General features: G+C 67.8%; 116 protein-coding genes, 1 tRNA gene and 1 pseudogene (2 of these 118 running past the window's edge). 65 read left to right on the top strand and 53 right to left on the bottom strand.

The window, feature by feature from the left end:
* The 7 genes from astD to ACZ5M6_RS07425 form a co-directional block, all read right to left on the bottom strand.
* On the bottom strand, positions 1–511 hold the 5' end (the start) of the coding sequence (gene astD, locus ACZ5M6_RS07395; RefSeq protein WP_464160044.1) for a succinylglutamate-semialdehyde dehydrogenase. The gene continues 920 nt to the left of window position 1, outside the view; 511 of the gene's 1,431 nt are visible here — the first part of the coding sequence; the start codon lies at positions 509–511; its stop codon lies off the left edge, out of view.
* Entirely contained in the window at positions 508–1,515 is a 1,008-nt protein-coding gene (locus ACZ5M6_RS07400; protein WP_287397021.1) for an arginine N-succinyltransferase, read from the bottom strand. The genes astD and ACZ5M6_RS07400 overlap by 4 nt, the downstream gene beginning before the upstream one ends.
* Complete coding sequence (locus ACZ5M6_RS07405; RefSeq protein WP_464160045.1) at positions 1,516–2,766, bottom strand: hydrolase; 1,251 nt, start codon at positions 2,764–2,766, stop codon at positions 1,516–1,518.
* A gap of 185 nt (positions 2,767–2,951) precedes the next feature.
* Complete coding sequence (locus tag ACZ5M6_RS07410; RefSeq protein WP_464160046.1) at positions 2,952–7,178, bottom strand: translocation/assembly module TamB domain-containing protein; 4,227 nt, start codon at positions 7,176–7,178, stop codon at positions 2,952–2,954.
* A complete protein-coding gene (locus ACZ5M6_RS07415) occupies positions 7,175–8,971 on the bottom strand; it encodes an autotransporter assembly complex protein TamA (RefSeq protein ID WP_464160047.1) in 1,797 nt (598 codons plus the stop codon). The genes ACZ5M6_RS07410 and ACZ5M6_RS07415 overlap by 4 nt, the downstream gene beginning before the upstream one ends.
* 107 nt (positions 8,972–9,078) lie before the next feature.
* Entirely contained in the window at positions 9,079–9,345 is a 267-nt protein-coding gene (locus ACZ5M6_RS07420) for a hypothetical protein (protein ID WP_054765130.1), read from the bottom strand.
* A gap of 76 nt (positions 9,346–9,421) precedes the next feature.
* Positions 9,422–10,513, bottom strand: a complete 1,092-nt coding sequence (locus tag ACZ5M6_RS07425) for a CaiB/BaiF CoA transferase family protein (RefSeq protein WP_054765131.1) — start codon at positions 10,511–10,513, stop codon at positions 9,422–9,424.
* Positions 10,514–10,602: 89 nt separating this feature from the next.
* Here ACZ5M6_RS07425 and ACZ5M6_RS07430 point away from each other — a divergent pair.
* The 3 genes from ACZ5M6_RS07430 (at position 10,603) to ACZ5M6_RS07440 (ending at position 12,153) form a co-directional block, all read left to right on the top strand.
* A tRNA-Lys gene (locus ACZ5M6_RS07430) sits at positions 10,603–10,679 on the top strand.
* A gap of 25 nt (positions 10,680–10,704) precedes the next feature.
* Positions 10,705–11,577 (top strand): ROK family protein, encoded by an 873-nt coding sequence (locus tag ACZ5M6_RS07435; protein WP_464160048.1) that lies wholly within the window; start codon positions 10,705–10,707, stop codon positions 11,575–11,577.
* A 30-nt stretch (positions 11,578–11,607) separates the two neighbouring features.
* Positions 11,608–12,153, top strand: a complete 546-nt coding sequence (locus tag ACZ5M6_RS07440) for a hypothetical protein (protein ID WP_054765190.1) — start codon at positions 11,608–11,610, stop codon at positions 12,151–12,153.
* Between the two features lie 4 nt (positions 12,154–12,157).
* Here ACZ5M6_RS07440 and tgt read toward each other — a convergent pair whose 3' ends face one another.
* From tgt to ACZ5M6_RS07460, 4 genes are all read right to left on the bottom strand, one after another.
* Complete coding sequence (tgt, locus tag ACZ5M6_RS07445) at positions 12,158–13,273, bottom strand: tRNA guanosine(34) transglycosylase Tgt (RefSeq protein WP_464160049.1); 1,116 nt, start codon at positions 13,271–13,273, stop codon at positions 12,158–12,160.
* Positions 13,274–13,759: a hypothetical protein gene (locus ACZ5M6_RS07450; protein ID WP_464160050.1), complete on the bottom strand. Its 486-nt coding sequence runs from the start codon at positions 13,757–13,759 to the stop codon at positions 13,274–13,276.
* A 112-nt stretch (positions 13,760–13,871) separates the two neighbouring features.
* The gene (queA, locus tag ACZ5M6_RS07455) at positions 13,872–14,957 is read right to left on the bottom strand and encodes a tRNA preQ1(34) S-adenosylmethionine ribosyltransferase-isomerase QueA (RefSeq protein WP_464160051.1); all 1,086 of its coding nucleotides are present in this window, start codon (positions 14,955–14,957) and stop codon (positions 13,872–13,874) included.
* Positions 14,958–14,991: 34 nt separating this feature from the next.
* Entirely contained in the window at positions 14,992–15,486 is a 495-nt protein-coding gene (locus ACZ5M6_RS07460; RefSeq protein ID WP_054765193.1) for a DUF305 domain-containing protein, read from the bottom strand.
* A 102-nt stretch (positions 15,487–15,588) separates the two neighbouring features.
* Between ACZ5M6_RS07460 and ACZ5M6_RS07465 the strand changes: the two genes are divergently transcribed.
* The 4 genes from ACZ5M6_RS07465 (at position 15,589) to ACZ5M6_RS07480 (ending at position 18,768) form a co-directional block, all read left to right on the top strand.
* Positions 15,589–16,059 (top strand): hypothetical protein, encoded by a 471-nt coding sequence (locus ACZ5M6_RS07465; protein ID WP_333897258.1) that lies wholly within the window; start codon positions 15,589–15,591, stop codon positions 16,057–16,059.
* A 39-nt stretch (positions 16,060–16,098) separates the two neighbouring features.
* Positions 16,099–17,772, top strand: a complete 1,674-nt coding sequence (locus tag ACZ5M6_RS07470) for a lysine--tRNA ligase (protein ID WP_464160052.1) — start codon at positions 16,099–16,101, stop codon at positions 17,770–17,772.
* A gap of 60 nt (positions 17,773–17,832) precedes the next feature.
* Positions 17,833–18,210: a hypothetical protein gene (locus tag ACZ5M6_RS07475; protein ID WP_054765196.1), complete on the top strand. Its 378-nt coding sequence runs from the start codon at positions 17,833–17,835 to the stop codon at positions 18,208–18,210.
* 87 nt (positions 18,211–18,297) lie between these two features.
* Complete coding sequence (locus tag ACZ5M6_RS07480; protein WP_054765197.1) at positions 18,298–18,768, top strand: SH3 domain-containing protein; 471 nt, start codon at positions 18,298–18,300, stop codon at positions 18,766–18,768.
* A 126-nt stretch (positions 18,769–18,894) separates the two neighbouring features.
* On the opposite strand, the gene ACZ5M6_RS07485 is transcribed toward ACZ5M6_RS07480, so the two are convergent.
* The 5 genes from ACZ5M6_RS07485 to ACZ5M6_RS07505 form a co-directional block, all read right to left on the bottom strand.
* Positions 18,895–19,530 (bottom strand): S24 family peptidase, encoded by a 636-nt coding sequence (locus ACZ5M6_RS07485; protein WP_464160053.1) that lies wholly within the window; start codon positions 19,528–19,530, stop codon positions 18,895–18,897.
* A gap of 41 nt (positions 19,531–19,571) precedes the next feature.
* Positions 19,572–20,012 carry a hypothetical protein gene (locus ACZ5M6_RS07490; RefSeq protein WP_464160054.1) on the bottom strand — a complete coding sequence of 147 codons (441 nt, stop codon included), beginning with the start codon at positions 20,010–20,012 and terminating at the stop codon, positions 19,572–19,574.
* A gap of 95 nt (positions 20,013–20,107) precedes the next feature.
* Positions 20,108–20,452 carry a hypothetical protein gene (locus ACZ5M6_RS07495; RefSeq protein ID WP_054765200.1) on the bottom strand — a complete coding sequence of 115 codons (345 nt, stop codon included), beginning with the start codon at positions 20,450–20,452 and terminating at the stop codon, positions 20,108–20,110.
* Between the two features lie 163 nt (positions 20,453–20,615).
* Positions 20,616–21,008, bottom strand: coding sequence for a PaaI family thioesterase (locus ACZ5M6_RS07500; protein ID WP_464160055.1), 393 nt, complete (start codon positions 21,006–21,008; stop codon positions 20,616–20,618).
* Positions 21,005–21,469, bottom strand: a complete 465-nt coding sequence (locus ACZ5M6_RS07505) for a PaaI family thioesterase (protein ID WP_464160056.1) — start codon at positions 21,467–21,469, stop codon at positions 21,005–21,007. The genes ACZ5M6_RS07500 and ACZ5M6_RS07505 overlap by 4 nt, the downstream gene beginning before the upstream one ends.
* A gap of 79 nt (positions 21,470–21,548) precedes the next feature.
* Here ACZ5M6_RS07505 and ACZ5M6_RS07510 point away from each other — a divergent pair, with 79 nt between their 5' ends.
* On the top strand, positions 21,549–22,580 hold the full coding sequence (locus ACZ5M6_RS07510; RefSeq protein ID WP_464160057.1) for a ligase-associated DNA damage response exonuclease: 1,032 nt from the start codon (positions 21,549–21,551) through the stop codon (positions 22,578–22,580).
* Positions 22,581–22,584: 4 nt separating this feature from the next.
* Here the strand turns inward: ACZ5M6_RS07510 and ACZ5M6_RS07515 are convergent, their stop codons facing one another.
* On the bottom strand, positions 22,585–24,216 hold the full coding sequence (locus ACZ5M6_RS07515; RefSeq protein WP_054765204.1) for a response regulator: 1,632 nt from the start codon (positions 24,214–24,216) through the stop codon (positions 22,585–22,587).
* Positions 24,217–24,457: 241 nt separating this feature from the next.
* On the opposite strand from ACZ5M6_RS07515, the gene queC reads away from it, so the two are divergent.
* From queC to ACZ5M6_RS07530, 3 genes are read left to right on the top strand one after another with little or no spacing between them, the layout of a single operon-like run.
* Positions 24,458–25,168 (top strand): 7-cyano-7-deazaguanine synthase QueC, encoded by a 711-nt coding sequence (gene queC, locus ACZ5M6_RS07520; RefSeq protein ID WP_416358904.1) that lies wholly within the window; start codon positions 24,458–24,460, stop codon positions 25,166–25,168.
* Positions 25,165–25,800 carry a 7-carboxy-7-deazaguanine synthase gene (gene queE, locus ACZ5M6_RS07525; RefSeq protein WP_464160108.1) on the top strand — a complete coding sequence of 212 codons (636 nt, stop codon included), beginning with the start codon at positions 25,165–25,167 and terminating at the stop codon, positions 25,798–25,800. Before queC ends, queE begins: the two co-directional genes overlap by 4 nt.
* A complete protein-coding gene (locus tag ACZ5M6_RS07530; RefSeq protein ID WP_054765207.1) occupies positions 25,800–26,168 on the top strand; it encodes a 6-pyruvoyl trahydropterin synthase family protein in 369 nt (122 codons plus the stop codon). Before queE ends, ACZ5M6_RS07530 begins: the two co-directional genes overlap by 1 nt.
* On the opposite strand, the gene ACZ5M6_RS07535 is transcribed toward ACZ5M6_RS07530, so the two are convergent.
* Both ACZ5M6_RS07535 and ACZ5M6_RS07540 read right to left on the bottom strand, forming a co-directional pair.
* Entirely contained in the window at positions 26,169–26,444 is a 276-nt protein-coding gene (locus ACZ5M6_RS07535; protein ID WP_201463889.1) for a hypothetical protein, read from the bottom strand.
* Between the two features lie 120 nt (positions 26,445–26,564).
* Positions 26,565–27,422 (bottom strand): acyl-CoA thioesterase, encoded by an 858-nt coding sequence (locus ACZ5M6_RS07540; RefSeq protein ID WP_464160058.1) that lies wholly within the window; start codon positions 27,420–27,422, stop codon positions 26,565–26,567.
* A gap of 146 nt (positions 27,423–27,568) precedes the next feature.
* Here ACZ5M6_RS07540 and ACZ5M6_RS07545 point away from each other — a divergent pair, with 146 nt between their 5' ends.
* Together ACZ5M6_RS07545 and ACZ5M6_RS07550 are read left to right on the top strand one after the other, a co-directional pair.
* Positions 27,569–28,063 carry a winged helix-turn-helix transcriptional regulator gene (locus tag ACZ5M6_RS07545; protein WP_054765210.1) on the top strand — a complete coding sequence of 165 codons (495 nt, stop codon included), beginning with the start codon at positions 27,569–27,571 and terminating at the stop codon, positions 28,061–28,063.
* Between the two features lie 96 nt (positions 28,064–28,159).
* Positions 28,160–28,780: a hypothetical protein gene (locus ACZ5M6_RS07550; RefSeq protein ID WP_336966492.1), complete on the top strand. Its 621-nt coding sequence runs from the start codon at positions 28,160–28,162 to the stop codon at positions 28,778–28,780.
* A gap of 41 nt (positions 28,781–28,821) precedes the next feature.
* Here the strand turns inward: ACZ5M6_RS07550 and ACZ5M6_RS07555 are convergent.
* Positions 28,822–29,144, bottom strand: a pseudogene (locus tag ACZ5M6_RS07555) (RtcB family protein).
* 126 nt (positions 29,145–29,270) lie between these two features.
* Between ACZ5M6_RS07555 and ACZ5M6_RS07560 the strand changes: the two are divergent.
* Together ACZ5M6_RS07560 and ACZ5M6_RS07565 are read left to right on the top strand one after the other, a co-directional pair.
* Complete coding sequence (locus ACZ5M6_RS07560; protein ID WP_464160059.1) at positions 29,271–29,972, top strand: helix-turn-helix transcriptional regulator; 702 nt, start codon at positions 29,271–29,273, stop codon at positions 29,970–29,972.
* A 54-nt stretch (positions 29,973–30,026) separates the two neighbouring features.
* Entirely contained in the window at positions 30,027–30,377 is a 351-nt protein-coding gene (locus ACZ5M6_RS07565) for a VOC family protein (protein WP_054765214.1), read from the top strand.
* On the opposite strand, the gene ACZ5M6_RS07570 is transcribed toward ACZ5M6_RS07565, so the two are convergent.
* The 4 genes from ACZ5M6_RS07570 to mnmA all read right to left on the bottom strand — a co-directional run bounded on the left by ACZ5M6_RS07570 (position 30,374) and on the right by mnmA (position 35,981).
* Positions 30,374–31,444 (bottom strand): ATP-binding protein, encoded by a 1,071-nt coding sequence (locus ACZ5M6_RS07570; protein WP_054765215.1) that lies wholly within the window; start codon positions 31,442–31,444, stop codon positions 30,374–30,376. The two genes, ACZ5M6_RS07565 and ACZ5M6_RS07570, sit on opposite strands and share 4 nt — an antisense overlap.
* Positions 31,435–32,130 (bottom strand): response regulator, encoded by a 696-nt coding sequence (locus tag ACZ5M6_RS07575; protein ID WP_152949828.1) that lies wholly within the window; start codon positions 32,128–32,130, stop codon positions 31,435–31,437. Before ACZ5M6_RS07575 ends, ACZ5M6_RS07570 begins: the two co-directional genes overlap by 10 nt.
* Positions 32,131–32,295: 165 nt before the next feature.
* The gene (locus ACZ5M6_RS07580) at positions 32,296–34,614 is read right to left on the bottom strand and encodes a TonB-dependent receptor (protein WP_464160060.1); all 2,319 of its coding nucleotides are present in this window, start codon (positions 34,612–34,614) and stop codon (positions 32,296–32,298) included.
* Positions 34,615–34,766: 152 nt separating this feature from the next.
* Positions 34,767–35,981, bottom strand: coding sequence for a tRNA 2-thiouridine(34) synthase MnmA (gene mnmA / locus ACZ5M6_RS07585; protein ID WP_464160061.1), 1,215 nt, complete (start codon positions 35,979–35,981; stop codon positions 34,767–34,769).
* Positions 35,982–36,145: 164 nt separating this feature from the next.
* On the opposite strand from mnmA, the gene ACZ5M6_RS07590 reads away from it, so the two are divergent.
* Complete coding sequence (locus tag ACZ5M6_RS07590) at positions 36,146–36,352, top strand: hypothetical protein (protein WP_231681440.1); 207 nt, start codon at positions 36,146–36,148, stop codon at positions 36,350–36,352.
* A gap of 9 nt (positions 36,353–36,361) precedes the next feature.
* Here the strand turns inward: ACZ5M6_RS07590 and ACZ5M6_RS07595 are convergent, their stop codons facing one another.
* From ACZ5M6_RS07595 to ACZ5M6_RS07615, 5 genes are all read right to left on the bottom strand, one after another.
* Entirely contained in the window at positions 36,362–36,490 is a 129-nt protein-coding gene (locus tag ACZ5M6_RS07595) for a hypothetical protein (protein ID WP_287396405.1), read from the bottom strand.
* A gap of 176 nt (positions 36,491–36,666) precedes the next feature.
* Complete coding sequence (sciP, locus tag ACZ5M6_RS07600) at positions 36,667–36,951, bottom strand: CtrA inhibitor SciP (protein ID WP_054765220.1); 285 nt, start codon at positions 36,949–36,951, stop codon at positions 36,667–36,669.
* Positions 36,952–37,123: 172 nt separating this feature from the next.
* Positions 37,124–38,899, bottom strand: a complete 1,776-nt coding sequence (gene flgE, locus ACZ5M6_RS07605; RefSeq protein ID WP_054765221.1) for a flagellar hook protein FlgE — start codon at positions 38,897–38,899, stop codon at positions 37,124–37,126.
* Positions 38,900–38,945: 46 nt separating this feature from the next.
* Positions 38,946–39,668 carry a flagellar hook assembly protein FlgD gene (locus ACZ5M6_RS07610; RefSeq protein ID WP_054765222.1) on the bottom strand — a complete coding sequence of 241 codons (723 nt, stop codon included), beginning with the start codon at positions 39,666–39,668 and terminating at the stop codon, positions 38,946–38,948.
* 3 nt (positions 39,669–39,671) lie between these two features.
* On the bottom strand, positions 39,672–41,693 hold the full coding sequence (locus ACZ5M6_RS07615; RefSeq protein WP_464160062.1) for a flagellar hook-length control protein FliK: 2,022 nt from the start codon (positions 41,691–41,693) through the stop codon (positions 39,672–39,674).
* A gap of 418 nt (positions 41,694–42,111) precedes the next feature.
* Between ACZ5M6_RS07615 and flgK the strand changes: the two genes are divergently transcribed.
* The 8 genes from flgK to ACZ5M6_RS07655 all read left to right on the top strand — a co-directional run bounded on the left by flgK (position 42,112) and on the right by ACZ5M6_RS07655 (position 51,796).
* Positions 42,112–44,226 carry a flagellar hook-associated protein FlgK gene (gene flgK / locus ACZ5M6_RS07620; RefSeq protein WP_464160063.1) on the top strand — a complete coding sequence of 705 codons (2,115 nt, stop codon included), beginning with the start codon at positions 42,112–42,114 and terminating at the stop codon, positions 44,224–44,226.
* Positions 44,223–45,188 (top strand): flagellin, encoded by a 966-nt coding sequence (locus ACZ5M6_RS07625; protein ID WP_464160064.1) that lies wholly within the window; start codon positions 44,223–44,225, stop codon positions 45,186–45,188. Before flgK ends, ACZ5M6_RS07625 begins: the two co-directional genes overlap by 4 nt.
* A gap of 66 nt (positions 45,189–45,254) precedes the next feature.
* Positions 45,255–46,493: a putative DNA modification/repair radical SAM protein gene (locus ACZ5M6_RS07630; protein WP_464160065.1), complete on the top strand. Its 1,239-nt coding sequence runs from the start codon at positions 45,255–45,257 to the stop codon at positions 46,491–46,493.
* 281 nt (positions 46,494–46,774) lie between these two features.
* Entirely contained in the window at positions 46,775–48,085 is a 1,311-nt protein-coding gene (locus tag ACZ5M6_RS07635; protein WP_464160066.1) for a UdgX family uracil-DNA binding protein, read from the top strand.
* Positions 48,086–48,303: 218 nt separating this feature from the next.
* A complete protein-coding gene (locus tag ACZ5M6_RS07640; RefSeq protein WP_464160067.1) occupies positions 48,304–49,422 on the top strand; it encodes an MlaE family ABC transporter permease in 1,119 nt (372 codons plus the stop codon).
* Positions 49,419–50,204 (top strand): ABC transporter ATP-binding protein, encoded by a 786-nt coding sequence (locus ACZ5M6_RS07645; protein ID WP_054765228.1) that lies wholly within the window; start codon positions 49,419–49,421, stop codon positions 50,202–50,204. The genes ACZ5M6_RS07640 and ACZ5M6_RS07645 overlap by 4 nt, the downstream gene beginning before the upstream one ends.
* Before the next feature lie 12 nt (positions 50,205–50,216).
* Complete coding sequence (locus tag ACZ5M6_RS07650) at positions 50,217–51,155, top strand: MlaD family protein (RefSeq protein ID WP_054765229.1); 939 nt, start codon at positions 50,217–50,219, stop codon at positions 51,153–51,155.
* Positions 51,152–51,796: an ABC-type transport auxiliary lipoprotein family protein gene (locus ACZ5M6_RS07655; RefSeq protein ID WP_464160068.1), complete on the top strand. Its 645-nt coding sequence runs from the start codon at positions 51,152–51,154 to the stop codon at positions 51,794–51,796. The genes ACZ5M6_RS07650 and ACZ5M6_RS07655 overlap by 4 nt, the downstream gene beginning before the upstream one ends.
* A 9-nt stretch (positions 51,797–51,805) precedes the next feature.
* Here the strand turns inward: ACZ5M6_RS07655 and chrA are convergent, their stop codons facing one another.
* From chrA to ACZ5M6_RS07670, 3 genes are read right to left on the bottom strand one after another with little or no spacing between them, the layout of a single operon-like run.
* The gene (gene chrA / locus ACZ5M6_RS07660; protein ID WP_464160069.1) at positions 51,806–52,993 is read right to left on the bottom strand and encodes a chromate efflux transporter; all 1,188 of its coding nucleotides are present in this window, start codon (positions 52,991–52,993) and stop codon (positions 51,806–51,808) included.
* A 33-nt stretch (positions 52,994–53,026) separates the two neighbouring features.
* Complete coding sequence (locus ACZ5M6_RS07665; protein ID WP_183216027.1) at positions 53,027–53,683, bottom strand: 3-oxoacid CoA-transferase subunit B; 657 nt, start codon at positions 53,681–53,683, stop codon at positions 53,027–53,029.
* Positions 53,683–54,387, bottom strand: coding sequence for a CoA transferase subunit A (locus tag ACZ5M6_RS07670; RefSeq protein ID WP_191555411.1), 705 nt, complete (start codon positions 54,385–54,387; stop codon positions 53,683–53,685). The genes ACZ5M6_RS07665 and ACZ5M6_RS07670 overlap by 1 nt, the downstream gene beginning before the upstream one ends.
* A 278-nt stretch (positions 54,388–54,665) precedes the next feature.
* On the opposite strand from ACZ5M6_RS07670, the gene ACZ5M6_RS07675 reads away from it, so the two are divergent.
* The 6 genes from ACZ5M6_RS07675 to ACZ5M6_RS07700 all read left to right on the top strand — a co-directional run bounded on the left by ACZ5M6_RS07675 (position 54,666) and on the right by ACZ5M6_RS07700 (position 60,300).
* Complete coding sequence (locus ACZ5M6_RS07675; RefSeq protein WP_464160070.1) at positions 54,666–55,691, top strand: SAM-dependent methyltransferase; 1,026 nt, start codon at positions 54,666–54,668, stop codon at positions 55,689–55,691.
* Between the two features lie 22 nt (positions 55,692–55,713).
* The gene (locus ACZ5M6_RS07680; RefSeq protein WP_054765234.1) at positions 55,714–56,127 is read left to right on the top strand and encodes a DUF2177 family protein; all 414 of its coding nucleotides are present in this window, start codon (positions 55,714–55,716) and stop codon (positions 56,125–56,127) included.
* An 89-nt stretch (positions 56,128–56,216) separates the two neighbouring features.
* Positions 56,217–57,131, top strand: a complete 915-nt coding sequence (locus ACZ5M6_RS07685; RefSeq protein ID WP_464160071.1) for an SGNH/GDSL hydrolase family protein — start codon at positions 56,217–56,219, stop codon at positions 57,129–57,131.
* Between the two features lie 2 nt (positions 57,132–57,133).
* On the top strand, positions 57,134–58,396 hold the full coding sequence (locus ACZ5M6_RS07690; protein WP_464160072.1) for a GDSL-type esterase/lipase family protein: 1,263 nt from the start codon (positions 57,134–57,136) through the stop codon (positions 58,394–58,396).
* Positions 58,396–59,799 (top strand): MBOAT family O-acyltransferase, encoded by a 1,404-nt coding sequence (locus tag ACZ5M6_RS07695; protein ID WP_464160073.1) that lies wholly within the window; start codon positions 58,396–58,398, stop codon positions 59,797–59,799. Before ACZ5M6_RS07690 ends, ACZ5M6_RS07695 begins: the two co-directional genes overlap by 1 nt.
* Before the next feature lie 15 nt (positions 59,800–59,814).
* Positions 59,815–60,300, top strand: a complete 486-nt coding sequence (locus ACZ5M6_RS07700) for a hypothetical protein (protein WP_054765238.1) — start codon at positions 59,815–59,817, stop codon at positions 60,298–60,300.
* A gap of 49 nt (positions 60,301–60,349) precedes the next feature.
* Here ACZ5M6_RS07700 and ACZ5M6_RS07705 read toward each other — a convergent pair whose 3' ends face one another.
* The gene (locus ACZ5M6_RS07705; RefSeq protein ID WP_182713702.1) at positions 60,350–60,811 is read right to left on the bottom strand and encodes a peptidylprolyl isomerase; all 462 of its coding nucleotides are present in this window, start codon (positions 60,809–60,811) and stop codon (positions 60,350–60,352) included.
* 72 nt (positions 60,812–60,883) lie between these two features.
* Here ACZ5M6_RS07705 and ACZ5M6_RS07710 point away from each other — a divergent pair, with 72 nt between their 5' ends.
* Entirely contained in the window at positions 60,884–61,594 is a 711-nt protein-coding gene (locus tag ACZ5M6_RS07710) for an RlmE family RNA methyltransferase (protein ID WP_182713701.1), read from the top strand.
* Between the two features lie 7 nt (positions 61,595–61,601).
* On the opposite strand, the gene ACZ5M6_RS07715 is transcribed toward ACZ5M6_RS07710, so the two are convergent.
* Positions 61,602–62,150 (bottom strand): DUF2061 domain-containing protein, encoded by a 549-nt coding sequence (locus tag ACZ5M6_RS07715; RefSeq protein WP_054765241.1) that lies wholly within the window; start codon positions 62,148–62,150, stop codon positions 61,602–61,604.
* A gap of 127 nt (positions 62,151–62,277) precedes the next feature.
* On the opposite strand from ACZ5M6_RS07715, the gene guaB reads away from it, so the two are divergent.
* The 6 genes from guaB (at position 62,278) to ACZ5M6_RS07745 (ending at position 69,251) form a co-directional block, all read left to right on the top strand.
* Positions 62,278–63,735, top strand: a complete 1,458-nt coding sequence (guaB, locus tag ACZ5M6_RS07720; protein WP_464160074.1) for an IMP dehydrogenase — start codon at positions 62,278–62,280, stop codon at positions 63,733–63,735.
* Between the two features lie 4 nt (positions 63,736–63,739).
* Positions 63,740–64,141 carry an MAPEG family protein gene (locus ACZ5M6_RS07725; RefSeq protein WP_152949845.1) on the top strand — a complete coding sequence of 134 codons (402 nt, stop codon included), beginning with the start codon at positions 63,740–63,742 and terminating at the stop codon, positions 64,139–64,141.
* Between the two features lies 1 nt (position 64,142).
* Positions 64,143–65,444 carry an RsmB/NOP family class I SAM-dependent RNA methyltransferase gene (locus ACZ5M6_RS07730; protein ID WP_464160075.1) on the top strand — a complete coding sequence of 434 codons (1,302 nt, stop codon included), beginning with the start codon at positions 64,143–64,145 and terminating at the stop codon, positions 65,442–65,444.
* Positions 65,444–66,148, top strand: a complete 705-nt coding sequence (locus ACZ5M6_RS07735) for a 5'-methylthioadenosine/S-adenosylhomocysteine nucleosidase (RefSeq protein ID WP_054765245.1) — start codon at positions 65,444–65,446, stop codon at positions 66,146–66,148. Before ACZ5M6_RS07730 ends, ACZ5M6_RS07735 begins: the two co-directional genes overlap by 1 nt.
* Positions 66,145–67,707: a glutamine-hydrolyzing GMP synthase gene (gene guaA / locus ACZ5M6_RS07740; protein ID WP_464160076.1), complete on the top strand. Its 1,563-nt coding sequence runs from the start codon at positions 66,145–66,147 to the stop codon at positions 67,705–67,707. The genes ACZ5M6_RS07735 and guaA overlap by 4 nt, the downstream gene beginning before the upstream one ends.
* Positions 67,708–67,997: 290 nt before the next feature.
* Positions 67,998–69,251: a tyrosine-type recombinase/integrase gene (locus tag ACZ5M6_RS07745; RefSeq protein WP_055808164.1), complete on the top strand. Its 1,254-nt coding sequence runs from the start codon at positions 67,998–68,000 to the stop codon at positions 69,249–69,251.
* Here ACZ5M6_RS07745 and ACZ5M6_RS07750 read toward each other — a convergent pair.
* On the bottom strand, positions 69,205–69,498 hold the full coding sequence (locus ACZ5M6_RS07750; protein ID WP_464160077.1) for a helix-turn-helix transcriptional regulator: 294 nt from the start codon (positions 69,496–69,498) through the stop codon (positions 69,205–69,207). The two genes, ACZ5M6_RS07745 and ACZ5M6_RS07750, sit on opposite strands and share 47 nt — an antisense overlap.
* Before the next feature lie 135 nt (positions 69,499–69,633).
* On the opposite strand from ACZ5M6_RS07750, the gene ACZ5M6_RS07755 reads away from it, so the two are divergent.
* From ACZ5M6_RS07755 to arsH, 5 genes are read left to right on the top strand one after another with little or no spacing between them, the layout of a single operon-like run.
* The gene (locus tag ACZ5M6_RS07755) at positions 69,634–69,969 is read left to right on the top strand and encodes an ArsR/SmtB family transcription factor (protein ID WP_017505590.1); all 336 of its coding nucleotides are present in this window, start codon (positions 69,634–69,636) and stop codon (positions 69,967–69,969) included.
* A gap of 7 nt (positions 69,970–69,976) precedes the next feature.
* Positions 69,977–70,402 carry an arsenate reductase (glutaredoxin) gene (gene arsC, locus ACZ5M6_RS07760; protein WP_017505589.1) on the top strand — a complete coding sequence of 142 codons (426 nt, stop codon included), beginning with the start codon at positions 69,977–69,979 and terminating at the stop codon, positions 70,400–70,402.
* A complete protein-coding gene (gene arsB / locus ACZ5M6_RS07765; protein WP_464160078.1) occupies positions 70,399–71,478 on the top strand; it encodes an ACR3 family arsenite efflux transporter in 1,080 nt (359 codons plus the stop codon). Before arsC ends, arsB begins: the two co-directional genes overlap by 4 nt.
* On the top strand, positions 71,478–71,897 hold the full coding sequence (locus tag ACZ5M6_RS07770) for a GNAT family N-acetyltransferase (RefSeq protein WP_003169309.1): 420 nt from the start codon (positions 71,478–71,480) through the stop codon (positions 71,895–71,897). The genes arsB and ACZ5M6_RS07770 overlap by 1 nt, the downstream gene beginning before the upstream one ends.
* Complete coding sequence (gene arsH / locus ACZ5M6_RS07775; RefSeq protein ID WP_003169308.1) at positions 71,894–72,649, top strand: arsenical resistance protein ArsH; 756 nt, start codon at positions 71,894–71,896, stop codon at positions 72,647–72,649. The genes ACZ5M6_RS07770 and arsH overlap by 4 nt, the downstream gene beginning before the upstream one ends.
* Positions 72,650–72,835: 186 nt before the next feature.
* On the opposite strand, the gene ACZ5M6_RS07780 is transcribed toward arsH, so the two are convergent.
* The 7 genes from ACZ5M6_RS07780 to lspA form a co-directional block, all read right to left on the bottom strand.
* Positions 72,836–73,945 (bottom strand): Fic family protein, encoded by a 1,110-nt coding sequence (locus ACZ5M6_RS07780; RefSeq protein WP_128115441.1) that lies wholly within the window; start codon positions 73,943–73,945, stop codon positions 72,836–72,838.
* A 228-nt stretch (positions 73,946–74,173) separates the two neighbouring features.
* Entirely contained in the window at positions 74,174–76,105 is a 1,932-nt protein-coding gene (locus ACZ5M6_RS07785; protein ID WP_003169303.1) for a cytochrome c/FTR1 family iron permease, read from the bottom strand.
* Positions 76,106–76,268: 163 nt separating this feature from the next.
* Positions 76,269–77,669, bottom strand: a complete 1,401-nt coding sequence (lpdA, locus tag ACZ5M6_RS07790) for a dihydrolipoyl dehydrogenase (protein ID WP_197273300.1) — start codon at positions 77,667–77,669, stop codon at positions 76,269–76,271.
* A 72-nt stretch (positions 77,670–77,741) separates the two neighbouring features.
* Positions 77,742–79,001, bottom strand: a complete 1,260-nt coding sequence (locus ACZ5M6_RS07795; protein WP_201462384.1) for a cytochrome P450 — start codon at positions 78,999–79,001, stop codon at positions 77,742–77,744.
* 163 nt (positions 79,002–79,164) lie between these two features.
* The gene (locus ACZ5M6_RS07800) at positions 79,165–79,599 is read right to left on the bottom strand and encodes a MerR family transcriptional regulator (RefSeq protein ID WP_054765660.1); all 435 of its coding nucleotides are present in this window, start codon (positions 79,597–79,599) and stop codon (positions 79,165–79,167) included.
* A 54-nt stretch (positions 79,600–79,653) separates the two neighbouring features.
* Positions 79,654–80,196, bottom strand: coding sequence for an MAPEG family protein (locus tag ACZ5M6_RS07805; protein ID WP_054765661.1), 543 nt, complete (start codon positions 80,194–80,196; stop codon positions 79,654–79,656).
* Positions 80,193–80,717, bottom strand: a complete 525-nt coding sequence (lspA, locus tag ACZ5M6_RS07810) for a signal peptidase II (RefSeq protein ID WP_082382684.1) — start codon at positions 80,715–80,717, stop codon at positions 80,193–80,195. Before lspA ends, ACZ5M6_RS07805 begins: the two co-directional genes overlap by 4 nt.
* A gap of 157 nt (positions 80,718–80,874) precedes the next feature.
* Between lspA and ACZ5M6_RS07815 the strand changes: the two genes are divergently transcribed.
* The 8 genes from ACZ5M6_RS07815 to ACZ5M6_RS07850 all read left to right on the top strand — a co-directional run bounded on the left by ACZ5M6_RS07815 (position 80,875) and on the right by ACZ5M6_RS07850 (position 90,181).
* Positions 80,875–81,525: a cation efflux transmembrane domain-containing protein gene (locus ACZ5M6_RS07815; RefSeq protein ID WP_054765662.1), complete on the top strand. Its 651-nt coding sequence runs from the start codon at positions 80,875–80,877 to the stop codon at positions 81,523–81,525.
* A complete protein-coding gene (locus ACZ5M6_RS07820; protein ID WP_054765663.1) occupies positions 81,522–82,172 on the top strand; it encodes a class I SAM-dependent methyltransferase in 651 nt (216 codons plus the stop codon). Before ACZ5M6_RS07815 ends, ACZ5M6_RS07820 begins: the two co-directional genes overlap by 4 nt.
* A 68-nt stretch (positions 82,173–82,240) precedes the next feature.
* On the top strand, positions 82,241–82,570 hold the full coding sequence (locus tag ACZ5M6_RS07825) for a hypothetical protein (protein WP_066624846.1): 330 nt from the start codon (positions 82,241–82,243) through the stop codon (positions 82,568–82,570).
* Between the two features lie 53 nt (positions 82,571–82,623).
* Positions 82,624–83,880, top strand: a complete 1,257-nt coding sequence (locus tag ACZ5M6_RS07830) for a TolC family protein (protein ID WP_248119721.1) — start codon at positions 82,624–82,626, stop codon at positions 83,878–83,880.
* Positions 83,880–85,067, top strand: a complete 1,188-nt coding sequence (locus tag ACZ5M6_RS07835; RefSeq protein ID WP_066624849.1) for an efflux RND transporter periplasmic adaptor subunit — start codon at positions 83,880–83,882, stop codon at positions 85,065–85,067. Before ACZ5M6_RS07830 ends, ACZ5M6_RS07835 begins: the two co-directional genes overlap by 1 nt.
* A gap of 8 nt (positions 85,068–85,075) precedes the next feature.
* Positions 85,076–88,297 (top strand): efflux RND transporter permease subunit, encoded by a 3,222-nt coding sequence (locus ACZ5M6_RS07840; protein ID WP_201462386.1) that lies wholly within the window; start codon positions 85,076–85,078, stop codon positions 88,295–88,297.
* The gene (locus ACZ5M6_RS07845) at positions 88,297–88,896 is read left to right on the top strand and encodes a cation efflux transmembrane domain-containing protein (RefSeq protein WP_054765668.1); all 600 of its coding nucleotides are present in this window, start codon (positions 88,297–88,299) and stop codon (positions 88,894–88,896) included. The genes ACZ5M6_RS07840 and ACZ5M6_RS07845 overlap by 1 nt, the downstream gene beginning before the upstream one ends.
* 118 nt (positions 88,897–89,014) lie before the next feature.
* Positions 89,015–90,181: an acyltransferase family protein gene (locus ACZ5M6_RS07850; protein WP_201462387.1), complete on the top strand. Its 1,167-nt coding sequence runs from the start codon at positions 89,015–89,017 to the stop codon at positions 90,179–90,181.
* Here ACZ5M6_RS07850 and ACZ5M6_RS07855 read toward each other — a convergent pair.
* The 5 genes from ACZ5M6_RS07855 to ACZ5M6_RS07875 all read right to left on the bottom strand — a co-directional run bounded on the left by ACZ5M6_RS07855 (position 90,146) and on the right by ACZ5M6_RS07875 (position 92,561).
* Positions 90,146–90,613, bottom strand: coding sequence for a DUF411 domain-containing protein (locus ACZ5M6_RS07855; RefSeq protein ID WP_201462388.1), 468 nt, complete (start codon positions 90,611–90,613; stop codon positions 90,146–90,148). The two genes, ACZ5M6_RS07850 and ACZ5M6_RS07855, sit on opposite strands and share 36 nt — an antisense overlap.
* 30 nt (positions 90,614–90,643) lie before the next feature.
* Entirely contained in the window at positions 90,644–90,874 is a 231-nt protein-coding gene (locus tag ACZ5M6_RS07860; protein ID WP_054765671.1) for a hypothetical protein, read from the bottom strand.
* A gap of 72 nt (positions 90,875–90,946) precedes the next feature.
* On the bottom strand, positions 90,947–91,147 hold the full coding sequence (locus ACZ5M6_RS07865) for a hypothetical protein (RefSeq protein WP_201462389.1): 201 nt from the start codon (positions 91,145–91,147) through the stop codon (positions 90,947–90,949).
* Between the two features lie 285 nt (positions 91,148–91,432).
* Positions 91,433–92,275 carry a CDF family Co(II)/Ni(II) efflux transporter DmeF gene (gene dmeF, locus ACZ5M6_RS07870; RefSeq protein WP_201462390.1) on the bottom strand — a complete coding sequence of 281 codons (843 nt, stop codon included), beginning with the start codon at positions 92,273–92,275 and terminating at the stop codon, positions 91,433–91,435.
* A gap of 10 nt (positions 92,276–92,285) precedes the next feature.
* Positions 92,286–92,561, bottom strand: coding sequence for a metal/formaldehyde-sensitive transcriptional repressor (locus tag ACZ5M6_RS07875; RefSeq protein ID WP_464160079.1), 276 nt, complete (start codon positions 92,559–92,561; stop codon positions 92,286–92,288).
* Between the two features lie 223 nt (positions 92,562–92,784).
* On the opposite strand from ACZ5M6_RS07875, the gene ACZ5M6_RS07880 reads away from it, so the two are divergent.
* Positions 92,785–93,348 carry a manganese efflux pump MntP gene (locus tag ACZ5M6_RS07880; RefSeq protein WP_054766931.1) on the top strand — a complete coding sequence of 188 codons (564 nt, stop codon included), beginning with the start codon at positions 92,785–92,787 and terminating at the stop codon, positions 93,346–93,348.
* A 43-nt stretch (positions 93,349–93,391) separates the two neighbouring features.
* Here ACZ5M6_RS07880 and ACZ5M6_RS07885 read toward each other — a convergent pair whose 3' ends face one another.
* A complete protein-coding gene (locus tag ACZ5M6_RS07885; RefSeq protein WP_054765686.1) occupies positions 93,392–93,799 on the bottom strand; it encodes a MerR family transcriptional regulator in 408 nt (135 codons plus the stop codon).
* Between the two features lie 62 nt (positions 93,800–93,861).
* Between ACZ5M6_RS07885 and ACZ5M6_RS07890 the strand changes: the two genes are divergently transcribed.
* From ACZ5M6_RS07890 to ACZ5M6_RS07910, 5 genes are read left to right on the top strand one after another with little or no spacing between them, the layout of a single operon-like run.
* Positions 93,862–94,248, top strand: coding sequence for an MFS transporter permease (locus ACZ5M6_RS07890; protein WP_066624881.1), 387 nt, complete (start codon positions 93,862–93,864; stop codon positions 94,246–94,248).
* Complete coding sequence (locus ACZ5M6_RS07895; RefSeq protein ID WP_054765688.1) at positions 94,245–94,463, top strand: GDCCVxC domain-containing (seleno)protein; 219 nt, start codon at positions 94,245–94,247, stop codon at positions 94,461–94,463. Before ACZ5M6_RS07890 ends, ACZ5M6_RS07895 begins: the two co-directional genes overlap by 4 nt.
* Positions 94,464–94,497: 34 nt before the next feature.
* Positions 94,498–94,857 carry a bleomycin resistance protein gene (locus tag ACZ5M6_RS07900; RefSeq protein WP_054765689.1) on the top strand — a complete coding sequence of 120 codons (360 nt, stop codon included), beginning with the start codon at positions 94,498–94,500 and terminating at the stop codon, positions 94,855–94,857.
* Between the two features lie 46 nt (positions 94,858–94,903).
* Positions 94,904–95,824 (top strand): HEPN domain-containing protein, encoded by a 921-nt coding sequence (locus tag ACZ5M6_RS07905; protein ID WP_066625035.1) that lies wholly within the window; start codon positions 94,904–94,906, stop codon positions 95,822–95,824.
* A 16-nt stretch (positions 95,825–95,840) separates the two neighbouring features.
* Positions 95,841–96,929, top strand: coding sequence for a hypothetical protein (locus tag ACZ5M6_RS07910; RefSeq protein ID WP_201462391.1), 1,089 nt, complete (start codon positions 95,841–95,843; stop codon positions 96,927–96,929).
* Between the two features lie 29 nt (positions 96,930–96,958).
* On the opposite strand, the gene ACZ5M6_RS07915 is transcribed toward ACZ5M6_RS07910, so the two are convergent.
* Both ACZ5M6_RS07915 and ACZ5M6_RS07920 read right to left on the bottom strand, forming a co-directional pair.
* On the bottom strand, positions 96,959–97,195 hold the full coding sequence (locus ACZ5M6_RS07915) for a DUF2188 domain-containing protein (protein ID WP_054765692.1): 237 nt from the start codon (positions 97,193–97,195) through the stop codon (positions 96,959–96,961).
* Between the two features lie 69 nt (positions 97,196–97,264).
* On the bottom strand, positions 97,265–98,611 hold the full coding sequence (locus tag ACZ5M6_RS07920) for a dihydrolipoyl dehydrogenase family protein (RefSeq protein WP_184272810.1): 1,347 nt from the start codon (positions 98,609–98,611) through the stop codon (positions 97,265–97,267).
* Between the two features lie 924 nt (positions 98,612–99,535).
* On the opposite strand from ACZ5M6_RS07920, the gene ACZ5M6_RS07925 reads away from it, so the two are divergent.
* From ACZ5M6_RS07925 to ACZ5M6_RS07965, 9 genes are all read left to right on the top strand, one after another.
* On the top strand, positions 99,536–99,832 hold the full coding sequence (locus ACZ5M6_RS07925; protein WP_054765695.1) for a DUF736 domain-containing protein: 297 nt from the start codon (positions 99,536–99,538) through the stop codon (positions 99,830–99,832).
* Positions 99,833–99,900: 68 nt separating this feature from the next.
* On the top strand, positions 99,901–100,791 hold the full coding sequence (locus ACZ5M6_RS07930; protein WP_201462392.1) for an ArdC family protein: 891 nt from the start codon (positions 99,901–99,903) through the stop codon (positions 100,789–100,791).
* Positions 100,792–100,870: 79 nt separating this feature from the next.
* A complete protein-coding gene (locus tag ACZ5M6_RS07935) occupies positions 100,871–101,224 on the top strand; it encodes a hypothetical protein (protein WP_201462393.1) in 354 nt (117 codons plus the stop codon).
* A 49-nt stretch (positions 101,225–101,273) separates the two neighbouring features.
* Complete coding sequence (locus ACZ5M6_RS07940) at positions 101,274–101,420, top strand: hypothetical protein (protein WP_169802110.1); 147 nt, start codon at positions 101,274–101,276, stop codon at positions 101,418–101,420.
* 227 nt (positions 101,421–101,647) lie between these two features.
* Positions 101,648–102,169: a MobC family plasmid mobilization relaxosome protein gene (locus tag ACZ5M6_RS07945; protein WP_201462394.1), complete on the top strand. Its 522-nt coding sequence runs from the start codon at positions 101,648–101,650 to the stop codon at positions 102,167–102,169.
* Positions 102,166–103,158, top strand: coding sequence for a relaxase/mobilization nuclease domain-containing protein (locus tag ACZ5M6_RS07950; protein ID WP_112862604.1), 993 nt, complete (start codon positions 102,166–102,168; stop codon positions 103,156–103,158). Before ACZ5M6_RS07945 ends, ACZ5M6_RS07950 begins: the two co-directional genes overlap by 4 nt.
* A gap of 71 nt (positions 103,159–103,229) precedes the next feature.
* Positions 103,230–103,823, top strand: a complete 594-nt coding sequence (locus tag ACZ5M6_RS07955) for a DUF6088 family protein (protein WP_201462395.1) — start codon at positions 103,230–103,232, stop codon at positions 103,821–103,823.
* On the top strand, positions 103,816–104,832 hold the full coding sequence (locus tag ACZ5M6_RS07960) for a nucleotidyl transferase AbiEii/AbiGii toxin family protein (RefSeq protein ID WP_112862337.1): 1,017 nt from the start codon (positions 103,816–103,818) through the stop codon (positions 104,830–104,832). The genes ACZ5M6_RS07955 and ACZ5M6_RS07960 overlap by 8 nt, the downstream gene beginning before the upstream one ends.
* Entirely contained in the window at positions 104,829–105,677 is an 849-nt protein-coding gene (locus ACZ5M6_RS07965) for a hypothetical protein (protein WP_201462396.1), read from the top strand. Before ACZ5M6_RS07960 ends, ACZ5M6_RS07965 begins: the two co-directional genes overlap by 4 nt.
* 9 nt (positions 105,678–105,686) lie before the next feature.
* Here the strand turns inward: ACZ5M6_RS07965 and ACZ5M6_RS07970 are convergent, their stop codons facing one another.
* The 3 genes in view from ACZ5M6_RS07970 to virB11 are tightly spaced (each overlapping or abutting the next) and all read right to left on the bottom strand, a layout consistent with a single transcriptional unit that may run on beyond the window.
* Positions 105,687–106,271, bottom strand: coding sequence for an LPD7 domain-containing protein (locus ACZ5M6_RS07970; RefSeq protein WP_201462397.1), 585 nt, complete (start codon positions 106,269–106,271; stop codon positions 105,687–105,689).
* On the bottom strand, positions 106,268–108,088 hold the full coding sequence (locus ACZ5M6_RS07975; protein ID WP_201462398.1) for a type IV secretory system conjugative DNA transfer family protein: 1,821 nt from the start codon (positions 108,086–108,088) through the stop codon (positions 106,268–106,270). Before ACZ5M6_RS07975 ends, ACZ5M6_RS07970 begins: the two co-directional genes overlap by 4 nt.
* Positions 108,054–108,863: the 3' portion of a P-type DNA transfer ATPase VirB11 gene (gene virB11, locus ACZ5M6_RS07980; protein WP_054765301.1), read on the bottom strand. 198 nt of this gene lie beyond the right edge of the window; only the last 810 of its 1,008 coding nucleotides appear in the window; its start codon lies beyond the right edge, outside the window; the stop codon is at positions 108,054–108,056. Before virB11 ends, ACZ5M6_RS07975 begins: the two co-directional genes overlap by 35 nt.

Genomic DNA, 108,863 nt, shown 5'->3' on the forward strand with positions numbered 1-108,863 from the left:
AGGCTTCGGCCATCACCTGACCGACCAGGGGTGTTTCCTCCGACGGCTTGAAGACGACGGTGTCGCCGGCCAGCAGGGCCGGGACGATATGGCCGTTGGGCAGGTGACCGGGGAAGTTGAACGGGCCCAGGACCGCCGCCACGCCGTGCGGTCGATGCCGCAGGGTCGCGCGGCCGAAGGCGGTGTCGCTGGTCCGTTCGCCGGTGCGTTCGTCATAGGCGCGGATCGAGATGTCCACCTTGCCGATCATGGCGGCGGCCTCGGTCTTGGTCTCCCACAGGGGCTTGCCGGTCTCGCGGGCGATGGCCTCGGCGATCTGGGGCGCGCGGTCCTTCAGCACGGCCTGATAGCGTTTGACGGCGTCGATCCGGTCCTGGCGCGGGCGGTCGGCCCAGTCAGGGAAGGCGGCGCGGGCGGCGTCGACGGCGGTCTGGACCTGGGCGGGGGAGGCGGCCTCGCCCTCCCAGTTGACGGCTTCGGTGGCGGGATCGGTGGAGGTGAAACGGGTCATGATTTTACTCGCACAGTGTCTCCGCTGCGGACCTTGAGCGCGGCGGCGGTTTCGGCGGTCAGGCGCACGGCGTCGCCGTCGATATCGGCCTTGGCGCGGACGGCGCGGAAGGCGGCGACGCTGTCGGTCGAGATCAGGGCCGGCAGTTCGGCCTGAACCGTATCGACCAATTCGACCTTCAGTCGGCGGGCGTCGCGCACGGTGCGAATATTGTCGCGGCCGCAGGCGACGGTCGGACCGGCGTCGAAGATGTCGACCAGACCGTTGGGCCGGAACCCTTCGCTTTCCAGCAGGGCCATGGCGGGCACGCCCTGCGGATGGACCTTGCCGATCACCGCACGCGCCGGTTCCGGCAGCAGTTCGACATAGATCGGATGGCGCGGCGCCAGGTCGAGGATGAACTGTTTGTCGGTGGAGCCGGTCATCCGGTCGGCGTCGTCGAACTCCATCGGGAAGAATTTGTGGGCCACATGGTCCCAGAAGGGGCAGGCGCCGTCGGGGGTGAAGACGCCGCGCAGTTCGGCCAGAACCATGTCGGCGAACAGGTCGGGCTGGGCGCCGATCAGCATGTATCGCGACTGGCTGAGCAGACGGCCGGCGCCGCCCTTTCGCCGATCCGCCTTCAGGAACAGCGACCCAACCTCGGTCCAGCCGGTGCATTCATTGACCAGCACCAGGGTCTGATGGTCCAGCTTCACCCCCAGGGACGGCGACTGGACGGTGTTGTTGACCACGCGGAACGAGAAGAAGGGGCGTTTCAGCCCGACGGTCGCCTTGACCGAGCCGACGCCGTCGATGTCGCCCGTGTCGCCGTCTTCCAGCATCAATGTGTACCAGGCTTCCTGCCAGGGAACCTTGCCCTCGAAACTGGCCTGGCTGAGGTCCAGCCGCTCGGCCAGGGCGTCGGGATCCTCGGGCAGGCTGGTGAAGCCGGGGCCGGACAGGATGGCCAGTTCGAGCAGATGGTCGAGGTCGGCGGGGCCGGCGGGACGGACGACGAGCATTCAGAGAGTTTCCATCCGAAGGGCTTTGAGTTTGGCCGCATCGATCTCGCTCGAGGCGATCTTGCACAGGATAAGGGCGCTGAGCTGGGCGCGTTCGACGAAGCTGTCGGGCCAGGCGAACTCCTGGTCCGAATGGATGTCGCCGCCGCGGACGCCCAGGGTGTCGATATTGGGCAGGCCGGCGGCGTGGAGATTGTTGCCCTCGCAGACGCCGCCCGAGGGTTTCCAGGCGATGGACTGGCCCAAGAGGGCGCCGGCTTCCTTCACCGCCTCGAACAGGGCCGTCTGGGCGGCGTCCATCGGCTTGGGCGCGCGGGTGAAGCCGCCGTGCAGATCCAGCGTCAGGCCTTCGAACGGCGGCGTGGCGGCGATGGCGCGGACCGAGGCGTCGATCCAGTCGGCGGCCGCCTTGTCAGGCACGCGCACGTTGAAGCGGACCACGGCGTTGTCGGCGACGACGTTCAGGGCGCCGCCGCCCGCGATCTTGGCGACGTTCACGGTGACGCCCTCGTGCCGACCGTTCAGCCCGTGCAGGGCGGCGGCGATCATGGCCGCGCCCGCCACCGCATTGCGGCCTTCCTCGAAGGCCCGGCCGGCGTGGGCGGCCCTGCCGGTGACGATCAGATGATAGTTGCCGCTGCCCTTGCGCGCCCCCGCCAAGGTTCCGTCCGCCAGGGCCGGCTCATAGGTCAGGCCGACATGGCCGCGCGCGCCCAGTTCGGCCAGCAGAGGCGCGGAGGCGGGCGAGCCGATTTCTTCGTCCGGGCTCAGCAGAACGGTCCAGCCCACGCCGTGACGGTCGGGATGAGTCTCGAAGGCTTCGAGCGCGGCCAGAAGCACGCTGATGCCGCCCTTCATGTCGGCGACGCCGGGACCGTTCAAAGCGCCGTCCGGGCGGGTGGTCACGGTCTGGAAGCGGCTGTCGGCGGGGAAGACGGTGTCGTAGTGGCCGGTCAGGACGACCTGGATCGGCGCCTCCGGCCGGGCGGTGATCTTCAGGGCGTCGGCGTGGGCCTCGGTCCGCACCGAGCCGTCGTCGGCGACGGTGGCGGAGTCCTGGGTCGGGATGCGTTCGACCGTGGCAGGCAGGAGCCGGGCCTCAGTCTCCAGCGCGTCCAACACGGCGTTCAACCCGGCGGCGTTGCGGCTGCCGGAGTTGATGTCAGCCCAGTCGATGGTGCGGCCGATGATGGCGTCACGTCGCCCGGCGACATGGTCCAGGACGGCCTGGTCGGCGTTCAGAATCCGCATGGCCGGACCCTAGAGCATGATCGTTTCGGACGGAACCGCTTTGCGGTTCCGACAGAAGCGTGAATCATGCTCTCGCTTTAATCTGGAGCCTGATTCACCGTTTCAGCGGAACCGCGTAGCGGTTCCTCCTCAACGGATCAGGCTCTAGACGCCGCGCGTCCAAAGGTGAAGGTCGGGCCGACAGATTACCGGTTCGGGCGCCGGTCGGCGCGCTGGCCGGGGTCGCGGCTTTCACGACGCCAACGGATCGACAGGCTGGTTTCGCCCTGGCCGCCGAACTGGGAGCTGATCGCCAGATTCCGGCGCGGTTGCCACTCCACCTTGACCGCCGCCCCGCCCTCACCGCCGCCGATGACCTCCAGATAGACGTCGTCGGTGATGTAGCGGCCGCCCGCCACCGTCAGGGCGCTGGCCTGTCCGCCGAAGGACAGCCGGTCCAGCCCCGCCAGTTCGCGCAGATTGCCGATGACGTCGAAGCCGCCGCCGCCCGCCAGGGCCGCAACCCCCGCCGCCAACTGCGCCGCCTCGAACGGCGACAACTGGGCGGCCGACCGGCCGAACAGCACCTGGGACAGGATTTCGTCCTGGGGCAGGGCGGGGGTGGAGGTCAGGGCGATCTTCGGCTGGGCCGCCGTGCCGGTGACATTGATGGTGGCGGTCAGGGCCGCGTCCTCTCGCGTCGCCGACAGGTTCAGGCGGATGTCCTCCGGATCGGTGGACAGGGTGACGCGGCCGGACTCGTCGAAGACGAAGCGCTTGCCGGCGAACTCATAGTCGCCGCGAACCACATTGGCCGTGCCGGTCAGCTGGGGTTGGGCCACTGTACCGCGCACCCGGGCGTTGACGTCCAGCACCACGTTCAGGCCACGGCCGCTGACCCGCACCTTGCCCCCGCTGGAGCGCAGGGCGATGTCCAGGCCGATCTGAGGGCCGCGCTGGCGCACCTCGGCTTCCTGGTCGTCTCCGCCGGGCCGGTTGATCTCGACCACGTCCATGGAGACGATGCCGGTGGAACCGGGCACCTCCGGCTCGATCCGCGCTTCATCGACATTGATCTGACCCGACAGCTGGATGTTGCCGTCCTGGCCGCGGACGATGGTCACGGGGCCTGTGGCGCGGGCCTCGCCTATGTCGTTGTCGATGACGCGGAAGCGGGTCAGGTTCAGCTGGGCGGTCGAGCCCGAGCCTTCGCGCAGTCCGATCCGACCCTGGCCGTTCACCGTGCCGCCCGCCGTGTCATTGGCGCTGAAGGCTTCGATCAAGGCCGTGGTGTCGTCGAACCGCGTCCTCAGATTGAGGTCGCCCAAAACCAGCCCCACCGACTTCTCGCGATAGGAGCCTTGCGACAGGTCGAACCGGCCGTTCAGACGCGGGGACGCCAGGGTGCCGGCGATCGTCGCTCGGCCGTCCACCTGGCCCGCCAAGGTGCGGTCACCGCCCAGGAACAGATCCCAGATCGGCTGAATCTGTCCATTGATCGAGACATTGCCGGACATCGGGCGCTGGCGGGCGATCGCCAGCCGCAGCGGCGCCGCTGAGGCTTCGACCGGCAAGGTGATGTCGGCGGCCGCCTGAACGGCGTCCTCGTCCGAGGCGACGGCCTTCACCGTCAGGCTGTTGTTGATCAGGGTGGCGTCCAGACGGCCGTCGACCGCCAGGCCGCGTGGGGCGTCGATGCTGCGGACGTCCTGCAAGGTGACGTTGGCCGAACCGGACAGATCGTCCCCGGCGCCGCGCAGAGAGACTCGGCCCGTCGCGCGGCCGCGCAGATCCGGGGAAATGGTTTGGAGATCGACGCTGGTCAGGTCGGCCTGGATGACGGCGATCCGTGAATCCTGACGCAGGTCCGCCATCAGGATTCCGCCTCCGACGCCGAGATCGAGATGGGCCGACCGCTCTGCGCCATCCAAGGTCAGGGTGGCGGGGGTGCGGGTGGTGAAGGCCACCTCGCGGACCCGGCCGCCGCCGCGCAGGCTCAGGGTCTGGGCGTCGCCGCGTCGCGAATAGACCCCGGTTCCATTGAACTGGGCGGGCGAGCCGCCGCCGACGTCCAGGGCCAGGGTGAAGGGCAGATTGTTCAGGGTTCCGCGGCCGTCCAGATCGACGGTGCGAATGACCCAGCTTTGGCCGGACAGACGGACGTTTCGCCCGCTGACGTCCAGGATGGCGCTGTCGGAGCCGCCGCCCTCGGTCAGGCGGACCCGCCCGTTGGCTTCGCCGGAAGCCAGGAAGGCGCCGGCGCGCGCTGTGAAGGTCAGGTCCGCGCTGGAAGGCAGGTTGTCCGACAAGGCCACGGCGCCTTGGGCCGTGACGCCGCCGGCGTTGACGTCCAGATCGCTCAGCCTGATCCGGTCGCCGCCCAGGGCGAAATTCCCCGACGCGCGGGCCGGGCCGTAGTTGGAGCCGCTGGTGATCGTGATCCGGCCGTCCGAGGCGTCTGCGCCCTTGCGGAAGCTCAGGATCAGGTCGGCGTCGGTCAGGATCAGTCCGCCGGCCGTGACCCGGTCGAACCCTGCGGTCAGATCGACGCGCGGCTGAGACAGGGTTCCGGTCAGGGCGCCTTGTCCGTTCATGTCGCCGGCGATTTCGACTGGACCGGCGGCGAAGGGGCCGCGCGCGTTCCAGTTCAGGGCCAGCCGCAGGCGGCCGTCCGTTTCGATCAGCCCCTTGGCGCCGGCCCGTCCGGCGGCGCCGGTCAGTTCGCCGCGATCCACCTCGATCCGGCCGCCGTTCAGCTTGCCGTCCAGCTGGAGACGCGGCGTGCGGCCCAGAAGACGGTCCAACTCGTCCATGCCCACGCTCAGCTCGCGGCCCCGGCCGTCGAAACTCAGGGTCCAGGGCGCGCCCGTCTTGGCCGAGGCGGCGCGAATGGACCCGCCGAAAGACCCCTTGCCGCCGGACTGGATGCGCGAAACGTCGGTCAGCCGCGCATCGCCGCGGAACCCCATGCCGCCCAGAAGATTGCGGGAGCCGGATCCCTCGACCGACAGCCCCTGGCCGTCCAGATCGATCTTCTCCAGCAATAGGGCGCCGTCCTTCATGCGTGCGGCTTCAAGCTGAACGCGCGGGGCTGCGCCCAGCAGACCGCCGATCAGGCCCTGGGTCGAACCGCCGAAGGCCCGAACGTCGCCGTCGAGATCCATCCGTCCGTCGCGGACCTGCACGTTCAGCGGCCCTGCGATGCGGGTCGCCCTGTAGCTGGCCAGGTTGGCGTTCAACAGGGTGGCCTGGCCTTCCAGGCTCCAGGTCTGGGCGTCGCCCTTGAACAGACCGGAATAGGCGGCGGGACCGGCGACGTCCGCACCCGTCAATCGGCTCAGGGACGCGGTCTGAACGTCCAGTCGAATTCCGTCGGGCGAACTGCGGTCGGACATGCGGATGACGCCCCGCGCTTCGGAGGCGACGTTGTCGGAGATCAGTTTCCAACCCACGCCCTGGAAGGCCTTGTCCTTGGCCGGGACCATGGCGAAGCCGAACCGCGCCGTGCGCCCGACCCGTTCGACGAAGGGGGCGAACAGGTCCGAGCCGCTGAAATCGAAATAGCCCGAGACCCGAGACCCGGCCTCGCCGAACCGTCCGTCCACCGTCAGCGGGACGAAGCGGCCGGTCTGAACCTTGGCCCGCACCAGGTCGGCGTTCACGACCGCAACGGCCGAAAAGGGTTCGTCCGGCGAATAGCCCAGGGCGCCGGCCAGGGGGCCGCCCTGGGCCTCCTTGGCGCGCAGATCGACGCGCGTGTCCTCCAGCTTGCCGCCGAAGGTCGCCGCCAGGCGCAAAAGATCGCCGGGGCGATTCAGACTGTCGGCCTTCAGCTCGGCGTGTTTGGCCCCGCGACGCGGCAGGTCGACCATTCCCGACAGATCCCAGCGCCCGTATTCCTTGGAAAAACCTTCCAGCAGTTCGACCCGCGCCGAGAACTTGTCGATATCGACGTCGATCGGCTGGGGGCCGCCGGGCTCGCCGCTCGGCGCGTCCAGAATGGGGCGGCGGATCAGTCGGATCACATCGGCGCTGATCTCCGTGGCGTGAAACCGCCGCGTGACCAGGGGCCAGTAGGACCAATCGACCCTGACGTTTCGGGCGTCCAGCCAGACCCCCTCGCGGTCCGTGACCGTGACCCGCTCCAGGGTGAAGTCGTCGAACAAATCGCCCTTCAGCCCATAGACGTTGATCCGGCCGTAACGGCTGATCTTCTGACCCTGGACAAAGCCCGACACCAGTTCTCGTCCGGCATCCGAGACGATGTACATCCGACCGCCGATCAGGGCGATCAGCGCCAGGACCAGTACACCGCCGACTATTCCACCGGCGATCAGGGCGATCAGCTGTGGCAGGCTGCGCTTGCGGCGCACCTGGGCGGCGGTTTCTTCGGGCGCGGCTTCAGGCGCTTGTTCGGGCGGCTCTTGGGTCAAAACGCCTGCCCGATGCTGATGTAGATCTGGAAGGCCGAGTCGCCTTCGCGCTTGTCCAGGGGGATGGCGACGTCGGCGCGGATGGGGCCGAACGGCAGCTTATAACGAACCCCGACGCCCGCGCCGTAGCGCATGTTGCTGAGGTTCGGCGTCTCTTGAAAACCCACGGCGCCGGCGTCGACGAAGGCCACAGCCTGGAAGCTCTGACCGATGTCGTGACGAACCTCCAGCGAGGTTTCGAACAGCGACAGACCGCCGCGCGGGGTCTGATCCGGCAGTTGCGGATTGACCCCCTGATAGGAATAGCCCCGCACCGACCCGCCGCCGCCGGAGTAGAACAGACGGTCCGACGGCACGCTCAGCTCACCCCCGCCGATGATCGCGCCGAGACGAAGGCGCCCGGCCAGGACAGTGCGGGCCTGATCTTGCAGCGGCAGATAGGCGGTCGCCTGGGCCTCATTACGCAGGAAAAGGACCGTGTCCTCCCCGGCCACGGCCGTCGGCTGGACCGAGGCGGTCACGCGCCATCCCCGCGTCGGATTCAAAGGATCGTTGGAGTTGTCTATATAGGCGCTGGTGCGGCCGGTCACGATCGCCAGATCCCGGTCGAAGCTGACCGCCCTAGGGGGGACGGACGCATAGTCGTATCGGTTCTCGCGGTACTGACCCGCGTCCAGGCCGATGCCGTAGTTGAAGTAGGAGGTCCGGCCGATCCGCTGTTGCAGCTCGGCCGCCAGCACCAGGGCGGTGCGTTCATAGGCGTCGGTGTCCTCCTTCACCACGCCCCCGCTCAGTTTCAGGGTGCGGCCGGGCTTGCGCCAGTGAGGCAGGGACAGATCGGCGCCGATGCGGCTGTCCAGCCGGGCGAACCGGGTCTCAAGCGCCAGGGTGTCGGCCCGGCCGAACCGATTGTAGCGGGTCCAGATGAAGTCCACCCCGGCGCCTTCCTTGGTGGCCCAGGTGGCGCCGGCCTCCAGCACGCGGCGGGGCCGGTCCTGGAGCGTCACGATCACGGGACGCAGCCCTTCGGCGGTGGTCTGTTCCGGCGGCGCGAGGGCGACGCCCACACCGTCATAGACGCCGGTGTCCAACAGGCGGCGCTCAAGTTCGCCGACCTTGTCCGGGTCATACCGGTCTCCTTCCCGCCACGGCGCCAGGGCGGCGACCCAGGCTTGATTGGTGCGCCCCGACCGCGGCATCAGGACGCCGTCCAACAGGACCGGCCGGCCCGATACGATGCGGTATTCGGGCGCGACGGTGAAGGCGGCGTGATCCACCACGACGCGGCGGGGATCGGCCTTGGCGTCCGCATAGCCGTCCCGCACCAGGCGCGCGACGATCCGCCCTTCCGCCGCGATCACATCGACCGCCCGGCCCGGATCGCCGGCCTTCAACCCGATCGCGGCTCTGGCGTCCTCGGCCGCCTCGGCGTCGGGGGCGGGGTCGATCCAGCTGATGGTCGGCGGGGTCAGCACGAAGCGGCGACCCGGCTCGACCGAAACGATGGCGGTCGGCCGCTCTTCGCCTTCGACGATGTCTTCGAGCACCGGCTGATAATAGGCTTCCGACCGCAGCAGGGCCTCGGCCGCCGACATGGCGCTGCGCGCGCGGCGCCGCGCTTCGAACCGGCTTTCGGGGGGGCCGTCCACCTCGCCGATGGCCCGCTCCAACATGCGGCGCAGCTCGGTGTCGACCTCGCCGCGGATTTGTGCGCGGGGATCTGCGGCGGCGGCCTGGGCGAGAAGGCTGCAGGTCGTCAATGCGGTGAGAAACAGGGCGGGCCGGATCGTCAAACTACAGCTTTCGTCAAGATCACGGCCTCCGGATCGGCGCCTCGGCACGCCCTTTCAAGCACTTAGGTTAGCCCCTATCCGACCGCAGGAGGGAGGGACAAGGCCCGTCAGTAGAACAGGGTTTCGCTTTCGGGCTGAACCGACTGTTCCGAGGTCCGCTCTTGCGGCGGCGGCGGGGTCTCCTCAGGCGGCGTGGGCGCGGGATCGGTCACTTCAGGGGCGACGACTGGCTCGCCGGCGGCCTCGTCGGTCTCGGCGGGTTGTTCAACGGGGGGCTGGTAGCCGTCTTCGGGCCGAGACTGGCGATCCTCACAGCCCGCCAATGCGGACGCGGCCAGCGCTGTCGCGGCCAGAATGAAGATCGAGCGTCTCATGAAAAGCGGTTCCCCTGGGTTGGTTCTGCAACGTCTGTCGCGCGGCTCCGTTCCATAGCGCCGAAAACGCCTTCGGTCATCTGGGTTCGCAGCCCCCCCAGCGCAGTATGGCCGCGTCGAGCGGAAGGGGCGGCGGATTTGCGACCGTAGAGGGCTGGTCATCGAAGCGGGGCGCCGGGGCCGGGGCGCCGTCTTCGAATGTCCCACGGGCTTGATTGTGCGGATGAGCCGGCGCCTCGCCCAGGCTCAGCACGGGGGTGACGCAGGCCTCCGTCCCCGCGAAATGCTCCGCCCAGTCGTCACGGTTCCGGGCGGCGAACAGGGCGGCGAAGCGAAGATGGAGATCCGGCCATGCGAAGGTGTCGTACTGAGGCGCTTCGGCGGGGTCGATCCCCAGACCCGAGAGCAGGGCGAGATAGAAGCGGGGCTCCAGCGCCGCGACCGCCACATAGCCGCCGTCCCGGCAGATGTAACACCGATAGAAGGGCGCGCCGCCGTCCAGAAGGTTGGAGCCGCGGCGGTCGTTCCACAAGCCCTGGGCGCGCAGGGCGTGGAACAGGCCGCCCAGCAGGGCGGTCCCGTCCGTCATGGCGGCGTCCACGACGCGTCCGCGCCCGGTGGTTCGGACCTCCAGCAGGGCCGCCAGAACGCCGACGACCAGCATCATCGCCCCGCCGCCGTAGTCGCCGACCAGATTCAAGGGCGGCGTCGGCGGTCGGTCCGGCGACCCCATGGCGTGAAGCAGACCGGTCAGTCCGATGTAGTTCAGATCGTGTCCGACGGCCTGGGCCAAGGGGCCGCTCTGTCCCCAACCCGTGATCCGCCCAAACACGAGGGCGGGGTTTCGGCCCAGCAGATCGGCCGGACCATAGCCCAGACGTTCCATGACGCCGGGACGAAAACCCTCGATCACGGCGTCGGCGGACTCGACCAGGCTCAGAACCCCGCGCCGGTCCGACGCAGACTTCAGATCGACCGGCACGGCGGCGCGATTGCGGTGAAGGACGGCGCCGCCCACCTCGGAAAAGACGGCCGAAGCCGCCGCTTCCGAGCGGGTGAGGCGCAGCACCTCGGCCCCCATGTCGGCCAGCATCATGCCCGCGAAGGTGACGGGCCCCAGTCCGTCGAATTCGAGGATGCGAAGTCCGTTCAGCGGTTTCATATGCATTGAGTAGCAGACCCGGTCTTGACCGGAAGGGCGGATTGCAACAGAAGGCGCCCTTCGACGGTTTGGGCCAGGCCCGAACGTCGCGCGGTGCGTCCTTAGCTCAGTTGGTTAGAGCATCTGACTTTTAATCAGAGGGTCCTCGGTTCGAGCCCGAGAGGACGTACCATTTCTCCCTTCGGAGGAGCCTCCCCATGTCCCAGCCCGTCTTCTTCGCCGTCGAAACCGGCGGGACCAAGATCGTGTGGCGGGTCGAGGATGCGGCCGGCGCGGTGCTGGATCAGGGACGGTTTGCGACTGGCGCGCCCGAGGCGGCGGTCGAGGCCCTGATCGCCGCGACGGGCGACAGGGCGGTCGCGGGACTGGGCGTGGCCAGTTTTGGCCCCCTGGTGGTCGATCCGGCCTCGCAGGATCGCGGCCTGATGCTGGCGACGCCCAAGCCGGGCTGGACCGGGTTCAATCTGGCGAAGACCCTGGCGGAGCGGCTGAACACCCCTTTCGTCGTGGACACCGACGTCAACGCCGCCGCCGTCGCGGAGGCGCGACTGGGCGCGGGGCGCGGGGCGCGGGCTGTGGCCTATGTCACCGTCGGCACCGGGATCGGCGGCGGGCTGTGTGTGGACGGCCAGACCCTGAAAGGCGCACTTCATCCCGAGATCGGCCATCTGTTCGTCCAGCGCCTCGCGGGCGACGCCCAGGTCAGCGCCTGCCCTTTTCATGCTGACTGTGTGGAGGGGCTGGCGGCGGGACCGGCGGTGCAGGTGCGGCTGGCGGGGCGTCGGCTGGAAGAAGTGGATGCGGTTCGGGCCGTGGTCACGGACTATCTGGGCCAGATGATCGCCGGCTTGGTTTTCGCCTGGGCGCCCGACCGGATCGTCATGGGCGGCGGCGTGATGTCGACGTCCGGCCTGATCGCCGAGGTCGAGGCGGCGGCGCGGCGCTGGGTCAACGGCTATGGCGCGGCGCTCGTGATGGGCGAGGGCGGCTATCTGGTTGCGGCCGAGCGCGGACACGCCGGGCTGGATGGGGCCATGCTGATGGCGCGGGAATCCATCCAGGGGTTTTGATCGGAGCGGCATCCGTGGTCTAAGGGCCGCATGAAGCTGATCCAGTGGCCTGTCCTCGCCGCCCTTCTCGTGCTGGCCGGCTGCAACGCCGGTCGTTCCGCCATGAGCGGGGCCGAGCAGGTGGGGGCGGGTCTGGGAGACGCGGTCACCGCGCCGCTGGAGGACTTCAATCTGCGTCGCCAGCTGATTCCGACGGTCCTCCTGCAGGCCGAGGCCAATCCCTATGATCTGCGCAATCTGAACCAGTGCACCACCATCGGCGCCGAGGTGGCGCGGCTGGACGAGGCCCTGGGGCCCGACACGGACGAGCCGCCGCGCCAGGACGGCTCCTATCGCAGCGAACAGGCGGCCGATGCGGCGGCCAAGGCGACGCTGGACGCCATTCGCGGCACGACGACCGACTTTATTCCGGGCCGCAGCTGGATTCGTCGACTGAGCGGGGCGGAACAGCACAGCCGCCATGTGCAGTCGGCCATACAGGCGGGGCGGATGCGGCGCGCCTTTCTGAAGGGGATCGGCATGCAGAGGAACTGCGCCCCGCCGGCGGCGCCGAGCTGGTTCCGCCCGAGACGGTAGGAGCTTATCCGTTCGACACGTGCCGCGCGTGGAAGTCGCGGCGGAAGGCTTCGAAGCGGCCTTCGGCGATGGCGGCGCGCATGGCGGCGGTCAGAGCCTGGTAGAAGGCGATATTGTGCCAGCTGAGCAGGACCTTGCCGAGGATTTCGTCGGCGCGGATCAGGTGGTGCAGATAGGCCTTCGAATAGGCGGAGGAGGCGGGACAGGGGATGGTGGGGTCCAGCGGATCCTGATCCTCGGCGAAGCGGGCGTTTTTCAGGTTCAAGGGGCCGTCCCAGGTCCAGGCCTGGCCGTGACGGCCGGCGCGGGTGGGCAGGACGCAGTCGAACATGTCGACCCCGCGCCAGACCGCCTCGACCAGATCGACCGGCTTGCCGACCCCCATCAGATAGCGCGGCCGGTCGGCAGGCAGCATTTCGGGCGCGTAGTCCAGCACCTCGCACATGGCCTGGTGGCCTTCGCCGACGGCGAGACCGCCGATGGCGTAGCCGTCGAAGCCGATCTCCTGAAGCTGTTCGGACGACTGGCGGCGCAGATCCTCAAAGGTCGAGCCCTGCTGGATGCCGAACAGGGCCTGGTTTTCCCGCTCGCCGAACCGGGCCTTGGAGCGGGCGCCCCAGCGGATCGACAGCTCCATGGCCTTTCGCGCCGCGTCCTTCTCGGCCGGATAGGCGACGCACTGGTCCAACTGCATCGAAATGTCGGCGCCGATCCGGTCGGCTTGAATCTCGATCGAGCGTTCGGGGGTCAGGACGTGTTTGGAGCCGTCGATGTGGGAGGAGAAGGTCACGGCCTCCTCCTTGACCTTCGATATGCCGGCCAGGGACATGACCTGGAAACCGCCGCTGTCGGTCAGGATCGGCCTGTCCCAACCCATGAATTTGTGAAGGCCGCCCAGACGCTCCATCCGCTCCGGGCCGGGGCGCAGCATCAGGTGATAGGTGTTGCCCAGGATGATGTCGGCGCCGGTCGCCTTGACCTGGTCCACCGTCAGGGCCTTGACCGTGGCGGCGGTGCCGACCGGCATGAAGGCGGGGGTGCGGATCTCGCCGCGGGCGGTTTTCAGCACGCCGGTGCGCGCGCGGCCTTCGACGGCCGCAATGTCAAAAGGAAAGGGCATTCAGGCGATCAGTCGTTCAAGCTGTTCGACGCGCGCCAGATCCTTGGGACGGCCGAAAAGGCGGTACAGGGCGATGTGGTCCTGGATGTCGGGGACGAACAGGGGGGTGTCGTCGATAAACACCGGCCGACGCGACCCGAACTGGACGTCCGCCCAGTCGCCGCCGTCACGCACCTCCAGCCCGGCCATGACCTCGATCAGGATCGACTGATCATGGGCGCGGCCGAAGACGGCGGAGCGGAACAGGCCCTCGCCGGGGTCAGGCACGATCTGGCCGCCCAAGGCGGCAAGCAGGGCGCGGGCGTCGCGCGGGGCGCACAGGACGTCGATGTCCGGCACATGGATGTCGGTCAGGCCGTAAAGCGCCATCGCCGCCCCGCCGAAAATCCACCAGGGCTGGTCCAGGTCGCGCGCGGCCTCTCCGACGGCGATCAGGCCGTCGCGGAGATCTTGCGGCAGGTCAAGCTCGGCGTCGTCAGGCGTCACGGGGAGTCTCTTTCGTCAGAGGACGGCATTTAAGCGTTCGCGCGCCGGAAGGCCACAGGACAAGCGGTTCGATCCGCCTCAGCAGAAGGTTCGCGTCGGCGGCGGAGGGTTTTCAGGCCCGGAACAGCAAGGAGCCGTCGCCGTAGGAGTAGAAGCGGTAGCCGGTGTCGACGGCGTGGGCGTAGGCGGCCTTCATCGTCTCCTGGCCGGCGAAGGCGCTGACCAGCATGAAGAGGGTGGATTTGGGCAGGTGGAAGTTGGTCATCAGCACATCGACGGCGCGGAAACGGTAGCCGGGGGTGATGAAGATGGCGGTGTCGCCGTGGAAGGGGCGGATTTCGCCGGTCTCGGTCGCAGCGGATTCCAGCAGGCGCAGCGAGGTGGTGCCGACGCAGACGATGCGGCCGCCGTTCGCATGGACGGCGTTCAGGGCGGCGGCGGTCTCGGGCGAGACCTCGCCCCATTCGCTGTGCATCCGGTGTTCGGCGACGTCCTCGACCTTGACCGGCAGGAAGGTGCCGGCGCCGACGTGCAGGGTGACGGCGTGGGTCGAGACGCCCCGGGCGCGGATGGCGTCAAGGAGGGCAGGCGTGAAGTGCAGGCCGGCCGAGGGGGCGGCGACCGAGCCGTCGTGTTCGGCGAAGACGGTCTGATAGTCCGAGCGGTCGCGGTCGTCCTCGGGCCGTTTGGCGGCGATATAGGGGGGCAGGGGCATGACCCCGACGGCGCGGATCGCCTCGTCCAGGGCCGGGCCGGACAGGTCGAACTTCAGGGTGATCAGGCCGTCGTCGCCCTTGGCCGTGACCGTGGCGTCGAGACGGCCCAGGTCACAGGCGGCGTCGGCTCCCTGTCCGAAGCGAATGCGGTCGCCCGGCTTGATCCGCTTGCCGGGCTTCATGAAGGCGGACCAGACGTCGGGGGCGTCGCGATGGTGAAGCGTGGCCTCGACGGCGACGGTCAGGGTCTCTCCCTCGGGGCCGGGACGGGTGCGGACGCCGGACAGGCGGGCGGGGATGACGCGGGTGTCGTTGAAGACCAGGGCGTCGCCCGGCTGAAGAAAGTCGGGCAGGTCGCGGATGATCCGGTCGTCCAGGGCGCCGTCCTTCACCACCAGCAGGCGGGCGGAATCGCGTGGATCGGCGGGCCGCAGGGCGATGCGGTCCTCGGGCAGGTCGAAGTCGAAATCGGCGGTCTTCATCAGGCGGCGCACAGGCCACGCCGGGGGCGGGGGGTCAAGGGGCGGGAGAGCGGGCCGGCAGGTCAGGCGCGTCGCGGGGCGGGGGATTCCGGGACAGATCGGCGACCAGATCGTTCATCTCATCGATCTCGCGCACCTGGGCCTCGATGATCTCGTCCGCCAGTTCGCGGACGCGAGGATCGCGGATATGGGCGCGTTCGCTGGTCATGATGGCGATGGAGTGGTGCGGGATCATGGCCTTCATATAGGCGACATCGCCGACGGTGGCCTGGCTGCGGACCAGCCACAGGGAGCCGGCGAAGACGACGACGGCGCCGGCGAGGATCATCTGTTTGATCCGCGGCCTTTCGTACATCGACCACATGAAGCCCATCATGATGGCGGCCATGACCGCCCCCATCAGCAGGGCCATGTAGAGCCGCGTCTCGCTGAAACGGACGTGGTCGATCTGATAGGTGTTCAGATACATCAGGCCGTACATGACGAGGGTGGAGACCCCGATCATGGCGGCGAAGCGGCGATAGCTCACGGGAACCTCATGGGCGGCCTCGGCGGGTGTCGCTGAGGAGGAATGCGGTCGAGGCGGGAATGATCCGGCTGAACCTTCCGATCCGGCGCGTGTTCAGCGGAGATGAAAGCCCTCGCCCTTGTCCCCTCCGTCCTCATCGGCGCCGTCGCCAGCGCCCGGTCCATGACGCCCATGGCGGCCATAGCCGGGGCCCGGCTGGCGCACCGGAAGACGCCGGGGCGGTTGCTGCTGCTGGATCATCCGCTGTTCAAGTTCGGCGGTCTGGCCATGGGCGCAGGCGAGCTGTTCGGCGACAAGATGAAGTCGGCGCCGGACCGGACGGTCTTCCTGGGCCTGCTGGCGCGGGTGATGAGCGCGGGGATCGCGGGCTCGGCCCTGGCGCCGCGCGGGCGCGAGAAGCTCGGCGCGGCGCTTGCGGTGGGGACGGCGGTTCCGCTGGCCTATCTGGGGCTGGCCGGGCGGAAAAAGGCGATGGCGCGGATCGGGCAGACGAAGAGCGGTCTGATCGAGGATGCCCTCATCGTGGCGGCCGGGGCGGCGGTGGTGGCGATGGCGACCGGCCGACGTCGTTGAGCCGTTGACCCGGGGGGCGGGACAAGTCAAACCGCCGCCATGCTTCAGAACCTCGAAACCCTCGCCCGCGAGGCCAAGTCCTGGCCGTTCGAACAAGCCCGTAATCTGCTGGCCCATGTGCTGAAGAAACGGCTGGGCGAGAGCGAGCGGGCCGAGGCGCGGGCGCTGATCGACGCGGGCAAGGCCGACGAGGCCCTGGCGAAGTTCGAGGCCCTGCAGAAGCCGGTGCTGCTGGAGACCGGATACGGGCCCTCGGGCCTGCCGCACATGGGCACCTTCGGCGAGGTGGCGCGGACCACCATGGTGCGCAACGCTTTCCGCGCCCTGACCGGCGACCACTGGGCCACGCGGCTGGTCGCGTTTTCGGACGATATGGACGGCCTCAGGAAGGTGCCGGAAGGGGTGCCGAACCCCGAGATGCTGCGCGAGGACCTGAACCTGTCGCTGACGCGGGTGCGCGATCCGTTCGGCACGCACGACAGTTTCGGGGCGCACAACAACGCGCGGCTGCGGGCGTTCCTGGACTCGTTCGGCTTCGACTACGAGTTCATGAGCTCGACCGAGACCTACAGGTCCGGCGCCTTCGACGCGACGCTTCTGACCCTGCTGGAGCGGTTCGACGCGGTCATGGCCATCATGTTGCCGACCCTGGGCGAAGAGCGGCGGGCGACCTATTCGCCCTTCCTGCCGGTCAGCCCGATTACGGGCCATGTGCTGCAGGTCCCGACGCTTGAGCGGAACGTCGAAAAGGGGACCATCGTCTTCGACGATCCCGCGGGCGGGCGCACCGAGCTGCCGGTCACGGGCGGCCATGTGAAGCTGCAGTGGAAGCCGGACTGGGCCATGCGCTGGACCGCCCTGGACGTCGATTACGAGATGTCGGGCAAGGATCTGATCGAGAGCGTGCGCGAGAGCGGCAAGATCTGTCGCGCCCTGGGCGGGACGCCGCCGGAAGGCTTCAACTACGAGCTCTTCCTGGACATCGAGGGCAAGAAGATTTCGAAGTCCAAGGGCAACGGCCTGACGATGGAGGAATGGCTGCGCTACGGCACGCCGGAGAGCCTGAGCTGGTACATGTTCCAGTCGCCGAAGTCGGCCAAGAGCCTGCACTTCAACGTCATTCCGCGCGCCATCGACGACTATCTGGCCTTCATCGAAAGCTACAAGACCCAGGAGCCGGCCAAGCGGATCGACAATGCGGTCTGGTCGATCCATGCGGGCGATCCGCCGACCCATACCTCGCCGGTGTCCTTCGCCCTGCTGCTGAACCTGGTGGGGGTGGCGAACGCCTCGACCAAGGCGCAGCTGTGGGCCTATTTCGCCAAATATCTGCCCGAGGCCACGCCGGAGAACGAGCCGCTTCTGGACCGGCTGATGGACCACGCGCTGAACTATTACGAGGACTTCGTGAAGCCCTCGAAGTCGTACCGCCTGCCGGACGACAAGGAGAAGGCGGCGCTGGAGGACCTGGCGGAGCGGCTGAAGGCCCTGCCGGCGGACACGACCGACGGCGAGCTGATCCAGAACGAGGTCTATGCAGCAGGCAAGGCGCATGAGTTCGAGCCGCTCCGAGCCTGGTTTGGGGCGCTGTACGAAGTGCTGCTGGGCGCCAGCCAGGGACCGCGTTTCGGCTCCTTTGCGGCCATCTACGGCCTGCCGCAGACGATCGACCTGATCAAAAAGGGCGCGCGCGGCGAACTGGCGCAGGCTTGACGCAAGGTAATATTTCTTAACCGCGAAGGGCTTGTATGGCGACGTGGCCGGGGAGGCGACGTGCAGTACGAGATCGACGAACAGGCGCGGATCTTGTGGATGGACCTGGTTTCGGCCGGGTCCGCAGACAAGGTGCTGACGGCGACATTGGCGCTGATCAAGGCGCGGCCGGAGCTGTGCAGCTGGGACTGGATCGTCGAATGCCAGCCCCTGCCCGACGATGCGACGGTGGACCATCTGTCGAAACTGGCCCAGGCCTGGGGCGCACCGCCCACGGTCGAGGCGCTGACCGTTTTCGTCACTCAGGACCGGCTGCTGCACCTGTGGGCCCGGGTGATGGACTTCCAATTTCTGCGCCGCAAACACTTGGTCGAGCGCGACGTCGAGGCCGCGCGGCGGTTGATCGAACGCCGACGCGCCGAGCGTCCCTTAAGATGAACGGAAAATAACGGCGAAGCTCCGGGAGCCTTCAGGTTCAGCTCGGCATTCTCCCCTCATCGGCAAACCCGATGACAGGAGATGAATATGTCGAGCAAGTTTCTGAAGACGGGTCTGGCCACGGCTGCGGCTCTGGCCGCCCTGGTAACCGCAGCCCCCATGGCCGCCCAGGCCCAGGCCAACGGCGTGACCAACTGCGACGCCCCCGGCGGTCGCCAGCGCGCGGGCGCCCTGATCGGCGCAGTCGTCGGCGGGGTGGTCGGCTCGAACCTGGCGCGTAACGAGCGCACGGCCGGGACCATCGTCGGCGCCGGCGCCGGCGCGGCGGCCGGCTCCTATATCGGCTGCAACCAGCAGCGCGCCCGCGTCGCAGCCGAGGCCAACGCCAACACCTATCGCGCCGGAACCACTCTGCGGATCCGCAGCGGCCCCGGCACCGGCTTCCGTCAGTCGGGCAGCCTGGCGGCCGGCCAGCCCTTCACCGCCGTCGCTCGCCAGGGCGACTGGATCCAGATCGCCGGCGGCGGCTGGGTGAACGCCAACTATGTGACCCGCTGAGGTCGCGCCCCGAAAGACCGCGCCAGCGGGGTCGTTCCTCCCCCCGTCGATCCCGCTGGAACGGTCGCCAGGCTCGCGGTTCGCCGTTTGAGCCCAGACCCCGTCCGGTTCGCCGGGCGGGGTCTTTTATTGGCTGACCCAGAGGATGCGGGCCATCCATTCGATGTCGCGCCGGGGCACCACCCGCGGCGGATAGTCGGGATTGATCGAGGACAGGGTGGCGCTGCGGGCGTTCAGCGCCGTCAGCTCCTTGGCCACCACCTCGCCCGAGGTCAGACGCGCCACGACCCGGTCGCCGCGCCGCACGGCTGGGTCGCCCCGGTCGACGATCACCCGGTCGCCCTCGCGGTACAGGGGCGCCATGGAATCCCCGCTGATCCGCAGGCTGAAGGTGGTGGGATTGACCTGCGGCAGTTCGGTCTGGTCCCAGCCCTCGCCGGTCGGCAGGCCCGCCTCGTCGAAGAAGCCGTCCAGGCCCGCGCGGGCCAGGCCGAGCAGGGGCACGGTCGACGGGGTGGCGGGCGCGTCGTCGGCCAAGGCGGCGAAATCGGCGAGGGATACGCCGGCCGCCTGAAGAATCAGGGTCAGGCTCTCGGTCGAGGGCCAGCGGGGCCGCGGCGGATCCCCGGCGCTGAACCGCTTGGACGGATTGAAACTGGTGGCGTCCAGCCCGGCCCGCCGCGCCAACCCCGACGGCGACAGGCCCTCGCGCCGCGCCAGGGCGTCGACGGCCTTCCATAGTTTGGCGTGGGACAGAGGCATGGCGTTCCCGACAATGAGTCGGCCCAGCCTAGAGTGAGAGCTTAGGAATTTCTACCTAGCTGATGCTCGGTCGCCGCCTTTCGTTCCTGCCAGACCCAGAAGGTGCCGACGGTCAGGCAGATGATGATGAGGTAGCCGTTCAGGTTCATGATGGTGAACAGCGCGCTGACCGGCGTCCGGCCGTTCATCAGCAGGATGAGATGGCACAGGACTGTAAGAAGTTGGATGGCTCCGGCCCATATGGGCCAGGCGCGGTTTGATCTCAAAGCGAGAACGGCAAACACGGCCAGCAGGATCAGGTCGATGAAGAAGACGCCGTGGGGAGCCTGATCGGCGCGGGGCGATTCCTGTTGGACGACAAGCGAAGCAAACCACGCCATCAGGTATGCGCTGGCGCCCGCCTTTTCAGTATTTCCGCCCTTGAGCAGCGCAAAAAGCGCCATCGTAACCATGAAGACGGCGCCTATGACGGCGTACATCATGTTTACCATAGTTGTCGCCCCCAAGCGTTTACGCGAGGGGGCGACTGTAGGCGATGTTAGGTTAAGTGATAATGAGGCCTAACCTTAACTTAATTTCATGCAACCGAGCGGAGATGATTGCGCGTGTCCTTCGGGTCAAGCCAGTCGTCCGGCTTGCCGATCGGGCCGGCGGCGTAGGTTCCGAAGCCGAGGCGACGGTGGTCCTTCTGCAACTCGCCGTGGCACGCCACGATGGATTCCCGCGCGGCGGCGAGGGCGGCGATGGTTTCCATGGCCTTGGCTTGCGAGGCCGTGGCGGCGACCGGCGACAGCGAGAGGTCAGCGCGCGCGCTGATGAAGGATTGAACCAGCGTCGTCGCTTGAGCGATGGCGGCGTCGATAGCGTGTTCCGTGGCGTGCAGATCAGCAGCCACGCCGGCGATGACTTCAGTGCGGTCCATAGGGAAGCCCCTCAAACAAGGTTTACAATGGGTGAACCCTAACACGGCTTAACCATTCGTGGTAGATTGTTGTTAACCTAATTGTTGCGCGGGGCCAGACCCAGGCCGTCGCGGCGCGAGCGTCGTTCGGTCCTGCTTGGGCTCACATAAACCCTTGTATATTCTATGAATCGTCCAGCAGGAAGTGAGCGGTCAGCGAGGCGATGGGGCGGCTTCGGCTCTCTTGCCACGCCTCGGCCTGGACGTGAGCGATCCGCCGGCCGGCGCGGCTGATCTCGGCCCTGGCGAAAACGTCGACCGGCCGGCCCGCCCGCAGATAGGCGACGGTGACGTTGATGGGCCGCGGCAGGCGCGAACTCGGAAACGCCAGGGCGACCTGGGCGATGGCCGTCATTTCCAACAGGGCGGCGGTGGAGCCCCCGTGCAGGGCCGGCAGCATGGGATTTCCGATCAGCCGGTCGGCAAAGGGCATGACCACCGTGACCTCGTCGCCGTTCATCTGGGTGTGGAGGTTCAGAAAACGGGCGTAGGGAAGCCGATCCAGAAGGTCGCTCATGCGCCGACGTCTCCTGTGGTCGCCGCCTTGGGGTTGCGCTCGCGATTGAATACATAGGCGGACTGGGCCGCTGCGACGGGATCGGCGGGGTCATCCTCGAACGCCCAGCCGCGCACGAAGGCGATCGTGGGGGTCAGACGATAGCAGCTGGCTTGGGCCAAAAGGTCCGCGCCCGGCCGGGCCGCGCGCATATAGTCGACCCTCAGATCCAGGGTGGCGATCGGGTGGAAGGCGTCCATGGCGGTCCAGACGGCCAGGCCGCCGATATGGTCCAGCAAGGTCGTCACCAGTCCACCGGCCAGCACGCCCGTGTCAGGATCGCCGACCAGGTCGGGCCGCCAGGGAACCCGAATGCGCGGCGCGCCGTCATGAAGCCCGTCGAAGACAAAGCCCAGCGCGCCGGTGTGGGCGGCGCCCGCCGCAAGTTGTGGCAGGATGGCGTCGACGAAACTGTCGTGCATGCGAAAGGGCGTCCGTGGAGTCGGTGACAGTCTTCTGTATGACGGGGCGACCCGACGGCGTCGAGAGCGTTACGCCCCCATGATCCGCCCCGAAGATCTGCTGCATCCGACCCCGGCCGGCCTCTATTGCCCGCCCGGCGACTTCTACGTCGATCCGGTGCGTCCGGTGGATCGGGCCGTGATCACCCACGGCCATTCCGATCATGCGCGGGCGGGGCACGGCGCCGTGCTCGCGACGCGCCAGACCCTGGCCGTCATGACCGAACGCTACGGCGACGCCTTTACGGCGCGGGAGCAGGCGGTCGAATACGCAGAGAGGGCCGCGATCAACGGGGTCGAGCTGCGGCTGTTTCCGGCAGGCCATGTCCTGGGATCCGCCCAGGTCGAGGTGCGCTGGAAGGGTCTGACCATGGTCGTGTCGGGCGATTACAAGCGGCGGCGCGATCCGACCTGTCCGGCGTTCGAACCCGTGCCTTGTCACGTCTTCATCTCTGAGGCGACCTTCGGCCTGCCTGTATTCCGCCATCCGCCGGCCAAGGATGAGATCGGCCGGCTGGTTCGGTCGCTGGCGCAGTTTCCTGACCGAGCCCATCTGGTCGGCGCCTACGCCTTGGGAAAGGCCCAGAGGATCATACGCACGCTGCGTGAGGCGGGCTGGGACCGACCCATCTATGTGCACGGCGCCATGGAGCGGCTGAACGCGCTCTATGAGCGCGAGGGCGTCGATCTGGGGCCGATCCTGCCGACGCGCGATCTCCCAAAGGGGGCGCTGGGAGGCGAGGTGGTGGTCGCGCCGCCGTCGGCCGTGCAGGATCGCTGGTCCCGGCGGTTCGCCGATCCGGTCGTGGCCTTCGCCTCGGGCTGGATGGGGGTAAGGGCGCGGGCCCGCCAGAAGGGGGTGGAGCTGCCCTTGGTCATCTCCGACCATGCCGACTGGGAGGAACTGGTCACGACCTTCGAGGAGCTGAAACCCGACGAGGTCTGGATCACCCATGGCCGGGAGGAGGGGCTTCTGCGCTGGGCCGAACTGAACGGCCAGAAGGCGCGCGCGCTGCGCCTGGTCGGCTATGACGAGGAGGATGAAGAGACGCTGGAGGTCCGGCCGGACTGAGCGATCAGCGCCGCGCCCGGCGAGGGGCCGGCGCCGACGTCTGCGTCTCGTCCTCGCCCTTGTTCTCGACGAGGGCCGCGTTCATCGCCATGCGCAGGCGCTCGGGCTTGATCGGCTTTTCCACCACGGCGGCCATGCCGACGGACAGATAGTGTTTGGCGTCTTCGGGATCGGCGTTGGCCGTCAGGGCGACGATGGGGGTGCGTCCCACCTCGCCGCCCAGGGCGCGGATGGCCTGGGTCGCCTGGACCCCGTCCATGCGCGGCATTTTGATGTCCATCAGGATCAGATCATAGCGACCTTCCTGAACCGCCTGGACCGCCTCCAGCCCGTCCTCCGCCAGTTCGGAACTGCAGCCGAACATTTCGCACAAGGCCTGGGCCACGACGCGGTTGGTGGCGTTGTCATCGACGATCAGCACGTGGGGCGCGGACTTCAGATCGAGTTCCGGCAGGCTCGAGACATTGGAGGCGGGCTCGACGACCGCTGCGGCGCGGCGCGCGGTGATGTCGAAGGCGAAGGTTGCGCCCCGACCCTTGTTGTTCTCGGCCCAGATTCGACCGCCCATACGCTCGATGACCTGGCGGCAGATGGACAGGCCCAGTCCGGCGCCGTCCGGGCCCGAGCCGTGGACGAAGGGTTCGAAGATGGAATCCACACGGTCGGCGTCGACGCCGGGGCCGTCGTCGCGAACCCGGGCCTCCATCCGCACCTGGTCGCCGTCGACCCAGGCCTTCAGCCCGGCCTCGACCACCCCATTGCGCGCGAATTTCAGCGCATTGCCGATCAGATTGTTGAACACCTGCTTCAGGCGGACTCCGTCGATGACGGCGGCCAGCTCCGTGTCGCCTTCGTAGCCGACCAGCAGGGTCACGCCGTCCTGGGAGGCGCGCGGCTCCCATAGGGATTGGACGTCGTCCATCACGGCCCGCAGCGGGGTGGCGACGGGGGTCAACTCCAGCTCTCCCGCCTCGGCCTTGGCCAGGTCGACGGCGTCCTGAAGGATGCGCAGCAGGTTTTCGGACGATTCGACGATGGTCTGCACATGGGCCTGGGCCGTCGTGCTCAAGGGCTGGCGGCGCAGCAGTTCGGCGACGGCCAAGACGCCGTTCATCGGGGTGCGAAGCTCATGGCTCATGATGGCCAGGAACTGGCTCTTGGCGCGGGCGGCGATGAGGGCCTGGGCGCGCGTGTCGTTGAGGGCTGCAGCTTGGTTGGCCAACTCCGCCTCGTGGCGCCGCTGGCGGTCTGTCGCGCTGCGGAGCAGGGTCGCAGCCGTGCCCACGCCGTGATAGCGGCCGTTTTTCGTCACGATGAAACCGCGCAGCAGGGCGGCGGGACCGCCCCTCAGCAGGATTTCACTGAAGGCGTCGATTTCAGCGTCGCCTTCCACCACCGCCGGCTCGGGGTCCATGGCGAAGGTGATCGGGCGCAGATCGTAGAGGGCGTGGCCGAAGCGGCCGGCGATCTTCTGTATGAAGGTGGTGCGTTCCACCAGGCCCAGGGGGCGGTCGTTCTCTACGACAGGTATGACCAAAGTGTCCGGTTCGCGCTCGAACCGGGCGAAAACCTCGCAGCCGAGCGTGGACGGACCTACCGGCTCGGGTTGTTCTGAAAGGGTCTCAATCGTCGGCATACTGCCTGGAACTCCTTACTCGCCTCCCATATGCACCAGTAGCGCTTGCCGATTAGTTAAGCCGGATCAGAAAGTTTCGGCCTGTACCCTCGGTGTCATCTCAGGGGCGGGCGCCGGCTGTTTCAGGATTTTGCGCCGGGGGCGGGTCTGGTGTAGAAGGCCCGCCCGACCCATCTGAGGTCCTCATCCCTTTGTGCATGCGCGCGGCCGACCGGCCGACCGCAGATTCGTCATGAGCGTCATCCTGGAAAAGTCTACGACATCGGCCCTGGTTCTCTTCTCCGGCGGGCAGGATAGCGCGACCTGTCTGGCCTGGGCGCTGGAGCGGTTCGGGCGGGTGGAGACGGTCGGCTTCGACTACGGCCAGCGGCACGTCGTGGAGATGGAGGCGCGCCAGGCCGTGCGCGCCGGGATGAAGACGGCCCTGCCGCAATGGGCGGACCGGCTGGGCGACGATCATGTGGTAGACCTGACCGGATACGGCCGGATCGCCGAAAGCGCCCTGACCGCCGACCGCAAGATCGAGATGGATGCGCGCGGCCTGCCGACCACCTTTGTCCCCGGCCGCAACCTGATCTTCCTCGTGGCGGCTGCGGCCCTGGCGGATCGGCGCGGGCTGGAGGTGCTGGTCGGCGGCATGTGCGAGACGGACTATTCCGGCTATCCCGACTGTCGCCACGAGACCATGGAGGCCATGGCGCGGGCCCTGTCGCTGGGGCTGGACAAGCCGGTGGTGATCGAGACCCCGCTGATGTGGCTGACCAAGGCCCAGACCTGGGACCTGGCGCATACGATCGGCGGGGCGCCGCTGGTCGAGCTGATCATCGAGGACAGCCACACCTGCTACCAGGGCGACCGGACGCATCGCCACGCCTGGGGCTATGGCTGCGGCCAATGCCCGGCGTGCGAGCTGCGGGCGGCGGGTCATGCGGAATGGGTCGCTTCGAAGTGACCTATTCGGCCAAGGAAGTGTTTCTGACGGTCCAGGGCGAGGGCGGACAGGCGGGCCGGCCGGCGGTCTTTTTGCGCTTCGCCGGCTGCAATCTGTGGAGCGGGCGCGAGCAGGATCGGGCGAGCGCCGTCTGCAGCTTCTGCGATACGGATTTTGTCGGCGTGGACGGGGACGGCGGGGGCAAGTTCGCCACCGCGGACGGGCTGGCCGATCAGGTCGCGGCGATGTGGCGGGGGCGGGAAGGCGATCCGAAGCTGGTGGTCTGCACCGGGGGAGAGCCCCTGCTGCAGCTGGATGCGCCGCTGATCCAGACCCTTCACGCGCGCGGTTTCGAGATCGCCATCGAGTCCAACGGCACCCTGGCGGCGCCCGACGGGATCGACTGGATCTGCGTCAGCCCAAAGGCGGACGCAGACGTGATCCAGATCAAGGGCCAGGAGCTGAAGCTGGTCTATCCCCAGCCCAAGGCCCTGCCGGAGCGGTTCGAACACCTGGCGTTCGAACGGTTCTGGCTCCAGCCCATGGACGGCCCCGACCAGGCGGCGAACACCGCCGCCGCCATCGAATACTGCCTAACCCATCCCCAGTGGCGCCTGAGCGTCCAGACCCACAAGTACATCGGCGTCCGCTAATGCCCGTCTTCGAAATCACCAAACAGGCGACCTTCGACGCCGCCCACCACTTCCCCAACGAACCCGAGGGCAGCATCTATCGTCGCGTCCACGGCCACTCCTTTACGGTCGAGGCGACGATCCGGTCGGAGACCCTGGACGCCGAGCACAACTGGGTCGCGGACCTGGGGGCGCTGGACCGGGCGCTGAAGTCGGCGGCGGAGCAGCTGGACCACGGCATGCTGAACGAGCACGAGGGGCTGGAGCTGCCCAGCCTGGAAAACCTGTGCCTGTGGTTCGCCAAGACCCTGAAGCCGGACTGGCCGGGGCTTTGCCGGGTGCAGGTGGCGCGGCCGACGATCAACGAGCGGTGCGTGCTGTCGCTGTAGTCAGCAGCTTTTGCCCTGCCTCTGGCGCTGTTCGCAGCGGCGTTGCTCGCGTTCGTAGTCGCGCTGTTCGCGTTCGCGGCGGGCGCGGGTTTCTTCGTCCGAGGTGGTGACGGCGTCGAAGCCGGCGCCGACGACCGCGCCCCCGGCCTTGGCCGCGCCGCCCACGACGGCGGCGGTTCCGCCGACCACGGCGCCGGCGACGCAGCCCTGGAGCATCAAGGCTCCGCCCATGACGACGGCGGTCTGACAAGCGGCGATAAGACGGCTGCGACGCATGGGTGAGACACCAGAGATTTGGAAGAGAGGATAGGGGCGACGACAGCGACGTCCGGAGCCTACTCCAGAGATTTCGAATAGTCCCTGATAATGATGAACGCAGGCTGACCGTGGTCGGGATCAGCCGGCCCGTTGCGGGAGCAGTTTGCGGCGTTGGCGCGAGATCGCCAGCGGGGTTCCGTCGGCGCCCCAGGCGGTCGCCTCGTCCACCGTCCAGCCCAGGCCCAGGTCCAGCATCCGGAACTCGAAGAAGGCCCAGCCGTCGGGCGCGGTTTCGGGGGTCGGGTCGGTCAGGATGTCGATGCGCAGATCAACGGTGGTCATGGGCGCCGGCGTCGAGGAGGCGGTCCAGGCCGGGGGATAGAGGGCGTCCAGCAGATAGCACAGCCCGACCTCGTCCAGCGGGCGGCGGTCGGCCATCCGCATCCAGGTGCGTTCGATCACCGGCTTGCCGGCATTGCCGCCCAGAATGTTGGGCCCTCCGTCGAACCGGTATTCGACATGCTGGGCGAAATGGGGCGACATCGGCCCCCGGATGGTGGCGGCGGGGTCCAGGCTGTCCAGCGGGGGCGGAGGCCGATGAAGCGGGGCGAGCGTCGGGGTGTCGCCGTCCAAGCCGTAGGTTCCGGTGGCGTGATGGGTCATGCGGCCGTCCTGCTCGGCCTCGACCGCCGCATAGATCACATTGCGGCCGCCGCGCAGCAGGCGCGGACGAAAGGCGACCTGCTCGCCGAACCGCGCCGCCGACAGATACTGGACAGACAGGGTCCGCAGCGGCGCGGTCAGTGACAGGCCCTGCCGCATCGCCTGGGCGCACAGGGCCGCCAGCAGGCCGCCGAAGGGAAAGCCCTTCTCCGGCGGCAGGCCGGACGGACCGTTGGAGAAATGACCGGGAACGGGCGCCGAAAGGCCGCCGTCGTCCAGGGTGTGGAAGGCCAGGGCGGCGTCGAGGGAGATGGGGTGGGTCGTATCGGCCATGGGCGCCATCCTGCGTCAGGCGAAGAAGGGACGGAAGGCGCTGCGTTCTGGAGGGGTTGCAGGTCCGTTGTCAAACAAGACTGACTGAGCCGGTTCGGATTGGCAACCCTCTTGCCAACCGCCTGACGCGGGGTCACTTTTGTCGCATGGGACGCACCGCAGACTACAGCCGCCAAAGCTGCTCCATCGCCGCCACCCTGGAGGTGATCGGCGATCCGTGGACCCTGCTGGTCATCCGCGACGCCTTCAACGGGGTCAGCCGGTTCGAGCAATGGCAGGACAATCTGGGCGTGGCGCGCAACGTCCTGGCCGCGCGTCTAAAAAGCCTGGTCCAGCACGGGGTGCTGGAGCCGCGCCCCTATTCCGAACGGCCCCCGCGCAACGAATATGTGCTGACGCCCAAGGGCAAGGATCTGTACGGGGTTCTGGTGACCCTGCACGGCTGGGGCGCCAAACACGTCTATGGCGAGACCGACTGCGGCATCGACATGGTCCACTCGACCTGCGGCGCCACCCTGACCCCGCGCATCGCCTGCGGCTGCTGCGGCGAGATCGTCAAGCCGAGGGACATCCGGCTGACGCGGGCGGAGAACCGGCCGACGGTGGGGGATGTGATGCCGAAGGATGATGAGGCGGCTTAGGGCGGCCGTCGAGGACGGGTTTGAGAGCGGGACAGGGGGCTTTGGTTGGACAAGTTCAGTCGGCGTCCTAACAGGAAGGCTCGTGTTCAGAACACCGTGCTGGCCCTGTCGGCCTTTACCTTTGCCGGTGGTTGCTTCGGCGTCCTGATCGCCTTCGGCAACGCCGCCATTCCCTGGTTTTTCGGCCTCTATGCGTTCTGCTGGACTTTGGGATTCCTGTTTTGGCAGCAGAGGTTTGTTCGAAACTACTTTCGCTGGAGGTCCAGAACGCGTCTTCAAAGCCAGCAAGGTCCAGGATTTTCAACACTAGAGCTGGCCGCTATCGAACAATTCCTTGATCGAGCCGGTCCTCAGGAGGCCGCCGCACGCCGACATTTCGAGCAGGCGGAAGTCGTTTCCCGCTACAATTCAGGCGCCGGCGGAGTCACTGCGATAAGAAGTTCGCAACCTTGGCCTTGGACGAAACCCGCAACGGACAATGTGTCCTGGTTTCACATTGATCAGTTGAATGCCGTTGTGGGGTGCCAATTTTGGCCTGGGCCGGCTGAGGGTCTGTCGATCCTTGAGATTTTTGCGGGAGACACAAACACGGCCCAGTTGGACTGGATGACAGTGACTTTCCGAGGGGCGGATGATGGTCTGCCGCATCCGCCGGCTCCCACCTTCGCCCCCATCATTAGCGAGCCTCGCTGGGTAACCTGGCGCCCGGAGCCCTGACGACGAAAGCCGGCCCCACCCTGCGGTGAAACCGGCTCCCGTCATCCCTTGACGCACACCACCTGACGCAGGGTGTGCACGACCTCGATCAGGTCGGCCTGGGCCGCGATGACCGCGTCGATGTCCTTATAGGCCATCGGGGTTTCGTCGATCACCTCGGCGTCCTTGCGGCATTCCACGCCCTCGGTGGCGCGGACGTGGTCCTCGATCGTGAACCGGCGCTTGGCTTCGGCCCGGCTCATGGCCCGACCGCGCCGTGCGAGCAGGTGCAGAACGAATCCGCATTGCCCTTGCCCCGGACGATGAAGGACTTCGCCCCCATCGAGCCGGGGATGATGCCCAGTTCGCCGTCCTTGGCCGACACGGCCCCCTTGCGGGTCAGGAAGACGTCCTTGCCGAAATGCTTCTCCTTCGAGACGTAGTTGCAACCCCTGATCCCGAAAAACCTGATACTGCCGCTTTCTGTCAGCAGGTCTGCTAGGCTCGCGTCGTGTCCCGGTCCGAACGCCTGCTTGATCTTCTGAACGCCCTGCGGCGACGACGCCGGCCGGCCAGCGGTCGCGCGCTGGCCGAGGAGATGGGTGTCAGTCTGCGCACCCTGTATCGCGACATCGCCAGCCTACAGGCGCAGGGGGCGACGATCGAGGGGGAGCCGGGGGTCGGCTATGTGCTGAAGCCGGGCTATCTGCTGCCGCCGCTGATGTTCACGCCGGAGGAGGTGGAGGCCCTGGTGCTGGGTTCGCGCTGGGTGGCGGACCGGGCCGATGCGCGGATGCGGGACGCCGCCCTGGGGGCGCTGGCGCGGATCGCGGCGGTCCTGCCCCCGGATCTGCGCGACGAGATGGAGACCTCGGCCCTGCTGGTCGTGCCGGGGGCGCCGTTTCCGACCGATCTGGTCGATCCCGCCCTGTTGAGAAAGGCGATCCGCACCGAGCGGCGGCTGAGGCTGTGTTACCGCGACGAGGCGGGCAAGGCGTCAGAACGGGTGGTCTGGCCCTTCGCCCTGGTCTTCTTCGACCGGGTGCGGCTGCTGCTGGCCTGGTGCGAGTTGCGACAGGATTTCCGCAGTTTCCGCACCGACCGGATCGTCGAGGCGGAGGTGACGGAGGCCCGCTATCCCGCCCGGCGTCAGGCCCTGCTGAAGACCTGGCATGAGGCGCAGGAAAAACGGGCGGAAGCAGGATCATGCTGACAGGAACTGGCAGCAGGGCGGTCTAGGTTTGTTCTCGCAAAAACCGGAGGGCGCATGACCGAGATCGAAGACATTCCACTGAGCGTCGCCGACCCGGAGGCCGCGGCGCGCTTCTACGCCCGGCTGCTGCGGCGAACGCCGCTGGAAGCGGGACCGGATCGCGCCGTCTTCATTCTGTCGACCCGGCGGACGCTGAGCCTGTGGCGTTCGGCACAGCCGGCGTCTCGACCGGGAGACGCCCTGGAACTGCGCATGAAGGCGCCGTCCGTGGTGGATGAACTGCATATGGACTGGTGGGATCGCGGCGCGCGGATCGTCTTGCCGCCGATGGACACCCGTCAGGGGCGGGCCTTCGTCGCGAGCGATCCCGACGGCAACCGCATCCGGGTCTTCGCCGCCGGCTAGACCGCGGGTCGGCGCGCGGGCTGACGTGGAATCTCCAGGGTGAAGAGGGAGCCGCCTGCGACGGTGTTACGGTGAAGGGCGAGCCCGCCGTGAGCCTCCGCGATCGCCCGGACGACCGCCAATCCCAGGCCCGAGCCCGTGGCCGATGGGTCGCGCTTGAAGGGGTGAAAGATGTGGGCGGCGCGATCGGCGTCTATGCCGGGGCCGCTGTCCTCGATCGAAATCCGGGCGAAGGCGCCGAAGGTGGCCGTGCGGATCACCAGCGGACCCGGAACGGCGTGTCGCCGCGCGTTTTCGAGCAGGGCCAGGGCGGCCTGTCTGAGGCGTGTCGGATCGCAGACGGCCAGGGCGGGCTCCAGGCGCCACTGGGCTTCGAAACCGGCGGCGCTCAGGCTGGGCTGTACGATTTCGCGCAGGGCGCCGATCTCTTGGGACAGATCGACCGCCTCAAGCTGGAGATCCAGGTGGTTGCTTTCGGCCAGGCTGACCACCCGCAGATCCTCGACGATGCGCGCCAGGCCCTCGATCTGACGCCTCAAACTGGTCAGGGTGTGATCGTCGATCTGGAACACCCCGTCGGCGACGCCCTCCAGACGTCCCTTCAGAATGGTGACCGGGGTGCGCAATTCGTGGGCGATCTTGGCGTTCCAGGCGATGCGTTCCTCGGCGTGCGCCTGAAGCCGTTGCGCCATTCGGTTGAAGTCTTCGACCAGTTGGGCGGTTTCGCGAAGGGCGCGTTTGCCGACGGTGGCGCGAGCGGTCAGGTCGCCCTCTGAAATCCGTTGGGCCGTAATAGCCAGGGACGCGAGTGGAAGGACGATCTGCCGAGCCAGCAGGGCGCCGGCCATGACGGCCAGGCCGATCGCCGTCAGGACCGCTGCAACGATGACCGCATAGTCGACGGCCTGGGGCTTCCAGTGATGCGGCGCGGCGACCACGCCGGGATGGTTTTCAAACACCCAAGCATAGACGAAGAAGGCGCAGAACGCGCTGAGGATGAAGCCGGTCAGGGTGACCAGGCCGATCCGAGCCGCCACATTGCGCCCTATGCCGTCGGTCAGGGGCAAGCGTCAGGCTCCAGCCGGTAGCCGACGCCCCGGACATTGGCGACCAGACCGACGGCGCCGGCGGCCTCCAGCTTGCGTCGAAGATGGCTGAAATGGCTGTCGATCGTGCGTTCCTGAACGTCCTGGTTCGGGAAGCAGGCGTCCAGGATTTCGGCGCGGGTGAAGACCCGCAACGGAATCCGCGCCATATGGGCCAGCATTTTGAATTCGGTCAGGGTGAGGTCCAGGCGTCGACGTCCGTCGGCCGTGATCACGGCGGCGAGATAGTTCTCCAACTGGACCTCGACCGGCCCGACCCTCAGCACCTTGGCGTCGGGCGCGCCCACGGTGCGCCGGAGGATGGCGTGGACGCGCGCGACGACTTCGACGGGTTTGAAAGGCTTGACGATATAGTCGTCAGCGCCGATCCGAAGCGCCTGAAGCTTGTCCAGATCCTGGTCCAGCGCCGTGACCATGATGACCGGCGTTTCTCCGCGCCGGCGCAGTTCGCCCAGGACGTCCCAGCCGTCGCGATTGGGCATGCGCACGTCCAGCAGCACCATGTCGGGCTTCAGAGAGGCATGGAGATCAAGCGCCTGCTGCCCGTCCGAGGCGGTCGCGGTTCGAAAGCCCTCGCGACGCATATAGGCGTCCAGAATTTCGACGATTTCGCCTTCGTCGTCGGCGATCAAGACAAGACTGCTCATGAAACCTCCGTCCTCCGCCATCGCGCCGCGCGCCCGGCACGTCCAGCGGAACCGCACGGCTTCGGATAAACTTCATCCGTTCTCCACGAAATCTGGACGATCTGAAAAAAGAGAACCCCCTCCCGCGCCAGGCGGGAGGGGGCGAACTGACCGGGAGGAGGACGGTCAGTAGGAGGCGCGCAGCTCGATGCCGAAAGTGCGCGGGTTGTTGAAGTTGCCGTAGTCGCCCAGCGTGCCCCGGTTCGAGGGGTCGCGGCGGTAGACATAGGTCTCGTCCAGCAGGTTGCGCGACCACAGGGCCACTTCCAGATCGGGGCCGCCTTCACGGGTGGCGATGTCGGCCACCGCGATGCGGGCGTTCACCAGGAACGAGGAGTCGTTCTTGATTTCGAACTGGTCGAAGCTGTGGCTGGCGTCGGCGTAGTTGGCGTCGATGTGAGCCTTCAGCGTCGCGCCCATGAAGGGCGAGTTCCAGTCCGCGGCCACGCTGGCGGCGTTCTCAGGCGTATAGGCGATGAACACCTTCTGCACCTGATTGTTGAACGGGTTCACCGTGTCCGGGATCTTGGCATCCGTATAGGCGTAGGAGGCCGACAGCGTCAGATAGTCGTTGGCGCGGAACTGGCCTTCCAACTCCAGGCCCCGGATCTTGGTGGTGCCGGGGGCGTTGATCGTTTCCAGCGTGTTGCGGGTCGAGGCGCCGATCACGGTGACAAGGCTGAAGTCGATCTGGCTGTCGGTGCGGTCCATCGCATAGACGGCCGCGTTCAGCCGCACCCGACGGTCGAACAGGTCGCTCTTCAGGCCCAGCTCATAGGCCTTCACCTCTTCCGGATCGAAGGAGCGATAGGTCAGCGAGCGCGACGAGGCGCCGCCGGCCCGATAGCCGGTCGAATATTTGCCGTAGACGTTGACGCTGTCGGTCAGGTCATAGGCCAGGGTGACCAGCGGATCGAAACGATCGACCGAGGTGTTGAAGCTGAGATTGGTCGGGGCGTTGTTCACCATCTCCAGCTTGCCGTCCTTGTCATCCCAGGTGTAGCGGCCGCCGACCGTCAGGTGCAGGGCGTCCAGCTGGGCCGGGGTCCAGGTCGCCTGACCATAGACCGCCTTGGATTCGGCGTGAGCCGTCGACTTGCGGTCCAGCGAGCGGGAGCCGCGGATGGTCGGGGTGGGGTCCAGGATGGTGTAGCCCGTGCCGTCGGCGTTCCATTGGTTCGTCGAAGGCGTGGCCGCATCGTCCGACACGGTTTCCTTGAAGTAGAAGACGCCGCCGACATAGTCGATGCTGTCGCCCAGCGAACCGACCGCCTGGACTTCCTGGCTGAACTGGTGCTGCCAGAAGCCGGCCAGGGAGTAGCGCGAGAACTTGCCATTCGGGCCGGTCACCGGCGGACGGTGGGCGCCGGCGATATTGTCGTACTGCTCGACGTCCAGGTCGCGATAGGCGGTGATCGAACGCAGTTCCAGCGCGTCGCTGGGGCGATAGGACAGATGCAGATCCGTCCCGCGCGTGTCATCGACGCTCCACTGCTGAGGCACGCCGATGTCGGCCTGCGTCATGCGCTCCGAACCTTCGACCTGCACCAGGGGCGACAGGGCGCGGATCGAGCCGCTCGGCACGGTGGCCGAGGTCCACGGCACGACCGTCAGGCCGTTCGGGTTGAAGTTCAGCAGCTGGCTGTAGAACGGGGTGTTCTTGTCCTTGCCGATGTCGGCCGCCAGATCGGCGGTGAAGTTTTCGGCCGGGGTCCAGCGGGTCTGGAAGCGCAGACCGCGGCGGTCGTACTGGCCAAAGCCCGTCTCGCCCGGCAGGATGTTCTTGGTGACGGGCCCCTGAACCGCGATCACGCCGTCCACCTTGAAGGCGAAGTCGCCCAGGGCCGGAAAATCGACGTGCAGTTCGGAGTTGTAGGAGTCCAGGTTGCCGACGCCGGCGACGACGCGCATGCCGAACTCGCCCGTGGGCTTCTTGGTCACCAGCGACAGGGCGCCGCCTTCGGTGTTGCGGCCGAACAGGGTGCCTTGCGGCCCCTTCAGGACTTCCACCCGTTCGATGTCGAGCAGGGCGGAAGCGAGGCCGTGCTGACGCGCCAGATAGACGCCGTCGACATAGACGCCGACGCCCTGTTCACGGGCGGGTTGGTTGGCGTCGTTCGGCACAATGCCGCGAATGCCGATGGTTAGGGCCGATTGGCGCGCTTCAAAGGTGGCGACGCGAAGGCTGGGCACAGCGCCGTCGGCCAGATCCATCAGGCTCTGAACGTGGCGGTTTTCCAGCGATTCCGAACCCATGACCGAGATGGAGATCGGCGTGTCTTGCAGATTGGTTTCACGCTTGGTGGCGGTGACGACGATGTCGGCCAGGCCGGTCGGCGTCGGATCGACGGCGACGGGATCGCTGCCGGCGAAGGCGGAAACGGGCGCGGCGAGAAGCGCGGTCCCCAGCAAAAGCTGGAGGCGGAGTTTGTTTTGACGTTGCATTTATTTCCCCTGCTTGGTCAGGCCGGGGATTAGGGCATTACTGCAATGATCAGTTTAAAGAAATATAACGCAGCTGTGCATTATTGTTGAATGGGGTCTCAATCAATATTCGACGAAAATCAACTCAAAATCCACCCGATCTCCACAATTGTCTAGGCTGTCGCTACGGCGGTCGTGTCGCGGATGAAGCCGCCGCCCAGGACGCGGTCGGGGTCGGTCGAATCGTACAGGGCGCAGGCCTGGCCGGGGGCGACGCCTTCCTCGCCTTCGTCGAAGACCACGCAGACGTCGCCGTCGATCAGGGCCAGACGGGCGGGGGAGGACTGGCGGGTCGAGCGGACACGGGCGAGGACGGGGAGGCCGGACGCAGCGGCCTCCTGGATCGTGGCCTCGTCGCCCAGCCAGTTGGTCTCTTCCAGCGTCAGAGACGCGGTCAGCAGGGCTTCGCGCGGGCCGACGACGACGCGGCGGGTTTCGGGCTCCAGCCTGACGACGAACAGGGGCTCGCCCACCGCGACGTTCAGGCCCCGGCGCTGGCCGATGGTGTAGTCGGTGATGCCGGCATGGCGTCCCAGCACCCGACCGTCCATGTGCACGATCTCGCCGGCCTCGCGCCCTTGCGGGCGCAGGCGGTCGATCAGGGTGCGGTAGTCGCCGGAGGGCACGAAACAGATGTCCTGGCTGTCCGGCTTGGCCGCGATCTTCAGCCCCAGTTCGGCGGCGACGCCGCGCACCTGAGGCTTCTCCAGATCGGCCAGCGGAAAGCGCAGATAGTCGAGCTGGTCCTGGGTGGTGGCGAACAGAAAGTAGGACTGGTCACGCGAATGGTCGATCGCCTTCCTCATCTGCGAGCGATTGCCGACGGCGGCGCGGCGGACGTAGTGGCCCGTGGCCATGGCCTCGGCGCCCAGGTCGCGGGCGACGTCCAGCAGGTCGCGGAACTTGACCGTCTGATTGCAGCGAATGCAGGGAACCGGGGTCTGGCCCTTCAGATAGGAGTCGGCGAACTGGTCGATCACCGCGTCCTTGAACCGGCTTTCATAGTCCAGGACATAGTGGGGGATGCCTATGGTCTCGGCGGCTAAACGGGCGTCGTGGATGTCCTGACCCGCGCAGCAGGCGCCCTTCTTCTTCAGGGCCGCGCCGTGGTCGTAGAGTTGAAGGGTCACGCCGACGACGTCATAGCCCGCCTTGTGCAGCAGTGCGGCGACGACGGTGGAATCGACCCCGCCGGACATGGCGGCGACGACGCGCGCTCCGACCGGCAGGCCGACCGCCGCCCGAGCGCTCTCGACCGCCGCATCCATGTCGGTGCGGAGGATGTCGGGAACGGGGCAGAGATCTTCGACCAGGGTCATGGCCGCCATTTAGTGCGGAACCGGCGCGATTTCGAGGCTTCAGCGCAAGCGTGCAGGAATAACCATGCGATCGTGCAACACCTGAGCGCTCTCGATGCGAAGATCGTCGTGACGATAGGCGATGACATGTCTGGGCGAACTGACCCGCTCGCTTGGCGCGCCAGGTGACGCGCATGGCGAAGATTAAACAGTCTCACCGTCTCATGGTCCAACGAGAGCGATTTGGACGCAGCATGGTTTGGGTGTTGGGCCAGCAGGCGAAAAGCGGTGGTCAACAGCAGTCTGTAGCGAGCGCCGGCGGCTTCGCCGAAATCAACGGCGCTGGTTCGAAGGATCGCCTCGATCTGGCTTTGCGCCCGAGGCGCCACGACGAGGCGTAGAGGCAAGGGTCAGCGGCCGAGGCTGTCGAGCCAGGCCTCGATATTCTCAACCTCTATACCGAGGCCCGCGTCCAACTCGTCCAAACCTTCTTGGATTTTGGACTTGAGCGCGGTCAGCTGCGTCTCTTGCTGCAACATATCCGACTCGGTCGCTAAACGCGCCTGAACCAACCTTTTTCATCAACGAAGGCCTCAAGCTGTTCGCTGAGATGTACGGCGAAGGTCGTCATGCCTGGAATTTAACACAGGCGCTTCCAACGACAAGGGCCGCACCCGTCGCCGGATGCGGCCCTCTTCGTCTTCGGGGAGAAGCCTTAGGAACGGTAGCTCTGAATCCGCGTCGTGCGCAGACCCTGCATGCCCCATTTGTCTATGGCCTTCTGCCAGGCGAGGAATTCTTCCGCCGTCAGGCGGTACTTCGCCAGGGCGTCGTCAAGGCTGAGCAGGCCGCCGCGCACGGCGGCGACGACCTCGGCCTTGCGGCGGATCACCCACCGGTCCGTGTTGGCCGGGGGCAGATCGTTCAGGGTCAGGGGCGTGCCAGTCGGTCCGACCACGTATTGTTCGCCTTTGCTATTCAGGCGTCGCTCTTGCAACATGGGCTTATGCCTCTTTCACCATCACCGTAGTGAGATGACTGTAGGCCTGCCCCTCTAAGGTCGGTTTAAGCGTCGTGGTGAAGGAACGGATAAAATCCGACCTCGCCAGAGGGACTCTGTAAACCTTGCTTGAGCGACGATTCATTAGAACTAACGGTTACTTACTGGCCGATCAGCGTTTGATGTTGATCAGTTCAGCGAGCATTTCGTCCGCCGTGGTGATGATCTTGGACGAGGCGGAATAGGCGCGCTGGGTCGTGATCAGGCCGGTGAATTCCGCCGACAGATCGACCGTGGAAGACTCCAGCTGCTGGGCGGCGACCTTGCCCGCGCCGCCGGTGCCTGCGGCCTTCAGATTGTAGGTGCCGCTCTCAAGGCTGACCGCATAGGCGTTGCCGGACACCTCCTTAAGGCTGTCGGGGCTGGGGAAGGTGGCGATGGCGACCTGGGCGATCCGACGCATCACGCCGTTGTCGAAGATGGCGGTGACGAAGCCGCCCTCGTCGATGGTGATCTCGCTCAGATTGCCGAAGGCCGTGCCGTTGGTGACCGTCGATTGGACCACCGAGGCGGTGTTCAGCTGGCTTAGGCCGCCCGCGGAGGTGTTCAGGTCCAGGGTCACGGTCTGGGCCGCGATGCCCAGGCCGTCGGCCCATTTGACCTTGCCGTTGTCGCTCGGATCAGCGGGGTCGATCGTATTGTTCGGATCGGATTCCAGGAAGTTCAGGCTCGCCTGTTCCGGATCGTCGAACAGCCCCTTGCCTGCGGGCCAAGCCTGCATGGTCTCGATATCCAGGCGGCCTGAGGGGGTGAAGGCGATAAGGCCGGTCTTGATCTGACCGTGGGAGTAGGGCGCGCCGGTGACGACGTCGCTGGCCGGCACGGCCACCACTTCCGCATACCATTGGTTCGGTTCGGCGCTCTTCAGGAAGCGGATTTCCAGGTTGCGCTGGCCGCCTTTCGAGTCCGACACCGGGATGTTCATCTTGAAGTCCGGCTTGACGCCCACCGGATTGTCGTCCTCGGCGTTGTACATGGCCATGGAGTTGGCCGAGGGGTCGTACTTGGTCTTGGCCACGCCGTCCGTCGACATGCCGATATCGGCGAAGTTGATCGCGAAGGGCGTGCCCGCGACAGGCGGCGTGCCGCTGGTCGGGGTGATGGTGAGGGCCGTCGCGGTTGCGGTGGCTGAACCGTTGCTTCCCGCAGTGGGGGTGAAGCCCGTCAGGGCGCCGGCGGCGTAGGTCGCGGTGCCGGTGATCTTGGTGATGCCCGTCTTGATCGTCACCTGATAGGTGTTGGCGCCGGTGCGGACGTAGGAGACGTCCACATCATGTTCGACCGGCGGGGTGGCGGCGTCATCGACGCCGTTATAGCGATTGGCGGCGGCGGCGGAGGAAACCGTCTGGGTCGAACGCAGATTGGCGTTGATCTGAACCCGGGTCGTCGGTTCGGCGGTGCCGCCGACCTGGCCGATGTTGATCGAGCGCAGGCGCGACAGGTCGGACGGATCGGTCGAGATGTCGCCGTTCGAATCCACCGGCCAACCCTGCAGATAGAGGCCGGCGCTGTTCTTCAGATAGCCCAGATTGTCGACCCGGAAGGCGCCGGCGCGGGTGAACAGGCGGGTGTCGGTGGCGCCGACGTTCTCGGCCTGGGTGGTGGTGACGAAGAAGCCCTGGCCGCTGACGGCCAGGTCGGTGTTCTCGGTCGTCCGCTGAAGCTGGCCTTCCTGGCTCACGAAGGAACGGGTCGCCGACATCACGCCGCCGGCGGAATAGGAGCCGCCGGTCCGGGTCTGGCTGTTGACCAGGGTCTGGAACTCGCCCTGCGAGCGCTTGTAGCCGACGGTGTTGACGTTGGCGATGTTCTGGGAAATCGCCGCCAGGGCGGCGGAGTTGGCGGCCAGGCCGGACACGCCGGCCAGCATTGCGCTGTTCAAGCTCATGAATACGCTCCTTGAATGGAAGTCATCGGGAAGGCGGCGGAGCGCATCATGCGGCCGCCTCCTCGGTCGGGACGTCCGGCTTCTCCGTATCGTCATTGTCTGCGCGATCCGTGATCTCGTTCAGCGAAATCACGGTCGAAAGCGGAAGGATGGAATCGCCGATCACCAGATAGGGGGCGCCGTCGTACATCTCGACGCCGGTGACGCGACCGCGGATCAGGGCCTGGCTTTCGACGGCGGCGCCCGCCTCGTTGGTGGCGCTGACCTTCAGGGTGTAGACGCCGCCGTCGTCCAGCTGATCGCCCTGGGTCGTCTTGCCGTCCCAGACGAAGTCGTGCAGGCCCGTCGTCTTGTTCGGGGCGTCGCCTTCCCAGACGACCTTGCCGGCGCTGTCGACGACCTGCAGCTTCGCGCTCTCGGCGTTGGAGGCCAGTTCGTAGCTCCAAGTCGCCTTGCCTTCGTCCAGGGTGGTGGCGGTCCAGGCGGCGGTCACCTGTTTGCCAATATAGTTGGCGGCGTTGTCCAGGCCGCCCCCCGTCTGGGCGGCGACCAGGCTTTTCAGCAGGTCGTTGGTCAGCAGTTGCTGCTCGACGCCCGCCATCTGGGTCAGCTGGGCCGTGAACTCATTGGAATCCAGCGGCGACAGCGGGTCCTGGTTCTTCATCTGGGTGGTCAGCAGGGTCAGAAAGGTCTCGAAGTTCGAGGCCATCATCGCCTTGCCGCTGTTCAGGCGGCCTTGGGCGTCGACGGAAGAAATCGCGGTGGCCATGTGTCAGACCCTCACATCGACGCGGTCGCGCGTCTGGGAATGGTTGGTCCAGGCGCCCGGAGGCGGCGAGACGGGGAGATCGGTCTCGGCGGTCAGCCGGGCGGCGCCGGTGAATAGGGCCTGGCGTTGCTGGTGCTGACGCTCAAAGCCGCCGCCGGACGAGGAATCGCGCTGAGTAAAGTCGAGGGAGTCGTTCGACAGTTGGAAACCGGCGTCCTGAAGCTGGCGACGCAGTTCATCGGCCCGGCCGCGCAGTTCGGCGGCGGCGGCGGGATTGTCGAACGCCAGTCGAGCCGCAAGTTGGCCGTCGGAGCCGATCTCGAGGCTGACGTCGACCCGCCCCAGATCCTCGGGCGTCAGAACCATGTCGAACCGCGTCGAGCGGCCTTCCAGCTTGCGCGCCATCTGGGCGGCCAGATGGGCCGTGGTTTCGATGGTGGCGTGCGAGAGGGCGGAGGCGGACGGCGCCGGACCCGATCCTGCGAGGGTCTCCGCAGCGTGGGCCGTCTTGTGTCCTTCGATCGGCGTCGCCGCATCGGAGGGGGCGGGAGGAGCCGACGGAACGGCGGCCTCGGCCGACGCCGCAGCGGCGGGAGCCGCGGTCTGAGCCGAGGACGAAGGCGAGGATGGCGCCGCCGGCGCGGCCAGGGCTGAGGCCGCAGCCGTGTCGGCGTTAGACAACGAGCCGGCCGGGAGCGCCTCGGCCGAGGCCGGCGTGGGAGACGACTCTGCCGCCGGACGACGCTGAGGCGCCGGTTGCGGCGTCGGCTGCGGTGACGTGGAGCCGGCCTTGGCGAGGCTGTCTCGGGACGCCGCCTCGGCGGTCGCAGGCGTCGCGGCGTTCACGGACGTCTGCGCCGTCTGCTCTTCGGCGGGGACGGCCGCCGTTTCGATCGCTGCGATCGCCTCCAGGGCATCGGCCGCCGTCAGGACGGACGCGACGATCGGAGCCGCGGGCGACGCCGGCGCTACTGCAGGCGCAGGCGTGATCGCCGGGCGAACCGTGACCTTGACGTCCAGTCGGGTCGGGTCGATGTCGGGTTTCGCCCCAAGGTCTGGAGCGAGGCTCTGGACGGGGGGCGTCGCGGGCGATTGAGGCTTGGCCTCTTGAGCGACCTTGGCCCCCGTAACCGTAGGCTGTTCTGCGACCTTGGCCTCGAGGGGCGGGGGCGAGGAAGAGCTGGAGGCGAGGTCCGGCGTCGGCTTCATCGTCGCGCCATGTTCGATAGAGGCGGCCGCCTTCAGGGCCGCGGCGACGTCTGACGACGTCTCGGGCTTATCGGACGAAGGCGTCTTCGTGACGGAGACGGTTTCCATCGCGGCAGTCGGCGCTGTTTCAGGCTCGGCCTTCAATGCGATGTGAGCGATCGTCGATTGGACCGGCGCAGCGGGCGCGGCCTGGGTCGCCGACTGCGGGGCGGTCGTCATTGGCGTGGACGCGTCCTCTGGCCCGGCTGCCGTGCCGGCGGTCTCGCCGCTTACGTCGCCAGTTGCAGCCGCCTCTTCTTTGTTTGAGATCGACGGGAAAGAGACCAAGGACGCCGCCGGTTCGGCTGAGACGGTCGCTTGATCGACGCTGATCTCGGCCGTGTCGCCGGGCTGAAGGACCACAGGCGGCGGGGCAATCGGCGCCGGCGCAACCGGCGCAATCGGCGGAGCCGCGAGCGCCGCTTCCGTGTCGGACGCGGGCTCGACGGAGGCTTCAGGCAAGACGGCCGCGGGCGTACCGCCTGATGCCTCGGCGACCACGGGGCCGGGCTGAGCGGTCGCCGTCTCGACGACAGGGTCAGCGGTCTGCGCCGCGTCCTGTTCTTCCGCCATGACGACCACCAAGGACAGAAGCGTCGCCGCACGGTGGGCCGGTTCGACGGGCGTCGCCTCGGTCTTGCCCACGGCCTGAAGCACGTCCCCCAATTTCGAAGAGAACAGCCCAGCGGTTTCGTCGGTCACAGCGCCGGACGCAGCCTCTGGCGCTCCGGTCGAAACCGGAAGCGGGGCGGCGAACAGGGCGGATGCAGACGGCATGAGGGCGCAGGCGGCTTTCAGATGGGGCGGCGCCTGCTGCGCCTGGTGATTCCGTTAGCCCGTCGCAAGCCTCAGGCCAGTTCCTCATTCCTTGTTTTGTAAGGGAAAATCTCGCTCGCCCTCCTCGTGTCGCTCATCCGCCTGGGCCTTTCTTGCCGTGCTTTCGCCCCTTTTTGCCCGGCGCCGATCGCCGGAAGGGCGCTGCAAGCTTACGGCGCGCCAGCCGACGCCGCCGACACAGCCGCAGTCTGGCCTGACCCTTGCGCCGCATCTTCACCATGAAGCCTGTGTTGTCAGCTATGTCGTTTAAAAACAACGCTCTCCCTGGGCGTCGACAATGCGTCGCCAGGCAAGATTTGCGCGCGACGGGGCAGGGGCTGCCGGGCGCCGGGTCGCCCGAGGCGAAGAGGATGCGTCCATGTCGCTGACGTCCATCATGAATATTGCGACGTCGGGCCTGCAGACGGCTCAGGCCCAGCTGCGGGTCACGTCGGACAACATCGCCAACGTCAACACCGCCGGCTATGTGCGGAAAGTCGTCGATCAGACTTCGGCGGTAACCCAGGGGCGCGGCGCTGGCGTCGACGCCGCGCGCGTTCGGCTGGCGACGGATCGCTTCCTTCAGGCCGCAGGCATGGCCGCCAAGTCGGATGCGGCGCGCGAGACCGTTCGCTACGAGCTTTACGATCAGATCCAGACCCAGTTCGGCGACCCCAGCGGCAACGGCGGCTTCTTCGCCGACATCGACAAACTGTTCGCCAGCTACGCCACCCTGGCGGAAAGCGCCACGTCCTCGGCGGCGCGTCAGGACACCGTCTATAAGACCCAAGCTCTGTTCAATGAGGCCGCCGGCATCGCCGCCCAGATCCAGTCGGCGCGGCAGGAGGCGGACGGGCGGCTGCAAAGCGCGATCGAGACGGTGAATCCGCTACTGGAACAGATCGATACGCTGAACAAGACGATCTCGGCCGGGTCGATCATCAATCAGGACGTCACCGGCGCTCAGAACGCGCAACAGACGCTGATCAACGAGCTGTCCAAATATATGGACGTCAAGATCGAGCAGCGGCCGAACGGCGGCGTGACGGTGCGGACGGGCACGGGCATGACCCTGGTCGGCGATGGTCACGCCACCCTATCCTATCAAGCGGCGGGCACGGTCGACGCCACGACCGCCTTCGCCGACATCATGATCACCGAGCCCAACGGCACGCGCTGGCCGCTGCTGGACGGGGTGTCGTCGGGTGAGATTCGCGGACTGATCGATCTGCGCGACACCGATGCGCCCAAGGCCGCGGCGCGGCTGGGCGAGCTGACGGCGAAGCTGGCCGATGAGATGAACCGCGCGCACAACGCCCACAGCAGCGTGCCGGCGCCGGCCAGTCTGAACGGGCGCAACACCGGACAGTCGCTTGAGAATGCATTGACCGGTTTCACCGGCAGCACCACCATCTCCGCCGTGAACAGCGCCGGGGTGGTGCAGGGGTCGGCGACGATCGTCTTCTCCGGCGCCACCATGACCATCAACGGGGTTGCGGCTAATCCATCCACCTTCCTGGCGACCTTGAACGCCCAGCTGGGCGGAACGGCCACCGCCACCTTCTCGGACGGCCGTCTGAGGCTGGAAGGGCAGGGCGGGAACGGCGTGGCCGTCGCCGACGACGCGACGACGCCGAGCGCCAAGGGCGGGCGCGGCTTTTCCCACTGGTTCGGCCTGAACGATCTGGTCAGCACGACCACGCCCACCTTCTATGAGACGGGTCTGACCCTGGCCTCGCAACACGGCTTCGACCCCGGCGAGAGCCTGACCTTCCGCATCGGCAGCGAGACTGGCTCGCGGCTGCGCGACGTCACGGTCGCCGTACCCGCCGGCACAGGCACGATGGGCGAACTGCTGACCGCCCTGAACGATCCGGTCACCGGCATGGGACGCTACGGCGCCTTCAGCCTGGACGCCGCCGGCGCGCTCAGCTTCAAGGCCAATGACGGCGGCACGACGATGAGCATCGTCAAGGACGCCACCACCCAGGCGCCGTCGGGCCTGTCGATGTCGCAGCTGTTCGGCCTGGGCGGGACCGGGGCGACCCGCGCCGGCGCCTATTCGGTGCGCAGCGACATCCAGCAGGATCCGGGCAAGCTGGCCTTGGCCCAGTTCAACCTTTCGGCGGCGGCCGGAACGCCGGCCCTGAGCAAGAACGACGGGCGCGGCGGACTGGCGCTGTCGGATGCGGGCAAGAAGAACGTCAACTTCGCCGCCGCCGGCGGTCTGGGCGCAGCGACCAAGACGGTGTCGGCCTATGCGGCCGATTTCGCCGGCGACATCGGCGCCAAGGGGGCCGCGGCCAAGACCCGCAGCGAGACGGCCGAGGCCCTGGCGAAGGAGGCCGAAAGCCGAAGATCCTCGGCCGAGGCCGTGAACATGGATGAGGAACTGGTCAATATGACCACCTTCCAGCAGGCCTATAACGCCTCCGCCCGCCTGATCCAGGCGAGCAAGGACATGTACGACACCTTGATCGGGATCCTGAGATGACACGTGTCGCCACGCATGCGGGCTATCAATCAGCCCTGCTGAACCTGATGAGCGCCCAGAGCCGGGCGCAGCAGGCCCAGGAGCGGATCGCCAGCGAAAAGATCGCCACCGACATGGCGGGCTACGGCCGCGGGGCCGAGCAGTTGACGACCCTGACGGCGACGCAGGAGCGGCTGGAGGGCTTCATCGGCGCAGGCCAGAGCGCGGCGGCGCGGTTGGACGCGCAGGACCTGGCCATGGGGCGGATCTACGAAGGCGGCACCGGCGCGCGCGAAGCCATCGCCAACTCCCTGGCGGCCGGCGGCGTCACCAATCTGATGACTGAGCTGCAACTGCACTATCAGACCATCCAAGGCGGGCTGAACGCTCAGCATCAGGGCAGCTATCTGTTCGGCGGCGGCAACAGCGACGACGCTCCAGCGACCGCCTCCACCATGGCTGATCTGGCCGCCGCTCCCTCCACGGCCTCGACCTTCGCCAATGACACCCTGAAACAGAAGTCGCGCATCGACGAGAACACCTTGGTCGAGACGGGCTTTGTGGCCAGCGAGCTGGGCGGCGGTCTGACGGACGTGTTTCGCACCATCCAATCCTACCAGAACGGCAATGCTGTCGTCATAGACGGCGTGACCTACACCCCCGCCGCGCCGGGTTCGATCACCGGCAAGCCGACCGCTGAGGTAGAGGCCTTTTTGAAGGCGACGCTGAAGGCTCTGGACGCCGCCAATACGGAAGTCACCAACCAGACCGCGAAGAACGGACTGGTTCAGAACCAGGTCAAGACCGCGCTGGACGCCCATGAGTCGCAGAAGATCGCCTTGGAAAAGCTGATGAACGACAAGACGGGCTATGATCCGGCCCAGGCGGTCACTGATCTGCAGATGGCGCAGGTCGCGATACAGGCGTCGGCCCAGGTGATCAACACGCTGCGCAGCACCTCCCTGCTTGACCTGCTCCGTTAAGCCTTCCCCAAAATAGATTTAAAGCCACGCTGGACGGCGCCGCCGATTGGAACGTATCATGAACATATGGCGCGTCTCGATCTCCGAAAGAAGCTGTCGATCCTTGCAGATGCGGCCAAGTACGACGCCTCCTGCTCGTCGTCGGGGACGTCGAAGCGGGATTCGGTCGGCGGCAGGGGGATAGGGTCAACCGAGGGCATGGGAATCTGCCACGCCTATACGCCGGACGGGCGCTGCGTCAGCCTGCTGAAGATACTGCTGACCAATTTCTGCATCTACGACTGCGCCTATTGCATCAACCGGGCCTCGTCGAATGTGGAGCGGGCGCGGTTCAGCGTGGACGAGGTGGTGGACCTGACGCTGAACTTCTATCGCCGGAACTATATCGAAGGGCTGTTCCTGTCGTCGGGGGTCATTCGCAACAGCGACTATACGATGGAACAGCTGGTCCTGGCGGCTAAGACCTTGAGAGAGGTCCACGACTTCCGCGGCTATATCCATCTGAAGCTGATCCCCGAGGCCGACCCGAAGCTGGTGGAGATGGCGGGGCTTTACGCGGACCGGCTGTCGGCCAATATCGAACTGCCGCGCGACGAGGCCCTGGCGCGGCTGGCGCCCCAGAAGGACGTCGCGGTCATCAAGAAGGCGATGGGACAGGTGCGGCTGGGCGTCGAGGCGGCCAAGCCGGGCAAGCGCGACAAGATCAAGCCGCCGAAGTTCGCACCCGGCGGTCAGAGCACTCAGCTGATCGTCGGCGCGGACGGGGCGCCGGACACCGAGATCCTGGACCGGAGCGCCTCGCTCTACGGCGGCTATGGTTTGAGGCGGGTCTATTATTCGGCCTTCAGTCCGATCCCCGACGCCAGCTCGGTCCTGCCGCTGTCGAAGCCGCCGCTGATGCGCGAGCACCGGCTGTATCAGGCGGACTGGCTGATGCGCTTCTATGGCTTTTCCGCCCCCGAGATCGGGGAGGGGACGGCGGGCGGAATGCTGGATCTGGCGGTCGATCCGAAACTGGCCTGGGCGTTGAACCGGCGTGAGCAGTTTCCCGTCGATGTGAACCGGGCGCCGCGCGAGATGCTGCTGCGGGTGCCGGGCCTGGGGGTGAAGGCGGTGGACCGGATCGTGTCGGTGCGGCGGTATCGGACGCTGAGGCTGGAGGACGTCGGGCGACTGACCCGATCGGTGGGCAAGGTCCGGCCCTGGATCACCGCGCTGGACTGGACTCCGGGCAGGCTGACCGATGCGGCGGATCTGAAGGCGCGCGTATCGACGCGGGCGCCGCAACAGTTGAGCCTGTTCTGATGCGGACTGCGGTCTTGGCGTCCGAAACGGACTTCGACGGGTGGCGGACGGCGGCGCGCGAAATGCGGCTGGCGGGAGTGGAGCCGGCGGCGGCGCGGTTCGTGGTCGAGGGGGCGGCGGCGTCGGGGCAGGGCGGCTTGTTCGACGAGCCAGCTCGTTTTTCTCACTCGCCCCCCACACTTCGTCATCCTCGCCCTTGTGGCGAGAATCCGTACGCCGTGACGAAGAGGGGGGGCACGCTGGCGACACCGGGAGTATGGATCCTCGGGACAAGCCCGAGGATGACGGATTTGGGGAATCGCGAACGGGCGGAATCTGAGTTCTCGGTTCCCGCCGCCTTCGTCGACCTGGCGCGCGACGTCATCCTGCATCGGTCCGCCGACCGGTTCGATCTCTTGTACCGTCTGCTGTGGCGGCTGCGGGACGAGCCCGATCTGATGAAGATGATCTCCGACCGGGACGTGGCCGAGGCGATGGAGCGGGCCAAGACCGTCAGCCGGGCCTCGCACAAGATGAAGGCCTTCGTCCGGTTCCGGCAGGTCGAGGATGCGCGGGGCGAAGCCTGGGTCGCCTGGTTCGAGCCGCCGCATCGGGTGCTGGAGAAGACCGCCCCCTTCTTCCAGCGCCGGTTCCCGACCATGCGCTGGTCGATCCTGACGCCCGACGGCTCGGCGTTTTGGGACGGGGAGCAACTGGCCTTCGGCCCGCCGGCCACCCGCGACATGGCCCCGGCCGAGGACGAGATCGAGGAATTCTGGAAGACCTACTACGCCTCGACCTTCAATCCCGCCCGGCTGAAGGTGAAGGCGATGAAGGGAGAAATGGCCAAGGGATACTGGAAGAACCTGCCCGAGGCGGCGCTGATCCCGGAACTGGTGGCGGCGTCGTCGGTTCGCACCGATGTCATGGTCGCCAAGCCCGCTCCCGAACCCAACGCCCGTTTCTCCCGGGCCATCGCGCCGGATCTGCACGCCGGGCGGCCCACAGCGGATGCGGTTCCCGATGATCTGAGCGAGGTCGAGCGCGGGGTGGAGGCCTGTCGCCGCTGTCCCCTGTATCGCGACGCCACCCAGGGGGTCTGCGGCGAGGGCCCCAGGGGCGCGCGGCTGATGATCGTGGGCGAACAGCCGGGGGATCAGGAGGATCTGGCCGGCCAGCCCTTCGTCGGCCCCGCCGGCGGGGTGCTGGACGCCGCCCTGGAAGAGGCGGGGATCGAACGCGCCGATGTCTATGTCACCAATGCGGTCAAACACTTCAAGCATGAGCCGCGCGGGAAGCGAAGGCTGCACAAGACCCCGAACGCGGGCGAGGTCCAGGCCTGCCGCTGGTGGCTGGACGCCGAGCGTCGCCTGATCCGCCCCAGGCTGGTCCTGGCCCTGGGGGCGACGGCGGGACTGGCGGTTCTGGGTCGCAAGCCGGCCGTGACGAAGGAGCGGGGGCGGGCCCTGCCTCTGGACGACGGCTCGGTCGGGATGGTCACCGTTCACCCCTCTTATCTGCTTCGCCTGCCGAATGCGGATTCGCGGGCGGAGGCGCGTCGCGGATTTGTCGATGATCTGATCGCCGCGCGTGGGCTTATAAGCCGGTCCTAGAACCAAACCGGGTCGGCGGCGTTTTAACACGCCGCCAGCGTGGCGGCCGGAGGGGTGATGAGGCGCGCAGGTTCGACACAGTGCAGGGGGAAAGCACAGCGCCAATGTCATCGCACGTTGACTAAGTTCCAAGGCTTCACCATTAGCCGAGGCGGGATTTCGGCTGTTCCTTGCGCGGCTTGGGAGCGTTCGAAGGCCTTTCTGACTGCCGGGGCGCGATGAGCCAGACCGATTACGAAATCACGGATGCGGGCGGCGGCGCGGCGCGGCTGCGCCTTGTCGGCGACTGGACGACGACGGCCCTGGGGCGGCTGCCGCAGCGACTGGACACGGATCTGAACGGGCGGAAGATCGAGAGCCTGGACACCCGCGACCTGGGCCGTTTCGATACGGCCGGAGCCCTGGCCCTGGTGCAGGCGTCCCGGTGCGGCGTGCCCCAGGCGGCGTGGAAGGAGCGGCCCGAAGCCGGGCGCATCTACACGATGATCGAGGCGCTGGAGCGCAAGAGCCAGCCCCCGCCGCAGAGACCCAACGCCTTCACCCGCAGCTTCGCCAAGATCGGGCGGGGCGTCTATGACTTCGCCGGCGAGGCCATGCTGTCCCTGGCCTTCCTGGGGCGGCTGATGGCGGCGGTGGTCGAGGCGGCCAAACATCCGGGCGACATCCGCTGGCCGGCCTGGGTCAGCCAGGGCGAGCGGGCCGGGCTGGACGCCATTCCCATCGTGATGGTGACGAACTTCTTCATCGGCGCGGTGGTGGCCTTCATCGGGGTCGATCTGCTGACCGACTTCGGGGCCCAAGTCTTTGCGGTGCAGCTGATCGGCGTGGCCATGTTCCGCGAGTTCGCCGTGGTGATCGCCTCGGTCCTGCTGGCGGGTCGGTCGTCCTCCGCCTTTGCGGCCGAGATCGGCTCGATGCGGATGAACCAGGAGGTCGACGCCATGCAGGTGATGGGCGTCAATCCGTTCCAGGCCCTGGTGGTGCCGCGCCTGGCGGCCCTGGTGCTGATGCTGCCGCTGCTGACCTTCGCGGGCATGATCGGCGGCCTGATCGGCGGCCTGATCGTCTGCTGGGGCTCGCTGAACCTTGGGCCGGCCTTCTTCTTCCAGCGGCTGGTCGAGGACGGCAGCATGGCCCAGCACATGATGGTCGGTCTGGTGAAGGCGCCGGTCTTCGCCCTGGTGATCGCGGCCATCGGCTGCCGCCAGGGCATGTCGGTGGCGGGCGACGTCGAAAGCCTGGGGCGACGAGTGACGGCGGCCGTGGTGCAGGCGATCTTCGCCATCATCCTGCTGGACGCGGTCTTCGCCCTGATCTTCCTGGAGCTGGACATATGACCGACGCTCCCCAAGCCAAGACCGAGACCCTGATCGAAGTGCGCGGTCTGCTGAGCCAGTTCGGCGAACGCACTATCCATGAGAATCTGGACCTCGATCTGGAACGCGGCGAGGTCCTGGGCGTGGTCGGCGGGTCCGGCGCGGGCAAGACGGTGCTGCTGAACACCATCATCGGCCTGAAGGAGCCCGAGGGCGGGTCGGTCAAGGTGCTGGGCTATGACCGCGCCACCCTGACCAGCGATGAGGCGGCCGACATCGAGCGCAGGACCGGCATCCTGTTCCAGCAGGGCGCGCTGTTTTCGTCGCTGAGCGTGCTGGAGAATGTGGCGTCGCCCCTGGTCGAACACACCAAACTGCCGAAGGCCGTCATCTATGAGCTGGCCGAGCTGAAGATCGCCATGGTGGGTTTGAAACCCGAACACCATCATCTGAAGCCCGCCGAACTGTCGGGCGGGATGAAGAAGCGGGCCGGTCTGGCGCGAGCCCTGGCCCTGGACCCCGAACTGGTGTTTCTGGACGAGCCCACGGCCGGGCTGGACCCGATCGGAGCGGCGGCCTTCGACGAGCTGATCCGTCAGCTGTCCGACGACCTGGGCCTGTCCGTCTTCATGATCACGCACGACCTCGATAGCCTGTACGCCATCTGCGACAAGGTGGCGGTGCTGGCCGACAAGCGGGTCGTCGAAAAGGCCACGGTGAAAGAGCTGGAAGGCTCCGATCATCCGTGGATCAAGGAATACTTCCTGGGGCCGCGCGGTCGCGCGGCCGTCAAGGCGGCTTGAGGAGAGCCAGGTATGGAAAGAGACGCACACTACGCCGCCGTCGGCATCGCCACCGTCGCCCTGCTGGCGGCCCTGGCGGTGTTCACCATCTGGCTGGCCCGGCTGCAGTTCAACAGCGACTATGACCTGTACGACATCGTCTTCTACGGGCCGGTCAACGGCCTGTCGGAAGGGGGCGAGGTGCATTTCAACGGGATCCGCGTGGGCGAGGTGACCGACCTGAACATCGACACCAAGCGCGGCGACCAGGTGATCGCGCGGGTGCGGGTTGACGCCTCCACCCCGGTGCGCGTGACCTCGCGCGCCCAGCTTGAGCCGCAGGGGATCACCGGCCTGAACTATATCCAGATCACCGCCGGCTCGCCCAACAGCGCCCTGCTGAAGGACCAGTATCCGGACAATGTGGTGCCGGTGCTGCAAAGCCAGCCGTCGCCGATCGCCGAGCTGCTGAGCGGGTCCGGCACGGTCCTGGCCCAGACGGTGGACGCGCTGAACCGGATCAACCGGGTCATGTCCGACGACAATATCCGCAGCTTCTCGACCAGTGTGAAAAACGTCGAGGCCCTGACGACCGAGCTGGAGGCGCGCAAGGCCATCTTCGCCGAGCTGGAGGAGGCGGTGAAGAACGCCAACGCCACCATACTGGAATACCAGGGGCTGGGCGCCGACATGCGCGCCGTCGTCAATACCGACGGCCGCGAAGCCATTGCCAACATCAACCAGGCCACGGCGGAGGCGCGGGTCGCCATCGCCTCGGCCAATCGCTCGATAACCGGACTGGAGCGGCCGCTGGGCGACTTCGCCACCTCCAGCCTGCCGCAACTGAGCGGAACCATCGAGGAGCTGCAGGAGGCGACGCGCTCGCTGCAGGCCCTGATCGACGACGTCCGCGCCAGCCCGCGCGACTTCATCGGCAAACCGCAATCGAAAGAGCTGGAGGTGCAGCCGTGATCCGTTCCCTGGTCCAACTGGGCGCCGTCGCCGGCGTCGTGCTCTCTCTGAGCGGCTGTTCGCTGCTGTCCACGCCGGACCCGGTGCAACTGTATCGGTTCGGTCTGCCCATGGATGCTCCATCTGCGGAGGGCGACACGCCGGCCCCCCTGTCGGTGTCGATCCGGCGCATTGAGTTCCCGGAGGCCAGCAGCGACGACCGGATCCTGGGCGTGACGGGCACCGAGACCGCCTATATCGGCGGGGCGCGCTGGGTGTCGCCGGCTGCGACCCTGTTCGACGACAGTCTGAAGGCCGCCTTCGCCAATCGGGCGGATCAGATCCGGGTGCTGGGCCGCCGCGAGCCGGGTACGCCGCCGCTCGTGTTGCAGGTCACGGTGACGACCTTCGAGGCGCGCTACGCCGCGCTGGGGGCGACCCCGGACGTGGTCATCACGGCCAGGGCCCAGCTTCGCTCGACGCCTGAGCGCCGGGGCGAGGGCGCCATCCGGCCGGAAGAGGGACGTTCGGTCGAACGGGTCTTCACCGTGACCCAGCCGGCGAGCGAGAACCGGGTCTCGGCCATCGTCGCCGCCTTCGATACGGCGACGCGCGACATCAACACCCAGATCGCCGACTGGACCATCCGCTCGGCGCGCTGAGGCCGGGCTTCAGCCGAAGAGCAGCCGGCCGCCCAAGGCGCCCGAGACGACGAGGACCGGCGCCGCCCAGCGCCCCTTGGCGAACAGGGCCGCCAACAGGGCCGCGAGGAACAGCAGGCCCGCGCCCCACAGGGACGGGGCGCGGTGGGCGGTGGACCAGAGCAACTGGACGGCCGTGGCGGCGATGACGCCGGTCACCGCCGCCGCCACCCCAGCGAGGGCGCGGTGCAGGGGCGGGTGGTCGACCACCGCCTCCAGTCGTTCGAACAGGATCATCGAAAAGGCGAAGGCGGGCAGAAACATCCCCGCCGTCACCGCCAGGGCGCCGGTCCAGCCGCCCGCCAGATAGCCGACGAAGGTTCCGAAGATCACCAGGGGGGCGGGCAGGACGCCGGCGACGGCGACCCCGTCCAGGAAGGCGCCGTCCGAGATCCAGCCCCGCCCCACCGTGTCGGCGCGCAGATAGGGAATGGCGGTATAGGCGCCGCCGAAGGTCAGCAGGCCGCCCTTCAGTCCCGCCAGGAAGAGGTCCAGGCTTCCCGCCGGCGCGCCCGTCGGCTGGATCAGGGGCGTAGAGAACGCCCCGTCGCCGCGCAGGAGAACGGCCAGAACGACGGCGGCGACGGCGAGGCCTGCGGCGATCCAGGGCCGACCGCCGAAGGCGTAGACCAGACCCCCGGCGACCAGGGGGATCCAGAAGGGGGCGCCGATCAGGCTGGCGGCGCAGGCGAAGGCCGCGACCAGCCACAGCAGCCGATCCTGAAGCGTGTGACGTCCGATTCGCCGCACGGCCCAGACGATCAGGGCCAGGACCACGATCTGCATGCCCAGGAGCGGGCCGGCCCAGGCGGCGCTGTCGGCGACCAACCGCCCGTAAGCCCAGGCCGCCGCCAGCATCAGGAGCAAGCCGGGCGCCATGAAGCCCAGGCCCGCCAGCAGGCCGCCGAGACGGCCCCGCGCCATCATGCCCATGTGGACGCAGAGCTCGTGCGCCTCCGGGCCCGGCAGGGCCTGCATGACGGCCAGCAGGCGATTGAACCGGGCGCCGGACATCCAGCGCTCGCGCTCCACCAGGTCGCGGCGGATCATGGCGATCTGGGCCACGGGCCCGCCGAAGGCCAGGAGGCCGAAACCGAGGAACTTAAGGAAGAGGGCCGCCAGGGTCAGGCGGGGGACCTGGGGTTCCGGTTCATCCACGGCGCTGGCCTCCGGTCTGTCGCGCGGGCCGGGTCAGCCCGCCTTTAGCGCCTCGGAGACTGTATAGACCGCCTCGGTCTTGGCGGCGACCTCGTCCAGGTTGACGCCCTCGGCCAGCTCGATCAGCTCCAGCCCCGCGCCGTCCGGCTTGACGTCGAAGGTGGCCAGGTCGGTGATGATGCGGCTGACCACGCCCGTTCCGGTCAGGGGAAGGGTGCAGGATTTCAACACCTTGGACTGGCCGTGCTTGTTGGCGTGCTCCATGACGACGACCACCCGCTTGACGCCGGCGACCAGGTCCATGGCGCCGCCCATGCCCTTCACCAGCTTGCCGGGGATCATCCAGTTGGCGATGTCGCCGTTCTGGGCCACCTCCATGGCGCCCAGGATGGACAGGTTGATATGGCCGCCGCGGATCATGGCGAAGCTGTCGGCGCTGCTGAAGTAGGACGACTCGGGGATCTCGGTGATCGTCTGTTTCCCGGCGTTGATCAGATCGGGGTCCTCGTCGCCCTCATAGGGGAAGGGGCCCATGCCCAGCATGCCGTTCTCGGACTGGAGGGTCACGGTCATGCCAGCGGGGATGTAGTTGGCGACCAGGGTGGGGATGCCGATGCCCAGGTTCACGTAGAAGCCGTCCTGAAGCTCCTGGGCGGCGCGCTCGGCCAGTTGTTCGCGGGTGCGGGGCATCAGACGGCCTCCCTCTGCCGGACGGTGCGCTGTTCGATGCGCTTCTCGGACACGGTCTGGACCAGGCGGTCGACATAGACGCCCGGGGTGTGGATGTGGTCGGGGTCCAGAGAACCGACGGGAACGATCTCCTCGACCTCGACGACCGTGACCTTGCCGGCCGTGGCCATCATCGGGTTGAAGTTGCGGGCGGTCTTGCGGAAGACGAGGTTGCCGCGCTCGTCGGCCTTCCAGGCCTTGACGATGGACAGGTCGGCGATCAGGCCGGTCTCCATGACATAGTCGCGGCCGTTGAAGTTGCGGACTTCCTTGCCCTCGGCGACCAGGGTGCCGACGCCGGTGGCGGTGAAGAAGGCGGGGATGCCGGCGCCGCCGGCGCGGATGCGCTCGGCCAGGGTGCCCTGGGGGTTGAACTCCAGCTCCAGCTCGCCGGCCAGATACTGGCGCTCGAACTCCTTGTTCTCGCCGACGTAAGAACTGATCATCTTGGCGATCTGGCGGGTGGCGAGCAGCTGGCCCAGGCCGAAGCCGTCGACCCCGGCGTTGTTGGAGATGACCGTCAGCCCCTTGACGCCGCTGTCGCGCAGGGCGGCGATCAGGTTCTCGGGGATGCCGCACAGGCCGAAGCCGCCGGACATGACGGTCATGCCGTCGAAGGTCAGGCCCTCCAGCGCGGATGTGACGTCAGCGTAGATCTTACCCATCGCTCTCCCTCTTTTCATCGCCTGATGAATATCGGCGTGTTGGGCCACGCCTAACCCGGCGCGGACGACAGGGCAAGCCGGGGATGTCGCGGCCGCGCGGCGGCCCGCAAAAAACAGTGTCCGAAGTGTCCGGACTGTCCGATTTGCCTCCCCCCAAAAGGCGGTCTGGGGACAGATGGGGAGCGGATGAGAGGCGGCAAGGGCCGAGGCGGCATCCGTGCGGACCGACCGGGCGTATGCCTGTGGAGACCGCCGCAACCGCCGCATCAGAGCCGTCGATGAACCTGACCAATGTCGCCATTCGCCAGTTGCAGGACGCGCCGTTTCCGGACTTCGTGACCCGGCCGGCGATCGACAGTCTGGTGACGGAGGCGCGTCGGCGGCTGGATCGCGACGGCCCTCACGATCCGGCGGGCTTTGCGCGCGAGATGGCCGAGCGGGCGATCGCCGAACATGCGGATGCGGCGAACCGGCAGCATTATGAACTGCCGCCCGAGTTCTTCCGCCTGTGCCTGGGCGAGCGGCTGAAATACTCATGCTGCCTGTATCCGACAGGGACGGAGACCCTGGATCAGGCAGAGGTCGCGGCCCTGCTGGAGACCTGCGCCCACGCCGATCTGGCGGACGGGCAGACCATCCTCGAGATGGGCTGCGGCTGGGGCTCGCTGTCGCTGTGGATGGCCGAGACCTATCCTCGAGCGCGGATTACGGCGGTGTCGAACAGCCACGGCCAGCGCAAACATATCGAAGGCGAGGCGAGGGCGCGGGGGCTGACCAATCTGACGGTCGTCACCCAGGACATGAACCGGTTCGACACCGACCAGCGGTTCGACCGGATCGTCTCGGTCGAGATGTTCGAGCACATGGCCAATTGGCGCGCCTTGCTGACCAAGGCCCGGTCCTGGCTGAAGCCTGACGGGCGGATGTTCATCCACGTCTTCACCCACCGGGACGCCCCCTATCGGTTCGATCACACCGACAGCGGCGACTTCATCGCCCAGCATTTCTTCACCGGTGGCATCATGCCCAGTCGCGGCCTGATCCGGCAGTTTCCCGACCTGTTCGCGGTCGAGCAGGAGTGGACCTGGAACGGCGGCCATTACGCCCGCACCGCCAATCACTGGCTGGCCAATATGGACCGCAACGCCGCGCGCGTGGCGGCGCTGATGCGCGAGACCTACGGCGACGACGCCAAGCTTTGGACCCGGCGGTGGCGGCGTTTCTACCTGGCGACCGCCGGTCTGTTCGGCAACGACGGCGGCCGCACCTGGGCCGTCAGCCACTATCGCCTGAAACCGGCCTGAAAACCCGTCTGAGGAGTTTGTCGTGATCAAATATGTCTTCGCCTATCTGGGCGCCGGGATCACCTTCGCGGTGATCGACGCCGTTTGGCTGACCACCATGACCAACCGCTTCTACAAGCCGGTGTTGGGCCCGATCCTGGCCGAGAAGCCGGACATGAAGGCGGCCGTGCTCTTCTATCTGATCTCGATCGCCGGGACGGTCTTCCTCGCCATCGCCCCCGCCTTGAAAGAGGGAAGCTGGACCAAGGCGGCGATCCACGGGGCGGTCCTGGGCTTCGTCGCCTACGCCACCTATGACCTGACCAACCAGGCCACCCTGGCCGCGTGGCAGACCAAGCTGACCGTCGTCGATCTGATGTGGGGCACGGTCCTGACGACGATCTCGGCGACGGGGGGCTATTTCGCCGCGCGCTGGGCCGAGGGGCGGTTCGGCTGAAACTTCCGTTCGCCTGACAAGAGTCAGCCATGGCGCCCGGCGCATGTTAAGCTATAGGTAACCGCTTTACGTCGGAGGGGCGCCCCACTTTGCGTGTCGGCATAAACGGACTGACCTGGGCGCTGGTCGTCGGGGTGGTGATCGGCCTGGCCCTGACGCCGGACGGGCGCGGCTGGCTGCGTCATCCCACCCTGATGCTGGGCGGATCGGCCGTCGCCTCGGCCAGTCCGCCTGAGAACCGCGCGCCTTCGCCCGAAACCGCGGCGCCGCCCGTCGCGCCGACGCCGGCCGTTCAGCCCCTGGTCACGCCCTTGAAGGCGCGACTCGCTGAGGGGCGTCTGAGCGTGGGGGTGTTCGGCGACTCCATAGCCGACGGCTTGTGGGCCGCCCTCTATCGCGATCTCAACCACCAACCCGGCGTGACGGTGACCAAGTTCAGCGAGGTCTCCACCGGTCTGTCGCGCTACGACTATGTGGACATTCAGGCCAAGACCGAGCGCCAGCTGCGCGAGACCCCGGTCGATGCGGCGGTGGTGCTGTTCGGCACGAACGACGCCCAGGGCATCAGCCTGGACGGGGTGATCCACGACTTCGGCACGCCGGGCTGGAAGGCCGCCTACGCCAAGCGGATCGACGACCTGGTCGGCCTGCTGCGCGCCAATGACGTCGCCGTCTATTGGGTCGGCCTGCCCAAGATGAAGCGCACCGGGTTCGACGCCAAGATGGCCGTGATTAATGCGGTGGTGCGCGAGCGGATGACGGCCCTGAACGTGCCCCTGATCGAGACGTCCGCCCTGACGGCGGATGCGGCGGGCGACTACGCCGCCTATCTGCCCGGCCCCAGCGGGCGGCCCCAGCTGATGCGCGCCAATGACGGCATCCACATGAGCATGGCCGGCTATCTTCGGATCGCCGCCCCGGTGGCCGAGCGGTTGAAGCGCGACGCCGGCCTGATCGAGGCGAAGACGGCCTATCCCCGGCTCGACACCCCGCCGACCGGCTGATCATGAGCCTGGGGGCCGTGGGGGCGGCGATACTGATCCTGGCGGGGCAGGCGGACGTGCAGGCCGGAACGGGCGCGGTCGCCTATAGGCCGGTCGCAGCGCCGACGCCGGGCGTGTCTTCGATCTGCCCGGACGGCCTGTGCGGCGAGGCGGCCCTGGAGGGGCTGTTCCAAGCTCTGGAGGCGACGGAGGCCGGCGCGCGCGACCGCCCCGTCCATATCCTGCAGATCGGCGACAGCCATACGGCCGGCGACCGGATCACCGGCGCCGTGCGCGCGCGCTGGCAGGCCCGGTTCGGCGTTGGAGGACGAGGCGTTCTGCCGCCGGGCGTCCCCTACGCCGGCTATGCCCCGATGCAGGTTGAGGTGACGACGACCGATTGGCCGCTGCGTACGGATGTGTTGTCTGGCGGGCGTCTGCCGGTCGGCGTCGGATTCACAGGCAGCGAGGCGGACGTCGCGGACGGCGCGGTGATGACCATCGCGGCCGAAAACAGCGCGGCCTTCGACAAGGTCCAAATCTGCGGAGAGGGTTGGCCGAAGGACGCCGAACTGGCTCTGACGGGTAGCGCGGGCTTGCGGACGATGGTGTTTCCCGGTTCCCGCGACGAAATCTGGCAACCCGTTTGTCAGACCGCGATGTTCGACACGCTCCAGACGCGGCTCGAGATTCGCCCGACGGGCAGGGTGAAAATCCATGACGTGCGGCTGACGCGACAGGGGCCGGGCGTGGAGCTGTCCAATCTCGGCGTCGTCGGAGGGACCGTTCAGGATCTGGTGCTGAGGAACGGCGACTGGACGCGATTGGAGCTGGACGCCTGGCGGCCGGACCTGGTCATCATCGCCTTCGGCGTCAATGATGGATTCGCGCCGAACTTCAACGCCGACGACTATGAGTCCTGGCTGCGCGGAGCCTTGGCGGTCCTGCCTTCGGGGCTGCCTGTACTGATCCTCGGCGCGCCGGAGGGACTGAAGGCCGGAACCGGCGGGCGGTGCGGCGGGCGGGCCGCGCCCGCATCTCTGGCGGTGGTCCGGGACGTGCAGCGTCGCGTCGCGAGCGAGACGGGCGTCGCATTCTGGGACTGGTACGGACGCATGGGAGGCGACTGTTCGGCGGAGCGGCTGGCGACTGCGCCTGAGCCCTATATGCGGCCCGACCGGGTGCATTTCACTTCCCCGGGGGCGGAGTGGATCGGCGGGGTGCTGAGCGACGATCTGCTGGCCGCCTATGACCGCTGGAAGGCGGCGAAGGGGGAGGCGGACTGATGCTGTTTCCGACCCTGGCCTTCGCGGTCTTCTTCCTGTTCGTCTATTTGGTCAGCTGGAGCCTGGATCGAGAGAACGGGCGGCGCAAACTGTTCCTGCTGCTCGCCAGCTGGTTCTTCTACGCCCAGTGGGACTGGCGGTTCGTGGGGCTGCTGATCGTCTCGGCCGTGCTGAACTGGGGCGTGGCGGCCCTGATCGTGCGCAGCGACCGGGCGGGACGGCGCAAACTGTGGGTGGGTCTGGGCGTGGCGGCCAATCTGCTCATCCTGGGCTTCTTCAAGTATTACGGCTTCTTCGTCGAACAGGCTGTTGATCTGCTTGCCCAATTCGGTTGGGAGCGGGACCTGCCCCTGTTGCAGGTGGTGCTGCCGGTGGGGATCAGCTTCTTCACCTTCCAGGGCATCAGCTATGTGGTCGACGTCTATCGCGGCAAGACGGCGCCGGCCGAGAGCCTGCTGGACGTCATGCTGCTGATGAGCTTCTTCCCGCATCTGGTGGCTGGACCCATCGTGCGGGCCTCGGACCTGTTGCCCCAGTTCGCCCGGGTGCCCAGGCTGACGCGCGAGATGGCGACCCATGGGCTGCTGCTGATCGTCTGGGGCCTGTTCAAGAAGGCCGTGATCGCGTCCGAGCTGGCGACGCGGCTGGTGGATCCGGTCTTCTTCGATCCTGCGGCCTATGGGGCGATCGACATAGCGGCGGCGGTCTATGCCTATGCAGTTCAGATCTACTGCGACTTCTCGGCCTATTCGGACATGGCCATCGGCGTCGCGGCCCTCTTGGGCTATTCCTTCCCGCGCAACTTCGACCAGCCGTACCGGGCGGCCTCGATGCAGGCCTTCTGGCGGCGGTGGCACATCAGCCTGTCCAGCTGGCTGCGCGACTATCTGTATGTGCCGCTGGGCGGGGGGCGCAAAGGGCTTTGGTCGTCGTGCATGAATGTGATGATCACCATGCTGCTGGGCGGGTTGTGGCACGGGGCGGCCTGGACCTTCGTGGCCTGGGGCGCCCTGCACGGCGGGGCGCAGGTGGTGGAGCGTTTAGGGCGCGCGTTGGTCAAGGACCGCAAGGTCGTCCCGACCTGGCTGGGGGTTCTGATCACCTTCCACGTCGTCTGTCTGGGCTGGATTCTGTTCCGCGCCGAAACCTTCGATCTGGCGATGCAGATGTTGGTCGGCCTGGGTCGGTTCGAGGGCTTCAGCCTGTTGACGCCCTTTGTGCTGGCGTTGATCGTCGGCGGACTGGCGATGCACGGACTGCCGCCGCGCGCGGTGGAGGGGCTGGCCGAACGGCTGAAGACGGCGCCGTCGCCGACCCTGGGCATCCTCATCGGACTGGCGATCCTTCTGGTCGAGGCGATGCGGCCCGAGGGCGTGGCGCCCTTCATCTATTTCCAGTTCTGAGGCCTTGATCCGACGATGAGCGAGCCGACGGACCCGATCGACCCCTTTCCCACCCGCGCCCAGCCGCCGGTGTCGCCGTTTCCGCCGCTGGAGGAGCCGACGGCCGCCGATCCGCCCAGCGACTGGATCGACGCCGCCGACGCCCATGACTTGCCGACGCGGGAGAACGCCCTGGTCGCCCTCGGTCGTTTCGCCTTTCCCCCCGCCCCGCCGTTGGACGAGGAAGGGGAGGCGGCGCGCGCGCGGCGGTGGACCAGCCAGACCGTGCTGGTCGCCTGCGTCTTCCTGATGATCTTCAACGCGGGATCGGTGCAGAACTGGGCGCGCCAGCAGCCGCCGGGCTGGACTCAGTCAACGATTGATCGACTCGCGACGGTCTGGGTCGAACAACTGGCTCTGCTGGGGGCGGACCAGCCGGTCGAGGGGCTGCGGCAGCTGTGGCGCGAGGCGCAGACGCTGCGGTTCGACGGCGGCCGGGACAAGGCGGCGCCGGACGCCTGAGATCGCGCCGACGGCCAAGGCCGGCGCGATCTTTCGGTGTGGAGCCGGCTTAGTTGACGGTCGCCTTGACGATCTTGCCGGGGCTGCGCGGCGGCTCGCCCTTGGGCAGGGCGTCGACGTGTTCCATGCCGGACTCGACCACGCCCCAGACGGTGTACTGACGGTCCAGGAAGGTGGCGTCGTCGAAGCAGATGAAGAACTGCGAGTTCGCGCTGTTCGGATCGGCGGTGCGGGCCATGGAACAGACGCCGCGCACGTGCGGCTCGGCCGAGAATTCCTGCTTCAGGTTCGGCTTGTTGGAGCCCGAGGTGCCGGTGCCGGTCGGATCGCCGCCCTGGGCCATGAAGCCGGGGATGACGCGGTGGAAGACGACGCCGTCGTAGAAGCCTTCCGAAGCCAGTTCGGTGATGCGGGCGACGTGGTTGGGGGCCAAGTCGGGGCGCAGCTTGATGACCACGTCGCGGGCTTCGCCGTCTCCGGTGTCCAGGGTGAAGGTCAGGGTGTCGGCCATTTCGGTCGTCCTCTCGGGGTTGATTTGAGGCGGGACATAGCCCGCAACGCCGGTCGGGGCTATGTGGGAACGATGAGTGAAGACGAAAAGCCTCAAGAACGCCGTCGAATGGTGCGGCCGCCCAGCGGCGGAACGGCCGCCGGTCGCGGCATGGGCACGAAGATGAAGACGGCCGACACCAAGTCCATGTCGAGCCAGCAGTGGATCAAGCGCCAACTGTCCGACAAATGGTCCGAGCGGGCGCGGGCGGAGGGCTGGCGTTCGCGCGCCGCCTTCAAACTGATCGAGATCGACGACAAGTTCCGCCTGATCAAGCGCGGGTCCAAGGTCATCGACCTGGGCGCGGCGCCGGGCGGCTGGGTCCAGGTGGCGCTGAACCGGGGCGCGGGCGCCGTGGCCGGGGTGGACCTGTTGATGATCGAGCCGATCCCCGGCGCGACCCTGCTCCAGGCCGACTTCACCCACCCCGGCGTGGATCAGCAGCTGATCGAAGCCATCGGCGGACAGCCGGACCTGGTTCTGTCGGATATGGCGCACAACACGGTCGGCCACCGCCAGACCGACCACCTGAAGATCATCGCCCTGATCGAAATCGCCGCCGACTTCGCCATCCGCACCCTTCGGCCCGGCGGCGCCTTCGTCTCCAAGAACTTCCAGGGCGGCGACGCCGGGGGCGTTCTGGCGCGACTGCGCGAGGAGTTCGAGACGGTGAAGTACGTCAAGCCGGAGTCCAGTCGGAAGGACAGCGCCGAGGTGTTTCTGGTGGCGTTGAATAAGCGCTAGGCGGCCTTCAGGCCGTCGCGGGTCTACGGGCCGCGCGGCGTTCTTCCATCCGCGACCAGACCCGGTCGTGCAGGGTGAAGAAGACCGTCTGAACCAGGGGCTCGATGACGCCGATGGCCAGGGCGGCGCGGATGTCCTGGGTCAGGGCGAAGGCCACCAGGACGGCGACGGTGAAGTGCATGACGCCATAGGTCACGGTCTTGACCGCCACCTGTTTCAGCGAGCGGGGCAGGGCGTGGCTGTGGCCATGGCCGTGGTTGTCGTGGACGCGGGCCTGTTCCTCGGGCGACATGATGTCGAGCCGAGCGGTGAAGGCCTCGGCCGCCTCTTCGATGTTCGAGGCCATGCGACGGCGTTCGATCCGGTGCCAGACGCGGTCGTGGATCGAATAGGCGATGGTCTGGAAAAAGGGCTCGACCATGCCCACGGCCAGGGCGATGCGCCAGTCGCGGGTGATGGCGAAGGCCACCAGAATGGCCACCACGAGGTGCATGACCCCGTAGCTGGCGATCTTCAGGGCCAGTTTTCGCGCGGTGCTGAGGATGACGCCGACCATGATGCGAGAATGGTCATTGGGGCGCTGGGTTGCAAACCAATAAAATCTATCGGGTCCATAAGCCGCAAGACCCTTGCCGTAGCCCCCCGCACCCCGTTATACGCGGCCCGCAAAACGGAGACTCCCCATGGAGATACGCGAAGGACTGACCTTCGACGATGTTTTGCTGGAACCCGGCCCGTCCGAGTTCATGCCGGCGATGGTCGACGTCTCGACCCAGCTGACGCGCGACATCAAACTGAACATACCGCTGCTGTCGTCCGCCATGGACACGGTGACGGAAAGCCGCCTGGCCATCGCCATGGCCCAGTCCGGCGGCCTGGGCGTGCTTCACCGCAACATGACCATCGAGGAGCAGGCCGATCAGGTCCGCGCCGTGAAACGCTATGAGAGCGGGATGGTGGTCAATCCGGTGACGGTGAGCCCCACGACGACCCTGGGCGAGGTGCGCGAGATCGTCGAACGCAAGAAGATCACCGGCTTCCCTGTGGTCGATCCCAAGTCCGGCAAGCTGGTCGGCATGCTGACCCACCGGGACATGCGTTTCGAGAGCGATCCGAACGTCACGGCCGCCTCTCTGATGACCACCGGCGACCTGATCACGGTGCGCGAGGGCGCCGGCCGCGAGGAGGCGCGCGAGCTGCTGCGCACCCGCAAGATCGAGCGGGTCATCGTGGTGGACGAGGATTATCGGGCCGTCGGCCTGATCACCATGAAGGACATCGAGAAGGCCCAGGCCTTCCCGTACGCCGCCAAGGACGAGCAGGGCCGGCTTCTGGTCGGCGCCGCCTCGACGGTCGGCGACGCCGGCTTCGAACGGGCCATGGCCCTGGCGGAGGCGGGCGCCGACGTGGTGGTGATCGACACCGCCCACGGACACTCCGCCTCGGTCGGCCAAGTGGTCGAGCGGATCAAGCGCGAGAACAACCGTATCCAGATCATCGCCGGAAACGTCGCCACCTATGATGCGACGCGGGCCCTGATCGACGCGGGCGCCGATGCGGTGAAGGTCGGGATCGGTCCCGGCTCCATCTGCACCACCCGCATCGTCGCGGGCGTAGGCGTGCCCCAGCTGACGGCCGTGATGGACGCCGCGCGGGCGGCCAAGGGATCGGGCGCCTCGGTGATCGCGGACGGCGGCATCAAATATTCGGGCGACCTGGCCAAGGCCATCGCGGCCGGCGCGAACGTGGCCATGATGGGCTCGATGTTCGCCGGCACCGATGAGAGCCCCGGCGAGGTCTTCCTGTATCAGGGCCGGTCCTACAAGTCGTACCGCGGCATGGGTTCGGTGGGCGCCATGGCGCGCGGCTCGGCCGACCGCTATTTCCAGAAGGAAGTCTCGTCCGAGAAGCTGGTGCCCGAGGGCATCGAGGGCCAGACGCCTTACAAGGGGCCGATCGGTCCGGTCCTGCATCAGCTCGTCGGGGGGCTTCGCGCCTCCATGGGCTATGTCGGCGCCGGCACGATTCCGGACTTCCAGGACCGCGCCCGCTTCGTGCGCATCACCGGCGCCGGCCTGCGGGAAAGCCATGTCCACGACGTGATGATCACGCGCGAGGCGCCGAACTACAGACAGGGGTAAGGCCATGACGACCGAACTGACCTATCTGGCCCTGACGCTCATCCTGGCCCTGGTCCACATTCTGGCGCCGGCCCTGGGGCGGACGGCGCAGTTCGGTCTGGCCTGGAACGCCGGCGCACGCGATACGCCGGCCGGGCCGTCCCGCCCGGTGGTGGGGCGCCTGGAGCGGGCGCAGTCGAACCTGTTCGAGACCCTGCCACTGTTCATCGGCGCGGTGCTGATCGCCCATGTGGTCGAGGCCTCCGGACCCCTGACCCTGTGGGGGACGACCCTCTATTTCTGGGGCCGCGTCGTCTATTTGCCGCTCTACGCCCTTGGCGTTCCCTATATCCGGTCGCTGGTCTGGCTGGTCTCGATCGTGGGACTGGTCATGGTGCTGGCGTCCCTGTTTCTTCTGAAAGCCTAGATTGACCCCAGCCGCCCGTCTCGCCGCCGCCGCCTCCGTTCTGGACGCCATCGCCCAGGGCCGCCAGCCGGCGGAAACCGTCCTGAAAGCCTGGGGGGCCGCCAACCGATACGCCGGGTCCAAGGACCGGCGCGCCATCGCCGACCGCGTCTACAAGGTGCTGCGGGCGCGCGGCCGCCTGTCCTGGATCATGGGCGGGCGCGAGGACGGCCGGGCCCTTGTGATCGGGTCCCTGCACGCCATCGACGGCCTGTCGCTGGAAGAGATCGAGGCCCTGCACGCGGGCGACGGCTACGGCCCGCGCCCCCTGTCGAAACAGGAGCGCAGCCGGATCACCGCGGGGGAGGGGGAGCTTCCCGGCTGGGTCGCCGCCGGCCTGCCCGACTTCGTGGTCGAGGATTTCAAGGCGACCTTCGGCGACGGTTGGGCCGAGGAGGCCCACGCCCTGATGGCGCCGCGCGCCCCGATCGACCTGCGGGTCAATGAGGCGGCGGCCACGGTGGATCAGGTCGAGGCCGAACTGCGTGAGGCCGGCCTGGAGCCCGCCCGCACCCCCTGGTCGGCCTGGGGCCTGCGCCTGCCCAGCGAACCGCCGCCCAACATCCAGGCGCTGGACGGGTTCAAGGCCGGCAAGTTCGAGATCCAGGACGAGGGCAGCCAGGTCGTCTGCTGGCTGGCCGGGGCGCAACCCGGCGCGACGGTGGTCGACTATTGCGCCGGCGGCGGCGGCAAGACCCTGGGTCTGGCCCAGGCCATGAAGGGGCAGGGGAGGCTGACGGCCTCCGACGTGGTCAACAAGCGGCTGGAGAACATCCGCCCCCGCCTCCAACGCGCCGGCGTCGAGGCGGACCTGGTCCTGATCGGTCAGAACGGCGGGGGGCTGGAAGCGCTGAACGGAGAGGCCGATCTGGTCTTCGTCGACGCCCCCTGTTCGGGCTCGGGCACCTGGCGGCGTCGGCCCGAGGACGCCTGGCGTCTGACGGCGGACGAGGTCGAAAAGCTGCACGCCCTTCAGGTTCGCATTCTGGGCCAGGCGACCAGGTTGGTGAAACCGGGCGGCCGTCTGGTCTATGTCACCTGTTCCATGCTGGCGCGCGAGAACGAGGCCAGCGCCGACGCCTTCGAGGCCGCCCATCCCGAGTTCAAACCGGTTCCCGTCGCCGATCTGCTGGCCGCGCCGCAACTGACCAAGGCCGCGCAGGTCAGGATCGCGGAATGGGCGTCGGGCGCGCGTCTGCGGCTGTCGCCAGCCTCGGCGGATACTGACGGCTTCTTCGCCGCCGTCTATCAGCGGGCCGTTTGATGGGGGCGGGGCCGACGCGGCACGGCGGGGTTTCGGTCCTCTATGTCATGGCTGCGCCCGCCGAATACGGCGACTGTCTGCGCGCCCGCATCCAGCCCCTGATGACCGGCGTCGGCCCGGTGGAGGCCGCCGTGGCCCTGACCGCCGCCTTGGCCCGGCTGGAGGCGGCGGGCGATCCGCCCGACCTGATCGTGTCCCTGGGGTCGTGCGGCTCGCGGGTGCTGGAGCACGCCTGCGTCTACCAAGCTTCTTCGGTCGCCTATCGCGACATGGACGCCAGCCCTCTCGGCTTTCCCAAGGGGGTGACGCCTCTGCTGGACCAGCCTGCGGTCCTGCCCCTGCCTTGCCCCATCCCGGGCCTGCCGACCGCCACCCTGTCGACCGGCGCGAACGTCGTCTCCGGCGCCGCCTATGACGCCATCGACGCCGAGATGGTGGATATGGAGACCTGGGCCCTGGTCCGGGCGGCCCAGACCTTCGGCCTGCCCCTGATCGCCCTGCGCGGCGTGTCGGACGGTCGGAGCGAGCTGAAGGCGTTGGAGGACTGGACCTCCACCCTTTGCCATGTGGACGAGAACCTGGCCGCCGCCCTGGACCGTCTGATCGCCGTCCTGGAGGCCGACGGCCTCGCCGCGCTTGAAATTCCGGCCTTACACGGCCAAGACCCCGCGCAACCTCCCGCCCCGGATTCGATCACGCCATGACCACGCCGCACGACCACCGATCAGTCCTCATCGTCGATTTCGGCAGCCAGGTGACCCAGCTGATCGCCCGCCGCCTGCGCGAGGCCAGCGTCTATTGCGAGATTCACCCGTTCCAGAAGGCGGAACAGGCCTTGGCGGCGATGAAGCCTGCCGCCGTCATCCTTTCGGGCGGGCCCGAGAGCGTCCACGAAGAGGGCAGCCCCCGCGCGCCCCAGGCCGTGTTCGAGGCCGGGGTGCCGGTCCTGGGCATCTGCTACGGCGAAATGACCCTGTGCGAACAGCTGGGCGGCAAGGTCGAGGGCGGCCATACGCGCGAGTTCGGCCGCGCCGCCATCACGGTTCAGAAGGATTCTCCCCTGCTGGCCGGCCTGGCGCCGGTGGGCGAGGATGAGGAAGTCTGGATGAGCCACGGCGACAAGATCGTCGCCATCCCCGAGGGCTTCGACGTGGTGGCCTCGTCCGAGGGCTCCCCCTATGCGGTGATCGCCGACGAGACGCGGCGCTTCTACGGCGTCCAGTTCCACCCGGAAGTGATGCACACCCCGCGCGGCCACCAGATGCTGAAGAACTTCACCCACGGCATTGCGGGGCTGAAGGGCGACTGGACCATGGCCGCCTATCGCGACGAGAAGATCGCCCAGATCCGCGAACAGGTCGGCGACGCCAAGGTGATCTGCGGCCTGTCCGGCGGCGTCGACAGTTCCGTCGCCGCCGTGCTGATCCACGAGGCCATCGGCGACCAGCTGACCTGCGTCTTCGTCGACACCGGCCTGCTGCGCAAGGACGAGGCGAAACAGGTCACCACCCTGTTCCGCGAACACTACAACATCCCGCTGATCCACGTTGACGCGTCGAAAGAATTCCTGGGCGAGCTGGCCGGGATTTCCGACCCGGAAACCAAGCGCAAGACCATCGGCCGCCTGTTCATCGAAGTGTTCGACCGCGAGTCCGCCAAGATCGAGGGCGCCGAATTCCTGGCCCAGGGCACCCTCTATCCCGACGTGATCGAGAGCGTCTCCTCGTCCAGCGGCAAGGCCCACGTCATCAAGAGCCACCACAATGTCGGCGGCCTGCCCGACTATATGAAGCTCAAGCTCGTGGAGCCCTTGCGCGAACTGTTCAAGGACGAGGTCCGGGCGCTCGGCCGCGAACTGGGCCTGAGCGACGCCTTCGTCGGCCGCCACCCCTTCCCGGGACCGGGCCTGGCCATCCGCATCCCCGGCGAGATCACGCCCGAGGCGGTCGAGACCCTGCAACAGGCCGACGCCATCTATCTGGAGGAAATCCGCAAGGCGGGCCTCTACGACGACATCTGGCAGGCCTTCGCCGTCCTGCTGCCGGTCAAGACCGTCGGCGTCATGGGCGACGCGCGAACCTATGAAAAGGTGCTGGCCCTCCGAGCCGTCTCCTCCACCGACGGCATGACCGCCGACTTCTACCAGTTCCCCTGGGACCTCCTGGCCAAGACGGCGACCCGCATCATCAACGAGGTCCGGGGCGTGAACCGCGTGGTCTACGACGTGACGTCCAAGCCGCCGGGGACGATCGAATGGGAATAATTCGGGCCTTTCGGGAGCTTTCGAGAACGCTTCCGAAATGGGCTGTAAGTTGCTGACGCGAAAGTGAATTCTGTCGAGACCCTTCGGAGCCTTTCGGAGGGTCTTTTTTTCGTGATGCCGACCTGTCTGACGGTATCGCGCTCCGTTGCTCCCATGGATTCCGGCTCATACCGTCTGGGCCACGGCGAGCCGTTGACGGTATTCTTTTCAAGCAAGACGCTGAAAAGGCGAGAAAATATCGACCTCGAACCGCCGATTTCCGGGCCTGTCCGGTGCGAGGAGGTTTTACCGTGCTTACCGATGCCGCTCTGAAGAATTTGAAGCCTAAATCAAAGCCTTACAAGAGTACCGACAGGGACGGCTTGTACGCCTACATCTCGCCCGGGGGAGCGATCTCGTTCCGCTACGACTATCGCTTCAACGGTCGGCGAGAGACGCTCACCCTGGGGCGCTACGGACGGGGCGGTCTGAGCCTCTCGCAGGCGCGGGAACGTCTGTTCGAGATCAAGCGGACCATCGCGGACGGCGTGTCGCCCGCCCTGGAGAAGCAGCGCGCCAAGCGTCGTCTGAAAGAGGCGCGCAGCTTCGAGCATGTCGCCCAGCGTTGGATGGACACCGCACCGATGGCGGACAGCACACGGAACATGCGCCGGTCGATCTTCAATCGCGAGGTGCTGCCGCAGTGGCGAAACCGCCTGCTTAGCGAGATCACTCCCGACGACATCCGGGCGCACTGCAAGACCATCGTGGACCGCGGCGCGCCGGCGACGGCGATCCATGTGCGCGACATCGTCAAACAGATCTACGCCTGGGCGATTCTGCACGGCGAGAAGATCGACAATCCGGCCGACGGCGTCGGGCCGGCGTCGATCGCGACCTTCCGGCCGCGAGACCGCAGCCTGTCGCCGAGCGAGATCCGCATCATGCTGGGGCTTCTCGGAGAGGTGGCGACCCTGCCGACCATCCGGCTCGGGCTGAAGTTCATCCTGCTCAGCATGGTGCGAAAGAGCGAACTGCAGGATGGCGTCTGGCCAGAAGTGGATTTCGAGAACGCCGTCTGGTCGATCCCGGCGGCGCGGATGAAGCGCTCCCGGCCCCACAACGTCTATCTGTCGACCCAGATGCTCGACATCCTGATCGCCCTGAAGACCTGCGCGGGGAACTCCAAATACATCCTGCCGTCGCGCTACGACGCGGACGCGCCGATGTCGCGGGCGACCTTCAATCGCGTGACCTCCGCCATCGCCGCGCTGGCGAAGAAGCGGGGACTGCCTTTGGAGCCGTTCACCGTGCACGACCTGCGACGGACGGCTTCGACCCTGTTGCACGAGATGGGGTTCAACTCGGACTGGATCGAAAAGGGCTTGGCTCACGAGGAGCGGTCGTCGCGCGGGGTCTACAACAAGGCGGAGTTCGAGATGCAGCGACGGCATATGGCGCAGCAGTGGTCGGACGCGGTCGAGGCCTGGGAGGCCGGGCGGACGTTCACGCCGGTGCTCAGTGTGCCGGAGGGAGAGGGACCTCGCTTCGATCCAAAGTTCTGACGGGTCGGCTGACGCGTCGGCGGACATCGGGCGGCGGGGCGCGGCGGATCGGCTGGTTGCGGCGCCGCTCGAGCCACGCGTCGACCTCGGCCAGGTCCCAGACCACGCAGCGGGGCGTCAGAAGGAACCGCTTCGGAAACTCGCCCCGGCGCTCCATCTCCCAGATGGTGCTGTCGGCGAGCGGCACCATCTGGTGCAGTTCAGGTTTCTTGATCGTGCGGCGTAGGGGTGGGCTGGCCTGGGCCATCGAAATCTCCGCTTTGCTGGGAGAATCGAACCCGAAAGATTGCGACAGGCCTAGCCGTATCCTCTCCACCGTAGGCTTGCGCATCCCCTGGCATCAGCGGCTTGAATACTTCCGTATTTCGACTAATGCGGAACTATGGAAGCCGAAGCCTCGATTCTCGCTCTCGCTGCCCTGGCGCAGTCGACCCGGTTGGAGGCGTTTCGTCTCCTGGTCCGTCACGAACCGGAGGGCCTGCCGGCCGGTGACATCTCCAATCACCTCGCCATCCCGGCCAACACGCTTTCGTCCCATCTGGCCGTCCTAAGCCGGGCGGGGCTGATCCAGTCGGAACGTCGCAGCCGGTCGATCATCTATCGGGCCGACCTGGACCGGCTTCGCGACCTGGTCCTGTTCCTGCTCAAGGACTGCTGTGGGGGCAGGGCGGACCTGTGCGAGCCGCTGTTGGCAGACCTCGCGCCCTGTTGCTCGTGAGGACGCCATGGACATCGTAATCTATCACAACCCCGCGTGCGGGACGTCTCGCAACGCCTTGGAGCTGATCCGGCACGTCGGGATCGAGCCTCACGTAATCGAGTATCTGAAGACGCCGCCGTCGCGCGCCATGGTCGCTTGGCTGGCCGGGCGGACCGGCGCGCCGCTGCGTGACCTGCTGCGGGAGAAGGGCACGCCCTTCGCCGAGCTGGGTCTCGAGAACCCCGACCGGACGGATGAGCAACTGCTCGATGCGATCGAGGCCCATCCGATCCTGCTCAACCGTCCGATCGTCGTCGGTCCCCTGGGGGTTCGTCTCTGCCGCCCGTCGGAGGCCGTGCTGGACCTGCTGCCGGTCGAGAACCTGAAGCCCTTCACCAAGGAAGACGGAGAGGTCGTCATCGACGCCGACGGCCGGCGGGTGGGACGATGACCGAAGCGCCCGCCAGGTCGCCACGCCGCCTGTCGTTCCTTGATCGCTGGCTGACGGTGTGGATTTTCGCCGCCATGGCCGTCGGCGTTCTGCTCGGAACCATGGTGCCGGGCCTGCCCGCCTGGGTCGACAGCCTCTCGGTCGGTACCACCAACATCCCGATCGCCATCGGCCTGATCCTGATGATGTACCCGCCGCTGGCCAAGGTCCGCTATGAGGCCTTGCCGCGCGTGTTCGCCGACAAGCGGGTCCTCGCGCTGTCGCTGGTCCAGAACTGGATTCTGGGTCCGGTGCTGATGTTCGCTCTAGCGGCGATCTTCCTGCGCGATCAGCCGGAATATATGACCGGCGTGATCCTGATCGGCTTGGCGCGCTGTATCGCCATGGTGCTGGTCTGGAACCAGTTGGCCCGAGGCGACAACCAGTATGTGGCCGGTCTCGTGGCCTTCAACTCGATCTTCCAGATCCTGTTCTTCAGCCTCTATGCTTGGCTCTTCCTCACCGTTCTGCCGCCGCTGTTCGGCCTGCGGGGCAGTGTGGTGGACGTCAGCGTCTGGACCATCGCCGGCGCCGTTCTCGTCTACCTCGGTCTTCCCTTCCTGGCCGGCTTCCTGACCCGGCGCAGCCTGATCGCCCGCCGCGGGGCCGACTGGTACGAGCGGCGCTTCCTGCCGCGCATCGGACCGATCACCCTGATCGCCCTGCTGTTCACCATCGTGGTCATGTTCAGCCTGAAGGGCGGCGAGGTGGTGGCCCTGCCGCTGGACGCCCTGCGCATCGCCATTCCCCTGACCATCTACTTCCTCGTCATGTTCGTGGTCAGCTTCCTCATGGGCAAGTTGATCGAGGCCGACTACCCGCGCACGACCGCCCTGGCCTTCACGGCGGCCTCCAACAATTTCGAGCTGGCCATCGCGGTCGCCATCGCGGCGTTCGGCCTGGCCTCGCCGGTCGCCTTCGCCGCTGTCATCGGCCCGCTGGTGGAGGTGCCGGTGCTGATCCTGCTGGTGTCGGTCGCCCTCTGGATGGGCCGGCGGTGGTTTCCGGACACGGCCCCGCCGGCGGACGCCGCCTGATGGTCGTGCTGCATCTCCTGGACGCGGATGACGCCGGCCTGATCGCGGCCCTGCAGGGCGAGGGCCTGCCGGAGCCCGGGGCCGGCCGCTACTTCCGAGCCGACGACGACAGCGCCCTGGCCGGCTACGTCGGCCTGGAAGGAGAGGGGCGGGACCTGCTGCTGCGCTCCCTGGTCGTACTCGCTGGCCTGAATTCGCGGGGGCTCGGGAGCCGGATCCTGAGCGCCGCCGAGGCCGCGGCGAGCGAGCTGGGCGGAGAACGGCTCCACCTGCTCACCACGACGGCCGAGCCCTTCTTCGCCCGGCGCGGCTTCGCCGCCGCAGATCGGGCGGCCGCGCCCGCCGCGATCCGGCGAACCCGCGAGTTCGCAGACATCTGCCCGGCCTCGGCCGCCTATCTGACCAAGGATCTCGGATGATCTTCGCCCGCCTGCGGCCGCTGCCGGATCCCGATCATCTGCCGGCCCTGGACGCGGCCTATCTGTCGAGCAACCCGGCCGCCGGCCTGGGTCCGCACGACCACCCGCCACGCATCCTTCTCCTGTACGGGTCGCTGCGCGAGCGCTCCTATTCGCGGCTCTGCGTCGAGGAAGCGGCCCGCTTGCTGCAGCGCATGGGATGCGAGACCCGCATCTTCGACCCCTCCGACCTGCCTCTGCCGGGCTCGCCCGGCGACGACGACCATCCGGCGGTGCGCGAGCTGCGCGAGCACGCCCTGTGGTCGGAGGGCATGGTCTGGTGCAGTCCGGAACGGCACGGCCAGGTCTCCGGACTGATGAAGCTGCAGATCGATCACCTGCCATTGAGTTTGGGCGGCATGCGCCCGACCCAGGGCCGCACGCTCGCGGTGATGCAGGTGTCGGGCGGTTCCCAGAGCTTCAACGCCGTCAACACCCTGCGCCTTCTGGGCCGCTGGATGCGGATGATCACCATTCCCAACCAGTCGAGCGTGGCCAAGGCCTTTCAGGAGTTCGACGAGGCCGGCCGGATGAAGCCTTCGGCCTACTATGAGCGCATCGTCGATGTGATGGAGGAGCTGGTGCGCTTCACTGTCCTCACTCGACCGCACGCCACCCAGCTCGTGGACCGCTACTCCGAGCGCAAGGCGGCCGGCAGTCCGGTCGAGGCCGCAGCGGATCTCTCCGCCATCGCCATCGCGCGTCAGGCGTGAGGCCGCGTCGGCGGCGCCTTGCGGCGTCGCGCGCCTGGCAAAGGTGGTAATTCGCCACTTCTGGCGAATTAGGCGGGTTGTTGGCGGTAACTCGCCAGATGTGGCGAATTGCGATCCTCCCTGTTGAGGCTCGGGTCTTGAGCGACCGACCTGGCGAAGTGCCGTGCCGGCGTCGTGCGGTCCCGCCTATCCTCGATCGACCAGCGAATAGCTTGTGCTGCGCCCGCCGCCTTCATCCTTCACGAGGATGCCCCGCCCCACCAGATCGTTGATGTCGCGCAGGGCCGTGTCGGGCGAGGACCTCGTCAGCGCCGCCCATTTGGTCGAGGTGAGCTTGCCTTCGAAGCCGTCGAGCAGCCGGTTGATGACCGTGCTCTGGCGCTCGCTCAACGTCTGACCTGCTAGCGCCTCCCAGAAGCGCGCCTTGCGCATGACATGCGTCAGGGTGGTTTCCGCGCCATCGAACGCGCGATCGAGGCAGCCGAGGAACCAGTCCAGCCAGAGGGACACGTCCAGCGCGCCTTTCTGGGTCGCCTCCAGGGTGGCGTAGTAGTCCTTGCGCTCCAGCCTGATCTGGGCGGACATGCTGTAGAAGCGTTGAGCGCTTTTCTCGGAGCGGGCGAGCGCCATGTCGGCGATCGCCCGCGCGATCCGGCCGTTCCCGTCGTCGAACGGGTGGATGGTCACGAACCACAGGTGGGCGATCGCGGCCTTGAGGACCGGATCCGTCCGCGGCTCGTCATTGAACCAGTCGAGGAACGCCCGCATCTCGTCCTGCAGACGGTCGGCAAGGGGCGCTTCATAGTGCACGCGCTCTCGTCCGAAGGGGCCCGAGACGACCTGCATCGGGCCGGAGCTCTCGTTGCGCCAGGCGCCGACGACGATCCTCGTCATGCCGCTGCGCCCGGTCGGAAACAGGGCGGCGTGCCAGGCGAACAGCCGTTCCTCGGTGAGCGGAGACGCAAAGTTCTGGGTCGCGTCGAGCATCATTTCGACGACGCCTTCGACGTTGCGATCCGCGGCGGCGAGGGCCCCGATATCCATGCCGAGGCGGCGGGCGATGGAGGATCGCACCTGATCCTTGTCGAGCAGCTCGCCTTCGATTTCGCTGGATTTCAGGACATCTTCGGTAAGGGTCTCGAGGACGGCTTCAGCGCGGAGGTCGAAGCCGAGCGTGTGCATCCGGCCAAGCAGAAGGCCCTGGCGATGACGGACGGCTGCGAGGCGATCGGCAAGCGCGTCAGCGCGCCAGTCCAGACGCGGCCAGCCTTCGATCTCATGGATGTATTGCGCCATTCCCCGCACTCCTTGCGGAGAATATGGGCGCCATTCGCCGAAAGAGCAAGGTTATTCTCCGCGCGAAGTGCGGAGAATAGGGCGCCTAATCTCCGCACCAAGGGTGGTCTCCGCACGCTATCGGCTGCGGCCCCGCACCTTGGGTATCCGCGGACTGCGCGGCTATCGGCGCCCAAGCAGCTCCGAAACCCTGCCAACGGGTCGCAGTTGAGGGCCTCAGACGCCCGCTCAAGAGGCTGGGCGCGCGCCTTTCGGCGCCGCATGCCGGGAGAAGCCGACCACGAGGATAGCGATCGTCAGAAGCTGAACGGCGACGCCTTCGACCGTCGGATAAAGACCGAGGATCTCGATGCGGGGGATCCACGCCAGCGGATGGACATCGAGCCAGCCCGCCTCCTGCAGCGCCGCCACCCCCTTGCCGACGAGGACGACCGACAGGATGGCCATCAGGATCGAGCTCAGGGAGAAGAACCGGCCGATCGGGAGGCGCTTGCTGTAGGCCAGCAAGGCCCAGGCCACCACGGCCAGGATCGCCACCGCCGTAAGGGCGCCGGCCAGCATGCCGAGATGGCCGCCCTGGCTCCAGATCGCCGCATAGAACAGGATGGTCTCGAACACCTCGCGGTAGACCACCACGAAGGCCAGCAGGAACAGGAACCAGGCCGACCGTTTCGACAGGGCGTGAGAGAGCTTGTCGCGGATATAGGTCTGCCAGGCGTCGGCGTGCGACTTGCCGTGCATCCAGATGCCGACCGAGACGAGCACGACGGCCGCCAGAAGCGAGCCGAACCCTTCGGTCAGCTCCCGGCTGGCGCCGCTGATGGAGATGAAGAAGGTCGCGGCCGCCCAGGTGGCGCCGCCGGCGACCAGCGCGGCCACCCAGCCGCCGTGGACGTAGCGCAGCACCTCGGGACGTTCGGCCTTCCTGAGGAAGGCGATCATCGCCACCACGATGAGGATGGCTTCCAGACCTTCGCGCAGCAGGATGGTGAAGGCGCCGAGGAAGCTGGCGAGATTGTCCGCCTCCTGGGGCGCGAGTGCGCGTTCGGCCGTGTCCAGCAGGGCGTTCGCGCGGGCGACCCGGTCCGCGACCTCCTGGGCCGGCGCGCCCCTGCTGATCGAGACGCGCAGGTCGGTCATGGCCGTCTCGACCCGCCGCAGCAAGGCGCCGTCGCGGGCGCCCAGCGCCGGCTCCATCGGTTCGACGCCGTCGAGATAGGCCGACAGGGCCAGGTCGGTCGCGGCCCTGCGATCGCCCCGGCGATAGGCGGCCTCGCTTTCGGCCAGTCGCGTCCGGGCCAGGGACAGGGTCGATCCCTCGGCGCGGACCGTCGCCTCCGGGTGGCGGCGCAGGTAGGCCGTGACCGCCCGTGCCTTCGTCTCGCCGATCCTTGTCGCCAGCTCGGCCGGCGTCGCCTGGGTGAGGGCGGCCAGGTCCGGGAAGACGGCGCGGATCGCCGGGTCGCTCTCCCAGAGGCGTCGACCTTCGGCGGCTTCGGCGTCGGTGAAGGCGAACCGGCCCACGTAGAAGGCCAGGGCCCAGCGGTCCTCGGCCGGCAGATGGGCGAAGCTGGCCATCGCCGTGCCCTCCAGCCCCTGATCGATGACCTGGTAGAGGCCGAACACGCTGCGCTGACGGGCGCGCTCCACATCCGCGAAGGCGATCGCGGGCGGATCAAGCCCCTCGGCGCCCGGGCCGTCGGCGCGTCCGGTCACGCCATGGCAGACCGAGCATTGCTCGGCATAGAGCGTCGCGCCGCGGGCCAGATCAGGCGGGAACGAAGGCGCCAGCGGGCTCGGATAGGCCGTCAGCACCGCGCCGGCGAGCGCCTTGGCCCGGTCGCCAACGACGCGCGGATCCGCCTTGTCCCTGATGGCCGCCTGCAGGGCCTCGGCGTCGCGGACCAGACCGGCCTTGGCCGGATTCGGCGGCAGGGCGTCCAGGCGGGTCCGGATCTGGCCGCCGAACTCGATCATCTCCCCGTATTCGGCCGGATTGGTCACCTGACCGTCGGCCACCGCGCCGGCGTAGTCGACCGCTACATAGTCGAGCAGCCGCCAGGCGACCTGGGCCTCGGAGGCGGACGGCGTCTGGGCCAGGGCGGGCGCGGCCAGCCCCAGGGCGAACAGCAGGGCAAGCAGACGGAGCAGAGGACGCATGGTCAATCCAGATGTGAACGGCTCGCATTAGCATTCAGGCGGCGACGCTGTCGCGCTTTATTCGCGACGCGGCCGGGCTCGTAGGCGGCTACGGGTCCTCTACGCCCGCCGGGACGCCTCGGCGCCGCGCGGCCAGCCCGGGCAGCCACGCGACGGGCGGTCGTTACAGGTGGATCGTGCGGTCGGCCACAGCCAGGCATGCCTCGCGCAAGGCTTCCGGAAGCGTCGGATGCGCATGGCTCGTCCGCGCCACGTCTTCGGCCGCCGCGCCGAATTGCATGACGGCGACCGCTTCATGGATCAGGCTGCCCGCGTCCGGCCCCAGGATGTGCACGCCGAGAATCCTGTCCGTGCCGGCGTCCGCCAACACCTTGACCAGCCCGTTCTTCTCCAACCGCGCCTTGGCCATGGCGTTTGCCGAGAACGGAAAGCGCCCGACGCGATAGGCCACGCCGGCCGCCTTGAGGTCGTCCTCGGTGCGCCCGACTGAGGCCAGTTCCGGCCAGGTGTAGACGACGGCCGGGATTGTTCCGTAGTCGACATGGCCCGCGGCGCCGGCAAGGCGCTCGGCAAGGGCGATCCCTTCTTCCTCCGCCTTGTGGGCCAGCATGGCGCCGCCGATGACATCGCCGATGGCGTAGACCCCTTCGGCGCTGGTTCGAAAGCCGTCGTCGACCGGAATATAGCCCCTTGGGTCCGGCTTGATGCCGACCGTCTCCAGATCGAGTCCGTCGGTGGCGGGACGTCGGCCAATGGACACGAGCACGACATCGGCCTTGATGGTTCCTCGCGCGCCGTCTCCCATGGGCTCGACCTCAAGGACGACGTCGTCCGCCTCCATTCGCGATCCGACCACCTTGTGCGCCAGGCAGAATTGGAAGCCCTGGGCCTCGAGCACCTTGTGCAGCGCCGTCGACATCTCTGAATCAACGCCGGACGCGATCCGGTCGAGCACCTCGACGACGGTGACCTCGCTGCCGAGACGGCGCCAGACGGAGCCCAGCTCCAGTCCGACATAGCCGCCGCCGATCACCGCCAGATGGCGCGGCGCCGCCGTCAGGCTGAGGGCGCCCGCCGAGGTGACGATCCGCTGCTCGTCGATGGGCAGGTCCGGCAACGTCGCCGCTTTCGATCCGCTGGCGAGCACGATCGCCTTGCGGACCTGCACCTCGAAGCTGCCGTCCGGGGCGCTCACTTCCACACGGTCGCGCGACAGCAGCCGGCCGCGGCCCTGCAGGCGGGTGACCTTGTTCTTGCGCAGGAGGTAGGCGACCCCTTCACCAAGCTCCGTCACGACCCTGGCCTTGTGCCGCATGACGCCTGCAAGGTCGGCCCGCACATTGTCGACCAGGACGCCGAAAGCCTCGAGATTGCGGGCCATCTCCAGCCGCTCTGTGGCCTGCAGCAGCGCCTTTGACGGAATGCACCCGATGTTCAGGCAGGTTCCACCGAGGAGTTCCCGGTCGTCGATAACCGCCACCGACATGCCGAGCTGGCTCGCCCGGATGGCGCAGGGGTACCCGCCCGGCCCGCCGCCGATTATCACCAGGTCATAGGATGTCATCGAAGCCATCGCGTCAGCCTTCGCTGTAAGTGAAAGAGGGACGAAGGCGCCGGCCACCCGCATGAGCAAACATCAGGCGCCGCCCTTACGCGGGGAAGTCCGACGCGTCATCATTCGGAACCCGCTCCTGGGGAGGGCCGGAAGGCGGCGGAAGTCGATCTCCAGATCCTGAGCCGGCAGCCGGTAGTTCAGGCCGGCGAGCATGCCGAGGGCCCGCTCCATCAATTCGACGACGATGCTTTCGCCGGGACAACGGTGACCGGTCAGGGCGTTCCCGCCGCCTTGGGGAATCAGGCCGAACGCGTCCCCGGAGCCGTCGATGAAACGCTCTGGCCGGAATTCGTCGGGATCGGTCCAGACGGCAGGATCGTGATTGGAGCCATAGAGATCGAGGATCACCTGCCGACCCACCGGGAAGTCAAGGTTGCGCCAGCGAAACGGCGCGCGCACACGCCCGATCACCGCCGGGAAAAACGGATAAAGGCGTCGCACCTCCTGAACGAAGGCGCGGCGGCGGCCGGCGTCCGCGGTGGCCAGACGGGCCGCCGCGGGGTGCGCCTGCATCGCGTGCGCCACAAACACGATATAGACCGAGGTCGCCACGGTCGGCCTCAGCACATTGGCCAGTTCGACCGCCGCCGTCCGGGCCGCCAACGGTTCGCCATCATCCGCGCTCGCCCAGGCCCAGGCGTAGGCGGCGGTGTCTGGATCCGGCGCCAGTCGTCCGGCGCGAATGCCCTCGATGATCGAGGCCAGCCAGGCGTCGACGCGTCGCCGCGCGTACCTCGACCACAGGTGGCGAGGCCCCCGCGATCCTGCCGCGTCAAACAGCGCCCTGAGGTGACTGACCCGTTTCGCTTCGTCGTCGGGATTCAGCGGCACCCCCGCCCAGCGGCAGACGGCGCGGGTGAGCACCGGCTGCAGGGCGTCGTACAGCACGATCTCTTCCTGGCCAGCCCATTCAACGGCCGCGCGTCGCCATTCCGCCTCGAACAGGTCGCCCAGCCGCGCGATCCGTTCCGGCGACATAAGAGCGATGAACACGCGTTTGCGGGCGCGGTGCGCTTCGCCATCCAGGCCCTGGACGCCGCCTTCGCCGAGCAGTGTGCGTCGGACAGGCGCCGGCATGGCGCCCGCGCGCGAGATGCGGGTCTCGTCGTAGAAGACCTGGGCCGCTTCACGCCCTCTCAGACAGGCCGTCTCCTTCAGCGCCAGACGGGTCTCGATTGCGTCCGCGCCGGCCTGCTCGAACAGGCGGGAGATGCGCCTGTACGGGTCCGTCAAAAGGGCGAACGTCTGATCGGCGTGTCGCTGTGTCGATCGATGCGCCATCGAAGTCCTCCATGGACGAAGGGAGCGCGACGAGGGCCGCGGGATTACTCAAAACGTCGCGGTGACCCAATGGCTCCTGCATCATCCCGGGCCCGTTCTGACCTTCAGCGCCGACCTGCACGGCGAGGCCGAGGAGCGGTGCAAACCCGGGTCGGGTTCGTCTTCAAACCGGCGCCGAGGGATCGTGCAGGGCTTCGATCACCTTGCAGGCGGACACGCGTCCGCCGGCACATTCCGCCGTCATCCGCGAAAGCTCGCGTTGCAGGGCCCGGAGTCGGGCGATCTTATGCGTCACCTCCGCCAGATGACGTTCGGCGAGGATGCTGGCTTCGGCGCAGGGCCGATCAGGGTGATCGGACAGATCCAGCAGGGAGCGGATCGAGTCCAGATCGAAGCCCAATTGCCGTGCATGCCGAATGAACGACAGGCGGCGTTCCGCCGCGTCGTCATACATCCGCCGGTCGCTGGCGGTGCGCGGGGCGGCGGGAAGCAGGCCGATCTCCTCGTAGAAGCGGATGGTCGGGACCTTGACGCCGGTGGCCGCGGCGAGCTTGCCGATAGGGCGCAGGCCGGACGAGGCCGGGGAGGGCAGGGTCATCGCATCATCTCGCAGCAGCGGGCTGAAGGGCGGCAGGCGCAGGACGGAAAAGGATCATCGGCCCAGCCCCATGAGGACGATGGCGGCGCCGAAGGCGGCGATCGTGGAAGCGCCGGTAAGGGCCATGCCGAAGGCCCTGGCCGCCGCGCCCCGGGCATAACCGTGGGCGAACAACACGCGGCCGATCAGATAGAGGGCGACCAGCACCGGCAGCACGACCATCTCCTCGCCGCGCAGCACGGTGGCGAGCACCAGGTGGGCGCCCACCGCCAGGACCGTCTGCTCCAGGGTGTTCTGAAGCACGGCGGCAGGCACGGCGAGCCTCGAGCTGGGCGCCGCATAGGCGGAACCCGGCCGGTCGGCGTCGGACCGGAACCGGATGCTCGCCACGGCCCTCAAACAACCGGCGAGCCACAGGAAAACGAGGAGGTCCGCCTTCAGGGCGTAGGCCAGCCGATCAGCTGTCGCCATGTCCGGCGCGGCGCCCAGGAGACGTGGCGAAAGCCATAGCCAAGCTGACGCCACCGCCGCAGCGGTGATGAGAATCGCCAACCCCGAACGGACGGCGATCGCCTTCTGTTCGGCGGAAAAGGTCATCGCGCCGCCCGTCCCAGGGTCGACGTCGCCGGGCGGCCGTCCGAGCCCCGGACGGTCAGGAGGAGCAGCGCCACGCCGCAAACAATGGCCGCATCGGCGAGGTTGAAGGTCGGCCAGTGCGCGTCGCCCCAATGAAGATCGATGAAATCCGTCACCGCGCCGGAGCGCAGACGATCGAGCAGGTTCCCGAGCGCTCCACCGGCGATGAGGCTCGCCGCGACCGCCGTGACGGCGCTTCGCGTACGCCAGATCCAGGTCAGCAGGACGCCGATGATCAGGAATGCCACGGCGCTCAGGGCCCATCGTCCCACCGCGCCCGAGTCTGCGAACAGGCCAAAGGTGACGCCGGGATTGAATCCCAAACGCAGCGCGAGGAACGGCGTGAGGTCCACCGGGCTCTCGAGTCGGGCGCGAGCCGCGGCCTTGGCGGCCTGATCCAGAGCGGCGATCAGCATGAAGAACGAGAAGGCGATCGCCCGCATGCGGCTGGGACCGCGTCGCGACGGGTGCATCGTGATCATGAGGCCTCCTGTGGATTTCGTCCGATTGTGCGTCCTCTAGCTACTAGAGGATCAAGTCGGTTCCGCCAAACCGCGTCTTTTTGGGCGAGGCATCCATTTTTGTTCTTGATCCTCGAGCGACTGGAGGATGCATTCTCGTGGTGAAAGGCGGACTTCGATGACTGACTCCCTCTCGTCCCCCGAACCGGCGGCCGCCGGCTGCGGCTGCGGCGCGGCCGTCAAGTTCGACGGCGCCACGCCGGCCTATCGCCGCATCCTGATGGCGGTGATCGCTATCAACGGCGCCGCCTTCCTGGCCATCGCCGGCGGCGCGGCCCTGCAGGGCTCGGCCTCGCTGGGTGCCAACGCCCTCGACTTCCTGGCCGACGCCGCCACCTACGGCATCAGCCTGGCCGTGATCGGGCGCTCGGTCGCCGTGAGATCCGGGGCCGCCATCATCAAGGGCGCCAGCCTCGCGGCGCTGGCGCTGTTCATCCTTGGCTACGCGATCTGGCGGGCGACCTCGGGGGCGCCCCCGGAAGGCGTCGTCATCACCGGCCTGGGCGCCCTGGGCTTTTTCGCCAACGCCCTGGCCGCGCTGCTGCTGGTCCGCCATCGCGAAGGCGACGCCAATGTCCGTTCGGTCTGGCTGTGCACGCGCAACGACCTGATCCAGAGCCTGGTGGTCGCGGCCACGGGCGTGGCCGTCTGGTTGACCGCCTCTCGCTGGCCCGACCTGATCGCCGGCGCGATCCTGGCGGTGGTCTTCCTGCAATCCGGCTGGTCGATCATTCGTCAGTCCCGCGAAGAACTGAAGGCCGCCGCGTGACCGCGAACTTCACCCCCGCGCTCGGCCATACAGCCCTGAGCGGGCTGTATGATCCGGCCATCGCGCTTTTGACCCGGGAACCGCTGTGGCGGAGCCGCCTTCTCGAACAGGTGGCTCCGTCCCCTGGCGAGACGATCATCGATCTTGGATGTGGAACCGGCTCATTCGCGATCGCCATGGCGAACCGGGCGCCGGACGCGCGCATCTTCGGCCTCGATCCCGACGGCGACATCCTCAGGCGGGCCGAGACGAAGACGGCCGCTGCAGGTCAGGCCGTCCGTTTCATCCAGGGGTTTTCGCGCGATGTGGCGGCGCTCCTGGGCGAGGACGCCGCCGACAAGGTGGTCTCCAGCTTGGTCTTCCATCAGCTGCCCATGGCCGAGAAGCGAGCGGGCCTCGCCGCGAGCCTGCGGGCGCTCAAGCCGGGCGGAACGCTGCATGTCGCGGACTACGGCCGCCAGTCGGGTGCGATGCGCGTGCTCTTCCGCCTGGTGCAGTCTCTGGACGGCTACGAAAACACCCAACCGAACGCCGACGGCGTTCTGCCTACGCTGATGGCCGAGGCCGGCTTCACACAGGTTCAAGTGCTCGATGTCATCCCGACCGCCACCGGATCCATCTCTCTGTATCGGGCGGTGCGACGATGAGGCGATTGATGTCGCGGCGCACCGTGTTATGGGACGGCATGGGGTTTCCCTCGACTAGGCATGGGTGGATGGCGGCGCTGCTCGCGTCGTTCCTGGCCCTGTTCGTCCTGGTTTCCGCAGCCGACGCCTTCGCCTGCGCACCCGAGACCGGAAGCTTGCAAGGCCTGGCCGCGTCGGACGTCGTCGCTGTGTCCGATACAGGTCACGGCGAACGCAAGGACGCAGCAGGTCAGGTCGCCTGCGCCCACGGCCATTGCCACCATTGCGGCATTACCGCGCCGCCGGCGATTGACGACATGAGGTCGATGGCCCTCGATCGCGCGCCCTTGGCGCCATCGCTCGATCAGGCGCCGGCCTCCCGGATGCCCGCCGGTCCCATGCGCCCGCCCAGAACCTGACGTGACCTCGCGTTCGCGCGCGCCCTTCACGTCAACCTTCCGGGACATGAGACATGCCATCCCCTATTCGCCGCTTGCCGCCTTTCGCGGTCGGCTGCGCTGTGGTCGCCCTGACGACCGCCTTGACCGGCCCGGCCTGGGCCGATCCCGCGCCATCCTTCCGGACCCTGCTTGAGCGCATAGGGGCCAGCCCCTCCGCGGCCGAGGCCGACGCCTTGCTCGAAGCGGCCGAGGCCCGGGTGCGCCAGGCGCGCGTGCGGCCCAACCCGACCGCCGCCCTCGAGGCGGAGAACGCCTTCGGCAGCGGTCCCTTTTCCGGCTACGACAACGCCGAGACCACGCTCTCGCTCACCCAGGACCTCGAACTGTGGGGCCGGCGCGGCGCCCGGGTCGAGGTGGCGCGGGCGGAGGCCGGAACGGCTTCGCTGCGTCGCGATCAGGCGGTCGTCGACGCCGCCGGACGGCTCGCACTCGCCTACGCCGAAGCGGAAGCCGCCGAGCGGCGCTTCGCCCTGGCCGAGGAGGCGCTCAGCCTGACCATCGCGGACGCCCGCGCCGCCCTGGTGCTCGTGGAGGAGGGACGCGAGCCCATGCTGCGCGGCATCCAGGCCGAGAGCGAGGCGGCGGCGGCCCGCGCGACCCGTGACGAGGCGCAGGCCGAGCGGGACGCGGCGTTCGCCCGCCTGACGGCTGTCGCGATGCTGCCCGCGCCGGTCACCTCGATCGTCGACAGCCTGCTGGACGACGCGCCGACCCGGACGGCCATCGAAGCCGCTCCCGGGGCGCCGGCCGTTCGCGTCGCCGAGGCCGAACGCGAAGCGGCCGAACGGCGGATCGCCGTCGAGCGAGTGCGCGCGCGGCCCGACGTCAGCGCCAGCGTCGGCGTTCGGCGTTACGAAGCCGAGGATGCGACAGCGCTGACCTTCGGCATCAGCATGCCGCTGCCCCTGTTCGACCGGAACCGCGGCAATATCGACGCGGCCCAGGCCGAGTTCCGCGCCGCGGACGCCCGCCTGGCCGGCGCGCGCCAGGAGGCCGAGGCCGACGGTCAGGCCGCGGTCGCCCGGCTGAACGCCTCGGTGAGCCGCGTCGCGGCCGCCGACGCCGGCGTGACCTCATCCGAGGAAGCCTATCGCCTGTCCCGGATCGGCTTCGAGGCCGGCCGCATCTCGCAACTGGAGCTGCGCGGAACCCGCGCCGCCCTCATCACCGCCCGCAACGCCGCCGTCGACGCCCGCCTGGCGCGCGTCCGCGCCGAAATCGATCTCGCGCGCCTGCAAGCGCGCGCACCCTTCGGAGGGGGCCAATAATGCGCAAGCCGCAATCCAACAGAACGCTGCTCATTGGCGGCGTCGCCGCCGTCGTCCTGCTCGGAGGCGGCGGGCTGTTCCTGGCTCTCAATCGCGACGCGCGGCCGGCCGCCGAGGGCGAGGCCGGTCACGCGGAAGAGGAGGGGCACGCGGAAGGCGAGGGCGCCGAGGCCCCCGAAGGCGTCGTGGCGCTCACGGCCGAACAGATCCGCGCCGCCGGCATCGCCGTGGTCGCCGTCGGCGCCGGCGGCGGGTCAGAGACCCGGCTGGCGGGACGCGTCGAGCCCATGGTCGATGCGCGCGCCGCCGTGGCCGCCTCGGTCGGCGGCCGGGTCGAGCGCGTGCTCGTCGCGCCGGGGCAGTCCGTGCGCGCCGGTCAGGCCCTCGCCACATTGGTCAGCGGCGACGCCGCGACCTTCCGCGCCGACGCCGACGCGGCGGTGGCGCAGGCCGAAGCCGCGCGCCAGGCCTATCACCGCGATCGCAACCTGGCCGACCAGGGCGTGGTGGCCCGGCAGGAGGTGGAGACCTCCCGAGCCCAGTCGCTCAGCGCCGAGGCGTCGGCGCGCGCCGCCCGCGCCAGGGCTTCGGCGGCCGGATCGCCAAACGCTTCGGGACGGCTGAGCGTGACCAGCCCGATTTCGGGCGTCGTCACCTCGGTGCAGGTCGGCCCCGGAGGCTTTGTCCCCCAGGGCGGCGTCGTCGCCGAGGTCACCAACCCCGCGCGGATTGAACTGGTCTTCAACGCGCCGCCGGCTCTGGCCGCCCAGGTCCGCGCCGGATCGCGCCTGAGGGCGACCGGGCCCAACGGGGAATTCGAAGCCGTCGTCACCGGCGTGGCGCCCGGCGCCGGCGCCGAGAGCGGCGCGACGATCATTCGCGCCCGGCCGTCGGGCGTGTCGCTGCCGCCGACGGGATCCGCCGTCACCGGCGCCATCGTTACGGGCGATGCCGTCCCCGGCGGCCTGACGGTCCCCAGCGAAGCCGTGCAGACCATCGAAGGCGCGACGGTCGTGTTCGTTCAGGTCCAGGGCGGCTTCCGGGCCGTCCCGGTGCTGGCCGGTCGTCAGGCGGGAGGGCGCACGGAGATCCTGCGCGGCCTCGACGAGGGTGAACGCATCGCCGCCGCCAACGCCTTTCTCTTGAAAGCCGAACTCGCCAAGGGCGAGGCCGGCGATGACGACTGAGGCGCGGCATGTTCAAATCCATCATTGAAGCCTCGGTGCGCTTCCGCTGGTTCGTTGTGTTGGCGACCGCGCTGGTCGCCGCGCTCGGTCTGTTCGAACTGACCAAGCTGCCGATCGACGCCGTTCCGGACATCACCAACCGGCAGGTCCAGATCACCACCGTCGCCCCGGCGCTCGCGCCGGAACAGATCGAGCGGCAGGTCACCTATCCGCTCGAGACGGCCATGGCCGGCATTCCCGGACTGACCAGCACTCGCTCGTTGAGCCGCAACGGCTTCAGCCAGATCACGGTCATCTTCACCGACCAGACGGACATCTATTTCGCGCGCCAGCAGGTGGCCGAACGCCTCGCCCAGGCGCGCGAAAGCATGCCCGAGGGCGTGGAGCCGGCATTGGCGCCGATCACCACCGGCCTCGGCGAGGTCCTGATGTGGACCGTGGACTATCTGCCGTTCAACAGCCGCAACCTCGCCCGGCCGGGACAACCCGGCTGGCAGCCAGGCGGCGTCTACCTGACCCCCGAGGGGGAGCGGTTGACCACGCCCGAGGCGCGCGCCACCTACCTGCGCACTGTTCAGGACTGGATCGTCGCGCCGCAGATGCGGACGACGCCCGGGCTCGCCGGCGTCGACACCATCGGCGGCTATGTGAAGGAATACGCCGTCCGCCCCGACGCCGCCCGCCTGTCAGCGTATGGGCTGGGGCTGGGCGACCTCGTCACGGCCCTGGAGCGGGCCAACACCCAGGCCGGAGCCGGCTACGTCCAGCGCGGCGGCGAGGCGCTGACCGTCCGGACCGACGCCCTGGCCTCCACCGTCGAGGATCTTGCCCAGGCCCCGGTCGTCAACCGGGGCGGCCTGGTGGTGCGCGTCGCCGATGTGGCGTCGGTCGAGGTCGGGCAAGCTCCGCGGCTGGGCGGCGCGAGCCGCGATGGCCACGAGTCGGTGCTCGGCACGGCCTTGATGATCGCCGGCGGCAACAGCCGCACCGTGGCCCAGGCCGCCGGAGAGCGCCTCGAGGAGGTGCGCGAGACCCTGCCCCCCGGGATCGAGGCGGTGACCGTGCTCGACCGAAGCGCCCTGGTGAACTCCACCATCGGCACGGTGGCGCGCAATCTGACCGAAGGCGCCCTGCTCGTCATCGTCGTGCTGTTCCTGCTGCTGGGGAACCTGCGGGCGGCGAGCATCACCGCCCTGATGATCCCGATCAGCTTCCTGTTCGCCGTCATCGGCATGAACCGCTTCGGCATCAGCGGAAACCTGATGAGCCTCGGCGCCCTCGACTTCGGCCTGATGGTCGACGGGGCGGTGGTGGTGGTGGAGAATACCCTGCTGATGATGACCCGGCGGCGCGCGGAATTGGGCCGCATGCTCAGCCGTCACGAACGACTGGACGTCGCCATGGCCGCGGCCCGGCAGATGGTGAAGCCGGCCGCCTTCGGCCAGCTGATCATTCTGCTGGTCTTCACCCCCCTGCTGATGCTCGAGGGCGTGGAGGGTAAGACCTTCATTCCCATGGGGGCGACCGTCATGCTCGCCCTGGTCGGCGCCTTCATCTTCTCCTTCACCTTCGTCCCGGCCATGACTGCGCTGCTGGTACGCGACCCGAAAAGCGCCCACCTCGACGCCAACGACCGCGTGCAGGAGCACGAAACCCGCGTCCTGCGCTTCGCCCGCCGCTGGATCCAACCCGCGATCAGCGCCGCCGTAGACAAGCCCCGTGTCGTGCTCGCCTCGGCCCTGGGCGCCTTGGTCGTCGGCAGTCTGGCCTTCGCCACCCTCGGCCGGGAGTTCATTCCCACCCTCGATGAGGGCGATATCGCCATGCAGGCCCTGCGGGTGCCGTCCGCTTCGCTGGACCAGTCCTTGGCTATGCAGATGGCCCTCGAGCGGGTCGTCAAGGCCCAGCCCGAGGTGGAGACGGTGTTCTCGCGCACCGGCACGGCGGAGGCCGCCGTCGATCCCATGCCGCGTAACATCTCCGACAGCGTGATCATCCTCAAGGACCGAGGCGACTGGCCAGATCCGGGCCTCGAAAAGGAGGCGCTCATCGAGCGCATTGAGGAGGCGGTTAGTCAGCAGATCGGCAATAATTTCGAGTTCAGCCAGCCGATCGAACTGCGCTTCAACGAACTGATCTCCGGCGTCCGGACCGATTTGGCGGTGCTGGTCTACGGCGACGACTTCGACACCCTGCAGAGGGTCGGCGAGCAGGTGGCTCGCGCATTGGAGGAAACACCGGGTTCCGCCGACGTTCGAGTGGAACAGGCGTCGGGGTTGCCGACGCTGACGGTCAGCGTCGACCGCTTCGCGGCGGCCAACTACGGCCTGTCGGCGGCGGACGTCTCGGAGGCGGTCTCCACCGCCATCGGCGGAACAGAGGCTGGACGCATCTTCGAAGGGGATCGGCGCTTCGACGTTGTCGTCCGTCTGCCCGAGGCGACCCGCAACGATCCAACCAGCCTGGCCGCCCTGCCGATCGTCTCCTCGACCGGCGTGGTGGTGCCCCTGTCCTCGGTGGCGCGCATCCAGACCGCCGAGGGGCCCAACCAGATCAGCCGCGACAACGGCAGTCGGCGCATGGTGGTGCAGGCCAACGTCCGCGGCCGGGATCTCGGCGGTTTCGTCACGGATGCGCAGACGCGGGTGGAGCGGATCGATCTTCCGCCGGGCGTCCGGCTCGATTGGGGCGGTCAGTTCGAGAATCTCAAGCGCGCCGAACAGCGTCTGGGCCTCGTGGTTCCGATCGTATTCATCCTCATCGGGGTCCTGCTTTTCATGGCCCTCGGCTCATTCGCTGAAGCCGGTCTGGTGTTCGCCTGCGTCCCGCTCGCCTTGGTCGGCGGGGCCCTGGCGCTGCTCTTGCGCGGCATGCCCTTCTCCGTCTCGGCGGCGGTCGGCTTCATCGCCGTCTCGGGGGTGGCGACCCTGAATGGCCTGGTGCTGATGCAGGCCATCCGCGAGCGGCTGACGGCGGGCCTGGCGCCGCGTGAGGCCGCGATCGAAGGGGCGTCCAGCCGCCTGCGGGCGGTTCTGACCACCGCCCTGGTGGCCATCGTGGGCTTTATTCCCATGGCCATCGCCCACGGGGCCGGGGCCGAGGTCCAGAAACCATTGGCCACAGTGGTCATCGGGGGCCTTTTGACGGCGACTGCGTTGACACTGCTGGTGTTGCCCACCTTCGCCGCCAAGGCGGTGAAGCATCGCAAGGCGGAAGGGATCGAGGATTGATGAGCGAACGAGACGAGACGGAAGGCGTCCAGCGCCGCACCCTGCTGGTGGTGTTGATCCTCAACGCCGCCCTGTTTGTAGGGCTCGGGATCGGCGGCTTGCTCGCCGATTCCAGCGCTCTGCTGGCCAATGCCCTGGACAATGCGTCTGACTCCGCCGTCTACCTCATCAGCTTTCTGGCGGTGGGCCGCGCCCTGATCTGGAAGACCCGCGCCGCCCGGGCCTCCGGAATCCTGCTGCTGATCTTCGCTGCGGGCGTCCTGCTGGACGTGCTGAGACGAACGCTGATGGGGACGGAGCCCATAGGCTGGACGATGATGGGCATGGCGGTGGTCGCCGCCATCGTGAACCTGGTGTGCCTGGAACTGATCCGGCGCCAACGCAGCGAGGATGTGAACATGAAGGCCGCCGAGACCTTCAGCTTCAACGATTTCGCCTCCAACGGCGGCATCCTGATCGCGGGTGGCCTGGTCCTGTGGCTGGATCAGTCCTGGCCGGATCTGGTCGTGGGCCTAATCGTGGCCGGCATCGCCGTGAAGGGCGGCGTCGACATCCTCCGCGACTCCCGGGCCGAAACGAGAGCGGGGGAAGAAGCCTGAGTGACGACGGCGGCTACGCCCATGATCACACGGCCGGGGCCAAAGCCCGGGTCGGTGGCGAAGTGAGCGGCCCGCGCTGATAACCATTCCTTGCCCCGTTGCGGACTAGGCTGCGCCCATGGTCCGCAGCGACGCCGCGCCGATGAAGTCCCGCCCACCGCGCATCGCCCGCGGCGGCTGGCTCGACGCGCTCCGCTTCATCGTCGGGGCGCTGATCATCCTCTACCATTTCCGCGAGGCCTCGCCGGTCCCGCTGCCCCAGCTGCATCCGGTGTTCGACCGCGGCTATCTGCTCACCGACTTCTTCATCATCGACTCCGGTTACGTCCTGGCGCGCATCTACGGCGACCGGCTCGCCGCCGGTCAGGCGTCGCTGCGCGCCTATGCGCGCCAGCGGCTGCTGCGGGTCATTCCGGCCCACCTCGTCGTCAGCCTTATCCTCGTCGTCCTCGTCGGCGGCGCGGCTCTGGCGGGGATCGCGCCCAGCAACCCGCGCTGGTTCGACTGGTCGCAGCTGCCGGCCCAGGTGCTGCTGCTCCAGGCCTGGGGCGTGCCGGGCGGGCAGGGGTGGAACGCCCCGACCTGGACGCTCTCGGCCCTGATTGCCTGCTACCTCCTGCTGCCCTGGATCTGCCGGGCCCTGTGGCGCTGGCCGCCGATCGCCGTGGTGATCGGCGCGACGCTGCTGGTCGTCGGCGCCGACCTCGCGGCCTCGGTGTGGCTCGGCGATCCGATCTACCGCCTGCCGATGCGCTACGGCGTCCTGCGCGCCTTGCCGCTGTTCCTGCTCGGGGTCGCGGCGGCCTTCTACGGTTCACGCGTCTATGTCGCATCCCGTCTGGCCGGCGCGATCGGGGTCGGCGCCGCCATCGCGCTTGTCATCCTTCAGGCCTTCGGCGCCTTCAGCCTGTTGTCGCTGGGCCTGATGACCGTGATCATCTGGGCCGCCGGGGCCGTATCGGTGCGCAGGCCGTCACGCCTGATCGAACATCTGGCCCTGATGTCGTTCTCGATGTTCCTGACCAATGAGGTCACCCGTATCGTTTGGTTCGGCCTGCTCGACGCCCTGGGCCAGGACGCCCTGTCGTCGGGGGTTCGCTGGGCGCTGTGGTCGATCGGTTTCATCGGCGCCTTCGCGGCCGCGGCGGTGTTCCGCTATGGCTTCGACCGGCCGGTGCAGAGCTGGCTCAACCCGTCGCGCGTCAGGCTGGCGGCTGCGGACAGGAACGCACCCGCGACGCCTCGGGCGTCAGGCGCCGTTGTGGCGGCCGAACACGCGGGTTGAACCATCGTTGAGGATCAGGACGGTCGTATAGGGTTCGCGCCCGGCGGCTTCCATGCCCGGCGAGCCAGCCGGCATGCCGGGGGCGCTCAGCGCCCGGGCGGCGGGGCGTTCGCTGAGCAGCCGGTCGACGTCGCCGGCCGGAACATGGCCCTCGATCGCATAGGGGCCGACGACCGCCGTGTGGCAGGAGGCCAGCCGGTCCGGAACGCCATGTTGCGCCCGGGTCGGCGCGAGATCTTCGCGCTCGACGACCTCGACGGTCCAGCCGGCCTGGCGCATGTGGGCGATCCAGCCGCCGCAGCAGCCGCACCAGGGCGTCTTGTAGGCGGTCATCCGCTTCGGCGGCGCGGCGAGGGCCGGGGCGGCTAAGGCGGCGAGGGACAGGCCGCTCAGGATGGACCGGCGGTCAAGGATGGTCGGAGAACGGTTCATGGCGGTCCTGGGTGACGATGACGCCGCGGCTTAGCCGGGCGTGTGACCTGCGTGCCCGCCGCTCTGCGGCGTTTCGGGAGCGGGCGCCGGAGCCGGGGCGGGTGCGTCCGGAGCCGGGGCCGGAGCGTTCATCTCGTCGCAGCACTCCATGGCGGCGCCGGGGGCCATGTCCTTGCAGCAGGCGCAGGCCTCCGCCGCGAGCACCGCGCCGGCGCTGAGGGCGAGGAAGGCGGCCGCCGCGGCGGCGATCTTGAGGGTCATCGCGGGTCTCCTTGAAATCGAGCCGCCTTGATCGGCCCGCGGGCGTCCGCCGTCAATGGGCGACCCCTGCGGTCAGGTGTCCACCCGTTCGACCGCGACCCAGCGTCCGCCGCGCTTCTCGACCACGAAGCGGGCGGACGTTTCCTCGAAGGCCGGCACGTCGCCGTCCAGGAACCAGATCCACGCGCGCGACCGGCTGCCCGGGCGCACGAAATAGGCGCGGCTGGAGCCGGCGTCCTGCCATTCGATGGTGACGGTCTTGCGGAGGGGCATGGCAAGAACAAAAGCAGAACACGAAGCGGGGTCAAGCCGGCTTCGCGCGCCCGCCGTCGTCATCCACAGGCGCACGCCGGGACGCCGCCCAGAAGGCTAAGGGCTCCGCCCTCGCGCGGGTCAGGGTGAAGCGGCTGCGCCGCCGGACCGGCCGGTCTCCCCGACCTTCCGCGCGGTCATGCTGTTCATTTTCATCATCGTCGTCGGCTTGTGCAGGCCGGGCGATCCCCCTCCGGCCGGTCCGCCCTGGCCCTTGCTACCCCGGTCTCGCCGACGGGCAGGGTTTCAGGCGCGCAGTTCGCGTGCCTGCAACCCTTGCCCGTCGCCCGGCCCCTCGACGAATTCGCGGACCTCGGCCTCGATGGCGGTGTCCGTTGTGTCGAGCAGCACCGCGGCGGTGTCGCGCATCAGGGACCACGACCACCGGGCGATGACGATCGCGCCGACGATGCCCATCAGCGGGTCTAGCCAGACCCATCCCATATAGCGGCCCGCAAGCAGGGCGATGATCGCCAGCACCGAGGTCAGGGCGTCGGCCAGCACATGGATGTAGGCGGCGCGCAGGTTGTTGTCGCGATGGCCGCCATGACCGTGCTGGTGATCATGGTCGTCGTGATGATCGTGGTCGTGGTGATGGCCATGCCCGTGGCCATGACGACCGTGGTGGTGCCCCCCGCCGGACAGAAGGACGGCGCTGACCAGATTGACCACGAGACCCAGGATGGCGACCAGCGTCGCCTGGCCGAAGGCGACCGAGCGCGGATCGATCAGGCGGCCGATGGACTCTCCCGCGATCCCGAGCGCCACGATGCCCAGAACCAGCGCCGAGGCGAACCCCGCCAGGTCCCCGACCTTGCCGGTCCCGAAGCTGAAGCGCCGGTTGGCGGCATGCCGCTTGGCGTAGGCGTAGGCGCCGGCCGCAACGGCCAGGGCGCCGGCGTGGGTCGCCATGTGAAAGCCGTCGGCCAGCAGGGCCATCGAGCCGTAGACCAGGCCGGCGATGATCTCCCCGACCATCATGACGGCCGTCAGGCCGACCACCCACAGCGTTCGCCGTGCGCTGTCGTCGTGCGAACGGCTGAGGAAATAGTGGTCGTGGGTCAGATAGTCGGTCTCGGACGCGGACATGGCGCGGGCCTTACTTTGAATAGCGGCGAATGATGGCGATCAACTCGTCGGCGCCGCCCTGCCGGGCGTCCTCGCTCAGATCGGGATGAGCGACGTGGTGGCGCAGATGGTCTTCAATCAACTCTTCCAGAAGCCCGCCCATGGTGCCCCGCGCGGCCGCGACCTGCTGCAGGATTTGCGAACACCCGGCTTCAGACTCGATGGCGCGCTCTATTGCGCTGAGCTGACCCGAGATCCTCCGGACCCGCGCGACGAGCTTCTTCTTGTTCGTGGAGGTATGCGCCATGGATACTCCCCTATAGTATCTTGCACCGGCGCGCGACACCTCCTATGAGGCCGCTTCCTGTTGGGGAGTAGCTTCCGGCGTCTGATCGCCGGGGTCGGATCAACACACTCGCGTTTCGGCGCGCGGTCCGACCAGCGGAACCGCCGCCTAGCGAGACCAGCGCGTCCCACCGCCGCACCGGCCGGGGAGGGAAGCGCTGTTCGTTGCCGGGTGGATGCTCGTCATGACTCCTGTCGCCATCGCCGTTCTGTCTCTCAGCATGTCTACCGACGCCTTCGCCGCCGCCGTTGGGCGTGGTGCTTTGCATCGACCGAACCTGGCCGGCGCCGTGAAGGCAGGCCTGGTATTCGGGTGTATCGAGGCCATCACCCCGGTGATTGGCTGGGGGCTCGGCATGGTCGCTGCAGGCCTCGTCGAACGCGTGGATCATTGGATCGCCTTCGGCCTCCTCGCCGCTGTTGGCGGCAAGATGATCTGGGAAGCGACCCGTCCCCTGGCTGAGGATGCCCCACGCCGGTCCGGACCTTGGGCGCTGATCGCCATGGCGGTCGGGACCAGCATCGACGCGGCGGCTGTTGGCGTCGGCCTGGCCTTCATCGGAGCCAATATCTGGGTTATCGCGGCCTCAATCGGCGTCACGACCTTCCTGCTGACCACGATCGGCATGCTGATTGGCCGGGCCGTCGGCCAGCGTTTTGGCAAGATCGCCGAGCTTCTGGGAGGGCTCGCGCTTGTCGCGCTCGGTCTGATGATCCTGCTTGAGCACCTCGGCGTCATCGGCGCGTGATTGCCAGGACCCTACCGGCTCGACAGGGTGCGCAGGTCATCACCTATGCGATCGATCCGAGTTCTGCGATCACCGGACACCGAACCCGCCCGCCTTCGCTGCAGTCCGCGACGGCCTGCTTAAGCACCGTCCGGAGCCGCTCCAGATCCGCGATTTTGGCGTCCACGCTGGCGATGTGGTCCTGGGCCATGTCGCGGACTTCGCAGCAGGCCTGGACGCCCGGCTCACTCAACGCGATCAGCCGCCGAATGGCGTCGATGCCGAATCCCAGTTCGCGGGACCGGCGGATGAAGCGCAGGCGTTGGGCGTGTTCCGGCTCATAGCTCCTGTGTCCGCCCTCGGTGCGGGCCGGGGCGGGCATCAGGCCGATCCGCTCGTAGTAGCGCACCGTTTCCAAGTTCACCCCGGCGCTCTCTGCGAGGCGCCCGATCGTCAAACTTCGTGCGGACATGGCTCTTGATCCCGTAGCGGCTACGGGTTGTAGCCTGTAGCAGAAATCGAACGGGAGGCCCCATGGCCATCGATCAAGACCGGCCCAACATTCCTGAGGTCGCCGTCAGCGCCTCGGCCGCCATCGGCGGTGTGGCCTCGGTGTTCGCCTGGGCCGCGTGCTGTGTACTGCCTCTGGCTCTCTCGGTGGCGGGCGTGTCCTTCGCCGGCGCCGCGGTCATCGCGGGCGCGCGAACCTGGCTGACGCTTCTGGCCGCCGTCATCTTGGCCGCCGGCTGGCTGCTGCATTGGCGTCGCCTGCGGATGTGTCGGAAGGACGCATCCTGCCGCCGGCCCTCGCGTCTGGCGTTCTGGCTGCTGGTGATCGCCAGCCTGCTGATCGTCCTGTCCCTGGCCTGGCAGCCCTACATCGAACCATGGGCCATGCCGCGACTGGCGGCCATGCGATGAGCCCCGCCATCGTTCTGGAATCGACGCTGACCTGCCCGCACTGCGGTCACGTCGCGACCGAGACCATGCCCACCGACGCCTGCATCTGGTTTTACGATTGCCTCGGTTGCGGCGTGAAGCTGAAGCCTCAACCCGGCGATTGCTGCGTGTTCTGCTCCTATGCCGACGTGCCGTGTCCGCCGATCCAGGTGGATGGAAAGGGCTGTTGCGGCTAGGCTTAGGCGGCACTGCTGCATTCCGGAGTTCGCCGTGACCGATCACGCCACGCCCAACCTGCCGTCGCGGGATTTCGAAGCTACGTCCCAGTTCTACACTCGACTGGGCTTCCAGCAGGGCTGGCGCGACGAAGGGTGGATGATCCTGAAACGGGGCGGGCTGACGCTTGAGTTCTTCCCGCACCCGGAACTTGATCCGCTGACCAGCAACTTCAGCTGTTGCCTGCGGCTTGACGATCTCGACGCGTTCTACGCCGTGTGCCTTGGCACCGGACTGCCGGAGACGTGCTGGGGCCAACCCCGATTGCACGCGCCCAAGATCGAGGAGTCGGGCATGCGGATCGGCGCGCTCATCGACCCGGACGGAACCCTGATCCGCCTGATCCAGAACTGAGGCTTCGCGCCTTGCCCCGATGCACGCGTTGCGCGAGACTCGCGTCATGAAGACTTCGATCGATCATCTGCCGCCGCGCAAGCAGGTGGAACTGCGCCGGGTGGTCGAGGTGATCCGCGAGTCGTTCGCCGAAACCGTCTCGACCCGTCGGGCCGAGCGGCTGAAGAACGGCAAGATCCTCAAGATCATCCTCTACGGATCGTATGCGCGCGGCGATTGGGTCCATGATCCGGTCGGACGCTACTTCTCGGATTTCGATCTGTTGATCGTTGTCGATCATGAGGATCTGACCGACGGCGAGTTCTGGCATGACGCCGAGAACAAGCTGATGCCGGGCGAGACCCTGATCCGCACGCCGGTGAGCCTTATCGTGCACAGTCTGGAAGACGTGAACGAGCAGTTGGACCGTGGGCGATACTTCTGGGCCGACATCGTGCGTGAGGGCATCGTTCTCTTCGACACGCCCGGCGCCAAGCTGCGCAAGCCGGCTGACCTGAAAGCTCAGGTTGCCCTTAAGGAAGCGGAGGAGTTCTTCGGAGATTGGACGCAGAGTTCGGCCAGCTTTGCTCGTGGCGCGAAATTCTATATGGGCGAGGGCGCTGATCCTAAGCTCGCCGCGTTCAACCTTCATCAATCGGCTGAACACCTCTACCACTGCGTTTTGCTGGTTGTGACGCTCTACAGCGGCAAGGCGCACAACCTCGCCTTCCTGCGCAAGAAGTGCGAGGCGATCGACGCCCGCCTGGCCGAGGCCTGGCCGCGCGAGACCAAGTTCGAGCGCCGCTGCTTCGAGCTGCTGCGCGAGGCCTATGTGAAGGCTCGTTACTCCAAGCACTACAAGATCAGCGTCGAGGAACTGACCTGGTTGACCCAGCGGGTTGAGGTGCTGCGCGCGCTGGCGACGACTGTGTGCGAGGAACGGCTGGCCCATCTGCGCGAAGCGGCGAGCGATGACCCTTCCGCGTGATTTGATCCCGCCCAGCATGCGCGCGACGCTGGACGCCGCAAGACGGATGGCCGATCCCTTTGAGGACGTCCGCCGACAGCACGATATGCTGCGGGCCAGCGGCGTGCTCGGCATCGCCGAGCGCATGAAGCTGGAGACCCCGCTGGCCTTGGCCGCGATGGGTCGTAACCCGTTCATGGACCGGATGCAGGGCGTCGGCGCCCTGATGAGGGCTCAGACCGACGCGGACCGCGTCTATCGCGCCGCGTTTCCGAATGGCCTGATCGAGCAGGCCGAGCGGATCGCGCAACTGTCCGCCGGCTTCGCCTTGCCGGATGGTCTCGAGCGCTTCAGGACGCCGACGGACAGTTTCGTCGATCGCATCCTCCGACTGTCGGACAGTGGTCTTGGCGCGAGCGCCCTGGCAATCGGGCGACCCGCCCAGATCGAGGCCTTCGCGCGGGCCTCGGCGATGGCCGACATGTTCGCCGAGAGCGACCGGCTGACGCGGGGAGTGCGAGAGGCGGTCGGCGCCTTCTCCATCACGGAGATGCCGCAGTTCGCCAATCTGGCCGGTTATCGCAGTTTCCTCGACGCGGCGGGACTGCGGCTTGCGCACTGGCCGAGACGGCGTCTCCTGACGATGGCGGAGAAGCGCCGTCGCCTGAAGGCCCGCCTTCAGGCCAACTCGGCCCCGCCGCATGTGAAGCGCGCCAAGACTCTGGTTCACCGCTACGAACTGACCTTGAGGGAAATTCTAGATGCCGTGATGGCCGAGACCTACGGTGAGGACTGGGCGGACGAGCGCCTGCCGCTGTGCGACTGCAAGGATTTGCTGGGGAAGTGGAAGAAGCGGGGAGGCGAGGTTTTCGACCATGCCGACTACACCCACTACGCGCGGATCATGAGCCATCCGGAGCATTTCCAGGCGATCTTCGAGGCTGGTTTCGACGACCCAGAGGCGGTGTTCGATCTTCTGAAGCAGGCCGGGAAGCTGCGCGCGGCGTCGCACCATGCGCACCTGTTCACGCCCGAAGATCTGAAGGCGCTCCGCCTGACCTGGAACCAGATCGAAACAGGCTTGATCGCGCTCACTCCGGATTTCGAACTCGAGTGGACGGGTTAAAAGGCGACGAGGTCGGAATCGCCGTCCTCTTAGTGGAGCACTTCCCCGCCGACCGGATCGACCTGACGCAACTGGCCGGCCGCGTCCTGGACAAAGACTTCCACTTGCTCGCCCTTGTCGATCAGCGTCGTCGCCTTCACGAGCGCGGACTCTATGGCGTCGACGCTGAAGTCGAAATGCCCTGAGGGTCGGCCATCGCGAAGCACCCGCCAGTCGCCGTCGCCCCGGATCACCGTGAACTGGATGGTGTCGGACTGCCTCTCCAAGGGATCCCTCCTTCGCTCCAATCCGCGATGCGGATGGCGCCATGAACCTACCGCGACACCGCTTGAGCGTCATAGCATGTAGCCCACATCCGATGCGCCCGTCGGATAGGCGAACATCGTGGTCTTGAGGTCATCCGCAGTCAGTCCATGGCGGATCGCCAAAGCGAAAATATTGATGACCTCGTCCACGTTCGGGCCCACGAGGTGGGCGCCCAACACCCGTTCCGTCCCTTCCTCGACCAAGACCTTGAAGCCGAAGGTGGGTTCGGCCGCTGCGCGTGCTGTGAACCAGTCGGAGGCCTTCTGATTTTTGACTCGGTAGAGCAGACCCTGATCCTTAGCCTCCCTCTCCGTCAGCCCGACCGCCGCGATAGGCGGGATTGTGAAGGCCACGCTCGGGACGCCGCGATAGTTCGGCCTTTCGGAGTTACCGTTCAAAATGTTGGCCGCCACGACCTTGGCGTCGTGGCTGGACACGGGGGTCAGCGGCGGACCGACCTGGGCTGCGTCGCCCGCGGCATAGACGGCTGGATTGGAAACGCTCTGCAGAAATTCGTTGAGCTTCAGGCGGCCTCCTTCATGCTCGACCCCGGCGGCGTCAAGGCCGAGATCGTCGATCGCAGGTCCTCGTCCGGCGGCGTGAATGACCAGATCAGCATGGACATCGACGGCTTTCCCCTTCGTCTGGGCGTGAACCCGAAAGCCTGCGCGCGTCTGCTCGACCGCCTGGACTGTCGTTTCGAGGCGCACGTCAACGCCGAGTTGGCGAAAGCTTTCCATGAGCCAACCGACCACGTCCGGGTCGAACTGGGGAAGCAATCGCTCGCCACGCTGGAGGATTACGACTTCGGCGCCAGCCCGCGCGGCGATGTGGGAGAACTCGGCCGCGATATAGCCTCCGCCGACCAGCACAATGCGCTTTGGCATGTCACCCAGCTCGAGGAAGCCCTCGTTGGTGACCAGATGCTCTTCCCCCGGGATGCCGAGTTTCCTGGGTTCGGCTCCGGCGGCGATGAGCAGGTTCGAAAACTCCAGCGTTTCCTCGCCCACCTCAAGGCTGTTGCGGCCGGTGAGGCGCGCCCGTCCATGAAAAGTGTCGATGCCTCTTTCAGAGTACCGCTCTTGGTGCTTTTGGGGAACGGGATCGGTGAAACCCCGCTTGAAGGCCATGAGGTCGGCCCAAGCAATTCGGGCGTCGCCGGCGACACCCCTGCCTCGCATCCGCCATGTATGATCGACGGCGTTGGCCCCGCTGATCAGCATTTTTTTTGGATCGCAGCCCCGGAGCGCGCACGTGCCTCCAAAGGGACGAAAATCGACAACCGCGACGCTGCGACCAGCAGCGCGAACCCGCATGGCTCCGACCATGGCGGCGGTCCCGGTCCCGATCACCACAAGATCATAATGTTTGGTCATCGATGTATGCTCCGCGCTCGCTCTGTAGCGGCTACCTTGGGACGGACGAGGCGGTACAGTGCCTCGGTCACCACCGCGTTGACGGCGCCAAAGAGAAGGTGCCCGGCGACCCCTCTAGCCTGGGTGAGCAGGGGGTTGTCTCGATTGGGAGCACTGTAGCCGAACACAGGCGTCAGACCTTCGTCGATCATCAAGAGCATGGTCGCTCCAGCACTTCCTCTTCCCGTACTTTCGGCGGCTTGATCTGGTAGAGCGCCGTCTGCGCCCTCTCGGTTACCCTCGTGGCCACGAGACCGGCGATGACGCCGAGGGCTGTCTCCGCAGCCAGCGATTTTGATGGAGTTGCGCATTGTTCTGACTCCCGATGAGCACGCTCCGGCCGCCTCATCCGGCTGGCTTACGACACCGCGACTGTCCCTCGAACGGAACGCTCGGAAGGGGAACGAAGCTGGAGTTGCTTCAGGTTCCCTTCATAGCAGGAGACACTTCAGATTCATGCCAGGCGTGGCCGCGCCCGTCGCCATGCCGCGCGTCAGCTGCGACGACGCGGAAGCGGTGAATCCTGGGCACGTCTTTGGTGGCGGAGCGGATGCACCGGCATTGGCGGCACGATCCCTACGAGCGCCGCGATTGGCCGCATGGTTCAAGCGGCGGTGACCAGCCGTCTCTCCTGCGACGCGCCAAGCCTTGCGCGGCCTCTCAATGGCCTGATCTGACCGAAGCCCGTCCGGCTTCCGCAACCGTTCGCGCGACTTTCTTCCCCGGCCTGACGGCCTTCCTCGCGAGGCAAGAAAGTCGCGCTCCCGGTCCTCCGCTGCGCTGCGGGGCTCCCTGTGCTCGCCTGCGGGCCGCCCGGCCTCCGGTCCGCCGATCGCCATCGAGGCCGCGGCAGGCGTGGCCCGAGATCAGCAAGGAGAGACTTCCATGGCCACCATCGGTTCCTTCACCCAGCAAGCGGACGGCAGCTACAGCGGTTCGATCAAGACCCTGACCCTCAACGTCAAGGCGGCCCAACTCCGGGCCAATGACAAGACCGACGACAAGGCTCCTGATTTCCGCATCTTCTCCGGCCAGACCGAGTTCGGCGCGGCCTGGAAGAAAACGAGCCAGCAGAACCGCGACTACCTGTCGGTCAAGCTCGACGATCCCAGCTTCCCGGCCCCGATCTACGCCTCGCTGGTCGAGATCGATGGCGGACACAGCCTGATCTGGTCCCGCTGAGCGAGCCGCGGCGGCGCTGACGACAGCGCCGCCGCCCCTTCTTCAAATCCCGTCTTGAGGAGGCCGCCATGTCGCGCCCCAACGAACCCTCACGTCCCGACCTCTACACCCGCATCACCCACCAGATCGTCGCCCAGCTCGAAGCCGGCGTCCGGCCCTGGAGCCAGCCCTGGGCCGCATCCGAAAGCGTCAGCCGACCCCTCCGGCACGACGGCACGCCTTACCGCGGCGTCAACGTCGTCCTGCTGTGGGGCGAGGCCGCCGCCCGAGGCTTTCAGTCCTCCACCTGGATGACCTTCCGGCAGGCGCTGGCCCTGGGCGCTCATGTCCGCAAGGGCGAAAAGGGTTCCACCGTCGTCTACGCCGACCAGCTGGTCCGCATCGACGATGACGACGCCGGGGAGGAGACGACCCGACGCATTCCGTTCCTGAAGGCCTACACGGTCTTCAACGTCGAACAGATCGAGGGTCTCCCGGCCTCGTCCGCCCCGGCGCCCGCGCCGGTCCTGAACCTCGGTCAACGGATCGCCCGGGCCGAGACGTTCCTCGCCGCGACGGGCGCCGACGTCCGTCATGGCGGCGGCTGCGCCTTCTATGCGCCGGGACCGGACTTCGTGCAGATGCCGGTGTTCGAAAGCTTCCGCGATCCGGAAGCCTACTACGCGACGCTGGGCCACGAGCTGACGCACTGGACCAGGCACCCCGCTCGGCTCGACCGCGACTTCGGACGCCGCCGGCATGGAGACGCCGGCTACGCCCGGGAAGAACTGGTGGCCGAAATCGGCGCCGCCTTCCTCTGCGCCGACCTGGGGCTGGCTCTCGAGCCGCGCGAGGATCACGCCGCCTATGTCGCCTCATGGCTCGAGGTGCTGCGCGACGACAAGCGATTCATCTTCTCAGCCGCCGCCCACGCCCAGCGCGCCGTGGACTTTCTTCATGCGGCCGGCGAGGGCGGCTGACGCCGGGGACGTAAAAGATGCAGGGGCGCGCGCCGGTCATGGCTGGCGCGCGCGTCACCTGCGCTGTAACCTTGGGGTCTTGCTGGACGTATTGAGCTTGATGATCGGACGTCGAACAACTGCGGCCTGGGCGCCGGCCATTCTGGCCGTGTTCGCCCTGCTGTTCGCGTCGAGCCCGGTCACGGCCTGGGAGACTCCGGCCGCGGCCATGTCGATGCCGATGGCGCCCGCCGACGGCTCCAGTCCGGATGCCCCCTGCGATCCCGTGAAGATGAGCTCCGCTCGGCTGTGCGCCGTGCTCTGCCATGGCCTGGTTCCGACGCCCGCCGCGGCCGTCCCGGTAGCGGCCTCCGCCGATGTGCACGATCGTTTACCGGCCGACGCCCTCGCGGGGGTGGAGCCGGAAGCGGAGGACCCGCCCCCTCGAACCTGATCTCCACCGACGATCCTTTTCTCAGAAAACCGATCCATGGAGATCAACAATGAAACGTGCTTTTTCGCTCGCGGCCCTCGTGCTGCTGACCTCGGCCTCGGCTGCCTTCGCGGCCGCGCCCGACTCGGTGGTCAAGGCCGCCGCCTCCTGCTGCGAGCTTCTCGCGGCCTGCTGTAACGGCGGACCCTGCTGCTGATCCGCTGACGGAGGACGCCCGCGCGAAAGCGCGGGCGTCTGCCTCCGAGGCCGCTTCCCTCCTCATGATCCGTCCGGCTGGGGCGTCCGACAGGACGGCGGGCGAGCGGCCGTGCAGCGGTCGCCGAGGGGAGGACGTGCAGCACCGGAGGCCTACGGGGCGAGGGGGGTGACGGTCAAGGGCAGGATAGGCTTTGCGCCGGCAACGTCTGACAGACCCACCTCCCGATGGACCGCCTCACCCTTCGCGTCTCGCCCGATCTGATCCGCCGGTTCGACGCCGCGGCGGCGGGGCAGGGCGGGCGCTCGCGCTTGCTTCGCCGGCTCATGGAGGGGGCTGCGCAGGCGTCCTTTCCGGCGCCGCCGGAGGCGGTCAGCGCGCCCAGGTCGGGCAAGCTGACCCTGCGCCTCGGCGAGACCGACCTGCGTCTCCTGGAGGCCGAGGCCGCCGCCGTCGGGCTGTCGCGAACCCAATGGAGTGTCGCGCTCATCCGGCGGCGGTTGCGGGATCGTCCGCAGTTCAGCCGTCCCGAGGCCTTGGCGCTGATCGAGGTGCGGCGCGAGCTGCGGCGCATCGGCGTGAACATCAACCAGATCGCCCGCGCCCTGAACACGGCGGTGATGGAGGGGCAGGTGCTCGATCTGGAGATGGCCCAGCTCGGCGCCTTTCAGGTTGAGATCGCGGCCTGGGTGGAAGCGCTCGGCGAGGCCTTTGACGGCAACCTGTCCTATTGGGCCGGGCGGCCGTGAGCGACTTCCGCTCGCCGCGCGGGTTCGAGGAAGCCTTGCGGCCGCCGGTCGATCCGCGCCGCGCGCGGATCACGCCCGCGGTGCTTCGGCCGTCTCGGAACAGAGGGCAGGAGTCGGCCGCCCGCTTCATCCGGGTCCTGCGCCGGGCGCCGGAGGTGATGGTCAAGGTGACCGGCCGTACCCGGGACGGCGGCCACCTGAAGGCGCACCTCGACTACATCAGCCGCAATGGCGCCCTGACTCTGGAAGGGCCGGACGGGGAGCGGCTGGACGGGCGCGCTGAGGTGCATGCGCTCGCCCGCGACTGGGCCGAGGAGTTCGCGATGGAACCGGGACGCAGGCGTGACGCCTCGGTCTCCCTGTCGATCGTGCTCAGCATGCCGGCGGGGACGGATGCGGTGCGTCTGCACGACGCCGCCCGGGCCTTCGCGGCCGAGACCTTCAGCGAGCGCTTCCCCTATGTCTTCGCCCTGCACGACGAGGGACGGCACCCGCACGTGCATCTGACGGTGCGCCGGCTGGGACGCGAGGGCGAGCGGCTGAATCCGCGCAAGGCCGACCTGCAGATCTGGCGCGAGGGCTTCGCCCGGGCGCTGCGCGACCGGTCCATCGAGGCGGAGGCCACCCCGCGGCGGACGCGCGGCGTGACCCGAAAGGCGGAGCGGACGCCGATCCGCAAGATGCGGGAGCGGTTCGTGGCGGGGAAGGGCGATCTGCCCGAGACGCTCGCCGCCGCCTACCGCGACGCGCTCCGGGGCGACGGCGGGGAGGGGCCGTGGCTGGAGGCAATTCAGGCGCGTGAACTGGCGATGCGGCGCGCTCTGGTCGCGGAAGCGGTTCGACTGGGTCGGTCCGATCGGCTGGCGGATCGCACCCTGGCCCTGGTGGTGGAGCGGTTCGTGCGGGACCGGCCCGGGCCGAAGACGCGCGACCAGGCCTTGAGGGACGCAGGCGTCGATCGCTCGACCGGGCGAGAGCGAAGCCGATGAAGCGGCGCGACTCCACGGGCCCGGTTGCGAAGTGTCAGAAACAGAACTATATTTCTGACACGGAGACGATCATGCAGGTGCTCGCTGAACAGATCATGGAGCGCGCCCAGGCCTTGCCGGAGGGCGCGCCGGTCGCCGCCAAGGGGCTGCTCCATCTGGGCAGCCGCGCGGCGGTGGATCAGGCCCTGTCGCGCCTCGTGCGACGGGGGCGGCTCGTGCGCGCCGGGCGCGGCGTCTACATGCGTCCGCTGGAAAGCCGCTTCGGATCGCGGACGCCTTCGGTGGAAACGGTCGTGCGCGCGGTGAGCGAGCAGCGTGGCGAGGTCGTCGCCTCCAATGGGGCGGCGGCCGCCAACGCCCTGGGCCTGACCACCCAGGTGCCGATCCGCATGGTCTATCTGACCAACGGCAAGAGCCGGCTCCTCAACGTTGGCAAGCAGACGGTGGAGTTCAAACATGCGCCGGCATGGCAGCTGCTCCTGGCCGATCGTCCGGCCGGCGAAGCAGTTCGCGCCCTGGCCTGGCTGGGGCCGGAGAAGGCCGCGACGGCGCTGGAGGCCCTGAAACGAAAGCTGGGACCCGCCGCCTTCGGCGAACTGGTGTCCGTCGGACCGCGTCTGCCCACCTGGCTGGCGCGGTCGGTCAGCCAGGCGGCCCATGTCTGAAATCTTCCTGCAGCTTTCGGCCGAGGACCGCGCTGAAGCCCTCGCGGCGGCGGCGTCGGACTCCGGCCGGCCCGCCCATCTGCTCGAGAAGGACGTCTGGGTCGTCTGGGCCCTGAACGCGCTGTTCGAGTCGCCCTTGGGCGAAGGCCTGGTCTTCAAGGGCGGGACATCCCTGTCCAAGGCCTACGACGTCATCCAGCGGTTCTCGGAAGACATCGATCTGACCTGGGACATCCGTCGCCTGCTTCCCGATCTGGCCGATGCGCCTGAAGACCCCGTGCCGCAGACTCGCGCCGAGGAGCGGCGCTGGTCCCGGGACGTTCAGCGGCTGTTGCCGCTCTGGGTAGAGGGCGAGGTGCGGCCGCTTCTGGAGGCCCGGATCGCCGCAGACGGCGTCGGCGCCACGGTGCGGATCGAAGGCGCCAAGGCCTTCGTCGACTATGCGCCGACCAGCACTGGCACCGGCTATGTCTCGCCCAGCGTGATGCTCGAGTTCGGCGCGCGGGCGACCGGCGAGCCGAGCGCGCCGCGACCCGTGGTCTGCGATGCGGCGGCCCATCTGCAAGGCGTCGTCTTCCCGACCGCCACGCCGCGGGTGATGGCGGCCGAGCGGACGTTCTGGGAGAAGGCCACCGCCGCCCACGTCTATTGCGCGCAGGGACGACTCCGGGGCGATCGCTTCTCTCGCCACTGGCACGATCTGTCCCGACTGGACGCGGCCGGCTTCGCCGAGACCGCGATCGCGGATCGGGCGGTCGCCGAGGCGGTCGCGCGCCACAAGGCGATGTTCTTCCGCGAGACCGCCGACGGCGCGGAGATCGACTATGGACAGGCGGTCACGGGCGGGCTGCGTCTGAAGCCTGAAGGCGCCTCGCTGGAGGCCCTCGGGGATGACTACCGCCGGATGGTCGAGGACGGCCTGCTGGAGGCGGACGCCGAGCCATTCGAGAAGCTCATGGAGACGTGTGCGGCGCTCGCGGACCGCGCCAACGCCGCGGCGACGGGTTGACCCCGCGCTACGCCCCGATCGAGCAGGAAGCGATCCTGCTCAAGGCGGTCTGGGACATGATCGACGACATGGTCAATCTGGAGATCTTCGAGTACCCGATGACCTCCCGCCCGACCAATTTGGTGTTCAAGTCGGGAACCCACAAACGGGTCTTCGCCATCCTGCTGGCGGATTTCCTGGCCCAGCCCCGGCCGTCTGCGCTGCCCTTCGCCTTCGCCCCGTCGACCGCAGGCGCGCGCGAAACTGATCGAACCTATCTGTTCTATCTGGACGCCATCGGCCGTCAGCCGACGCTGGGCGCCGACGCCTCCGGTCTGGCGGCTTCCGCCTCGGCCTTCGCGGACTGGCTGAACGCGGAGTGCGTCTGTCCCAAGGTCTGGCTTCCCGGACTCGACCTGTCGGTGGACCTGCGCGTCTCCCGCATCTGGCTGCTCAAGGTCGTCGGCGACGCCAACAAGCACAACTTCTCCCGGCTCGATGCCCGGGTGAAGCAGATCAGGGCGATGCTCGCGCGGCACGGCCATGAGGTCGATGAGGGGATGGTCTATCGGTCGGTGCCGGACTTCCAGCAGTGGTTCTACACCGACGTCTTCTCCTATCACGCCAGCACCATCGGCGAGTTCCTGGACCAGATCCGCCGGGCCCTGTTCGCCTACCTCTCGCCGGAGTTCGCCCGGGCCTGGCGACGTGGCGACCGGTTCGAGGGCGATTACAGCTTCGATATTCCGGCGGACATCCGCGATCCGCTGGCGCTGGGCATGTATTGGGACCTGATGAACCGGATGAGGGACGGCGTCGGATTCCCGGCCTTCACCGTGTCGCCGTATCTGAAGAACACTTTCTAGGCGCGACCGCTAGCGCCGCCGCTCGCGGTCGCGCGTCGTGTCCCGTTCCGTCGGACGCGCGCGGCCGGCGCGCGCCCAGGCGGCCTCCAGCAGCTTGGTCTGGATGGCGGGATCGGGGATGAGACGGGCCACCACCACGGCCGCGCGGGCGAGCCGCTCGGCGAGCGGATCCTGGAGGGCCTTCTGGGAGGAAGCCCGGTCGATTCCGGCCGCCTGGCGATCGCGGTCCCTGGGCCGATGGCCGTGGACCTCCAGACCCAGGCTCTGGGCCTGGATCCAGACCTCGCGCCGGAAGGCGGGGTCGCCAGAGACCTGTATCCGCTCCCAGCCGCGGTGCCGCGCGATCTTGAGCATGTCGATGACGGCGTCGGGATAGGCCTGGGTCGAGGTGAGCGATCCACCCCGGTCGCGGAACATCGGCGCGGGCGCACGATGATCCCGGAAGAACCGCTCCGCCCGGCCCCTGAGATCGCGCTCGACCAGATAGCGGTCGAGCACCGCGTCCGGCACGTCGCCCTTGGCGGTGGAGCGGGCGGGTGCGCCGGGCGCGGGCCGCAGGCGGTTGACCGCCGGAGCGGGCTCTGACGGGGTCATGGCTCGCGCTCCGGCGGGGTGGCGTCGACGACGCGGTCGAGCCAGGCCGCCACATCGGTTTCATCCGCGTCGGGCGGGGGCGGAGGAAGGCCTTCGGCGGCGAAGGCGCGGGCGATGACGTCGAAATCCATGGGATCCTCCTCGAGAGCGGGCGGGACGACCGGCGCTTCGACCGTCGGCCCGGGCGTGGGAGCGGGACGCAGACGGCGCTGGAAAATCCGGTCGCGCCAGTAGGCGATCTTGCGGCCGCGAACAGGCGGAAGACCGGCCTTCAGGACGATCAGGGCGGTCTGCGGAAGCTGCATGAGCTCCTGGGGCAGCATCAGCGCCCGGCGCTGGTCGGACACGGTCGTACTGCGTCGGCCGCGCGCGAGGCCGGCCGGCCGGCTGCGGCTTCGCCCGTCCGTCGTATAATAGCCCAGCCGTTCGCTGAGCTCCCGGGCGATCCTCAGTTCCTTGGGCGCGAAGACGATCTCGATGCCGCAATTGGTCATCACATCCTCGGCCAGATCGGGTCCGTAGAGCGCCCGGAGCTGGGAGGGACTCTGAAGCACGGCCAGCAGACGCAGCCCGTAGCCCGCCACCCAGGCGAAGGCGTGGGCCAGCACCGGCGCCGGGCCGAGGCGAGCGAATTCGTCGAGCATGACGAGGGTGGGACGGTCGGCGGGGGCCGGAAGGCTGCGGCTGTTGAGATCGACCAGCTGCTGGAAGAGCAGGGCGTAGAGTGGCTGTATCCTCAGCATGTTGTCCGGCGTGGCCCCCAGATAGAGGGAGAGCCGCCCGCGGCGCAGATCGCGCAGGTCGAAATCCGAGACCGAGGTGGCGGCGTCGATCCGGGGGTTGAGCCACAGGCCCATCCGGGTGGTGATCGACTGACGCACGGAGGCGAAGGTGTTCTCGCTGGAGCTGGTGAAGTCCGTCAGGGCGGCGACGACGGGCCCCGGAAGAGGGCGTCCCTCCCGCGCGCGCGCCGCAACGATGCGGGGCAGACGGGCGCGGGCGTCGCCGGCGGTGAGCTGGCGGAAGATCTCGCCGAGGGTGAAGGGGCGATCGGGCGTGGCGGCGACATAGCCGCCGACGCCGATGAAGCCGGTGCGCGACGCCTCCGCCCAGAAGGGATCGGCCCTGTCATGGGCTGGAAACAGCATCGCCGCCATGCGCTGGAGTTCGTCCAGCACCTGGATCGGGTCCGAACGGTCGATGTGATCCAGCGGGTTGAAGCGGGCGGTGCGGCCGTCCGGCGCCAGCGGATCGAATAGATGGACCGTCTGGCCGGCCTCGGCCCGATAGCCGGCGGTGGCGAGATAGTTCTCACGTTTGATGTCCAGCACCACGATCGAGTCCGGCCAGGCGAGCAGGTTCGGAATGACCACGCCGACGCCCTTGCCGGTGCGCGTCGGGGCGTAGAGCATCACATGCTCCGGGCCGTCGGCGATCAGGAACCTCCCGTCCGCCCGGCCCAGGACCACGCCGCAGCGCGATCTGAGACCGGCGCGGCTCTGTTCGGCCGCCGACGCCCATCGGGCGGCGCCGTGCAGAGGGCGTCTCTGGCGGAGCAGGACAGCGACGATGAGGATCCCGCCGACCAGACCCGCGCATGACAGGCCCACGGTCAGCCAGCGTCGCACCTCGGGATCGTGACGGTAGTACCAGAGCCAGCCGGGGACGCGCGTCGGGTCGATGTCGCCGGAGAACCGACCCAGGCCGATGAGGGCGATGGTCACGGTGAGGACGCCCAGGACCACGGCGGCGCCGAGAGCCGCGGTGGCGATCAGCGCCGCCCTAGTCGCCGGGCTGGCGCTTGCGAACCGGGTCATGCCAGACCTCCGTCACACGGAACCGGCCGTCGACCTTCTTCATCTGGACGACGACATCGACGAGCAGGTGCAACAGGGCGCGGATATCCTCGCGCGGCAGATCGCGCCCGCCTTCGGACTCCCGCACTAGCAAGGTCAGTTGCTCGAAGGCGAGGGCGGCCGAATCCGCGTGCACGGTGGTGATCGAACCGGGATGCCCCGAGTTGACGTTGCGCAGGTAGAAGAACGCCGTGCCGTCGCGAAGCTCCTGAAGCAGGATGCGGTCCGGCCGCATGCGCAGGGCGCTTTCCAGAAGCTGTTTGGGGCCGATCCGGGCCAGACCCTGGCCGTCCTTGGAATAGACCAGATGGACGACGTTGCGGTGGGGCGTCACGAACTCGCGGGTGTCCTCGATCGTCAGCAGACGCTCATGATCGGGGATGAGGGCGATCAGACCCTTGGCCAGGGTGGTCTTGCCCGAGCCGGTAGCGCCCGAGATCAGGATGTTGCGGCGAGCGGTGACGGCCAGGGTGAGGAAGCCCGGCCAATCTCCGACCTCGCGCAGGCGCGTCAGCTCGGCATCGACGGGATCGGCGGTCTCGGCGCGGGCGTCGGCGACCTGGTCGAACAGGCCGGCCGCCGCGAACTCGGCCAGGCCCAGGCGTCGCCGCGACGGCTTTCTCAGGGTCAGGGACAGGCCGCCGTCGGCGACCGCGGGCGGCAACACGATCTGGCAACGGATGTCGCCGGGCAGGGTGGTCGAGCAGATTGGCTGTTCGGGGCTGACGTCCTGTCG

The organism is Brevundimonas sp. Br13 (assembly GCF_055391505.1).

Excerpts from the sequence above, each read along its gene's own strand:
- ACZ5M6_RS07795 (WP_201462384.1), bottom strand. The coding sequence starts at position 79,001 with ATGGCGCATCGATCGACACAGCGACACGCCGATCAGACGTTCGCCCTT.
- ACZ5M6_RS07715 (WP_054765241.1), bottom strand. The coding sequence starts at position 62,150 with ATGGTCGGCGTCATCCTCAGCACCGCGCGAAAACTGGCCCTGAAGATC.
- ACZ5M6_RS07565 (WP_054765214.1), top strand. The coding sequence starts at position 30,027 with ATGACCGAGATCGAAGACATTCCACTGAGCGTCGCCGACCCGGAGGCC.
- ACZ5M6_RS07945 (WP_201462394.1), top strand. The coding sequence starts at position 101,648 with ATGGACCGCCTCACCCTTCGCGTCTCGCCCGATCTGATCCGCCGGTTC.
- ACZ5M6_RS07635 (WP_464160066.1), top strand. The coding sequence starts at position 46,775 with ATGACGGATTTGGGGAATCGCGAACGGGCGGAATCTGAGTTCTCGGTT.
- arsB (WP_464160078.1), top strand. The coding sequence starts at position 70,399 with ATGACCGAAGCGCCCGCCAGGTCGCCACGCCGCCTGTCGTTCCTTGAT.
- ACZ5M6_RS07420 (WP_054765130.1), bottom strand. The coding sequence starts at position 9,345 with ATGAGACGCTCGATCTTCATTCTGGCCGCGACAGCGCTGGCCGCGTCC.
- ACZ5M6_RS07890 (WP_066624881.1), top strand. The coding sequence starts at position 93,862 with ATGGCCATCGATCAAGACCGGCCCAACATTCCTGAGGTCGCCGTCAGC.
- ACZ5M6_RS07960 (WP_112862337.1), top strand. The coding sequence starts at position 103,816 with ATGTCTGAAATCTTCCTGCAGCTTTCGGCCGAGGACCGCGCTGAAGCC.
- ACZ5M6_RS07405 (WP_464160045.1), bottom strand. The coding sequence starts at position 2,766 with ATGCGGATTCTGAACGCCGACCAGGCCGTCCTGGACCATGTCGCCGGG.
- dmeF (WP_201462390.1), bottom strand. The coding sequence starts at position 92,275 with ATGTCCGCGTCCGAGACCGACTATCTGACCCACGACCACTATTTCCTC.
- arsH (WP_003169308.1), top strand. The coding sequence starts at position 71,894 with ATGATCTTCGCCCGCCTGCGGCCGCTGCCGGATCCCGATCATCTGCCG.
- ACZ5M6_RS07510 (WP_464160057.1), top strand. The coding sequence starts at position 21,549 with ATGATCCGCCCCGAAGATCTGCTGCATCCGACCCCGGCCGGCCTCTAT.
- lpdA (WP_197273300.1), bottom strand. The coding sequence starts at position 77,669 with ATGACATCCTATGACCTGGTGATAATCGGCGGCGGGCCGGGCGGGTAC.
- ACZ5M6_RS07580 (WP_464160060.1), bottom strand. The coding sequence starts at position 34,614 with ATGCAACGTCAAAACAAACTCCGCCTCCAGCTTTTGCTGGGGACCGCG.
- ACZ5M6_RS07665 (WP_183216027.1), bottom strand. The coding sequence starts at position 53,683 with ATGCCCCGCACCCGCGAACAACTGGCCGAGCGCGCCGCCCAGGAGCTT.
- ACZ5M6_RS07860 (WP_054765671.1), bottom strand. The coding sequence starts at position 90,874 with ATGACCCTCAAGATCGCCGCCGCGGCGGCCGCCTTCCTCGCCCTCAGC.
- ACZ5M6_RS07910 (WP_201462391.1), top strand. The coding sequence starts at position 95,841 with ATGCGCGCGACGCTGGACGCCGCAAGACGGATGGCCGATCCCTTTGAG.
- ACZ5M6_RS07970 (WP_201462397.1), bottom strand. The coding sequence starts at position 106,271 with ATGACCCCGTCAGAGCCCGCTCCGGCGGTCAACCGCCTGCGGCCCGCG.
- ACZ5M6_RS07440 (WP_054765190.1), top strand. The coding sequence starts at position 11,608 with ATGAAGCTGATCCAGTGGCCTGTCCTCGCCGCCCTTCTCGTGCTGGCC.
- ACZ5M6_RS07770 (WP_003169309.1), top strand. The coding sequence starts at position 71,478 with ATGGTCGTGCTGCATCTCCTGGACGCGGATGACGCCGGCCTGATCGCG.
- ACZ5M6_RS07425 (WP_054765131.1), bottom strand. The coding sequence starts at position 10,513 with ATGCATATGAAACCGCTGAACGGACTTCGCATCCTCGAATTCGACGGA.
- ACZ5M6_RS07530 (WP_054765207.1), top strand. The coding sequence starts at position 25,800 with ATGCCCGTCTTCGAAATCACCAAACAGGCGACCTTCGACGCCGCCCAC.
- ACZ5M6_RS07865 (WP_201462389.1), bottom strand. The coding sequence starts at position 91,147 with ATGCCCCTCCGCAAGACCGTCACCATCGAATGGCAGGACGCCGGCTCC.
- ACZ5M6_RS07495 (WP_054765200.1), bottom strand. The coding sequence starts at position 20,452 with ATGGACCGCACTGAAGTCATCGCCGGCGTGGCTGCTGATCTGCACGCC.
- ACZ5M6_RS07480 (WP_054765197.1), top strand. The coding sequence starts at position 18,298 with ATGTCGAGCAAGTTTCTGAAGACGGGTCTGGCCACGGCTGCGGCTCTG.
- ACZ5M6_RS07630 (WP_464160065.1), top strand. The coding sequence starts at position 45,255 with ATGGCGCGTCTCGATCTCCGAAAGAAGCTGTCGATCCTTGCAGATGCG.
- ACZ5M6_RS07850 (WP_201462387.1), top strand. The coding sequence starts at position 89,015 with ATGGTCCGCAGCGACGCCGCGCCGATGAAGTCCCGCCCACCGCGCATC.
- ACZ5M6_RS07755 (WP_017505590.1), top strand. The coding sequence starts at position 69,634 with ATGGAAGCCGAAGCCTCGATTCTCGCTCTCGCTGCCCTGGCGCAGTCG.
- ACZ5M6_RS07800 (WP_054765660.1), bottom strand. The coding sequence starts at position 79,599 with ATGACCCTGCCCTCCCCGGCCTCGTCCGGCCTGCGCCCTATCGGCAAG.
- ACZ5M6_RS07780 (WP_128115441.1), bottom strand. The coding sequence starts at position 73,945 with ATGGCGCAATACATCCATGAGATCGAAGGCTGGCCGCGTCTGGACTGG.
- ACZ5M6_RS07590 (WP_231681440.1), top strand. The coding sequence starts at position 36,146 with ATGGCGAAGATTAAACAGTCTCACCGTCTCATGGTCCAACGAGAGCGA.
- ACZ5M6_RS07845 (WP_054765668.1), top strand. The coding sequence starts at position 88,297 with ATGAGCGAACGAGACGAGACGGAAGGCGTCCAGCGCCGCACCCTGCTG.
- ACZ5M6_RS07735 (WP_054765245.1), top strand. The coding sequence starts at position 65,444 with ATGGGGGCGGGGCCGACGCGGCACGGCGGGGTTTCGGTCCTCTATGTC.
- ACZ5M6_RS07545 (WP_054765210.1), top strand. The coding sequence starts at position 27,569 with ATGGGACGCACCGCAGACTACAGCCGCCAAAGCTGCTCCATCGCCGCC.
- ACZ5M6_RS07710 (WP_182713701.1), top strand. The coding sequence starts at position 60,884 with ATGAGTGAAGACGAAAAGCCTCAAGAACGCCGTCGAATGGTGCGGCCG.
- ACZ5M6_RS07875 (WP_464160079.1), bottom strand. The coding sequence starts at position 92,561 with ATGGCGCATACCTCCACGAACAAGAAGAAGCTCGTCGCGCGGGTCCGG.
- ACZ5M6_RS07885 (WP_054765686.1), bottom strand. The coding sequence starts at position 93,799 with ATGTCCGCACGAAGTTTGACGATCGGGCGCCTCGCAGAGAGCGCCGGG.
- ACZ5M6_RS07830 (WP_248119721.1), top strand. The coding sequence starts at position 82,624 with ATGCCATCCCCTATTCGCCGCTTGCCGCCTTTCGCGGTCGGCTGCGCT.
- ACZ5M6_RS07610 (WP_054765222.1), bottom strand. The coding sequence starts at position 39,668 with ATGGCCACCGCGATTTCTTCCGTCGACGCCCAAGGCCGCCTGAACAGC.
- sciP (WP_054765220.1), bottom strand. The coding sequence starts at position 36,951 with ATGTTGCAAGAGCGACGCCTGAATAGCAAAGGCGAACAATACGTGGTC.
- mnmA (WP_464160061.1), bottom strand. The coding sequence starts at position 35,981 with ATGGCGGCCATGACCCTGGTCGAAGATCTCTGCCCCGTTCCCGACATC.
- ACZ5M6_RS07675 (WP_464160070.1), top strand. The coding sequence starts at position 54,666 with ATGAACCTGACCAATGTCGCCATTCGCCAGTTGCAGGACGCGCCGTTT.
- flgK (WP_464160063.1), top strand. The coding sequence starts at position 42,112 with ATGTCGCTGACGTCCATCATGAATATTGCGACGTCGGGCCTGCAGACG.
- ACZ5M6_RS07815 (WP_054765662.1), top strand. The coding sequence starts at position 80,875 with ATGACTGACTCCCTCTCGTCCCCCGAACCGGCGGCCGCCGGCTGCGGC.
- guaA (WP_464160076.1), top strand. The coding sequence starts at position 66,145 with ATGACCACGCCGCACGACCACCGATCAGTCCTCATCGTCGATTTCGGC.
- ACZ5M6_RS07500 (WP_464160055.1), bottom strand. The coding sequence starts at position 21,008 with ATGAGCGACCTTCTGGATCGGCTTCCCTACGCCCGTTTTCTGAACCTC.
- ACZ5M6_RS07725 (WP_152949845.1), top strand. The coding sequence starts at position 63,740 with ATGACGACCGAACTGACCTATCTGGCCCTGACGCTCATCCTGGCCCTG.
- ACZ5M6_RS07975 (WP_201462398.1), bottom strand. The coding sequence starts at position 108,088 with ATGACCCGGTTCGCAAGCGCCAGCCCGGCGACTAGGGCGGCGCTGATC.
- ACZ5M6_RS07835 (WP_066624849.1), top strand. The coding sequence starts at position 83,880 with ATGCGCAAGCCGCAATCCAACAGAACGCTGCTCATTGGCGGCGTCGCC.
- ACZ5M6_RS07625 (WP_464160064.1), top strand. The coding sequence starts at position 44,223 with ATGACACGTGTCGCCACGCATGCGGGCTATCAATCAGCCCTGCTGAAC.
- ACZ5M6_RS07595 (WP_287396405.1), bottom strand. The coding sequence starts at position 36,490 with ATGTTGCAGCAAGAGACGCAGCTGACCGCGCTCAAGTCCAAAATCCAA.
- ACZ5M6_RS07465 (WP_333897258.1), top strand. The coding sequence starts at position 15,589 with ATGAAAGCCCTCGCCCTTGTCCCCTCCGTCCTCATCGGCGCCGTCGCC.
- ACZ5M6_RS07670 (WP_191555411.1), bottom strand. The coding sequence starts at position 54,387 with ATGGGTAAGATCTACGCTGACGTCACATCCGCGCTGGAGGGCCTGACC.
- flgE (WP_054765221.1), bottom strand. The coding sequence starts at position 38,899 with ATGAGCTTGAACAGCGCAATGCTGGCCGGCGTGTCCGGCCTGGCCGCC.
- ACZ5M6_RS07785 (WP_003169303.1), bottom strand. The coding sequence starts at position 76,105 with ATGCGTCCTCTGCTCCGTCTGCTTGCCCTGCTGTTCGCCCTGGGGCTG.
- ACZ5M6_RS07640 (WP_464160067.1), top strand. The coding sequence starts at position 48,304 with ATGAGCCAGACCGATTACGAAATCACGGATGCGGGCGGCGGCGCGGCG.
- ACZ5M6_RS07505 (WP_464160056.1), bottom strand. The coding sequence starts at position 21,469 with ATGCACGACAGTTTCGTCGACGCCATCCTGCCACAACTTGCGGCGGGC.
- ACZ5M6_RS07695 (WP_464160073.1), top strand. The coding sequence starts at position 58,396 with ATGCTGTTTCCGACCCTGGCCTTCGCGGTCTTCTTCCTGTTCGTCTAT.
- ACZ5M6_RS07490 (WP_464160054.1), bottom strand. The coding sequence starts at position 20,012 with ATGATGTACGCCGTCATAGGCGCCGTCTTCATGGTTACGATGGCGCTT.
- ACZ5M6_RS07535 (WP_201463889.1), bottom strand. The coding sequence starts at position 26,444 with ATGCGTCGCAGCCGTCTTATCGCCGCTTGTCAGACCGCCGTCGTCATG.
- ACZ5M6_RS07690 (WP_464160072.1), top strand. The coding sequence starts at position 57,134 with ATGAGCCTGGGGGCCGTGGGGGCGGCGATACTGATCCTGGCGGGGCAG.
- ACZ5M6_RS07895 (WP_054765688.1), top strand. The coding sequence starts at position 94,245 with ATGAGCCCCGCCATCGTTCTGGAATCGACGCTGACCTGCCCGCACTGC.
- ACZ5M6_RS07905 (WP_066625035.1), top strand. The coding sequence starts at position 94,904 with ATGAAGACTTCGATCGATCATCTGCCGCCGCGCAAGCAGGTGGAACTG.
- ACZ5M6_RS07955 (WP_201462395.1), top strand. The coding sequence starts at position 103,230 with ATGCAGGTGCTCGCTGAACAGATCATGGAGCGCGCCCAGGCCTTGCCG.
- guaB (WP_464160074.1), top strand. The coding sequence starts at position 62,278 with ATGGAGATACGCGAAGGACTGACCTTCGACGATGTTTTGCTGGAACCC.
- ACZ5M6_RS07880 (WP_054766931.1), top strand. The coding sequence starts at position 92,785 with ATGACTCCTGTCGCCATCGCCGTTCTGTCTCTCAGCATGTCTACCGAC.
- lspA (WP_082382684.1), bottom strand. The coding sequence starts at position 80,717 with ATGATCACGATGCACCCGTCGCGACGCGGTCCCAGCCGCATGCGGGCG.
- ACZ5M6_RS07470 (WP_464160052.1), top strand. The coding sequence starts at position 16,099 with ATGCTTCAGAACCTCGAAACCCTCGCCCGCGAGGCCAAGTCCTGGCCG.
- queA (WP_464160051.1), bottom strand. The coding sequence starts at position 14,957 with ATGAAGACCGCCGATTTCGACTTCGACCTGCCCGAGGACCGCATCGCC.
- ACZ5M6_RS07705 (WP_182713702.1), bottom strand. The coding sequence starts at position 60,811 with ATGGCCGACACCCTGACCTTCACCCTGGACACCGGAGACGGCGAAGCC.
- ACZ5M6_RS07920 (WP_184272810.1), bottom strand. The coding sequence starts at position 98,611 with ATGACCAAACATTATGATCTTGTGGTGATCGGGACCGGGACCGCCGCC.
- ACZ5M6_RS07615 (WP_464160062.1), bottom strand. The coding sequence starts at position 41,693 with ATGCCGTCTGCATCCGCCCTGTTCGCCGCCCCGCTTCCGGTTTCGACC.
- ACZ5M6_RS07435 (WP_464160048.1), top strand. The coding sequence starts at position 10,705 with ATGTCCCAGCCCGTCTTCTTCGCCGTCGAAACCGGCGGGACCAAGATC.
- ACZ5M6_RS07650 (WP_054765229.1), top strand. The coding sequence starts at position 50,217 with ATGGAAAGAGACGCACACTACGCCGCCGTCGGCATCGCCACCGTCGCC.
- ACZ5M6_RS07750 (WP_464160077.1), bottom strand. The coding sequence starts at position 69,498 with ATGGCCCAGGCCAGCCCACCCCTACGCCGCACGATCAAGAAACCTGAA.
- ACZ5M6_RS07400 (WP_287397021.1), bottom strand. The coding sequence starts at position 1,515 with ATGCTCGTCGTCCGTCCCGCCGGCCCCGCCGACCTCGACCATCTGCTC.
- ACZ5M6_RS07485 (WP_464160053.1), bottom strand. The coding sequence starts at position 19,530 with ATGCCTCTGTCCCACGCCAAACTATGGAAGGCCGTCGACGCCCTGGCG.
- ACZ5M6_RS07925 (WP_054765695.1), top strand. The coding sequence starts at position 99,536 with ATGGCCACCATCGGTTCCTTCACCCAGCAAGCGGACGGCAGCTACAGC.
- ACZ5M6_RS07940 (WP_169802110.1), top strand. The coding sequence starts at position 101,274 with ATGAAACGTGCTTTTTCGCTCGCGGCCCTCGTGCTGCTGACCTCGGCC.
- ACZ5M6_RS07645 (WP_054765228.1), top strand. The coding sequence starts at position 49,419 with ATGACCGACGCTCCCCAAGCCAAGACCGAGACCCTGATCGAAGTGCGC.
- tgt (WP_464160049.1), bottom strand. The coding sequence starts at position 13,273 with ATGCCCTTTCCTTTTGACATTGCGGCCGTCGAAGGCCGCGCGCGCACC.
- ACZ5M6_RS07700 (WP_054765238.1), top strand. The coding sequence starts at position 59,815 with ATGAGCGAGCCGACGGACCCGATCGACCCCTTTCCCACCCGCGCCCAG.
- ACZ5M6_RS07855 (WP_201462388.1), bottom strand. The coding sequence starts at position 90,613 with ATGAACCGTTCTCCGACCATCCTTGACCGCCGGTCCATCCTGAGCGGC.
- ACZ5M6_RS07840 (WP_201462386.1), top strand. The coding sequence starts at position 85,076 with ATGTTCAAATCCATCATTGAAGCCTCGGTGCGCTTCCGCTGGTTCGTT.
- ACZ5M6_RS07540 (WP_464160058.1), bottom strand. The coding sequence starts at position 27,422 with ATGGCCGATACGACCCACCCCATCTCCCTCGACGCCGCCCTGGCCTTC.
- ACZ5M6_RS07930 (WP_201462392.1), top strand. The coding sequence starts at position 99,901 with ATGTCGCGCCCCAACGAACCCTCACGTCCCGACCTCTACACCCGCATC.
- ACZ5M6_RS07575 (WP_152949828.1), bottom strand. The coding sequence starts at position 32,130 with ATGAGCAGTCTTGTCTTGATCGCCGACGACGAAGGCGAAATCGTCGAA.
- arsC (WP_017505589.1), top strand. The coding sequence starts at position 69,977 with ATGGACATCGTAATCTATCACAACCCCGCGTGCGGGACGTCTCGCAAC.
- ACZ5M6_RS07515 (WP_054765204.1), bottom strand. The coding sequence starts at position 24,216 with ATGCCGACGATTGAGACCCTTTCAGAACAACCCGAGCCGGTAGGTCCG.
- ACZ5M6_RS07805 (WP_054765661.1), bottom strand. The coding sequence starts at position 80,196 with ATGACCTTTTCCGCCGAACAGAAGGCGATCGCCGTCCGTTCGGGGTTG.
- ACZ5M6_RS07825 (WP_066624846.1), top strand. The coding sequence starts at position 82,241 with ATGGCGGCGCTGCTCGCGTCGTTCCTGGCCCTGTTCGTCCTGGTTTCC.